The following is a 101036-nucleotide window of genomic DNA, read 5'->3' as shown; positions in this document are numbered from 1 at the left end:
AAAAGTTCTCCTACAGTAACTAGGGGAACATTGGTCATCTCTCTGCAAAGATACATCGCAATCTGCCTGGGATAAGCAATGTTTTTCTTTTTCGTTGGAGATGCCAGGTCTGAAAGATTTAAGTTATAATAATCCGCTACAATTTCTATAATAATCTTCGGAGTTATTTCTCTTCTTTCACTTGGCGTAATGTGATCCTTTAAAAGTTCTTCCGCCAGAGCCAAGGTAATAGGCTGTTTAACCAGTCTCGATTTTGCTACGACCTTAGTCAATGCACCTTCCAACTCTCTTACATTGGACTTAATATTATCTGCAATGTATTTAATTACTTCATTATCAATATTGTAGCCTTCGAGTTCTTCCTTTTTACGAAGAATTGCCATACGAGTTTCCACATCGGGCATCTGAATATCTACAATCAGTCCGACCTCGAATCGCGAGCGAAGTCTCTCTTCCAGGTTGTCAATGTCCTTGGGCGGTTTATCGGAAGCAATAATAATCTGCTTTCTATTGTCATAAAGAGTATTAAAGGTGTGGAAAAATTCTTCCTGTGTTCCTTCCTTACCTATTAGGAATTGAATATCATCAATCAGCAAAACATCGAGTTCTCTATACTTCTTTCGGAATTCAGCAGGAGAGCTGTTATTTTTGTTTCGAATGCTGTCTACAAACTCGTTGATAAAGGTCTCCGATGTAACATAGCGAATCTTTGCATTTCTGTTTTGCTGTAAAATGAAGTGAGCAACGGATTGCATAAGGTGTGTTTTTCCAAGTCCTGCACCTCCGTAAATATAGAGAGGATTGTACTGTTCTCCGGGTAGTTCTGCAGTTGCTACACAGGCAGCATGGGCTAAATCATTGGAAGAACCTACTACAAAAGAATCGAAAGTATAACGGGAATTTAGATTTGCATTTTTTAGTGCATCTGTAAGACTTAAATCTTCTTTTTCTTCCTTTTTATAGAGAGAATCCAATCCGGCTTCATCAATAATCAAGACTTCGGTATTGATTTCCGTAACTTCCATAATGGCTATACGAAAAGAATCATTATATCTTTTTCTTATAATTGAAAGAGAAAAATGTTCCTTTGTGTTCATTAAAATGACAAGTTTGTTATCAACAAAATCATACGGTTTCATAGGAGCTATCCATAATTCGTATGTGACATCTGCCACGGGCGTGATTTCCCTTAACATATCCAATATTTCATTCCATTTATTTTTAATAATCTCTAAATCCTTTGTCATACTCCACCCTTTTAATGATTTATGAATAGATAGAAGAATAGCTTATTCATTCTACAGCATGGGGAATTCTTTATCAAGTTTGAAAGTCATAAGTTTAAAATGTGATTTTTTTTGTTTTTAAGAGTAAAAGAGTTCGACATGAGCATAGTTATCGATATTTTTGAACATTATCTGTGGATGAAAAAAAAATGTTTAAATGTTGATAATTTTTTATCCACATTTAAACCATTATAAACCGTGTATTTGTTAAAAATTGAGAGGATAAAAATATCAGATATCCACAAAAAATTAGCAAAATGTGGATATCTATTTTATTTGTTGATAAGTGGATAAAAATGTGGATAAATACGGAATTAATTTATAGATTTTTTTTCTTTCAAGTTTTTCTTGACGAGTATAGACAGGCTCAGTATAATAAACAACGATGTTTACCCAAAATTAGGAGTTTATTCGGGACCTTCGTAAGGACGAATAATTCCCGGAGAAACGATTGGTGGCTTATGCCATACACTATAAAAAGGGGGTGTCCGTATGCATAAGGGAAAAATGACTTTCCAGCCTAAGACCAGACAAAGAGCCAAAGTGCATGGATTCAGAAAGAGAATGTCCACTGCAAATGGTAGAAAGGTTTTGTCTGCCAGAAGAGCTAAGGGTAGAGCTAGATTATCTGCATAAGATGTAGAATACGAAATTTGAGGCCGCTGTAAAGCGGTCTTTCTTCAACCATGGAGATATTTAATGAAGCGATTTCCATCCATAAAATCCAATGTAGACTTTCAACATTGTTATAGAATAGGACGGTCTTGTGCCAATTCCTGTTTTGTGATGTATGTGATTGATAATCATCTTTCTTTTAACCGTTTGGGAATTTCTTGTTCTAAAAAGGTGGGGAATTCCGTTGTCAGACATGGAATCGCAAGAAAGCTTCGTGAAATATTCCGTTTACACAAGGAAATTGTTTTGGGTAAAGACATCATACTTGTGGTAAGACAAAAGGGAAAAGATTGTTCTTACTTTGATTTTGAAAAAGCATATCTGGAATTATGTAGCAGGCATCATATAATAGACAGAGAAGAATAAAAGAAAAAGACTTTTACTCTTTTTAGTATGGAAGGCCGTTTTCTAAAATTTTGACTTTTTGGTATAGTAAAATAAATATCTATTTAAATAGGAAGAAAGTCAGTTCAAAAATATGATTATCCTAGAAAAGGAGAGAGTATGAAGAGCGTTTTTTTAGGAATGATTCGATTCTATCAAAAGTTTTTATCTCCTTTAAAGGGACACGGCTCTTGTAAATACACACCGACTTGTTCTCAATACGCCTATGAAGCAGTGCAAAAATACGGTTGTGTGAAAGGTTTATGGTTGGCAATATGGAGGATTCTTCGTTGTAATCCTTTTGCCAAAGGCGGATATGATCCTGTTCCCTAAAGATGGAGGGAGAAAACTTGAATTATCTAATTTTGTTAACGAAAAATACTTGGAATTTTCCTATTTTTGGACCAATTTGGAATTTTATCGTAACTTTCCTTGGTCTGGTAATGAACTCAATTTACAGTTTCTTGGATCAAATCGGTATTCCGAATATCGGTTTAGCAATTATCTTGTTTACCCTTGTAACAAGAATTATTTTATTTCCGACTTCCTTAAAGCAGCAAAAATCCTCTAGGATGATGCAGATTATGCAGCCGGAGATTAAGGCGGTTCAGGAAAAGTATAAGAATATGACTGATCAGGCATCTATGATGGCTCAACAGACGGAGATGCGCGCTATATATGAAAAATATGGCACATCAATGACAGCAGGTTGTCTTCCTTTAGTCTTACAAATGCCTATTATTTTTGCTCTATATCGCATTATTATGAATATTCCGGCTTATGTACCGGCCGTAAAAACAATTTATGAAAATGTATCTTCCGCTATCGGCGGTGCGGATGCAGCGCAGGCGCTGGTAACTTTTGGCGAGAATAACGGTCTTAAGGCTGTTTTAAAAACCTTACATAATTTAGGCTTGGATGATCCGCAAAAGTATGACAGTACAGCAATACATAACTTTGTGATAGACTTTTTATATAAGTTAAACCCTGCACAGTGGGCTAAGCTCCCCGAGCTTTTTCCACAGGCGACTTCCGTTATTGAAACTGCCGCTACAAAGTCTGCAGAAATTAACAGTTTTTTGGGATTAAACTTGGCAACAGCACCTTCCGCTTATGGACTTAAGCCGAATATCTACTGGCTGATTCCGATTTTGGCAGGTCTTACACAATGGGCATCTACTGTGCTTATGCAAAAGCAAAGTATGCCGCAGGCCGCAGAGGGAGACCAGTCTGCACAGATGATGAAAAGCATGAATGTTATGATGCCTTTAATGTCTGTATGGTTCTGCTTCTCCTTTGCATCCGGTATCGGTTTATATTGGATTGCTTCTTCCTTATTTATGCTGATTCAGCAGCTTATTCTGAACTGGTATTTCGGAAAGAAAACCAACGAACAGCTTTTACAGGAAGCTATGGCAAAGGCAAATGAAAAGAGAGCAAAAAGAGGACTTCCTCCTATAGATGAAAAGTCTATTGAAAACCGTTTAAAATCAATGCAGGCGAAAGAAGATTCCGAGGAGAAGAATCGAATGGAGCGCATTGCAAAGCAGAGCCAGAAGACAAAGGATTCCACCGAGTATTATAATAAAAATGCAAAAGAAGGATCTTTAGCAAGTAAGGCAAATATGGTGCAGCTATATAATGAAAAATATGAAAAGAAGTCATAAAGCTTAGGGGGAAAAGCTATGGATAAAATCAGAGTATCCGCAAAGACAATGGACGAAGCCATTACCAAGGCAACCATTCAGTTACATACCACATCAGATAAAATTTCATATACCGTACTTGTGCAGGGAAGCAAGGGAATCTTAGGAATCGGTGCTAAGCCATGGATTATTGAAGCATTTCCAAAGGAAGAAGGCGCAGTAGAAGAAAAGCCTGTAGAGACAGTGATGCCAAGCAATGATGTGAAGGAAAGCAGGAAAGAGGAAAAAGTAGAGAAAGCTGAAAAAACAGAAGATAAAGAGCTTTCAAACGAGACGGTAACAGCTTCTGAGAACAAGAAAGAGAATTTTTTCAAGGAAAAGAAGCAGAACAATAGGAAGAGTGAAACGCAGAAGAGTTTTAGTCGCGGCGGTTATGATCCGATTCCTGCACCAAGAGAAAGAAAAGAAGATAGACGCTTTGAAGACAACAAGGCTATAGAGAATGCAGTTCCTGAAAAGAGAGAATTCCACCCCTTAACAGAAGAGGAAGTTGCGGAAAATAAAGAGAAAGCAAGACAATTCCTCTCTTCTATTCTTTCCGGAATGGAAATGGATGTGGAGATGCAGATGGAATTCCGTGAAAACAGCAATGAGCTCTATATCAATCTTGTAGGACCGGATATGGGAATCCTTATTGGAAAAAGAGGACAGACTTTAGACTCTTTACAGTATCTCTGTTCCTTAGTCTTAAATAAGGACCACAAGGAAGACTATCTTCGTGTAAAGCTGGATACAGAGGACTACAGAAAGAGAAGAGAGCAGACCCTTAGGAGTCTTGCAAAGAACATTGCCTATAAAGTCAAGAAGACGAGAAAGCCCGTAAATTTAGAGCCGATGAATCCTTATGAGAGAAGAATTATTCATGCTTCTTTACAAAATGATTCTCAAGTATCGACTAAGTCTGAGGGTGATGATCCGTTCCGTCATGTAGTGATTTTTGCTAAGAATGGTGGAAAGTTCCGTCAGGATAGAAGATTTAAAAACAGATATCCGAAAGAGAATCGGGCTGAAAATTAAATTAAGTATTAATGCATAACTAAAGACTTAGAGAATCATGGAATATCGGATTTTTTAATGAAACGAGATATCGCACGCTTTGCGAGCGATACTCGCTATGAATAAGAATCCCTTCGTGAAAGGAAGGCGTAGACAGACAAGTCGAAGTATTTCTTTCACGAGGGGATTTTTTCTCTCTGATTGCAAAGCGGAAAGAATATGAGTAAAATAAAAAGCTTAGGAGGTGAGACTGTGGATACAATCAGTGCCTTAGCTACCGCGCTAGTGGAAAGCGGAATCGGTATCATCCGTTTAAGCGGAGAGGAAGCCCTCTCCATTGCGGAGAAAATATTGAGAACCAAGAGCGGAAAGCCTTTGGATATTCGAGAAAGTCATCGCATTTGCTATGGCTTTGTTTATGATAAAGAGGAAGCGGTGGACGAGGTTTTGGTATCGACATTTTTAGCGCCGAAGTCCTATACGGGGGAAGATGTAGTGGAAATCAACTGTCATGGGGGCGTACTTCTCATGCAAAAGATTTTTACCTTAACGCTGAAAAATGGGGCGAGAGCCGCAGAACCTGGAGAATTTACAAAGAGAGCTTTTTTGAACGGAAGAATTGATTTATCGCAGGCGGAGGCAGTGGCAGACCTGATTGCGTCGAAAACCGAGGCGGGCATTCAAAGTTCTTTGGCACTCGTTCAGGGGGCTTTGGGAGAAAAAATCAAGGAATGCAGGAGTCTCATCTTAGAGGATACGGCCTTTATTGAAGCGGCACTCGATGACCCGGAACACATTTCCCTGGACGGCTTTTCGGAAAAATGCGCTCAGCACACGGAATATATATTGCAAGAAATAGAGAAACTCCTCCGCTTTCGTGAGGAAGGAAGAATGCTTACGGAAGGCATTCATACCGCGATAGTCGGAAAGCCCAATGCCGGAAAATCCTCTCTCTTAAACGCTCTTGTCGGTGCGGAAAAAGCGATTGTTACGGATATACCGGGTACAACGAGAGACACGGTAGAAGAAAATATCCGTCTGGACGGTCTTTCCCTGCACCTTATGGATACTGCGGGGATTCGAAATACGCAAGATATCGTGGAAGGAATCGGAGTTGAAAAGGCAAAGAAGTCCATAGAGCATGCGGACTTGCTCCTTTTTGTGGTGGATGCCTTAAAGGAATTTGAAAAAGAAGATGAAGAAATCCTTTCTCTTGTACAAGGGAAAAAGACCATTGTTTTACTGAATAAGACAGATCAGGAAACAGTCTTAACAAAAAAAGAGCTGGAAGAAAAAACAGGCCTTCCCGTTATTGCAATTTCCGCTAAAGAGTGGACGGGAATAAAGGAGCTGGGAGAAAAAATTCGGGAACTCTTCTTCTCCGGCTCACTCTCCTTTTCCTCTGAGATATTTATTCATAGCGAGAGACAGAGAGTGGATCTGGAAGAAGCGAAGAGAGCGCTTCTCGAAGTGAGAAACGGCCTTCGCTTATCTCTTTCCGAGGACTTTTTAAGTATTGATCTGATGGGTGCCTATAGCGCACTGGGACGAATTTTGGGAGAGGAAGTTTCCGAGGACCTTGTGAACGAGATTTTTGCAAAGTTTTGTATGGGAAAATAACTTGATTTTAGAATATTGATTTTTCTAAATAGTCTGTAGCGAAAAATAGACTTTCCAATTCAGTATAGAAATAGGATTCGCTTCAGCGTTGAAAGGAAGAAAATGTCTTTAATTGAAGAAAACTATGATGTGATTGTGGTGGGCGCAGGACATGCCGGAGTGGAAGCGGCACTCGCCTCCGCCAGAATGGGCATGGAAACGCTGATATTTACCTTGAGCCCCGATGCCATTTCCATGATGGCCTGCAATCCGAATATCGGAGGAAGCTCGAAGGGACATCTTGTGCGAGAGCTGGATGCCCTTGGAGGAGAGATGGGAAAGGTCTGCGACCGTTCCTTTATTCAGTCCAGAATGTTGAATAAATCAAAGGGCCCTGCGGTGCATTCCCTAAGAGCACAGGCGGATAAGCAGCTTTACTCACAAAATATGCGAGAGGTTTTGGAAAACCAGGAGCGTGTTCATATTCGGCAGGGAGAAGTCGTATCCATTCTGACGGATGAAGAGAAGAAAGAAGTAAGAGGGGTAGAAAGCAGTACCGGAGCCAGGTATTTTGCGAAAGCGGTAATTATCTGCACGGGAGTTTACTTAAATGCGAGATGCATCTACGGAGAGGTTTCGGAGAAAACCGGCCCGAACGGCTTAAGACGGGCTGAAAAATTGAGCGACAGTCTTCGGGAGCTGGGATTTCCTCTCCTTCGCTTTAAAACCGGAACGCCGGCTCGAGTGGATAGAAGAAGTCTTGATTTTTCTCAGATGGAAGTGCAAAAGGGAGATGTTCCGGTAGTTCCCTTTTCTTTCTCGACGGATCCCGCGTCGGTGCAGATTGAGCAGGACGACTGCTTCTTAACCTATACGAATGAAGAAGGACATAGTCTTATCCGGGAAAATATTCATCGTGCTCCGATGTATAACGGAAGCATTGAGGGAACAGGGCCGAGGTATTGTCCGTCCATCGAGGATAAGGTGATGAAGTTTCCGGACAAAGACCGCCACCAGATTTTTGTGGAGCCGGAGGGAAGATATACGAATGAAATGTACCTTTCCGGACTTTCCTCTTCCCTTCCGGAAGATGTACAGATTGCCCTTCTTCATACCATGCCCGGTTTCCAAAAGGCGGAAATGGTTCGCCATGCCTATGCGATAGAGTATGACTGCTTAAATTCTTTGGAATTAAAGAACAATCTGGAGACGAAGCGAATCGCCGGGCTTTTCTTTGCAGGTCAAATGAACGGCTCCTCCGGCTATGAGGAAGCTGCCGTACAGGGCTTTATGGCGGGGGTGAATGCCGTGAAGCGTTTAAGAGGAGAAGAAGCCTTTGTGCTGGATCGCTCCGAAGCTTATATCGGTGTTTTGATTGATGATCTGGTCACAAAGGAAAATAAAGAGCCGTATCGGATGATGACGAGTCGCGCGGAATATCGTCTTCTGCTTCGGCAGGATAATGCGGACATGCGTCTTCGGGAAAAAGGCTACAGCTTGGGGCTCATTTCCGAAGAGGAAATCAGGAAAACCCGGGAAAAACGGGAGAGTATTGAAAAAGAAGTGGAAAGAATGGCAAATACCTATATCGGAGCCAATGAAAAAAACAATGCCGTGTTAAGTCGTCTTGGCTCCTCTCCCATTCAGTCCGGGATTTCTCTACTGGAGCTTTGCAAGAGACCGGAGTGCAATTATAAGAACCTTGAGGAGTTGGATCCGGAGCGCCCTTCTCTCTCCGCCTTTATTTGTGAGGAAGTGGAGATTGAAATTAAGTATGAGGGCTATATCAAGAGACAGATTCAGCAGGTAGAAGCTTTTAAGAAGCTGGAAAGAAAGAAACTTCCGAAGGAAATCGATTATAAGAATATGCAAAATCTGCGTCTTGAGGCAAGACAAAAGCTGGATAAGATTCACCCCGAGAATATCGGCATGGCCTCTCGTATCAGCGGTGTGAGTCCTGCGGATATTTCCGTACTTTTGGTTTATTTGGAAAAGTACAGGAAAGAATGACAGGTATAAGGAGTATTCTATGGCAAGGGAAGATTTTTTTTGTCGCCTTTCTACTTTATCGAAGCAGCTAGGCATAGATCTACAAGAAGTACAGCTACAGCAATTTTATAGCTACTATACTTTACTGGTAGAAAAGAATAAGGTTATGAACCTTACGGCTATTACAGAGGAAGACGATGTCATTGTGAAGCATTTTATCGACTCTCTCGCAATGGCAAAGCTAAATGTTTCACGTGAAACATTTTCCAATTGGATAGAAGGAAAGCGCTGTATGGATGTAGGGACAGGGGCAGGATTTCCCGGTCTTGCCATAAAAATCGCTTTTCCGGGTATTTCCCTTTCCTTAAGCGATTCGCTGCAAAAGAGAATTCACTTTTTGGAAGAAGTTGTGCAGAAACTGGAACTTAAAGGAGTGGATTTTCATCATGGAAGGGCGGAGGATTTGGGGAAAAATCCCGAACTTCGAGAACAGTACGATCTCGTCTTCTCACGAGCAGTGGCCAATCTTTCCACCCTAAGTGAATACGATCTTCCTTTTGTAAAGAAGGGAGGGTATTTTCTTGCTATGAAGTCTATGGACATCTCGGAAGAAATGGAAAAAGGGAAGAAAGCAATATATCTTCTAGGCGGAAAGCTGGAAGAAATCCTGGAATATAGGCTTCCAGAGACGGACATCGGGCGGTCCCTGCTCCTTATTCAAAAGATAGAGAATACGGCAAAAAAATATCCGAGAAAGGCAGGAATTCCGAGCAAAGAACCGCTCGGTTAAAATTTCAAGAAAGTTGAAAGGATATTTTTCGAGACTTGCATGGATTTTATGGATATAGTATAAATGTTTCACGTGAAACATTTTAGAAGGGGAAGGTTCGAAAGTGGCAAGAATTATTACCATTGCAAATCAAAAGGGCGGGGTTGGAAAAACGACCACTGCGTTAAATTTAGCGGCTTCCCTTGGGGAAGCGAAACAAAAGGTTCTGCTCCTGGATTTTGATCCGCAGGGGAATGCAGGAAGCGGTTTGGGTGTACGGGATGCGGAGAAAAGCATTTATGAAGTTTTGAGCGGAGAGCTTAAGATAGAGGATATTTTACAGACGGAAATCGTGGAAAATGTGGATTTTCTGCCGGGAAACAGAAATCTGGCAGCCATGGATGCTGAGCTTGCCAATGAAGAAAATAAAAATTACTTTTTAAAGGACGTTTTAGATAAGATAGAAAAAGATTATGACTATATCTTTATTGACTGTCCTCCAAGTCTTGGTACTTTGACGATTAATGCGCTTACCGCCTCTCATTCGGTACTGATTCCGATACAGTGTGAATATTATGCTCTGGAGGGATTAAGCCAGATGCTGGAGACGATTCAAACTGTTCGAGAGGCACTTAATGAAGCTTTAAGTATCGAAGGAATTCTTTTTACCATGTATGACGGCAGAAATCTGCTTTCGCAGGATGTTGTTCGTGCGGTAAAAGAACATTTTACTGTAACAATTTTTAATACCATAATTCCCAGAAATGTGCGACTTGCTGAAGCACCAAGCCATGGTCTGCCGATTAACCTCTATGACGGCGGCTCTACAGGTGCGGATGCATACCGTAAGCTTGCAGGGGAAATTCTGGAAAAAGAAGTATAGGAAGTTATAAAGGAGAAGCTATGGCAAAGCACGGACTAGGGAGAGGTGTAGACAGCCTTTTTGCTGCAAATCCCGGAAAAATAGAAAAAAAAGAGGGTGGAGAGGAGGCAAAACTTCTAAAGATTTCTCTGATACAGGCGAACCCTTCTCAGCCCAGAAAGCGTTTCTCCGACGAGGAGTTGAAGGAGCTTTCCGAAAGTATTAAGCAGTTTGGCGTTATTCAACCTCTGCTTGTAAAAAAACAGGGTCCGATTTACGAGATTATTGCCGGTGAGAGAAGATTCCGTGCTGCAAAGCTTGCGGGACTTACAGAGGTACCTGTTCTTGTTCGTAGCTATGACGAGAAGTTGAGTAGGGAAGTTTCTATTATTGAGAATATTCAAAGAGAGGACTTGAATGCGGTAGAAGAGGCGCTGGCTTACCAAAGCCTCATTTCGGAATATGATTTGAGTCAGGAAGAGCTTGCGGAGAGACTGTCTAAAAAGAGAACAACCATAACAAACAGTCTCCGTCTTTTGAAACTGGAAGAGGAAATTCTAAACTATATCCGTGAGGGAAAGCTAAAAGAAGGACACGGAAGAGCCCTTCTTGCTATACCGGAAGGAAAGAAGCGCCTCGCGCTCGCCAGAGAATGTGTGGAGAAGAAGCTCTCTGTTCGGGAAGTAGAAAAGAGAAGCCAAGAACAAACCGTTCAAAAGAAGAAAAAGAAGCCTTTGTCCGGACAATTAAGCAGCATTTTTAAAGATTTGGAAGAAAAAATGAGAGAAAACCTTGGAACAAAGGTAAAAATCATTCCGAAAAACGAGAACAAAGGGAAATTGGAAATTGAATATTATTCCCAAGAGGATTTGGAAAGAATATATGTCCTACTGGAAGGAAAGGCGAAGGGATAAATGGGAAATATAAGTACGATGATAGAACAGTTTCTTCCCGCTTTGTTGCTGATTTCTCTGCTGGTTTCTCTGCTTGCACTCCTCTTTGCTCTAAGAGCGGAATCCAAGTATAAGAAGCTGTATCGACAATATGACTATTTTATGAGAGGAAAAGATGCAGAGACGTTGGAAGATTATTTTATAGAATTGCAGAGGCATGTAGAAAAGTCGGAAGACCTCTTAGAGGACCAAAGAGAGATGCTGAAGGTTCTTCATAACAATAACAGAATCGCTTTTCAGAAGTCAGGACTCATTCGTTACAATGCTTACAGTGGATTGGGAGGTAATCTTTCCTTTGCACTTGCAATATTAAACTATGATAATACGGGATTTGTGATGAACTCCGTTCATGCCAAGGAGGGTAGCTTCTTGTATATCAAGGAAGTTGTGGAAGGCAGTACCTCAGTGGAATTGGGAGCGGAAGAAAAACTGGCCTTAGAAGAGGCACTGGGCTACAGAAGGAAGAAAGACTGAGAAAGGACTCTTCGTGAATAGCGGAATTTATAAGAAAAAAAAGTTTTGGACGAAAAGGAGAACAAGAAAGCTGGTTCTGAGCGGCATTTTTTTAGTCGCTCTTCTTTTTTATTTTATCCATGCGTATCGTTCCATGGATAGAAACAGCCGGGTTTATGCCAACATGGGTGAGTCCAAGCTTCCATACCTTTATGTGAAAATGGGAGATAAAAGAATCAATCCTCTGCATGGTTTTTATCAGGAAATGGACGGTTCAAGTATTCGAGATAGTATTGCCGCTCTTCCTTATGACCGGGAATTAACTCTTGTGGCAGACGCAGAAAAGTTTTCCGTTGAATCTGCGCACTATGATATTCGAAGTCTGGACGGATCTGAGCTGATTGAGAAGGACGGAAAAGCGGAGCTGGAGAAGTCGGGCAAGGAAATCAAAATTATTCTTCCCATTCAAAACTTGATTCAGGAGGGAAAGGAATACCAACTTCGTCTGAGTTTGGATATGGGAGAAACCAGTCTGCATTATTATACTCGGATTATTTTAGCTAAGGATAAGATGGCAGAAGAAATGTTAAGTTTGGGAGAAGATTTTACCCGAAAATCTTTTTCCAAATCGGAGGCACGATCCCTAAGCACGTATTTGGAATCAGATGATACGATGGACAATTCCGACCTCTCGCATGTAAACCTTCACTCCTCTTTTCAACAGATTACCTGGGGTGATACTGCAATGGTTATGGATGGGGAACCGGAAATCAGTCTGAAGGAAATCAATGGGATCATGGGACTGGTTCAGGTGCGTTACGCATCTAAGGCGAATGACCAGAATGGGCATATAAGAAGGTTCTTTAACGAGGATAATTTTGTTATGCGCTATGACAGCCAGAGAATCTATCTGATGGACTTCGATAGACAAAGTACGGAAATCTTTGACGGACAAAGCTTTCGTTTTAGCGACAAAGAAATTTTATTGGGCGTGGATAGCCCGGAAAGAGTGCAGGCGAAATACTCGGATAATAAGACATTTTATGCCTTTTCCAAAGGAAATGCACTTTATAGATTAAATAGCGAGGGAATGTTGACTCGAATTTTTAGCTATCTTACGGAAGAAAATGATAGCTTCCGAGGAGATTTTCTCTCTCATGGCATTCGACTCATGGATGTAAAAACGAACGGAGATGTAGACTTTATGGTCTACGGTTACATCAGCAGAGGACGACATGAAGGATATACGGGTATCGTTTTCTACACTTATGACAATTCGGAAAATACTGTAGTAGAGAATTTCTTTCTTCCTTTGAAGGAAAATAAAGAGGAACTGGAAGAAAGCATGAACAGACTTTCTTATCATGCAGGAAATAAGATGTTTTACCTGTATTATGGAGGAACGGTCTACGGGATTGATACCAACAGCTTTGAAGTACTAACCATGGCTTCTTCTTTAGAAAAATCGGAACTTGCCTCCAGCGATGGCGGGCAGTATCTGGCCTATGAGGAAAAAAATGGAGAATCCGAGTTGAGCCAGACCGTGGTCTTTCGGAATTTAAAATCCGATAAGAGTCAAAACATTACAGAGGAAAATAAGCTATTCTCGGTTATCGGATTTATTGAAGATGATTTGGTACTGGGGGTGCAGAGTAAGGAGCAAGGTAAAGAATGGAATCCGCAGGGAGAAATCCCTATGGAGGAAATTCGCATAATCGGTCCGGATTTGAAACAAAAGCTATCTTACAAGAAAGAGAATTTATATTTTTCCAATTTTTCCATCGTCGGAAATCAGTTGCGTTTTGACGAATATACTCACAATGAAAACGGATATGCATACTTCGGAAAGGACAGTGTGCTTTCCAATAAGGAGGAGCCGAAAGAAAACAAGCTTGTTCCTGAGGCAAAGCAGCAGGGAGCGTTCGGAAAGGTCTATACTCTCCCGCTTCCGGGAAAAAATATAGAAAAGATTAGTATGCAAAATCCGGAGAAATTTTCCATAGAGAAGGCAGGTTCAATAGAACTGAGTCAAAGTAAATTGACTGATAAGGCAGTTTTTTATGCCTATTCCTTGGGACATTACAGGGGAAATTATCAAAATATGGAAACGGCTATTTTTGCAGTGTATGATGATTTTGGCTATATTCTGAATGAAAAGCAGGAAATATTGTGGAACAGAACCGATAGACCGAGTGTTATTATAGGGAAGCCTCGAGAAGATGAGGTCACAGACTTTATTGCTCAAATTCCCGATGTAAGAAGCAGCATAGAGAGCAATGGAGGAGAGATTCTGAATCTTTACGGAGTAAACTTAAATGCTGCACTGTATTATACTTCTAAAGGTTACCCGCTTATGATTCGTATAGATAACAACTGGGAACTGATCACCGGCTATAACGGAAGTCAGATTACCAGCTATATTCTGGGAGGAAGCAGTTCTCCCAATCTTATGAAAAAGGAAGATGCTACGGCAAGATATGACATGGTACACAATGCTTTCTTTGCATTTTTGCCGAAGACGTAGATTCCGAGAAACGAACAGGAGCTGTAAAATAACCCTACAGCTCCTGTATTAAAATGAGGAATTTAATATAACAAAAAGGATGGTCTAGCTTTTCTTCTGTAACTCCTCGATTCCATCGGCAATAAGGGCAAAATCTGCCAGACTGAGTGTTTCACCGCGGACATTTTCCGGATAGGACAGAGAGCCGAGCATTGCTTGCAGGTCTTTTTTTTCTATATGAAATCCGGAAGAAAGTGCATTTACAAGAGTTTTTCGTCTTTGCATAAAAGAAAATTTAATAGTTTTAAATAAAAGAGCCGGATTCTGAACGGATACCGGTGTTTTTTCATGTAGGCTTAGATGAATCACTGCACTGCTTACATTTGGTCGGGGAATGAAGCAGTGCGGTGGCACTTCCTGTACAATGACGGGATTGCTATAGTATTGCACGGCAAGAGTGAGTGCACCGTAATCTTTTGTTCCCGGAGCCGCCTTCATACGAAGCGCCACTTCCTTCTGTACCATCACCGTGATGGACTTAAGCGGAAGCCTTTTTTCCAAAAGATCCATCAGGATAGGAGTCGTGATGTAGTAAGGAAGATTGGCTACAACCTTTATGGAGGAGAACTCCTTGTGCTCTGCCAGAAGGGAAAGATAATTGACTTTCAATGCATCGCCGTGAATGAGTTTAAAATTATCCTTGGAGGAAAGAGTTTCTTCCAGGATGGGAATCAGCTTGTCATCGATTTCAATTGCCACAACGAATCCTGCCCTCTCACAAAGAGCCTCCGTAAGAGTTCCGATTCCGGGACCGATTTCAATAACCAAGTCGTTTTTATTGATTTCGGAAAAGCTTAAGATATGCTCCAGAACCGAAGAATCGATTAAAAAATTTTGACCGAATTGTTTTTTGAATTGGAAATTTGTCTTCTGTAAAACGGCAATGGTTTCCTTTGAATCCACAAGCTTTGCCATCTTCATACCCCCTAAATTTTCTGTGTAAAATCTTGCCATATTTTCTCTTAGAAAGCAAGAAGAGGAAATTGACGCATTATCCAATATAATTGTTTTAGTGTTGGGAATCGGGCAAAGGAGGGATATTTACCAATAGGATATCTTTTGTAATAAGGAACTGTACAAAAGCGAAAAACACACGAAAACAAGCTAGGAGGGTCTTTTCCTTTTAAGGGCTTTCAGTTATACTAAAAAAGACATTTTTATATTACACAATAAATGTTGCCCTTAAGCAGGCAGCATCTCATTTCCGAGGAATACAGTAATAAAGGTATAACTCGTTTATCATATACGGAGGAATCCATGTTTTCGCTGATTTCAAATGACATAGGGATTGATCTGGGTACGTCAAGTATCTTGGTTTATATAAAAGGAAGAGGAGTGGTTCTGAAGGAACCATCCGTGATTGCGGTTAATAAAGACAACAATGATGTTGTAGCTTATGGAGAAGATGCCAGATTGATGCTGGGACGTACTCCGGAAAATATTGCCGCTGTTCGGCCTTTGAGGCAGGGGGTGATTTCCGACTACACCCTTACAGAGGAAATGCTGAAGTATTTTATCAATAAAGCGGTAGGAAGAAGGACACTTCGTAAACCGCGTATTTGTGTTTGCATCCCCAGCGGTGCAACAGAGGTGGAAAAAAAGGCGGTTATGGACGCTGCGAATCATGCCGGTGCAAGAGAAGTGAGCGTGGTAGAAGAACCTGTAGCTGCGGCAATCGGTGCCGGAATTGATATTGCCAAGGCACAGGGAAATATGATTATCGATATCGGAGGAGGAACAGCGGATATTGCGGTCATTGCATTGGGCGGTCCGGTGGTTTCCGAATCCATTAAGATAGCGGGAGACGATTTCGATGAAGCAATACTCCGTTATATGAGAAAGAAGCACAATCTTCTGATTGGAGAAAGAACGGCTGAGGATATTAAAATCAATATTGGCTGTGCCAGCAAACGTCCTGAAAATGTAACGATGGAAGTTCGAGGCAGAAACTTGGTTACCGCACTTCCAAAGACTGTCGTAGTCAGCTCGGATGAGATTATGGAAGCTTTACTTGAGCCTGCCATGATGATTGTCAATGCCGTACACAATGTCTTGGAGAGAACGCCGCCTGAACTTGCTGCAGATATTTATGAACGTGGAATCGTCATGACGGGGGGCGGTGCCCTTCTCTACGGCTTTGATAAGTTGATGCAAGAGAAAACCGGTATTACTACAATGCTTGCAGAGGATCCGTTAACCGCAGTGGCAATTGGCACAGGAAAATCCATTGATTTAGCCGGCGATGATGATGACTTCTAATTCTACTTTGGAAGAGCTGGAAGGAAAGATAAGCCACATTGTTTTTCGAAGTGAAGAAAGCGGGTATACCGTATTTACTATAGAGGGAGAGGGAGAAGAGTGTACCTGTGTGGGAAGCTTCTCCCATATTGTGGTCTCCGAAAAGATAAAAGCTAAGGGAAGATGGAAAGATCATCCGACATATGGGAAGCAGTTCTTTGTGGAGGAGTATGTTCTGGAGGAACCGAACAGCATTTTCGGTATTGAGGAATACTTGGCATCCGGAGCAGTCAAAGGAATCGGAAAAGCCATAGCCCAAAGAATCGTAAAGAAGTTCGGGGAAGACAGCATCAGAATTATGGAAGAAGAGCCGGAGAGACTGGCAGAGGTTCGCGGGATTTCCGAACAAAAGGCAAGAGATATCGCAGCAGAGCTGTCCGGAAAAAAGGACAGGCAGGATGCGCTTCTATTCCTGCAGGGAGTCGGCATAAGCCTAAACCTGGCATACAAGATTTATAAACATTTTCAGGGAGAAATCTACACCATTCTGCGGGAAAATCCGTATCGTATTGCGGAAGAATTGGAAGGGGTAGGCTTTAAAAAGTGTGACAGTATTGCGAGGCGGGTAGGAATAGAACCGAACTCTCTTTTTCGTATCCAAGCCGGCATCAGCTATACTCTTTTGCAGGCGGAACTGGCGGGACACTGCTATCTGCCTCTTTCTCTTTTAAAGTCGGAAGCGGAGAGAATCCTGGAGATGCCTCTTCCGGATTTTGAAGAGGAACTGATGGACTTACAGATAAAGGGAAGGGTCAAGCTTAAGGGAGAGCGAGTTTACCGAAGCAGCACTTTTTATCGGGAAATACGTGTGGCATCGAAGCTTCTTTCGTTAAATATAGAGGAGGGAGAAGCATACAGCGAGTCTTGGGAGAAGTCGATAGAGAAGATTTTAAAAAATGAAAAACTGGAGTTAGATTCTTTGCAGAGAGAGGCAGTAAGTCTTGCAGCCAAATCCGGTATACTGGTGATTACCGGAGGTCCGGGAACCGGAAAAACAACAACGATAAAGACAATACTCAGATTGTTTACAGAAAGAGGAAAGAATATCGCTTTGGCAGCTCCAACAGGAAGAGCGGCAAAGCGCATGGGAGAAGCGACCGACTATCCTGCAAAAACATTACATCGTCTCCTCGAGTATATGGGGAAAGAAGGCGAGGAAGAAGACGAAGAGAGCTTTACGAGCTATTTTCAACGAAATGAAGAGAATCCCCTAGAGGTAGATGTCATCATCGTGGATGAGATGAGCATGGTAGACCTTTATCTGATGGACGCTCTTTTAAAGGCTGTAAATCCCGGAACAAGACTTATTCTTGTAGGAGACAGTAATCAACTTCCCTCTGTAGGTGCCGGAAATGTGCTGAGAGATATCCTTTCCTCCGAATGCATTAAAACGATACAGTTAAAGAAAATATTCCGTCAGGCACTGGAATCGGATATTGTAGTGAATGCACATAAGATTAATGAGGGCATCGAGCCTGAACTTGGGAAACGTTCCAGAGATTTTCTTTTTATACGGGGAGATAAGGCTGAAAAAATATTTTCCGACATAGCGGTACTGATGAAGGAAAAGCTACCGAAATACTTGCACATCGATCCTTTATCGATTCAGGTGATGTCTCCGCAGAAAAAGGGTGCTTTGGGAGTAGAAAACCTAAATCGCTATTTACAAGAGAATCTCAATCCGAAGGATAAAAACAAGGCGGAGAAAGAATTGTATGGAACGGTTTTTCGCATGGGCGACAAGGTTATGCAGGTTAAGAACAATTACAAGCTCGCCTGGGAGATTCCCGGAAAATACAATATCCCTATTGAAGAAGGGGAAGGAATCTTTAACGGAGATATAGGTCGTATAACGGAAATCAACCACTATGCACAGACGCTCACTGTGTTTTTTGAAGAGAAGAAAGTAGAGTATTCCTTTTCGGATTGCGAAGACTTGGAGCTTGCCTATGCCATCACCATTCATAAGTCGCAAGGATCGGAATATGCAGCGGTGATTCTTCCTATGTACAGGGGACCAAGGCTCCTTATGACCCGGAATCTTCTATATACGGCTGTGACTAGAGCTAAGTCCTGTGTTTGCCTGTTGGGAGATCCCTATGTCTTTCAATCCATGGTTCATAATGCAACGGAGCAAAAACGCTATTCCGGTCTATCTGAGCAGATTAAGGAAATGCAGGAACGATTATCCGATCTTTAGGAGCCTTTATGCTCACAGCGAGTATCGCTTGAAAAGCTTGCGGAATCTCGCTTAGCAGGAGACGAGGATTAGGACAAGCAAGATTAAAGGAATGGGAAATCTAGAAAAAATATAGAATCCATATGAAAAAGGAGATGAGATGGATTTCAAGGAAAGGTGGAAAGAGGGAATTCTGAATGCTTTATTCCCTCCAAGATGCATTCTTTGCGATGAAGTTTTGGAGGAAAAAGGCTATATCTGCTCTCTATGCAGGGAAAAGGAACTTTTTATGGAAGAGCCTTCCTGCAAAAGCTGCGGTCGCAGTATTCTGCGGCAGGAGGAAAGCCTTTGCGGAAATTGTAAGCGCCATCATTTTTCCTTCTCCGGGGGAATGATGCTTTATCAATTGACGGAGGAAATAGAAGGGGCGATAACGGAGCTAAAGTACCACGGGAGAAAGGATAAGGGTCTGTTTTTCGGGATGCGGGCTGGAGAGCGATTCCAAGAAAAATTAAAGGACTTGGGAATCCAAGGGATTGTTCCTGTCCCCATTCACAAAGAGCGGAGAAGAAAAAGAGGCTACAATCAGGCGGAAATCATCGGAAAAGGCTTGGAAAAGCAGACAGGGATTCCGCTATACAGCGATGTTTTAAAAAGAAATAAAAAGACAAAAGCACTGAAGGATTGCAGTCCTGCCGAGCGTTTGCAAAATCTCTTTTCCGCGATGGATTGTGGAGAGCTACCTGAAGAACTAAAAAGAATACTCCTTGTTGACGATATATTCACAACAGGAGCAACGATGGAAGCCTGTAGCAGGAGGCTTTTGGATGCAGGAGCAGAGGAAGTGTATATTCTGGCAATTTCGGGAAGAGCGGAAAGCTAAAAAATGGATATTCCGCGAGACAAGTTAAAAAAGTAAATAAAGTAAGGGCAGTAAGTATGGTAAGCATAGTAAGTATGGGAATGGAGGAGTAGTAATGAAGAATAGACAACGAGAGGCGGGAATTCTTATGCCTGTATTTTCCCTAGCGGGAGAATATGGAATCGGCAGCTTTGGAAAGGAAGCCAGAGACTTTGTGGATCTTTTACAGGAGACGGGAAATCGGATATGGCAGGTCTTACCCATGGGACCGACAGGTTTTGGAGACTCACCCTATCAGTCTTTTTCAACCTTTGCGGGAAATCCCTATTTTATCGACCTTCCAACCTTGAAAGAAGAAGGACTTCTCACAGAGGAAGATCTTATGGTAGAGAGGGAGAGCTTTTCTTCCTGTAAGGATAAGATAGACTACGGACTGCTTTATACAAGACGTTTTCCGACTCTTAGAAAGGCTTATGAGAACTGGAAGATACAGGGAGGAGATGTGGACTCTCTTTTAGCAACGCGCAGCAAAGAGAGCTTCGATTACTGTCTTTTTATGGCATTAAAAGGAAAGTTTGACGGTCGCTCCTGGCTGAAGTTTCCGAAGGAATACCGAAATAAAGAAGCTTCCGCCATTGAGCGGTTTATAGAGGAGAATAAAGACGAGATTGCTTTTTATGCCTTCATGCAGCAGCAGTATGAAAAGCAGTGGAAGGCTTTACAGGATTATGCCCATGAGAGGGAAATCCGGATTTTAGGAGATATCCCGATTTATTGTGCGATGGACAGTGCGGATGTCTGGGGAAACCGTAAAATGTTTGACTTCAGTTGGAAGGGGAGAAATATCGAAGAGGAATCTGCCTGTGATGCGGAGGCAAAGGGGTATCCCGGATTTGTTGCAGGTGTGCCGCCGGATGCTTTCTCGGAAACCGGCCAGCTTTGGGGGAATCCTCTTTATGACTGGGAAGCCCAGGAAAAAGACAATTACGCCTGGTGGTGTAGGCGAATGGAGTATTGCTTTAGCCGGTTTGACCTTCTTAGAGTGGACCATTTTCGAGGCTTTGAAGGCTATTATGCCGTGCCCTATGCAGCAAAAACGGCAATAAACGGGGAGTGGAGAAAAGGGCCGGGACTAGCCCTGTTTGAGGCTTTTCAAAAGTATTTTAACAAGAAAGAATTGCCGATGATTGCCGAGGACTTGGGAGTTATTACGGAAGGAGTGCGAGATCTTATACGTGCTGTCGGTTGCCCCGGCATGAAGGTCTTACAGTTTGCCTTTGATTCCGATTTTGAAAATGTCTATCTTCCGCACATGTATGAAGATAACAATTCTGTCATTTATACCGGTACACATGACAACGATACTTTAAAGCACTGGTTTGAGACTGTTTCTGAGGACTCCAGAAACAGAATCTACCGTTATCTTTCCCGTTCCCATAATGATTGGAATGCCATGACGGAGCTTTTGATTAAGAAAGCCTTATCCGCTACGTCTTTTCTTGCCGTTATTCCTGCAGGAGATTACTTGGAGCTTTCTGCAGAAGGTCGGATCAATGCACCGGGAACGGATGAAGGAAACTGGCAGTGGAGGATGGAGAAGAATGCCTTTACGGAAGAAAAAAAGGCAGTTATGAGGGAAATGCTTAGAACCTATGGAAGGTTTGCTTAGGGCGAGTAATGCAGAGGAAGAGAAGCTTATAAGAGGGGGTGAATTTGTCGAGATAGTGTTAGGGTAAGTCTTAAGAAAAAGGAGAAAAAAGAGCTCTTAAATGTGGATAGAAGCCATACGAAAAGGCTTTAGATGTTCATTTGTTCACTTTAGGAAAGTATGGGGTGGGGTAGTGAGAAACAGGCTTTTCAATTTTAAATTGAATAACAGTATAGTTCATGTCCTTGTCATCTTTTTTGTTGCTCTTTTTTTGCTGTACTGTTTTTTTGGATTAAAAGGAGCGGTTTCGAAAGACCATTTTCACCGCCTTTCTAAGATGACGGTGGAGGTTAAGCATGAGGATGGTACAGTAGACATCTTTAAGAGTAATTTGTTTAATTATACCGGTAAAAAAGATAAGCTCACCATACATCTTCCTTTAGAGGAAAATCTTAAGGCGGAATACCAGTCTATCAATTTCTTTTTCTATTCTTCAGTAGTAAAGGCCTATTATAAGGATCAGCTTTTGGCAAGTTACGGGGAGAATGTAGATCGACATATGATTGGACATTTGAGAATCTTTATTCCCGTGCCGATAGAGGCATATGGCGATGAGATTCGTATTGAAATACAGCCGACAATGAATTTTATGGAAGACAACTTTCATTTTCCGGTCTTAATGTCGATGAATGATGCTTTATTTTTCCCTATCTTGGGAGTAGAGACCTCCTTTGCTTTTTTCTATATGGTATTAATCGGAAGTTATATCGGACTCATCATTTTAGCTTGTCTGTATTTTACGCAAGACTATGCAAAAGAAGGATTCTGGTTGATGCTTTTAATTAATGGCATAGTCTCTTGGTATATGGGAAACAGCGGTATGATTTATGCATCTGCCTCCAACGAGAATTTTAATGCGGTAGTGGAGTATATAGGAATGTACATGTTGTTTTTCAGTGCTCCACTCTATGCCAGCTATGAAACCTCACGTCCGATAGTAAAAAAATATCTCACATATTCCGGAAGATTCTTATGTGGGGTATTTGTTCTTTGTTTAGTTCTTTATCTTTTGCCGACCGGATATAGCTTTGTGACCTATCTTCGCTTGGCACAGGGAATACAGATTATAATGGTCTTTTCGTCTTTAATCAGCTTGCTTTTCCCCGGAAAGCAGGCGAAGAAAAGAGGCGATTATATTATGCAGTACGGTATGATTTTTGTGGCGGTTTTTGGTCTTTTGGAGCAGATCAGAATCATGTTTGCAAGCAGAATTACAGAACGTTGCCATCCGGTTTTACAGTGGTTTACTTCTACACCCTTTGCCAGATTTTTAATATATAGTTTGCTCATTACTTTCCTGACTTCTTATGCCTTTAAAGTGGCCTATATTTTGGAGAAGACCTTAGAAGAGAAGCATCTGAAAATACTGGCTTATACGGATAATCTTACTTCTATAGGTAACCGGCAGTATCTGCAGAGAAAATTGGATCTTTTGGACAACAGCCATAGTACGGACTATGCTGTTATCTTTGCGGACATCAATGATTTGAAATATACCAATGACCATTTTGGTCATGGGGCCGGAGACCGACTGATTAAAATAGTGGCTTCTGCGATAAAGGATGCGGTAGACAGTGTAGGAGGCTTTACAGGAAGAAATGGCGGAGATGAATTTTTGTCGGTCATCAGCCCGGCCGGAAAGGTCAAAGGAGTTGCAGAAAAGATTCGAGAGAATCTTGCCTGTGTAAAAGAATCGGAGCATGTTCCGTTTCCCATCAGCCTTTCCTTGGGAATCGCCAGTTACAAGGAAGTGGAAGCGGAGCTTAAGCTTGCAGGAGAGGATTATATTACAACCAGTCATGTAATCCGAAAGGCGGATGCCCGCATGTATGAAGATAAATGTATTCATAAGAGGTCGAGCAACCGTTGGGCATAAAATAGTTTTATGGAACCGAGCTTTATTAAAGAGGGTATAATGAAAGTGTAGATATAAGGGGAGGAAGAAGTTTTTATAAAGAAAAGCAGGGATAAAGAAAAGCGGGGATAGAGAAAAGCAGGAATAGAGAAAAGTAGGAATAGAGAAAAGTAGGGTGAAAAATGAAACAGTTATATCTACTGTGTAAAAAAAATAGAACGTTTATCCTATTGTTTTTCTCCGTCTTATCGGGGATTCTTTTTCTACGTCTTTTTTTAAGTATATGGGGAAGAGTTCCTGCTACAAATTATCGCGTTCTTACGGAAATGTCCGTGGAAGTTCTGCATGAGGATGGCAGTATCGATCACTTTGACAGTCACTTATTTAATTTTTCTTCTAAAAAGGACAAAATCATATTGCATCTCCCACTGAAAGAAAACTGGAAAAAGGAGCATCAGGCAATTAACTTCTTTTTTTATAACAGCGTGGTAAAGGCTTATTATAAGGATAAATTGATTGTTTCGTTTGGAGAACATCTGAAAAGACATATGATAGGAAACCTAAAGGTATGTATACCGGTTCCTATAGAGGCCTATGGTGATGAAATACGCGTAGAAATATTTCCGAAGATGCCTTACATGGAAAACAACTTTGATTCCCCGGTTATGATGGCAGAGTCGGACTCTCTTTTCTTTACCATCATCGGACAGGAAACATCGTATGCAATATTTGTCATGACCGTTGTTGCTACTTTTCTGGCCATGATGATGTTTGCATTTTTCTCAAGCATTCATATCTATGCTCGTGAAGGATTTTGGCTTATGAGCATGATCTTTGCCATTACGCTTTGGCATCTGGGAAATTCCGGAATGATGTATATGCTGACTAATTATGAAGATATGAATGCGGTTGCAGAGTATATCGGTATGTACCTGCTTCTTTCTACGGCTCCGCTTTATGCAAGCTATGAAACGGAGCGCCCGCTGGTAAAAAAATACCTGCGAATTGCCGGCTCCATTCTTTTCTTACTTTTTCTTCTCTCCGTTGCTCTTTACTTATTGCCTACAGGCTATACTTACGTTTGGCATTTACGCTGGGCACAGGGGGTTCAGATTGTTATGTTACTTTCGACTATCGTCAGCTTGATTTTCCCCGGTAGAGTGGTGAAAAACAGTTCTGACCATATTCTTGGTGTAGGCTTGGTTTATGTTGCTATACTGGGAATTATGGAGCAGGTTAGACTTATTTTATCCGCAAGTGTAACGCATAAATGGCCCTTACTTTTACAATGGTTTGTAAAAGTACATTATTCAAAGGTTTTAATTATTCTAATGATATTTGTATTTATCACCGCTTTCTCCTTTAAGCTGATTCTTGTGATGCAGAGAAATCTGGAGGATGAGCATTTGCGAGTTTTGGCTTTTTCGGATAACTTGACTGCCTTGGGAAACCGGCAATATCTGCAAAGAAAACTGGACGTTTTGGATAATCAACACTTAACGGACTATGGAGTGATTTTTATTGATATTAATGATTTAAAATACACGAATGATCACTTTGGCCATGAATCGGGAGATCAGTTGATTCGCATGGTTGCCCTCGCAATAAAAGGAGCAGTAAGCGCAAGTTGCGGATTTTGCGGTAGAAACGGAGGAGATGAATTTATTGCGGTAATCAGTCCGGAAGAGTATCTGGAGGAAGTTTCCAAACAGATTTTGGAGAATCTGGAAAACATTAAAGAAAAGGAAAAGACAAGATTCCCGGTCAGTATATCTCTCGGTACAGCCACCTATAGTGAAGTTTCTGCGGAGATTCGCCTGGAAGGTGAAATCGTTACAACCGGCCTTGTAATACAAAAAGCGGATCAGAGGATGTATGAGGCTAAAAGTGAATACAAGAAGAGCAAGGTAGGAAAAGCTTTTCTTGAAAATAAAGGAAGAGCTTGGTAATGGACAATTGTCAAAGTACCAAGCTCTTTTTAAATGGATTATTTTGCATTTTCCGATTCTTGTTTTTTCTTCCGTTCTCTCTCCTCGTTTTCTTTTGTTTTCTTTTCCTCTTCCGCCTTTTTCTCTTTTTTCTTTTTCAGTTCCTTTTCTTCCTTTTGTTTGAATGCAGAATTCTTATCAATTCCGCCAAGTTTTATCATAAAGTCGGAGCGCTTTTCCAACTCTTTCTTTTCTTCCTTTTTACCAAACTGTTCTGTCAAAGTGGATTCATCGGAGAATAAATTAGTCCCCAGTCCAAGACGCTCTCCCGGAATTTCCACTCCCATAGCAGCTAAGGTAGTCGGAAAATAATCAAAGGTGGAGTATTCCCGTTCTTTCTGTTCTTTTCGTGCTACAGCAGAATTTAAAAAGACGGTATAGACCTTTCTTTGGTAGGATTTCGGTACATTATCACAGAAGTCCCGATCCATGGTGGGATGGTCTCCGGAAATCACTATCGTGGTATTTTCATAAAAATCCTGTTCTTTCATCCAATTTACAAAGTTCGTAATTTGTCTGGAGGCACAATTAAATACATTGGCATATTGGTTATCCGGATAGGTATTTTTACAAAGTCTGCAGATATAGCCGTCAGGAAAATGTGTATCTACGGTGAGTAGAGTCAGGTTAAAGGGTTTATCCTCTTTTGCAAGAGAAAGCAGTTCTTCCTTTGCATAAGTATAGAGCTTTTCATCCTCAAAGCCCCAGTTTACCCAGTAGTCTCTTGGAAACTTATTCTTTCTTTTCCAATAGCTGAAGTCTTCTACCTTAACATCGCCGTGGTCCTTCATAAAGAGTTCTCGTCCGCCAAAATAGCCAACAGAGCCCAAGAGGAATTTCTGTGTATAGCCTTCTTCTTTTAAGATATCCTGTAGGGAAACAACAGAAGGGAAAAAGCTCTTCTGGCTGTCCATGGAATTTTGCTCTATGGATATTTTTAAGGGAAGTCCCGTACTCTGTCCGAAGATGGCGCCCATAGTCCAAGTAGCCCCCGGTAGAGAGATTCCTCCATTTCTTTTTGCTCCTTCTCCGGAAAAATCTTCCCCCTCTTCAGAAAGTTTGGTCATTTCCGGAAGCAAGTTCTCCGGAAAAGCTCCACCATGTTTTTCATCCATGAAAGTCAGCTCTGTGGATTCCATATAGATGTAGACCAGATTTCGCTTTTTTTCCGGAAAATGAAGCTCAATCCCTTTGGGGTCCACATAATGATCTTCTATAAAAGTTGAGGACTGAATCTGCGAAAGAAGATAGCTTCCCAAAGAAATACTCTCCCAGGCATCGGCAATAGTCAAAACGAAAAAGAAGAAGCCCAAACAGAAGCAGAGAAGTAAATAACAGTGTTTTAGCGTAACAAGGATTTTGAAAAAAATCGTCTTTTTTTTCGAAATGAGTTTTTCATGCAATGCACAAAGCGGATTTTTCTTTACAGCCGGAAGAGCTCCAGCAGGCACTTCTTTAGGGGGAGAAACTGAGCAGGGCTCTTGAAGTTTGCATTTTTGCAGTAAAATATAGAAACAAAAAAGAAGCAGTACAATCACGGAAGACGGCAAAAGAACGGACAAGAGGAAAAGCCGTACAAGATCTCCGTTAGCCCCTCCCATGGGTGCCTTCAAGTGATACAATATTTCGTCAACAGTTAATTCATTCCAGTTGTTAAGAAGAAAATAAAGAGAGAAGTACAGAAAGAATGAAAAAAAGCTAAACAAAAAAACAAGAGTAGAGAAGATCCACTTTTTTAAGATGCCCTTCTCCTTCTCCTTCTCCTTTTTTGAAAGAACTTTAGAATTAAGTTCTCTATCTTTATCTTCTTGTATATCCATAGTATTTCAAATCTCTTATGTATCCGATAGTTTTACGTATTGCCTTACAAAAACAAAAACATAATACTTCTAATTGTAAGGACTGTAAAGATTATTAAGACTGACAAATCTTTACTCTATTCAACGTAAAGATAAGAAAGGTGGTAAAAGGCTAAAAAGAAAAAAGGAATAGAATTTATATTTTTTTGTTTTAAATCGATATAGAAGCGGAGGATTTCTACAGCAGTGCAAATCTATCGTAAATAAAGATAAATCCTAGTTCTTTTTTAAAAATGTGTAAAAATTCTTGATTTTTTATCTCCGATGACAGTATGATATACGAGTTAGGTTTTGGAAAGTATAGAAGTGATCCGGCTTATGCACAGGACTGCTTTGCGAGCTATAAAGAGGAGAAGAATCCCAATGAAAGTAAAAAGGGAACAGCTGGAGTTTTTGAAGAAATTCAGATATATTGTAGAAAATGAAGAGTATAGAAAGCTGAAAAATGTCCCAAGACATGGCAGTACGAATACCTATGCGCATAGCGTGAGGGTCGCAATGATGGCGTACAGATTGGCAAAGAAGTGGAATATGGACGCGGAAAGCGCAGGAAAGATTGGTTTGCTCCATGACTTTTGTATGATTGATTATCATAAGGATGACGGTACAAGTCATGATGGAAGATGGTATTGCTTCTACCATGGAGAGGATGCGATAGAGAATTCGGAGAAACAGAATTTTTACTTAAATCATGTGGAAAAGAGAGCAATCTTAACGCATATGTTCCCCTTATCGACTAGAGTTCCGAACAGTAAGCTGGCTTATCTTTTGACATTATCCGATAAGACAGTGGCATTACAGGAATCATTGCAGAACATTGCGATTGCTTTTGCACATTTGCGATATCATACAATAGTAAAACAAAGAAGAGCTATGCAGTTTTTGAGAACGATGCTGAGCTTTTCATAAAGAAAGAGGCTGTAAAAAAATTAAAATAATTTTCTAAGTAATATAGGTCTGAACTTGGGGCACGCTCTCGCTAGCTTCGCCACGTAACGGATACTAAGCGAAAAACTGCGTTTCTCTTGTTTTTCGCAAGTACCGACGGGCTCAGACTACCCCGCATTCAGACCTATATTACAAAGAATCTCTTTATTATTTTAATTTTTTACAGCTCCTTTTATGCATTAATAAGCTCTGTTTTGCAGTTGGCATCACTTTACACTTATAAAATTGGTGTGCGTTGCAAACAGTATAGCTGTTTGCCTTTTATAGCTTTTGATAATTCCGCTCCCCGAAAATGAAGGAGCCGACCCGTATAATTGTAGCACCTTCCTCAATGGCAACCTCATAATCTCCGCTCATTCCCATGGAAAGCTCCGCTAAGGGAAGAGAGGGGAATTTTTTTTGCAAAGAAAACAGGCTTTCTCGCAAAGCGCGGAAAACAGGACGATTTTCCTCCGGATGTTCGGTGAAGGGTGCCACGGTCATCAGTCCTCTTATTTCTATATGGGAAAGCTTTGCCATTTCCGCTACTTTTTCTTCCAACTCTTCTATGTAAAATCCGGATTTACTGTCCTCTTTAGCAACATTTACTTCGATAAGGATTCTTGCGATGAAGTCTTTCTTTGCAAATTCCTTATCAATTACCTCGGCAAGAGAAACAGAATCCACAGAATGAAGGAGGACTACCTTTCCGGGAAGATACTTTACCTTGTTTTTTTGCAATGTACCAATCATATGAAAATGGGGAGGACAGTCTTTCATCAAACAATCCTCCTGCATAAGTTCATACTTATCGCGAATTTCCTGCACCTTATTTTCTCCGAAATCCTGTATTCCTAAGGAATAGGCTTCTTGTATTGCGGAATAAGGCTTTGTCTTGGATACACCAAGCAGCAGTACTTCCTTTTCCGACCTGTTTACACGGCTACAGGCATGGCGAATGTTTTCTCTGACAATTTCAATTTCTTTCTTCATGACCTCTTCCCTTTCAGAGCGGAAAGTAAACTCCATTCCACTTAAAAACCTCGCTTTCTTTTGCATTTAAAAGTGGAATGGAGTAGAGAGCAGTAGCAGAATAGTATTACTATTTTTGATTTAAACTGAGGATATAATCCACCGCTTTAGGAAGACCTTCCTCCAGGATATGCTCCGTGATGTGCTTTGCTACAGCTTTAGCTTCCGGCTTGGCATTACCCATTGCAATCCCTAAACCGACGGAATCCAGCATCTCGACATCATTCCAACCGTCTCCGATAGCGGCAACCTCGTCTATGGAGATGCCTAATCGCTCGATAATTTTTCGAATACCGTGAATCTTGGAAACATCTTTTTTGGCAATATCAAAGGACATGCCATCAGACCAACGAATCAGGTGACAGTCCGGAAGAGCTTCTTCTATGAGAGGAACCTGATCTTGATGCAAAATAGGAATCAGCATCAGCTGTTCGTTTTTTTCCGCTTCCGAAAGGGGAAGTAGAGGAGGTACTCCTGTATGCACATAGGCAAGAGTGCGTAAAAGATCCTCGTTTATAAAGTTTGCATAAAGACGTCGCTCCTCCAAAAAAAGAACGGGAAATGGATGCTTTTCAAGAAGAGAAAGGAAACGTTTCACCATGGAAGAGGGGATTGCTTCCCGTAAAAGCACTTCACCAAACTTAGGATCGAAGTAAGGAAGCTCCTCTTCCGGAATATCCATAAGGAACTGATATTCCTTGGGCTTGTTTCCCGGATTGAGTAAAAAATGCTTTTTGGCTTTCTGTTCGTTTAAAATATAGCTGTATCCCCCGTCCAAGGTCACAAAGGCATCAAAATACATGCCATCTACAAGACCTTCGTTGTAAATCTCCACCCAATGCCTTCCGGTCGCAATGGCACAGTAAATTCCTGCCTCCCGCGCTTTCTTTATAGCAAGCCTGGTAGCCTCCGGAATCACTCCCGTTTCAAAGGGGCGAAGGGTACCGTCAATATCAAAAAAGATAATTTTAATCATGCTATATTTTAGCCCTCATCTCGAATTTCATCGCGATAAGTTGCAACTGTATTTCCTTCGGTTGTATTTTGCACAGAAGAAGGAAGCTCTTCCTTTCCATCAAAGGGACTGCTGCTTTCTCTTAAAGCACTAACTAAACCGCTCATGTTCTGTAAGTCGGAGGGAATAATAATCTTTGTGGATCGACCGTTGGAAACCTTGGTAAAAGCTTCTAAAGCACGAATTCGAAGCACTGCCTCATCTGCACGCGCTTCACGGAGTAAACGAATCCCTTCCGCTTCCGCTCTTTGTACATCCAAAATAGCCTGTGCTTTACCTTCCGCCTCTCGGATTTCCTTTTCCTTCTGTGCCTCGGCAGCAAGAATGGTTTTCTGCTTATCGGCTTCCGCATTTAAGATAGCGGCCTGCTTATTACCTTCTGCAGTAAGGACCGCAGACTGCTTCTTTGCCTCTGCCAGAGTAATGGACTCTCTTTTTTCACGCTCCGCCTTCATCTGCTTCTCCATGGCTTCACGGATTGCATCGGGAGGAAGGATGTTCTTTAACTCTACGCGGTTTACCTTAATTCCCCAGGGATCTGTTGCCACATCCAGTAAGGAACGCATCTGGGTATTGATTTCATCACGGGAGGTCAGAGTGGTATCCAAGTCCATAGAACCGATAATATTACGAAGCGTAGTAGCGGTTAAGTTTTCAATCGCAGCGATGGGATTTTCCACACCGTAGGCATAGAGCTTCGGATCGGTAATTACAAAGAAGACAACGGAGTCAATCCGCATCGTGACATTATCCTTTGTGATAACAGGCTGGGGCGGGAAATCGGCTACTTGCTCCTTTAAGTTAATGCGCTTTGCGATTCTGTCCATAAAGGGAATCAGGATATGAACACCCGGTCTCCATACGGAATGGAAGCTTCCAAGACGTTCTACAACCATGGCACATGCCTCGGGCACGATACGGATAGTAGAGAGAAAAACAATCAGTAATACGACTAAAAAAACAATAATTGGCATAATTTCTATCCTTTCTGTTATTTCCGTATTCCTCCGTAAACTTGTCGAAGTGAAGAATACCGCTGTTTTTAAACTTTTTTACTTTTTCCTTTGAGTATTGTTTGGCCTTTGGTTTATAAAAGCACTGTGAAAAGCATCCGCGGCTATACCGTTCATACCGGACACTTTCGCTTTTTGCGACAAGGCTCCGGACGTCTGATGCAATACAGGGGACGGGCTTTTTGCCATAGGATTTACCCGGGCAGAAATGACAGGAGATTTTTTCTCCGCAGTTCTGTTCAGATAGGTTGTTTTACGTCCATTTCCATGATATTCACAAAAGTCATCCGGCAGGGAATGGGAACGATTGATATAGACATGATCATCCAAGACCCAAGGCTCTTTCACGAATTTTCTGCACAGCGGGCAGAATCGATTTGTCAATGTTGAATCACATATAGGACAAATGAGCATGGAACCTCCTCTCTATAATGAATGATAAAAAACTCCTTTTCTATGATAACATGATTCTTCCAATAATAAAATAAATAGAATCATGGGACTTTTTAAACAGAAAGATAGGGGGAATTTCAAAACTTCGGAAGGGAAAAACCTTCCTAAAATATTATGAAAATGTAGTGCTAAACCTTAAGGGGAGTAGCCTTTCCTTTTCTTGAAAGACGTCCTGCAATCTGCTACTATGAAACAGGAAATAGGGAAAGATTCCTGTAGTAGGATCAGGAAAGGAAGACAGTGGAAAAACGAGTATGGTATCGAAGTGCCAGTAACGGCCTTGGCAAAATATATGAAACCCTCTGGCAGAATGAAAAGATGCAAGACAAAAAAGGCATAGTTTGTGTTATACATGGAATGCAGGGACATTCAGAATTGTATAATTACCTTTTTAAGGCTTTGGCGGAGGAAGGGTATGTAGTCTGTGCACAGGATATTCAGGGGCACGGGAGAAGCGCAAGTATTCCCGGATATTTTGGAGATAACGATGGATTTCCTGCCATTCTTCATGATTTACACAGGATGCTGATTCAGGTAAAAAGATGGTTTCCCAACTTACCGCTTTTTTTCTTCGGGCACTCGATGGGCTCTTTTATAGCAAGAGATTATGCTGCAGAGTATACGGGAGAAGTCAATGGTTTAATTCTTTCCGGTACAGCCGGGCCAAGTCCTCTTCTACATGGGTCAAAAGGCTATTTGGAGTTACAGAAAGCAATGCGGGGCGGAAAGGCGGACGGCAGTTCGGAAGGACGCCTGATGGCTAAGTACTTTTGTCGGGGGCTTCACAATCCGGAAAGCTTAGGGGATTGGATCTGCACAAAAGCGGAAGTAATACGCCGGAAAATAGATGATCCGCTTACGGTAGGATTTTCCCTTGGGGCATACAGAGATTTGATAGAAGAATTAATTAAGGTGAACCGTATTTCGGAAATTTTAAAGCTGAAGGATATCCCTATTTTCTTTGTCTCAGGAGGAGCAGATCCTGTGGGAGAGTATGGGAAGGGCCCTGCTTATCTTTACGGCATTTTAAAAGAGGCCGGAAATAAAAACTTGCAGCTTCGTATTTATCCGGGACTACGTCACGAAGTCTTAAATGAAGATGTAAGAGAAGAAATTATAGAGAGAATCATTCGTTTCTTAGAAGAAAATAATGAAAAAAAGAAAGTAGGATAAATGGAGAAGAAAATACTCTATATAAATAAAAAAGATGCCGATAAACTAAGGGGGCTTAGAAATCTGGCTCTTATTCGTAAAATAAAGATTTTGACGGCGGCCGAGGAGGAGTTAAGTACACTTCCGGAGGAAGCTGAGCTTCTAAAATTTATCGGCTTCAGCAGCCAGGAGGTGGGGAGTTTCCTGCAGGATTTGAGAAAGCTGGGAATCAGAGTAGACTTAAAGTGCATGGAAACGGAAAACAACAGGAACTGGAGCCTTGCAGAGCTTTATAAGGAGTTACAGGAAGAGCATGAATATATGACAAAAGGACAACAGAGACGAGCGGAAGAATCATAATCCCATGTTTTACTTTTTGTCTGAATTTTTTTGAGAAGGATTTATAAAAGCAACAATAGAGAGGAAAAGGAAAATGATAGAAGTACAGAATAAGAAGCGGAGCAGCAGAAAAAGACCGCAGAGCTTTATACGAGAGCTTTTCGAATGGATTAAAATTATCCTTGTGGCGGGGATTGCCGCATTTTTATTGAATAACTTCGTCATCGCCAATTCCACTATTCCTACAGGATCCATGGAAAATACCATTATGGCAGGGAGCCGGGTCTTTGGCTCTCGTTTGGTGTATCGCTTCGGAGAAGTAAAGCGAAACGATATCGCTATTTTCCTTTATGGCTATAAATGTAGAAATGACGGACAAACCTATAGAGAGACGGATCGCGGAACCTGCCCTCTTTGCGGTAGGGAAGATAAGCGGAATCAGCCGATTTATTATGTAAAACGAGTTATCGGTATGCCGGGGGATCATATTGAAATTAAGAAAACCGGTGAAGTGGATGCAAGCTATATTACAAAATTAAATGTACGGTCTGCTTCCGGAAAGATTCCTGTAGGAACGGTCTATGTAAATGGGGAAGAGATAAAGGAAAATTATCTTCCGGAGCCTATGATTGTAGATGGTAATCAATTCCCGGAGATTGATGTGACTGTGCCGGATAACTATTATTTTATGATGGGAGATAACCGAAATAACTCCGCGGATGCGCGCTTCTGGGGAGAAAATCAATTTGTAAAAAGAGAGAAGATGCTGGCAAAGGTCTATATCTGCTATTGGCCATTGAATCGTTTTGGAATGGTAAAGTAGAAAATGTTTTGAAATAGCACTTTCTTGCTCTTTAAGAAAAGCTTGGAAGTTTTCACATTTAGAACACAAGAAGAAGCTAGGATAAAACAAGTTTTTTGTTCCTATAGCAGTGTTACAATGGTAAAATGCTTTTGAATAAATCCAACTTGCTGGGAAGTAATTCATTTTAAAGGAGGGAATGTTTTATGGGAAAGACAGAAGGACAAAAATTGGAAGAAAAGTTGTTTTTCAAGCCAAAGCATATTGCAAAGGACAACCCGAAAGATATAGAGAAGGCTATGGAATTTGCAGAGGGCTATAAAACTTTTTTGGATCATTCCAAAATAGAGAGAGAATGTGTCAGCTACAGTGTAGCTTTAGCGGAGAAGGCAGGGTATAAGCCCTTTAGCCGTGGCATAAAGACAAAGACGGGAGATAAGTTCTATTACGTAAACAGAGGAAAGAATCTTTATCTTGTGACCATCGGAAAGAAGCCCCTGAATGAAGGAATTCATTTCAATATTGCGCATATCGATTCCCCGAGAATCGACTTAAAGCCGAATCCGCTCTATGAGACAGAGGAGCTGGCATACTTTAAGACCCACTATTATGGAGGAATCAAGAAGTACCAGTGGACTACCATTCCCCTTGCCCTTCACGGCAGAATCATGCTTGCTGACGGAAAGGCAATCGATGTGGATTTCGGAGAGAAGCCCGGCGATCCTGTACTGGTGATTACCGACCTTTTGCCGCATTTAGGAAGAGCACAGGGCGAGAGAAAACTGAACGAGGGTATTAAGGGAGAAGAGCTGAATATCCTTTTGGGATCCCTTCCGGTAGACGATAAGGAAGTGAAGGAAGCTTTTAAGCTGAGGGTTTTATCCATTTTGCACGATAAGTACGGCATTACCGAGAAAGACTTTATGCGTTCCGAGTTAACTCTTGTGCCTGCACAGAAGGCGGTTGACGTAGGTTTGGACAGCTCTATGGTCGGTGCTTACGGACAGGATGATAAGGTTTGTGCTTATACAGCACTTATGGCAGAATTTGATTGCAAAAAGCCGGAGTATACTTCTTTAACTGCACTGGTAGATAAGGAAGAAATCGGATCCACCGGTAATACGGGAATGGAGTCTGACGCTTTACTGCATTTTGTAGAAGATCTTGCAGAGTGCGAGGGAGAAAGAGTAAGAGACATTCTTCGGAATTCTATTTGCCTTTCCTCCGATGTAAATGCAGCCTATGATCCGACATTCCCGGATGTGTATGAGAAACAGAATTCCTCATTTTTCAACCATGGACCGGTGCTTACCAAATATACCGGTGTAAGAGGAAAAGGCGGTTCCAACGATGCATCTGCAGAGACCATGCAGAAGGTTATCGGCTACATGGAGGATGCCGGTGTAGCTTGGCAGATTGGCGAACTTGGTAAGGTGGACGAAGGCGGCGGAGGAACGATTGCTATGTTTATGGGCAATATGGATGTGGATACCGTAGACTTAGGTGTGGCGGTACTCTCCATGCATGCGCCTTTTGAACTTACAGCAAAGCTGGACGTTTACTATACCTATAAAGCATTTTTGGCATTCAACAGATAAAGCGCGGTTTTGGACCGGGAGAAAATCAGAGCAGGAGAAGAGACGAGAGGAAAATATAGGATTTTCCTCTCTCCTTTTTCAAAAAAATAGAGTAAGGAGTATTATGAGAAAAAAGAAGATTTTTGCCGTAGCAGCGATTATGGCTATGGCGGTATTTGCAGCAGCTTGTGGAAAGAAGGCGGAGGACAGCACTAAGGCTAGCACTGCGTCCGAATCTGAAATTTCAGAAACGGATAAGGCGAGTCCGTCCACTTTAACAGAGGACAGTCCGGAGATTAAGGAACTGGAGAGTATGACTGTCCCGGAAGAGCCGAAGGTTTCCGAGATGGGCAAGATTACTCTTCCGGATCTTAGCACCATTTCTGTTACGGTGGCACCCATGGAGAACGTTACTCAGGAAGAAGTGGACAATGCCATCAATCAGACTTTGGAAGAGAATCTGACCACCGTTGACGAAGCAGCCAAGGAAGGTGATACGGTTAATATTGACTACAGCGGTTCTATTGACGGTGTAAAGTTTGACGGCGGAACGGCGGAAAAGCAGGACTTGAAGCTTGGTTCCGGACGTTTTATTCCGGGCTTTGAAGATCAGCTCATCGGTAAAAAAGCAGGAGAAAAGGTAACTGTTAAGGTTACATTTCCGAAAGAGTACGGAAATACCGATTTGGCAGGAAAGGATGCGGAATTCGAGGTTACGGTCAATGCAGTAAAGCGTCAGGCGGAGCTCACGGATGAATGGGTAAAGAACTATGCAGGTACTACCGCAGAGACAGTAGAGAGCTATCGTGATCAGGTCAGAGAACAGCTGCAGAACAGAAAAGAATTTGCTTATCACTCTGAGATTCAGGATCAGGCAATTCAGCAGATTTCCGACAAGACAGAAGTAGAGCTTTCCAAGAAATTCTTGGAGTATGCAAAGGCATATATCCTCAATGCACAGTTAAACCAGTACAAGCAATACGGCATGAGTGCAGCCGACGTCATCAATATGTCCGGCAAGACTGTAGAGCAGTTTAAAGAAGATGCCTATGCAAATGCGGAAGCCTATGCAAAGCAGCTTTTCATTATGAGAAAGCTTGCTGATGAACAGAATATTCGTGCTACAGATGCACTTTTGGATAGCCTTGCCGAGGCAGAGTCTTCTCTTACTGGGGAAGAGACCAACCGTATCAAGTTAATAGAGCAGTATGGTAAGGAGCTTGTAGAAGAGGCAGCCATCCGAAATGCGGTAATGGAATATGTCGAGTCCAAGATTAAAGTGACAGAACAGGAAGTGCCTTATGAGACACAGATGGATATCGGAAAAGATGCCGGAAACAGCACGAAGGAAACAACGGCAAGTACTTCAGAAGCGGCAAGTACAGAGACGGAAACGAAGAAGAACTAACATAGAATTAAAGAACAAAGTTTAAAGAAATAATAATCAAGCGCACGCTTTGCAAGAGATGTCCATCAAAAAGCTCCTTTAGTTGAATTTTACTAAAGGAGCTTTTTCATTCATATCTTTACATCCGCATTTCAATTTGGACATTTCAGTCCGCTACTTAGTCCAAGCTTGCAACAACCTCTATGTTATCCGGTATCATCTCTGCATTCACTACGGGATTTCCGGAGAGCTTTACTTTCTTTAAGTTCGGGAAATTTCGGAGGGCGGAGACATCAGAGATGTAATTTTCCGAAATATCCAACTCTTCGAGAGTCGTAAGGCCCTCTATGCAATCCAGGTTCTCCAGTGTATTTCCGGAAATGTACAGTCTTTTCAGAGCTTTAAAATGGGAGAGATAGGCCTTCGCGTTGGGATAGAAATTCCTTGTTTCATCATCCAAATTTTGGATTTTTGCAAGGGAAAGATTTAAGACTTGAACCGTATAATCGTCCTCCAGTTTGCTTAGAGAAAGAGGAAGAAGAGGCTTATCCGCCGTGATGCTGTCGTCTTCGAGCAGAAAATACAGTTCCTTTACACCGAGATTGGAAAGAGAACTGCTGTAGTCTTGGTAACTGTCCATGGGAGTTCCGCGGAAAGTAACTTTTTGTAGGGAAGGAAGCTCCCGTAAAGCCGGCCCTAAAGAAGGCAGTACCTCTCCTATAATGCCGTTTCCGACAATCACTAAATCACTTAGGCTATTCATACCGCGTAGGAAGTCTCCCTCATATTCCTGTGCATTATTATGGATAGTTAAACTCTTAAGAGATGGCATACCGGAGATTTTATCCAAGTCATTACAATAATCCTCCGCATTTTCCAAAGCGGATAAGCCGTGTAAATCCGGAATCTCATAATTATGGTAAGCAAAGCCCAAAGTCTGTAAAGAAGTAAGGCTCGACAGAGCATCGGCATTTTTCAGATTACTACAGTCTAGGTAAAGGCTGTTTAAAGAACTTATATTACTAAGCCCGTCCAATGAAAGAATCGGAAGACTTACGAGATGGAGCGACTTTAGCTTCGGCATATTTTGCGCGAACTGTAAATCTTTAAAATTCGGAATATTGGAAATTCCCAAATTCTCAATCTGCGGCATACCGGATAGAACACTAAGATTTCCTACAGACTGCGAATAGGGTCCGTTTATAAATAAGCTTTTACAACTGCTTAAAGAGGAGAGTGGAGAGAGGTCCAGAGGCTCATCTCTACCACTTTCTACTCTTAAAGCTAAGTATTCCAGATTCGGAAAATAGCTAAGAACACTGATTCCCGGCTCGAAATCCGAGTCTACCGATACGGAAAGCTCTTGTAAAGAGGAGAAGGATTTGTAAATATCTGTAATATCCTTCGCCTTGGAGTCATCATAACTGTAGACTGACTCGTCACAAAAACTGACGCCGGAAAGACCGAGGATTTTCTCGGGATATAGAAGTGTTCTTTCCATTTCGCCAAAAGTACTATATTCTGTAGAAAAAAATTGCAGATTAGGGAGACAACGCAGATCATTGGCATTGTCATCATCATAGGAATAACGAAAACCGGAGCCGATGGAAAGAGAAACCAAACCGGTGAAAGGCTGCAGATCCTCTTCATCCAGATAATCCGCTCCGGGAAGATAGGCAGTATGTTCCTCGACCGGCTTTCCGGAATCGTCCACGGAAGTGGAATAAGAGAAAAACCATTTATCCACTCCGTCAGAAGGATCCTTCTTCTTCCGGATAGCAAGGTACTGTAAAGAAGCATAGTCCTTCGCCGTAATTTTTGACAACGGCTTGGAAAAGGCCTTTTCGGAAAAGCTTTTCATCACATCCGCTTTCGGAGACGTTCGGTAGCTTTCCTTACTGCTGACGCTTCCGGGAGAACGAAAACGAAGAAGGGGAAGGATAATTACAAACAGAAAAGCAGTGGAAAGAATGCCGAGAGCGGCGACAATCGCAATTACATTGAGCTCCTTCGAGTTATTACGCACGGTGGCACCGGGCTTATTGTAATTCACTTCCTTTATATTAAAATTCTGGGTGATGTTCGGCTTGTACGGCTCGATATATACCTTGGTATTACAAAATTTACAGCTGACAAAGCCTTCCTTCATTCCCTCCGGAATATCAAGTTGGCCATGGCAATTGGGGCACTCTATTTTTGTGACAGTCATAGTTTATCCTCTTTATCTTATTTGTCTTGATTTTATTAAAAACAACCATCTAAGTTTACAATATTAATAAGGATATATTCAAGGGTAAGGGATAAGATGGATGGAACTTTTATAAGAGTCCGATTGATTGTGGAATTTACCAAGATAGGGTAAAATGCTTCTGTTTAGAATGAGTATCGAGTTATCATGCAAAAAGCTTGCGATATCTCTAACGTATAAACTTTGTCAATTCCCGAAGTCAGTCAATAGTTCATTTCAATTGAAAGGAGAAAATATGAATATACTTATCGGCTATGACCGTTGTTCAACTTGTAAGAAGGCGGAGGATTTTTTAAAGGCAGAGGGAGTTTCTTTTCAGAAGCGCCCGATAAAGGAAGAGAAATTAAGCGCAAAGGAAATTCACGAAATTCGGGAGCGCTCCGGACTTCCTCTAAAGCGTTTTTTCAATACCAGCGGACTGGTATATAAAGCTATGGAGCTAAAGGATAAACTCCCGTCTATGACAGAAGAGGAGCAGGAGGCACTTCTTGCGACAGACGGTATGCTTGTGAAAAGACCGATCTTTTTGTATGGAGAGAAAGTCCTTGTGGGTTTTAAAGAGAAGGAGTGGAGAGAAGCAATGAAGTAAACTCTGCTTTAATAGAGATTTTTTGGATGATTCGGCAAATATTGGAGAGGAAAAAGGGGCTTTGCGGTTTTTTGTGAGTTTTTTAAGGCCGGCCTTTAAAAGTTAAAGATGAAAAGGAATACCTACCAGGATGAAAATGGAAATTGTCATTGGGAAATCACTCATGATTCTCCCAATCCTATTTCGGCTTTGTTTGTTTTGCTGCTTTTCGCGGGACTTTTTTCCTTCTTCTACGCACACGTGGGATGGGACAGCAGCATTTGGTTTATCTTTGCACTACTTCTCCTTTGCAGTTTTGTTGCTCTTCGGGAGCTTTATAAGTTTTTCTTCCAATCCTATCTTGTGGAAGCCGTATTTTATGAAGAGGAAATAGTGCTACACTATCGAAAAGGAGAAAGCCGGAGTATTCCCTATACGGGAATCGGCTTCATAGATTTTCAGCTACACGACGGAACCGGGAGCAGAATCCATTTTTATCCTCATTTTACTTTCTATAAGAAAAACAGTACCTCCAAGATTCTGGACTCGATTTATAAAGGGGAGTATCTACTGTTTACAGGAGAGCTGTCTTCTTTCGAGGATTATCTTAGAATCAAAAACTGCTTAGCGGAAAAAGAAAAGCATTTCTTTGAGCCAAGGGAGACCGAGGAGTGCTTTAAGAGGAACAGACTGACAAGAAAAGCACGGAGGGATGCGGGGGTATAGCTTAAATTTAAGCATGCCGAATTCCAATAAGGGATAATCGAAAAGATAAAAATAAGATGATTTAAAGAAAAAACTAGTTCGGACACAAAAAAGAGTGGGGGCTTTTGTACCCACTCTTTTAAGATTTTAAATCTTCGTTCTAAAGGAATTAACAATGCCGCATACTGCACCGTAGCCCACTCCAGCGACAGGCCACACAATCCAGCTGATGTCCCAGCGCCGGGTAATAAAGCTATATCCCAGATAGATAGCCGTTACCGAGCACCAGTATATTTGCCCTACGGTTTCATTTTTATGCTCATCCATCTTTTTCTCCCTTCTATACTCTCCCTGCTCTAAAAGCATGTTCATGGAATCCCAAATAATATTCGTTCTGACAATCAGAAAGACGCCGACTCCCACAAAAAGCAGGAGGAAGGGCACCGCAAGAGCGGTATGGAGATCATCTTCTCCGTAGAGAATCATACTGACGAAGATGGGACTTACGGCAATGATGCAAAGAAAAATACCTAAAATCATCTGAGAAGTATACGTTCCCTGGAAACGGGATTTTTTCTCCTGCACCATACCATTTACCCCGTAAGCGGTATTCAGAAGCTCTTTTTCCATATAGTGAAAACGCCCCCCTTCAATAGAACTCTTGATAAATAAGGCTACCCCGACTCCTACCAGAAGGAAGAGAAAGAGCACCCCGATACCGACTGCTTTTCCCTCGGAGAGGGGAATACGGGCACTTTCCTGAAGGGTAGCTAAAGCAATCAATAGGGTAGGGGAAAGGATACAAAGCAATACCCCTAAGGCAATTTGAGAAGCGGCCTGATTCTTGTACGCGAGAAAGGCATTGGCCTCCTCCATGGAAACGGGAACTTCTTTAAAGGAAGAGTCTGTATCAACCTTTGGGGCTTCTCCCGGGATGTCCAGCTCTATCTCATCCTTTAAGAGATAATCCGTGCTTACGGAAAAAACCTCGGATAACTTCAAAATCTTATTCATATCCGGAATGGACTGGGCGCCTTCCCACTTGGAAATAGACTGCCTGCTGACATCCAGCTTCTCTGCGAGGTCCTCCTGAGACCAGCCGTTTTTCTTTCTTAATTCAATAATCTTGTCTGCAAGTATCATACTCTACTCCTTTTATGATGCTGTATTCGAGCCGATGCACTTTCTTCTTCATAACTTTATGGAGCCTGCCCTTTTGTGTCGAGCGCATTCTATAAGATAGGAAAGAATGTTTGCTTTGGAAAATGCTTTTGCTCACTCCGTCTTTACGTCTCTCATACTATCGGAAAATCCGGTTGCAGGGAAGAAATCGGGCTTGTCAATTTGACAACCGAGAGTTGCAAAGCCTTGATTTTAGGGCAAAAACGATGTCTTCGTAGAAAAATGGCCGGACTTTGCTACTCCGAGACGATTATAGTATTGCCTTTACTATTCCAAGACGATTCTATTATTGTATTTGCTTTTCCAAAAAGGAGAGAGCCTCACTGTAGCTCAGAGCGGAACTTTCTTTTTTCTCTTCTCCTCCAAAGTTACTAATCAAACTTTTCGGATTTTTTTCCTCAATTCTTTTTTTAAAGGCGTAGTAGTCCGTCTTTTCTACAGGCTTATCATATAGGATGAATTCTTCATCGGAACGCTGCGGAGAAGTGGCATCATTTTCAAAACTCTTTTCCGGATCATAGCTATAGCTTGCCTGCTTGTCCCACTCCAAAGGGAAGCTGCTTGACGCGGAAAGAAGGTAAAGCACTTCCGTGTCCCTCGCATCGAATTCGCTTTGCTCGATATATAGACGCTTATTTTTTTCTGTCAGGAAAATATCGTAAACAGCGCCGCCACCCACCTGATAATCCAGATTTTCCTTCTTCGCAATTTCCACAGGCTTTCCGTCTTGGAAGCTGTAAATGTGAAGGTTTGCATGGATGGCATTTCCCTCCTCATCGTATTGGCTTCCGTCTATAAAGAGAAGCTCCGGCGTACTGTCTCCGTAAACATCGGTAATGGCAATTCCCTTTGTTTCCATCTTTAAATGTCTTCCCACGGGATTTTCTTCGTAAATTTGCCAGGTATAGGATTCAATGTCTTTTTGCTTTTCTTTTAAGAGCGTTAAATAGGAAGCATAAACTGCTTTGAGATCGTTTTCGGAAGATGAGTTATCAGAACTTGTTTCTGCTTCTTTTTGATCTTTTTCTCTATCGGATTTTATTGTTTTACCCTCTGTTTCTGAAATGGATCGACTATTTTTCTCCACGGATGCAATATTTCCTCTCCACTGCATAACAAGATAAACGACGGCTAAAAAAGCGAGGCTAATGATGGTGGATTTATGGATTTTCATGATTTTTCCTTTCCTTATTTTCTTTATACAGTATCACAAAGCAGAGAAAAGATATAGAAAGTGCTATTTTCATATTCTTACGATTTTATTTTATCCTTATTATCACAATATTGAATTATAATTCTTAATGAGTATCGCTCGCGGAGAGGGCGGTATCTTGTTTTACTCATAATGCGATTGTGAGAAAAGGACTGTTTTATATTCATTAAAGCATATATAGTAGAGTAAGGATAAGGGATAAGCCCCTTATCCTAAGAAACACGAAGTTACTATATCATTTGCTGAGGGAAATATGACAACAACAAAACTCTGGAATCGAAATTTCAGCTTGGTGATTCTTGCGTCTACGATGGGTACAATCGGGGGAATTGCAGGAGGTTTTGCGCTGGCATTCCTGGTTTTCGATGAAACCGGGAGCACTTTGGCATCCGCTCTGATTCTCGCAATACAGCTTCTTCCCTTCCTGTTTATTCCTATCGTCATTGCGCCTATTATGGATCGACTTCCGAGAAAGACTTTTCTGGTCATGGGAGATGTTGCAAATTCCTTTTTGATTTTCGGCATGGGACTATGGTTCTTATTTTTTGACTTTTCCTACATCGGGTATCTCGCGCTGTCTTTGCTTCTGGCCTGTCTCGGATCGATAGACGAGTTGGCCTTCACCAGTATTTATCCGGAGCTTATCCCGAAAGGCGCGGAGCAAAAGGGTTACGCGGTGTCTTCTATGCTTTATCCGGTTTTAACGGTGATTATGACCCCGTTTGCCGCAGTGCTTTTGGACACGTTCGGTGTGGCATGGATTCTGATTGCGCAGGGTGGACTATCGCTTCTTGCCGCTATCACGGAGAGTTTTATTCGTCTGGATGAAACGGAACGGCATGATTCTGCGACCTATTCTCTTCAGGCATGGGTCTCGGACATACGGGAGGCGGTACAGTATTTAAAGAAAGAACGCGGTCTTTTGGGGCTTTATGAATATATGGCGGTGAGCAATGGTGTTGACACCGGATTTTCTCCCCTTCTCATCGCTTTTTTCCGTACTTTTCCGGGCTTCACGGCGGCAATGTATGCCGCATTTTCCGTGGTGGAGTTTATAGGAAGGTCCATCGGCAGTGCATTACAATATCGAATTAAAATTCCGGATAAGAAGAAGTTCGGTTTCGTGTTTTTTGTCTATCAAACATATTCCGCGATGGACATGTGTTTGCTCTGGCTTCCTTATCCTTTGATGCTTTTAAACAGAGGAATTTGCGGCTTTCTCGGGAGTAACAGCGCCATCATAAGAGATGCAGCCGTACAGAGGTATATTCCGGAAAGACTCCGGTCTCGGGTCAATGCTTTCCAGGGGGTTCTGGTTACAGCCGGCTGCAGTGCATTTTCTTTGGTGATGGGCTTTCTCGGAGAGATTCTGGATTATCGGTGGTGCATTACGATTGGCGGAACGTTCACCTTACTGGCCGGTTTTGTTCTGATTTTGGGAAAGCAAAAAGCGCTTCGCAGGATTTATGAGCCGGAGGAAGAAAGGAGCCTATCTTAACCATGAAAATTCCTTTTGAACTGCTTAGCGGGATTATCCTGATAGATTTTACAATTTTTGGAGGTTCATCATCCTATCTCTTCGAGAAAGATTTTTTTGATTTATGTGGATTTAAAATAAATAGCTATTTTTATAGAAATAATCAATTTCTATCTCGGTCACCATAGGCGTATACTTTCCCCGTTACAGTTTAAAAAGAGTGGCTTAAGGAGGAAAAAATGAAAAAAAGCTTAAATTTGGTGTTGCTCTTGGGAACAGTAGGAATGCTGATGGCTGCCTGCGGAAATAAAGCAGCAAGTAATGTTGAGAGTAGTGCAAAGGGAACGGAGCAGAGCACGGAATCTGTTGCTGCGACAGAGAAGAGCTCTGAGAAGGAGACGGAAAAGGCGGAGGCTTCCGAAAAGAAGGTGGTAGAGGGAGCAGTGAATAATACCGTAGACTTATCCAAGTATGAAAAGGGAAAGAAGGTTCGTCTTTGGATTCCTGTGCCACATAGCAATGAGTATCAGACTGTTGAGGACGTAAAGTATGATGCCGGAAATGCTAAGGCGGAAATGAACACGGACGACTGGGGCAATCAGATGCTCTATGTGGAATGGGATGAAAATGCCGAGCCTGCCGATAGAGTGGTAAAGCTGGATTTACAGGTAAAGAGAGAAGAAATCATTAGCCCTGAATTAAAGGAAGATGAAAAGGCGGAGCTTCCTGAGGATGTGAAGAAGTATCTGGAGCCTTCCAAGAATCTCCCCTTAAATGATCAGGTGAAGAACAAGGCCGCAGAAGTTACCGAAGGAAAAACTACGGATTTAGAGAAGGCAAGAGCCATCTATGACTGGGTTATTGCCAATATGAACCGTGATGAGAGTGTAAAAGGCTGCGGAGAGGGAGACGTTTGTGCTCTTCTGGATACCACCATGACCGGAAAATGTACCGATATTAACTCCATGTTTGTAGCCCTTTGCCGTGCATCCGGAATTCCTGCTAGAGAGCATTTCGGAATCCGTATCAATGCGGAGGATATTACCAAGAATCAGCACTGCTGGGCAGAGTTTTATTTAAAGGGAACCGGTTGGGTTTCCGCAGATCCCGCCGATGTGTTGAAGGCTGTTTTAAAGAATAATTGGACAAAGGATCAGACAGAAACCAAGGAGAAGCAGGAATACTACTTTGGCAACTGCGATGCAGAGCGTATGATTTTGTCTGATGGAAGAGATCTTAGCTTGAATCCTGCGCAGGATGGAGAGGCTTTAAATGATTTCGGTTATCCTTACGCAGAGGTTGACGGAGTAAAGCTTGATAACTACACTCCGGATCAGTTTGTTTATACCTACAGCTTTATGAAGAAGGCTTAATCGGAAAAGAAGAATACTTTGCAGTAACTATTCTGCATTACCATTTACCTACGAGAAGAGCACTTTGCGTGATGCAGGGTGCTTTTTTCGTGTCTCTTTGTATCTCCTATAGTATAAGGGGTGAAAGTCCCTAATCTGCCATGATAGTGGCAAGGGTATAGATGAAGATAACTGCGCATAATCATAAAATTATAAAATATTATACTTGCGTATAATCAAAAATTCCAATATAATGTGCGTATAATCAAAGAAATACCATATATAAACACTGCGCATAATCAAAAAGTCCACCCAATGAGGTAGATTGTAACTGCGAGGAGAATCGGATGATTTTAAAAAGAAAAATCTATAGCAAATTATTGGAGTGGAAAAATGGCTGCGGTGGAACAAAAGCGATAATGCTGGAGGGCGCCAGGCGTATTGGCAAATCTACAATTGTTGAAGAATTTGCAAAGAAAGAATATGAATCATATATTCTTATAGATTTTGCAAAGAAGGATAAGGTTGTAGAAGAATACTTTAGTCAATACTTGAACAAGCTTGATGATTTATTTATGCTGCTTAGTACCTACTATGGGGTTAATCTTGTTACAAGAAAATCTGTGCTGATTTTTGATGAAGTACAGATGTTTCCACAAGCAAGAGCCGCAATAAAGTATCTTGTTGCTGACGGTAGATACGATTATATAGAAACCGGTTCATTGATATCCATCAAGGAAAATGTTAAGGATATTGTAATACCCTCAGAGGAGAGAAGCATTACCATGTATCCGCTTGATTTTGAGGAATTTGCCTGGGCGCTGGGAGAAGAACAGCTTTTAAATTATATAAAAAGATGTTTTGAAAAGCGGGAGCCTTTGGAAAGAGGTATGCATAATAATGCAATGATGCTTTTTAAGCAGTATATGCTAGTGGGTGGCATGCCAAAACCGCTTATCATTTACATTGAAAATAAAAAAAACTTCAGTTTAGTGGATGCTGAAAAACGGGATATTTTGAAATTGTATCGTAATGATATTATGAAGATTAAGGCACAGTATCGTGGCAAAGTTTTGGCGATTTTTGATCAAATTCCGGGATTATTGTCACAGCATGAGAAACGTGTCGTATTCAAAAATATACAGGAAGGCAGTTATGCGGATCGATATAGTGAAACTTTTTTTTGGCTGTCTGATTCTATGATTTCAAACGAGTGTTTTTTGTGTAATGATCCCAATGTTGGCCTCTCAATCAATGAAGAACGAACTTATGTAAAGTGCTATATGGGGGATACAGGACTTTTGCTCAGTCATGCATTTGATGAAAACGAGTTGTTAGAGAGTGAGGTATATGCACAGATTCTAAATGATAAACTATCTATTAATGAGGGAATGTTATATGAAAATGTCATAGTGCAGATGCTTGTGGCAAATGGACATAAATTGTACTTTTATACTCATTATTCACTTGAAAAACACCGTAATGATATAGAAATTGATTTCATTATATCCAATAACAGTAAGTTGAAATATAAAATGTATCCTATAGAGGTAAAGTCAGGGAAAAAGTATTCTATAGCTTCTCTCAATAGATTTAATGAAAAATATAAAGCAAGAATAGGGGAGAGTTATATTATTCACCCAAGAAATCTGGTCATGAAAGATGGAATAGTGTGTATACCGGCGTATATGACCTTCTGTTTATAAAAGTCAAATAAGTTACGCTCCGACAATTATTAAGAAATATGGCAAAGAAGTTTTTGAAATCACAGACAATTATACTAAGTGCAGAATTTCCTATAATAAAAAATGTATTGGAGATGAGCAGGCAAAGTGTCGGTACAAATGTCGGTATAAATAAAACAGAAAAAGCTGTACTGGAAATATTGATCAGTAATCCGGAAAAAACGGCTGAGGAGATGACTATAGAAATAGAATCCACGGCATTTTAGGAGGGAAAACACTATGCAAAAAATCTGTTTCGTCTGCCACGGTAATATTTGCCGTAGTCCCATGGCGGAATATCTATTTAAAAGAATCTTGGAGGAAAATGGAAGAACAGAAGATTTTCAAGTATCTTCCAAAGCCACTTCTTCGGAAGAAATTTATCACGGGCAGGGGAATCCCGTCTATCCTCCGGTGCGGGAAATCCTGGAGGAACTGGGAATAGACTGTAGTAAAAAAAGAGCCTGCCAATTACAGAAAGAAGACTACGAAAAATATGATTATTTTATCGGGATGGATGAGCGGAATCGGGAGAACATGAAACGCATTTTCGGAGGAGATTCGAAAAGAAAAGTTTCTCTTCTTGGGGATTATACCGACCATCCTCATCCTATTGCAGACCCTTGGTACAGTGGAGAATTCCAAGCCTGCTATGAAGATATTGTAGAGGGCTGTGAGGGATTTTGGAAAAAAGTAAAAATGGAGTAATATAGAAAAAGAAAAGCGCCGGAAATGCGCAAGAGAAAATGCAAAAGAAAATCGCAAAACACGCAAAAGAAAATCGCACTGGAATAGCATAATGGAAAAGCACAACGGAGGAGGCATTCAAATGGAAAACAATCAAAATAATAATGAGAAGCAGGGGAAAGGCAAGCATTACCTTATTGTAGTGGATATGCAAAAGGACTTTATTGACGGTTCTCTCGGTACGGAAGAAGCGCAGGGGATTGTAGAAAAAGTAAAAGAGAAGATTCTTTCCTATCCGAAGGAAATGGTCTATGCCACCTTGGATACGCATGGAGAGGACTATCTATCCACGCAGGAGGGGAAAATGCTTCCCGTGCCGCACTGTATAAAAGGGACCGAAGGCTGGGGGCTGCATCCGGCACTGAAAGAACTCATTCTTCCGGATCATTTCTTTGAAAAGGGAAGCTTCGGAAGCCTTCAATTAGCGGAATCTATGCGAACTCTTTTTACAAAGCAAGTGATAGAAGAAGCAACTATGGCAAAAAATACAGGGAATATAAAGGATACTGTAGAGATACGCGGGGATGCAGAGATTGGCGCTTACCCTGATTTCACAATAGAGCTTGTCGGTCTATGCACGGATATTTGTGTGGTATCGAATGCCCTTTTATTGAAGGCATTTCTTCCGGAGATTCCTATTTCCGTGGACAGTAGTTGCTGTGCGGGTGTGACAAAAGAGAAGCATTTGGCAGCGCTGGAAACCCTACGCTCTTGTCAGGTAGAGGTATTATAGTGTAGAAAATATAGAAAAGAGAACTTTCGGGTTTCCTACTGTGGAAGAATTGCAGCAGAGAAAAGACCGAAAGTTTTTTCTTGACAGCAATACTTTAGTGTAGTAATGTGTTATCACGCTAAATAAACAAAGGAAATAGTTTTTAACGGAATGAAGTGCAAAAACTATAAAACAGGGCAAAGAAAAAAATTACAACAAGTAAAAACCGGTAAACCAACAAAACAGCAACAAAGTAGCATCAAAACAGTATTTAAGGGAGGAGTAGAAGATGACGATGTGGAGAAAGATGATGGAAAAAGGAAAATGGACGAGCGTACTGGTATTGGGAGTCTTGGCTTTAACAACTTTGGCTCTGACCGCCTGCGGTGGCAAAAAGGCGGAACAGGCGAGCAGTTTTACGGTAGGATTTGATCAGGAGTTTCCGCCCATGGGATTTGTGGCGGAGGACGGAAGTTACACCGGTTATGATTTGGAACTGGCGGAAGAAGTGGCGAAGCGCCTGAACCTAAAGTTTGTGGCGAAACCGATTAACTGGGACGGAAAGGATCTGGAGCTGAACTCCGGAAATATTGACTGCATCTGGAACGGCTTCAGTATGAACGGCAGAGAAGAGAACTATACTTTTGTCGGCCCTTACATGGCAAACAAGCAGGTTTTTGTGGTAAAAGCGGACAGCAATATCAGCACTCTTTCAGACTTGGCCGGAAAAACGGTTGAAGTGCAGAAGGATTCTTCGGGCTTAGAGGCGTTAAGTCGTGAGGAAAATAAGAGCTTGAAGGACAGCTTTTCCTCTTTGGTTGAGGTGGGAGACTACCAAAGCGCCATGATGGATTTGGAAACCGGCGCCTGTGATGCCATTTGCATGGACTCCGTGGTGGCGGAGTATCAGATTAAAACGGCAAATAAGCCTTTTGTCTTGTTAAAGGATACCCTTTCCGCAGAGGAGTACGGAATCGGCTTTAAGAAAGGCAATACGGAGCTTGCTGAAAAAGTAAAGAAGACGCTTTTGGAAATGAAGGCGGACGGAACCATAGATAAAATCACGGAGAAATGGTTCGGCGCAAAGGACAGTTTTGTTTTGGAGTAAAAAGACGAGGATCCCAATTTGTCCGGTAGCCGGATTTGAATGATATATTGTAAGATACTAATTAAAAAAAGGAACGGCCTCCTCGGAAGAGGAGGCATTTTACGGGAAACGGGAGTGGTCGAAATAGGGAGATACAGGGTAAGAGGGAGGAATGCAGATGCAGTGGTATGTGATTTTATCTAAACTTTTAGGAGGACTCGGCGTGAGCCTGAGTATCTTCCTGATTACCCTTCTCTTTTCCCTTCCGCTCGGGCTTCTTCTTTCTTTCGGCAGAATGAGCCGGAATCCGATTTTACAAAATGCCACAAAGGTCTATATTTCCATCATGCGCGGAACACCGCTTATGCTCCAGCTTTTCGTGGTGTACTACGGCCCCTATTACATTTTCAAAATCCAGCTCCACCCGGGCTACCGGATGATGGCGGTCTATATCGGTTTTGTTCTAAACTATGCAGGTTATTTTGCGGAAATTTATCGCTCCGGAATCCAGGCAATGGATAAGGGACAGCTGGAAGCGGCGGAAATTCTGGGATACAGCAGAAGGCAAGCCTTCCTGCGCATCATTTTCCCGCAGGTATGGAAAAATATCCTGCCGTCTATCACGAATGAGGTAATTACGCTCGTAAAGGATACTTCACTGGCCTTTTCCATTTCGGTGATGGAAATGTTCACGACGGCGAAGGCGATTTCTTCTTCACAAAGCTCCATGCTCCCCCTCATTATGGCGGGAATACTCTACTATATCTTTAACTTTATCGTGGCTTTCCTTATGGAACGTTTCGAAAAGAAACTGGACTATTATAGTTGACTATAGTGCCAAATAGGGAAAATAGAGAAAGCTATAGGTGATAGGATGCAACGCCCTTTGTTTTAAGCGACGGTTATGAAAAATTCGGGATGGAAATGGCATCATTAGACGGCGGTAAGCGAAGAGAATAGTGCGTAATTATCGGATAGCAAGCGAAGAGAATAGTGCTTAAGCAGCAGGCGGTAAGAAAAAGGGGAACAGAAAATATGGCAATATTGGAAATGAAGGGAATAAAAAAGCGCTTTTCCGGGGAGGAAATCTTAAAGGGCATCGACCTCAGTTGCAAGGAGGGAGAGGTGCTCAGTATTATCGGCCCGTCCGGCTCCGGAAAGTCCACTCTGCTTCGGATTGCGACCTTTTTGGAGAGTGCCGACTCCGGAACGATTCTTTATGACGGAAAAACGGTTTTCCAAAGAGAAGCACAGTCTGAGTCGCTCCGGAAAGAGGGAGATTCTATAGGCTGGGATACAGCAAACAGGCAGCAGGCTAAAGCGCTTTTCGGTTTGGTGTTCCAAAACTTTAATCTTTTTCCGCATTGGACGGTTTTGGAAAATATCATCGCCCCCCTCATTCATGTGCAAAAGAAAGAAAAGACCTATGCCGTAGAAAAAGGAATGGCATTATTAGAGAGAATGGGACTTTCGGATAAGGCGGGACAATATCCCTACTCTCTTTCAGGCGGGCAGAAGCAGAGGGTGGCGATTGCCAGAGCGCTCGCCTTGGAACCGAAGATTCTCTTTTTCGATGAGCCGACCTCGGCGCTTGATCCGGAGCTGACCGGAGAGGTTTTGGAGCTCATTAGGTCCTTAAAGAATGAGCAAATGGCGATGGTCATCGTGACGCATGAGATGGGATTCGCCAGAGAGATTTCCGACAAAATTCTTTTCATGGCAGAAGGAGAAGTGCTCTGCCAAGGAACTTCAGAAGAACTCTTTAATAGTGAAAATCTCCGTTTAAAGAATTTCTTGGGAAATTTTAGAGGTGTATGAATATCGTAACTTTTTATTTTCCTTTATCGGAAAATAGGGGAATACAAAAGATAAAAAATCCCTTGGCAATGTGTAAAAGTGTAATTCTTGTGGATAAGTCAAAGATTTTTTTGGTTTTTCGAAGAAAATCGAGGGACTTATCCACATTTTTGTTATAAAAGCTAGAAATAAAGCGCATTTCAGCGAATTAAAATTTAAGTAAAAAAGAAGAACTATCTAAAGGAAATAGACAGACAGTATAAATTTCGAAACTGGAAAGCATAAATATGTAATTGTACCTCTTCTTATCAATCAGTTTTAATGCTAATATAGCCGGTGAAATAGAGGTGTAGGAGGCAGTTTAGAAACTGGTTGAAGTGGTAGTTTCCAACCTTTCGTGCACTTTTTTATCCTAAAGAGTTCCCTTAAAAAATCGGCGGGAACATACTTAATGTAGAGGTAAGGGAATGAATTGGAAAAATCTATGGAACAAAAACTATGCCTTAGTTGTTTTTTATGCTCTGGTTCTGGCGCTTTTATATCATCTTGGAGTTCGTATTTTAGATCATTTTCCGGAGCTGGGGGCGCATCTTCAAAATCTATTTCCTTGGGCATCCCAGGTTATCTCGCCCTTGCTTCTCGGCTTTGCCATTGCCTATCTTCTAAGTCCGATTTGCCATTTTTTTTGAAAGAATACTTTCGAAAAATGCGTTGCTATCCAAGAAGCAAAGCCTTTGCCAAAATATTTCCATTCTTATGACCTTTCTCTTGTTGATATTGGGAGTTGTATTTTTGGGATCTCTTCTCCTTTCCACTCTGACAAAAAGTATCCAGGTTCTGCGCTTTGAAGACCTGTTCCAAGGCATTGAAGATTTTGCCTCTACGATAGAAAAGTTTTATTCCGATCTTTACGTTAGACTGGGTAATCTGCCTATTGGGGGAGAGGATGCAAAGGAAGCGGTTCAGCTTTTGCTTCAAAAAGCGGTGGTGTTTTTTCAAAATATGGGAAACAGCGTATTTTCTTCCTTGGGAAGCTTGGCGGGAGCACTCAGTACCTTGGTTTTTGGGATTATATTTTCGCTTTATTTTCTTGCGGACGGACAAAAAATCCTTTCCTACTGGGCAAGAATTTTTCGTCTACTTTTCGGAGAAAGAAGATTGGAGAAGCTCCGTCGTTTCTTTATAGACGCAGATCGCGTATTTGCAGGCTATCTTCGCGGACAGATTATTGACGGCACAATTATGGCAGTGCTGGTCAGCGTCAGTCTTAGTGTTTTGCAGGTTCGCTATGCTGTTGTCATTGGTGTTCTGACCGGTTTTGGGAACCTGATTCCTTATGTTGGTCCTTTTATCGCCTACGGAATGACCGCTTTGGTTTGTCTTGTGTATGGAGATTTTACTAAGATTCTGCCGGCTCTTATAGCTCTTTTTGTGATTCAGACTGTGGACGGAAATGTGATAAACCCGAGACTCCTTTCTCAAAATATTGATGTGCATCCGCTTGTGGTTATTATTGCGCTCATTATAGGAGGCAGCCTGGGAGGATTCTTGGGAATCTTCCTAGCTGCCCCTGTAGCAAGTCTTATTAAACTGGAACTGGATAAATTCATGGAACGTAAGGTTTCTATGAGAAGGGAAGAGATAGCTGATATTTCGGAGGAAAAGACACAACATATGCCATAAAACCTCCTGTCTTTCCATAAAATCCTTTTAGCTGGCTCCGGCGAGCTTTTTCATATTCCTCTCCTCATAAAAATCTTCCATCACAGAACTGATTTTCATGGAAATTTCCGATTTTATGTCAGAGGCGTTCCATCCCTCTAAAATGGATTTGGAAAAGGCAAGGAGCTGATGGCGAATTCCCTCACCCTCCAAAGGATAGAAATAACGACGGTTCTCATTTGGATCTTCGAAGCGAAGTTCGAAATAGTCGGTTTTCCACCAGGGAGCCGGAACGTAGACATAGCCTTTTGTTCCTGAAATAACGAGCTCGCCCTCTGATTTTACTCCCCGCCCGACCTTGATGGAAGCGGTAGCGGCAGGGAAACTAAAGTCAATTTTAGTAAAGCTGTCATATTTCAGCTCTTCATTTTCAAATAAAGAATGAATCTGTTCCTCATAAGGGGAATTCAAGAGTTGAAAAATAGGAAGCATGGCGGTTGGTCCCCATGCACAGATACTGTTCCATGCTTTCTCGGAATTCTTGTTCTTTGAGCCTTGCATACTTGTACAGGTAGAATCAATGGAAACAACATTGCCGATTTTTCCTGATTTTACAAGAAGAATCAAGCGATTATAGGCGTTGGAGTAGGCGGTTTTTATGGCCTCCATAAGAACCAGCCCGTTTTTCTTTGCGAGTGCATAAAGCTCCGCACATTCTTTCTTGTTTAAGGCAATCGGGGATTCACAAAGAACATGCTTTCCTTTTTCCAGCGCGTGCTTTATTTCTTTATAATGACTTTGTGGATGGGAGAGGATATAGACGCAGTCGCAATCTTCTAAAAAATCATCATAATCCTTTATGGAAGCATCCGCACTCCGGCTGGAATTAAAAAGAGCGGAGACGACGATTCCGTTTACAAAGGCACTTTCCTGATAGTATTTATTGAGTATATTTTCTTCAAAGCCTCCCACCAGTCCCAGATTCAACTTTCTGTTTTCCGCGCGGATTTCACTGCTGGATATTCCGTTGGTTCTTGGGAGATATATTACTGCACAATATTCCTTTAAATAATCAAAATGGCCTTGCCAGTCTGAGCCTACGGTAAAAATCGAGACTCCATATTTTTGAATATCATCGATTTTCTGTCCTTCATATTCTTCGACAATGATTTCATCGGCAAGACCCGTATTCTTTACTGCTTCCAATCGCTCACTCAAGGACTGTTTGACATTGATTTTTCCTCTGCTTTTGTCAAAATTATCAGAGGTTACCCCCACAATGAGGTAATCTCCCATTGCCTTCGCTCTCTCTAATAGCCGAAGATGTCCCTCATGTAATAAATCATAGGTACCATAGGTGATGACTTTGGTCATAGAAGTTCCTTCTCCTTTTTGAAATATGCAGTAATCCTAAATTCATGTTTATATAGAGGGTTAAATGCTACTTGATTCAAATTTTATTCCCTGATCAATTTCCTTAAATGACTCCATATATTCTTAGTAGCAGGATTCTCTCCAATAGGGCGATTATCCGACAAGGGAATTCCCAAGGGGAGAAGTTTCTCTTCCCAGTATTTCGCATATTCTTTTCCGCTCTCTTTTTCCAAAATTCCCCTATACAGTTTGACAATCATTTCGGATTGCAATATGGCATAGTCAGCATGTACAAGGGCAGGCATTACAATATAATTTTCCGCATTTACAATCGCTTTCCCATTCTCCGGATTTTCTATATCTATTTCAGAAGTCACGAACCAAGGAATGTAAAAGAGCTGCTTGGTATAATGTTTCAGTTTTTTGCTAAAAAAAGACGGTTCTACCATAAAACTTAAATTGTATTCATCATATGGCTCGTTAATAAAGACGGCATCCGGATGCAATGCCTCTAAATCAAAGTTTCTGAAATCTAAAAGATATGGAGAATTCTTTCCTAACTCATTTTCATAAAGTTCAAAATCCCATTGTACGGGAGAGCAGTTTCCTAAACCGTTTTTAAAATAATAAGGAATGGGCATTACAAAGCATTCCATTTTTTTATCCTTACGTGCTTCCTCAAATACCCCCCTCATGGTATCCCAGTGGGAATATAGACTTGGAAGAAACAAAACAGATTTCTCCTGTTCTGTTGCGCTATCCTTTTTGTTGGAAAAAAATGCAGTACTATTTCTCGCCTTTAACTCATTCCTATCGATGGGGTATTGGTAAAAAAGTTTTCCTCCAATTCCTTTCATGTACTCTGCTTCCATCTTTTTATATAGAGGATAGTTATGTGCTCCTCCATCCTTTTTCATTAAACCATAATCATGATACTTATTTTTGATAACTGCAAAATATTCTTTAGGTGCAGGAAGGGATAGAAATTCAAAATTCATAAAGCTATCCGCTCCAAACCATGAATCCTCAAAAACTCCCTTTCCCATATCTTTATAAAGGGTTAAATCCGGTAAGCTTGCAATTTTATGGCCTCCATCTTGATTGAATTTTTGAACGCAGTCTTTTAAGAGCTGAAGTAGTTCTTTTCTGTAATTTGGAGAATACTGTAGTTTTATACCCAATAACTTTTCGACTTTTTTTGTTTCATACTCCAACACGGTTATATTTTTTTCGTCTATAGAAGGAAGGGATGCCAGAATACATAGGGCATCAAATAATTCTATTCGATTTTTCTCTTTTTCATGGTCAGTAGATAGACGGTCGTAAGGAAAGATATCTACTCCGGCTCCATATAGATAATTATGATATTTGCCTAATGCTTTGGAGGAAATCAGCATCTTATTGTGCTTTACATGGCTGGTCAACTCGTAATTGGAATTATCCATAATTGAACAAAAACTTAACTCTTCAGGAAGTTCCGCATTAGCAACTTTAGAGAAAATTTCATAGTCTTCTCGCATCATCATGATGTCAATATCATCATCCCAGGGAATAAAGCCCCGGTGACGAATAGCCCCCAAAAGAGTGCCATAGTCAATACAATAATGAAGCTCATGCTTTTCGCATATTTTATCAATTTCGAATAAAATTTCTATTTCGGCAGCCCAAGCACGCTTCATCATAGCCGGAACATAGAAACCCTCTCTGACTTCATCCAAAAAAAATTCTTTTGGAAACTCCATATCATCAACTCCCTGGTTCTAGTATCAATGAATACAAAAAGATACGAGATTAAAGATACAATAAGTATATCGGTAAAAAATGGAATTCTATTAGTGAAAATAAAAAATAGAAAACACCAAATATGGATGAGTGAGAAACTATATCTTGTAGCTTTTAAAAGAGTCAAAACTTTTTCTGAAAATAATACATATTTCTTGTTGACAAGCAGAATTCGCAGTGCTAAGATACACAGGCTGTCGCTCCAAACGAGCTACAGTTGGAACCTTGAAAATCAAAGATCGAATAATACACAGACCCTGAAGATTCTTGAAATAAGTTCTTCTAAAGAAGAACAAAAAAGCCGGAGTTCCGGCAGAGAAAATTCAGAAGCACAGAAATGTGCAGCGAAAAACCTAATTACAGTAATTAAGGAAAAACAAAAGCTAAGCTAAGTTTTGACTTGGACTGAACTTTAACTGTCAGTGATGACAGATTTATACTTTTCTTTATGAAAAGTACTTATTATGAGAGTTCGATCCTGGCTCAGGATGAACGCTGGCGGCGTGCCTAACACATGCAAGTCGAACGAGATGCGTATTGGAAAGCTTCGGCCGGAAGATGCGTTATCTAGTGGCGGACGGGTGAGTAACACGTGGGTAACCTGCCTTATGGAGGGGGATAACAGAGAGAAATCACTGCTAATACCGCATAAGCACACATTGCCGCATGGCAGAGTGTGAAAAGATTTATCGCCATAAGATGGACCCGCGTCTGATTAGCCAGTTGGCAGGGTAAAAGCCTACCAAAGCAACGATCAGTAGCCGATCTGAGAGGATGACCGGCCACATTGGGACTGAGACACGGCCCAAACTCCTACGGGAGGCAGCAGTGGGGAATATTGCACAATGGGGGAAACCCTGATGCAGCGACGCCGCGTGAGTGAAGAAGTATTTCGGTATGTAAAGCTCTATCAGCAGGGAAGATAATGACAGTACCTGACTAAGAAGCCCCGGCTAACTACGTGCCAGCAGCCGCGGTAATACGTAGGGGGCAAGCGTTATCCGGATTTACTGGGTGTAAAGGGAGCGTAGACGGAATGGCAAGTCTGAAGTGAAAACCCCGGGCTCAACCTGGGGACTGCTTTGGAAACTGTTGTTCTAGAGTGTTGGAGAGGTAAGTGGAATTCCTGGTGTAGCGGTGAAATGCGTAGATATCAGGAAGAACACCGGAGGCGAAGGCGGCTTACTGGACAATAACTGACGTTGAGGCTCGAAAGCGTGGGGATCAAACAGGATTAGATACCCTGGTAGTCCACGCTGTAAACGATGAATACTAGGTGTCGGGGAACAAAGTTTCTCGGTGCCGTCGCTAACGCAATAAGTATTCCACCTGGGGAGTACGTTCGCAAGAATGAAACTCAAAGGAATTGACGGGGACCCGCACAAGCGGTGGAGCATGTGGTTTAATTCGAAGCAACGCGAAGAACCTTACCAAGTCTTGAGATCCCATTGACAGAGTGTGTAATGCACTTTCCCTTCGGGGCAATGGTGACAGGTGGTGCATGGTTGTCGTCAGCTCGTGTCGTGAGATGTTGGGTTAAGTCCCGCAACGAGCGCAACCCCTATAGTTAGTAGCCAGCAGTAAGATGGGCACTCTAACTAGACTGCCAGGGATAACCTGGAGGAAGGCGGGGATGACGTCAAATCATCATGCCCCTTATGACTTGGGCTACACACGTGCTACAATGGCGTAAACAAAGGGAAGCAAGAGGGCGACCTTAAGCAAATCTCAAAAATAACGTCTCAGTTCGGACTGTAGTCTGCAACCCGACTACACGAAGCTGGAATCGCTAGTAATCGCAGATCAGCATGCTGCGGTGAATACGTTCCCGGGTCTTGTACACACCGCCCGTCACACCATGGGAGTTGGTAATGCCCCGAAGTCAGTGTTCCAAAAGAGGAAGCTGCCGAAGGCAGGGACTGGATGACTGGGGTGAAGTCGTAACAAGGTAGCCGTATCGGAAGGTGCGGCTGGATCACCTCCTTTCTAAGGATAAAGTAGGGGTTTGTGTGTTATTCGATTTTTGATTATAAAGGTAGGATCGAAGAGTTTACTTTTCGAAGAAAAGTTTTCGACGGTAATCCGATTCCGGAGAAAACCCTTATAAAGGTGAATTCGAAAAAAGTATCTTTGATAAAACAATTAAATAGTTCATTCTTGTTTGGTGTTGATGCGTTTAGGGGAAACACCCGTTCCCATCCCGAACACGACGGTTAAGACTTAAACGGCCGAAAATACTTTGCTGGTAACGGCACGGGAAGATAGGTGGGTGCCAAACATTTTTTTGAAAAATTAAAAGCGAAAGCTTTGGGGGTATAGCTCAGTTGGGAGAGCACCTGCCTTGCAAGCAGGGGGTCAAGGGTTCGAATCCCTTTATCTCCATTCGCAGTGAAAGCTGCGATGTACATTGATAAGTGAATATCTGAAAGAAAATAATTATTCTAGTAAATAGAGTAAGACATCCGAGGGTACAAGGTAAAACTTGTACAAACAATCGAGAGTAAGAAGAGAAATCTTCTTCACAATCAGAAAAAGAGATACACGCTAGTATCTCAAAACACTTGAGCGATCAAGTGGAGAATTGGTTAAGCAATAAGAGCATAGGGTGAATGCCTAGGCACTGAGAGCCGAAGAAAGACGTGATAAGCTGCGAAAAGCTGCGGGGATTGGCAAATACGAGTTGATCCGCAGATATCTGAATGGGGAAACCCACTGGAGAAGACCTCCAGTACTGTACAGCCAATACATAACTGTACGGAGGGAACCCGCTGAACTGAAACATCTAAGTAGGCGGAGGAAGAGAAAACAACCGTGATTCCGAAAGTAGTGGCGAGCGAAATCGGAAGAGCCCAAACCGAGGTGCGTGCACCTCGGGGTTCGGACTGCATAAAGATCTGTAAGTGAGTGGAAGCCGATGGAAATAGGCGCCATAGAGGGTGAAAGCCCCTTACACGAAGCGTAAAGGATTAAGCAGTATCCAGAGTACTGTCAGACACGTGGAACCTGGCAGGAAGACGGGGGGACCACCCCCCAAGGCTAAATACTACTCAGTGACCGATAGCGATTAGTACTGTGAAGGAAAGGTGAAAAGGACCCCGGGAGGGGAGTGAAAGAGAACCTGAAACCCTGTGTTTACAAACTGTGGAACAGCGCAAGCTGAACCGCGTACTTTTTGTAGAACGGTCCGGCGAGTTATAGTTACTGGCAAGGTTAAGGACTTTAGGTCCGGAGCCGAAGCGAGAGCAAGTCTAAATAGGGCGTTAAGTCAGTAAATATAGACCCGAAACCGGGTGACCTATCCATGTCCAGGATGAAGCTAAAGTAAAATTTGGTGGAGGTCCGAACGCACATCCGTTGAAAAGGGTGGCGATGAGGTGTGGATAGCGGAGAAATTCCAATCGAACCCGGAGATAGCTGGTTCTCCTCGAAATAGCTTTAGGGCTAGCCTCGCTGATAAGTCTTTCGCAGGTAGAGCACTGAATTCTTGAGGGGGCGTCAAAGTCTACCAAGAGATATCAAACTCCGAATGGCGGTAAGATATAAGCGGGAGTCAGACTGCGGGATATAAATTCCGTAGTCAAAAGGGAAACAGCCCAGATCTACAGCTAAGGTCCCAAAGTACATGTTAAGTGGTAAAGGATGTGGGATTTCATAGACAACTAGGATGTTGGCTTAGAAGCAGCCACACATTCAAAGAGTGCGTAATAGCTCACTAGTCGAGAGGTCCTGCGCCGAAAATTAACGGGGCTAAAACATGACACCGAAGCTTAGGGATGGTGTAAACCATCGGTAGAGGAGCATTGAAAACGAGATGAAGCGGTACCGGAAGGAGCCGTGGATTGTTTTGAAGAGAGAATGCCGGAATGAGTAGCGAGATGGAGGTGAGAATCCTCCAGGCCGAATATCTAAGGTTTCCAGGGTAAAGCTGATCTGCCCTGGGTAAGTCGGGGCCTAAGGCGAGGCGGAGACGCGTAGTCGATGGACAACTGGTGTAGATTCCAGTACCTTACTAAATCAGAAATGTGGGGACACATGGAGAAAGAGAGAGCCGGGAATGAGAAGACCGGTGCAAGGGAGGTAGGAGTGTAGTAGGAAAAACCGCTACATAATCTGAAGACCTGATGCGGATCGAAATAAAGTAGAGAAGCTCTTTAACTCTGTGGCGAGAAAAGCCGCTATAGTGTTTAGTAAGCCCGTACCGCAAACCGACACAGGTAGATGAGGAGAGAATCCTAAGGCCGGCGGGAGAAGCATTGTTAAGGAACTCGGCAAAATGACCCCGTAACTTCGGGAGAAGGGGTGCCCAGGCAACTGGGCCGCAGAGAAAAGGCTCAAGCAACTGTTTAGCAAAAACACAGGTCTATGCGAAACCGTAAGGTAAAGTATATGGGCTGACGCCTGCCCGGTGCTGGAAGGTTAAGAGGAGAGGTTAGCGTAAGCGAAGCTTTGAATTGAAGCCCCAGTAAACGGCGGCCGTAACTATAACGGTCCTAAGGTAGCGAAATTCCTTGTCGGGTAAGTTCCGACCCGCACGAAAGGCGTAATGATTTGAGCGCTGTCTCAACAATGCACCCGGTGAAATTGAAGTGCCAGTGAAGATGCTGGTTACCCGCGCCAGGACGGAAAGACCCCATGGAGCTTTACTCCAGCTTGATACTGGGATTCGGTAATGTATGCACAGGATAGGTGGGAGACTGAGAAGATAGTACTTCGGTATTATCAGAGTCGCTGTTGGGATACCACCCTTATGTTATTGGATTTCTAACCTTAGGCCGTAAACCGGTCAAGGGACAATGTCAGGTGGGGAGTTTGACTGGGGCGGTCGCCTCCGAAAGAGTATCGGAGGCGCTCAAAGGTTCCCTCAGGATGGTTGGAAACCATCCAAAGAGTGTAAAGGCATAAGGGAGCCTGACTGCGAGGTTGACGGACCAAGCAGAGTAGAAATACGGACTTAGTGATCCGGTGGTATGAAAGTGGGATTGCCATCGCTCAACGGATAAAAGCTACCCTGGGGATAACAGGCTGATCTCCCCCAAGAGTTCACATCGACGGGGAGGTTTGGCACCTCGATGTCGGCTCATCGCATCCTGGGGCTGAAGTCGGTCCCAAGGGTTGGGCTGTTCGCCCATTAAAGCGGTACGCGAGCTGGGTTCAGAACGTCGTGAGACAGTTCGGTCCCTATCCGGCGCGGGCGTAGGATATTTGAGAGGATCTGTCCTTAGTACGAGAGGACCGGGATGGACTGACCTCTGCTGAACCTGTTGGGAATCAATCCCATCGCAGGGTAGGCAAGTTGGGAATGGATAAACGCTGAAGGCATCTAAGCGTGAAGCCAACCTCAAGATGAGATATCCCATCGCAAGAGTAAGACCCCTTGAAGAGAACGAGGTAGATAGGACTGAGGTGTAAGTGTAGCAATACATTCAGCTGACAGTTACTAATAGGTCGAGGGCTTATCCAATGCGTCTGATTGATTTGTTTTACTGCTAGAGTTAGCAATGTTCTTCGGGACAAAGCGGATTTATCTTGACAGGGTTTATCCTATTCGATATAATCCTTTTCTGACGGATATTTATTTATGCCTCTATAGCTCAGTCGGTAGAGCACGCGGCTGTTAACCGCGGTGTCGTTGGTTCGAGTCCATCTGGAGGCGTTTCACTATTCTCTCACCGAGAAAAGTGTGGCGAAGTAGCCAAGTGGTAAGGCGTGGGTCTGCAACACCCTGATCACCGGTTCAAATCCGGTCTTCGCCTTTCACTCTGCTAAAGAGTTTGGCGCCATGGTCAAGCGGTTAAGACACCACCCTTTCACGGTGGTATCACGAGTTCGAGTCTCGTTGGCGTCATTTATTTATCTCAAGGATAGTCCTTGAGATTTTTTTATTAATGGACTTTAGCCAGTATCGGAGCTGACATTTGAAAAATGTTAGCTCTGATACAAAAAACCACCCGCTATGCGGGTGGGAAACACTTGTTATACAAAAATCACCTTTCCTAATACAATAAAGTTGTTCAAGCTATATTGTAGAAAAGGAAGGTGATTTTATGGCGAAGAAAGAATATGCATTGGCACATACGAAATGGATGTGTAAATATCATATTGTCTTCACACCGAAGTATAGGCGAAAAATAATATATTATCAATATAAGTCAGATATTCGGGATATTATCAAGCAGCTCTGCGCCTTTAAAGGAGTGGAGATTATAGAAGGGCATTTAATGCCGGACCATGTACACATTCTGGTTAGTATTCCACCTAAGATTAGCGTTTCTTCTTTTATGGGCTATTTAAAGGGAAAAAGTGCCTTAATGATATTTGATAAACACGCAAATCTTAAATACAAATTTGGAAACAGACATTTTTGGGCCGAAGGCTATTATGTCAGTACAGTAGGTTTAAATGAAGCCACAATAAAAAAGTATATCCAAGATCAAGAAAAACACGATATAGCTTTGGATAAACTAAGTGTTAAAGAATATGAAGACCCTTTTAAGGGTTAAAGTGCAGTAGTACCAATACCCCTTTATGGGGTAGCGACGAGTCAAACGCAATATGGCTTGAATGGAGCTGTGGGAAGGTGCAAAGCAAACTTCCCATAGTCCAAAATGAAAGCCAGCGCCTTTAGACGCTGGCCAGTAGCAGGGGCTTATAGCCCCGAGCAAACCACCCGTTTGACGGGTGGTAGTGATTTATTAAAAACGCAGTCTTAAGAAATACAATAATGGCTAATAGGACAAAACGGGTTGATGAAAACTGCTCTTCAGCTAGATAAATAAAGGCTGTAGGGCGATTTGAACTTCGGATGAATTGATAAATGTTAACAAAACACGTATTATAGACCAAGGGATCAAGTATAGACTGAAAGGATAAACAATATGATTATAAAAGAAGAAGGCGAGTCTGCTAAGCGAGTTCTGTGCGGCGCAAACTCCTATATAGAGAAATTTTTCTTTAATCCACGGTTTCAGAATTTGCCTGAAGAAGTAAAAGAAAGTCTGCAGAAGATTGCCGTTGTTTTTACGGAGGATATAGGCGGTGTTTTTTTGATGCAATTCGATGATGAAGGAAGGCTTGATATTGCATCAATCAAAGAAGAGGATGATTATCTTTATGATGCAATCGGAGCAGAACTGAAGCGTAAGCAGATTTTGAAGGATTATAAGGATTTATTCTCTAAACTGGAGGAATACTATGCCGGTTTATTGCAAATTGAAAGTTTGGAAAGGGCCGGAGAATCGTAATGCTCGTTTTAGATGAAAAAAAATACTGCAATATTATATAGATAAAGTGGATTTAGAATCAAATCCGATAGTACCGTCAATCCATATTTTATTAGAAAGTGTTTCTACCAATTCAGAAATGAAAGACTTTCTAAAACAGGGAGTACTACCTGAGGGGGCTGTTTTTCTTACGGATTACCAGACTGCAGGAAGGGGACGGCAGGGAAAAAGCTTTTATTCCCCAAGGGGGATGGGGCTTTATTTTTCTATATTTACAAGACCGAAAGATAATCAAGGAAATGCTATACTCATTACCACACACGCAGCTGTGGCAGTAGTACGAGCAATAGAGGAGCTTTACGGAATATCTTTATCCATTAAATGGGTTAATGACCTTTTTTTACAGGGAAAAAAAATCTGTGGCATCCTTGCAGAAGGGAAGTTTTGCTCCGGTGTATTCACTGCGAAGATAGACTCGAATTTTACGAAAGAAAATTCTACTTCGACGAATCCGAATCAGACATTCAAATTGGAGAACGGTTCAGCGCAGCAAAGTCCAAGCTTGGAATATTGCATTATGGGAATCGGAATCAATCTATTTACTCCCCTAGAAGGATACCCTAAGGAATTGGAGAATATTGCCGGCTCTCTTTTCGGCAGCTATGATGAAGAAAAATGCAAAGAATTTGACCGTAATATTCTTATTGCAACAATACTTTATCACTATTTTTCCATTTGCAATGAAGAGGAAGTCCTGAAAGAATACCGAGAAAAGAATCTTGTTTTGGGAAAGACGGTTTATTTTGAGGAAAATGGAGTTGAACTGCAGGGAAAGGTTATCGAAATATCTCCAAAAGGGGAACTCAAAGTAGAACTGGACAGCGGTGAAGAGAAGCTTATCTTTTCAGGAGAAATCCATTTCAATTTGTGAGAAATGCATCTCTGTAGAGAATTAATCCATATCTCCTTGGGAGAAATGCATTTCTTTCAAGACAAAAAGCTTCTAAAATGATAGAATAGTTAAATTACAGTTCATTTTGGGGAGATATTATGAAAGATCAACGAAATAAACGAAAAAGAGTGGATGATGAAGCAAATTTTATCGGAGATGTGCTCCGCTTATTATTTGCTCTTTCTATTGTTGTAGTAACCATAGTTGCAGGCTTTATTCTTTTCAAAAATATTTACGGCTTTACTCTACCGAACCTTAAGGAAACCGAGGCTTCCGTAGAACAGACCAAGGAAGCGGTAGTCATCACCGAAGAAGTGAAAGAAACGAAAAAGAAAGAAAAGGAAAGCATGGCGGAAAGCACAAAAGAAAGTACTGTGGAATCTGCAGAAAGCCAAAAGGAAAGTACTACGGAAGTGGCTAAAGAAAAGGAAGATAAGACAAAGGAAAGTAGTACAACGAAGGAAAGTAAAAGCGAGAAAGAAGGGAAGGGAGAGAAGGAAAGTATAGGGGAGTCTCCGACCCTTGAAAGCAAAAAATCAAAAACAAAAGAAAGCAGCCAAGGAACGAAAAACCCGGACAATGCCGTAATCGGAGAAGGGCCCGAAATAGACCATGGTGATGATGAAGTAGGCCCCGGCGTGGTTTCACCATAACTTCTTTCCATACGTTTTATATGATGATTCGCTCTACGGTTATTATAAAAAGGAAAGCAGAATGATATATTACCTTATGGGAAAATCAGCCTCAGGAAAGGACAGCATTTTCCATAAATTATTAGAGAGAACCGGCTGGAAGCAGCTGATTCCCTATACTACCCGCCCTATGCGAGAGGGGGAAATAGAAGGACAAGAGTACCACTTTATAACAAAAGAGGAATTCTTAGGCTATATTGCTTCCGGAGAAATGGCGGAATACCGGGCTTATGACACTGTTTTTGGAAAATGGTACTACGGTACAATTTTACCGGAGGAAAAACGGAAAAGCGGAGCGGATTCTGCAGGAACAAAGAATCATGAAAAAGGGACCGAGGCGGAGGAAGATTTGACCGATACTGCTTCTATGCTGGCTATCGGGACTTTGGAAAGCTATTTGCAGCTAAAGAAGAAGCTTGGAAAGGAAAATATTATTCCGATTTATATTGAAGTACCGACAGAGCTCCGCCTACAAAGAGCCCTTCTTCGGGAGGAAGGGAAAGGAAAGATGACGGAGGAGGAAATTCAGCGTCGTTTTAAAGCAGACGACGAAGACTTTTCTGAAGAAAAGCTGCAAGAAGCTGAAATTGAGAAACGATACCGGAATATCGAACTTTCCGCCTGTGTTGAGGAAATACTGGGGGATTTACGTGAATGTCTTATTCCATAGCCTTGACTGATATTTAATTCAATATATCGGAATACAATCTGTCGGAATACAATCTGTGATTCAATATATCGGAATACAATCTGTGATTTAATATATCGGAATACAATCTGTGATTTAATAAATCGGGATATAATCGCTGATTCAATATGCCGGGGCATATCTTACAATTTGTTACAGCAAGATAAAGATTTGGAGAAAAATAAAAAATGAAGCAATATACAATCTCCACCCGCAGAATTCACAATGCTTATCTTTTGCTTGGGCAGGAAGAGGAAGAACTGGAGAGGATGGCAGGGCAGTTTGCTGCGACCGTGCTTTCGGAAGAAGAGCATTTTCAGGAAAAAGGCTTTGCAAGCGCGAAAGAATATAAGGAAAACGTTGCAGCCCGGGTGCAAAAGGGAGAGCATCCGGACTGCATTATTGTGAATTTCGAGGAGAAACAGGGAGGCGGAAAGAAGGGGAGTATCTCAATAGAGCAGATTCGGCGGGATGTGAAAGCGACTGTAGAGATATCGCCGAAAGAAGGGAAGTACAAGGTCTATCTGATTTGGAATAGCGACAGTATGACTATAGAAGCGCAGAATGCGATTTTAAAGACCTTGGAAGAGGCACCGGAGCATGTGATAATCCTTCTTCTTGCAAAGAATGCGACAAGACTCCTCCCTACGGTTCTAAGCCGTGTTGTAAGAGTATTTGTCGGAGAGATGGATATAGAGAAGCGTTGGGAGACACTCATGCAGAATCCGATTCTGGCAAGGCTTCTTCCGTTTATACGGGAAATCAATCGGAAGAGCCAGCTGGAAATGCAAAAATTTGTCGAGGAGCTGAGTACGGTGGATAGCGAGGATTTATTTTGCTTTCTTGATATTATTTTAAGGGATGTGTTATGCTATAAATGCTCTAAAGATACAAAGCTTTTATACGGCAGAGAAGCTGTCGTGCATATTGTGGAAATGGGAGAACGATATTCCTTCAGAGCCTTGGGGCGATGGGGAGAGTATATGGAACGATATAAGGAAGGAAAGCTGTATAATGTGCAGAGTTCCTTGCAGTTAATGGATTTGTTTTTTCTTTTAAGTGAAGAGGTATAGGAGTTTTACTATATGACAGAAGTAATTGGCGTTAAGTTTCGAACAGCGGGAAAGGTGTACTATTTTTCTCCCAGGGGAGTCAACTTTTCCCGTGGAGAATATGCCATAGTGGAAACTTCCAGAGGAGTCGAGTACGGAGAGATTCTTTTGGAAAATAAGGAAGTGCCGGAGGAAAAAATTGTTGCCCCGCTAAAGGACATTATTCGAAAAGCAACGGAAGAAGACCGGCTAAAATACGAAGAGAACCATAAGGAAGAGCAGAAGGCCTATGCGATTTGTCAGGAGAAAATCAAAGAGCACGGCCTTGAAATGAAGCTTATTGATGTAGAATATACCTTCGACAGAGGAAAGGCATTGTTTTATTTTACTGCAGAGGGAAGAGTGGATTTCCGTGCTCTTGTAAAGGATCTTGCGGCAATTTTCCGAACAAGAATTGAGCTTAGGCAGGTTGGAGTGAGAGATGAAACGAAGCTGCTTGGCGGTTTTGGTGTATGTGGAAGACCGCTTTGCTGCCATAGTTTCCTTTCCGAATTCGCACCGGTTTCCATCAAAATGGCCAAAGACCAAGGGCTTTCCTTAAACCCCAGCAGTATCTCAGGGGTCTGCGGAAGACTGATGTGCTGTTTAAAAAATGAAGAAGAGGTCTACGACTTCTTAAACTCCAAGCTTCCCGCATTGGGAGATTTTGTTACGACAAAAGACGGCTTAAAAGGAGAAGTGGTTTCCGTTTCCGTCTTAAACCAGAAAGTGAAGCTGATTGTCAATTTGGAAAAAGAGGATGAGAAAGAGCTTAGAGAGTATGCTGTTTCCGACCTAAAGTTCAAGCCTCGCCGGAAAATGGATTTGGAGTAAGCTGTGGAAAGAATCGACGACTTACAATGTAAAGGCTACCGTATTGTGCAGGATACGGAAGCCTTTTGTTATGGAATAGACGCAGTGCTGCTTAGCGCATTTGCTAAAGAATCCGTAAAGAAGGGATATCGGGTTTTGGATTTATGTTCCGGAAACGGTATTGTGCCCCTGCTCCTTGCCGCGAAGACGGAAGCCAAGGAAATCTGCGGACTGGAAATCCAGGAAGAAGCGGCAGAGCTTGCAAGGCGTTCCATAGCCTTAAATCAGGAAGAAGAGCGTATGGAAATGCTGACGGGCGACCTCTGTAAGATTATGGAGCTAAGAAAGAAAAATGGAGAACGGCTTTCTCACCGCTATCAGATTGTAACGGCAAATCCGCCCTATATGCAGTCAGACCTGCAGAATCCGGACTCGAAGAAATTAATCGCAAGACATGAGATTTTGTGCCGTTTTCAGGATGTGGCAAGGGCTGCAAGCTTTGCTTTGGAATCCGGCGGGAAATTTTTTTTGGTACATCGCCCGAAGAGAATGGCGGAGATCATCAGCATTTTACGGGAAAATAAGCTCGAGCCGAAAAGACTTCAAATGGTGCATTCCTATGTGGAGGGAGAGGCAAAACTCTTTTTGATTGAGGCGGTAAAGGATGCCGGTGTGGAGCTTCGGATTCTGCCTCCCCTTGTAGTGTATAAGAATAAAGGGGAGTATACGGAGGAGTTGAATTATATATACGGAATCGGGAAAGAAGAAAGAAAAAATAGAACAACATAGGGAAGTCATCTTCCTTTTTACAGAGATGAGGCAAAGAAAACCATATCCATATATGGATATTATCCGAATATGAGGGCTATTCAAGTGCATTTTCCTATGCTAGATTGGGTGAAATCATTGGTGAGGAGTCTACAGAGAAGATGCTTCCCGATGAAAGCTAAAAAAAGCATAAAGAAAGGAGGAAAAGCGTTCTTTTTTCCTTTTCTTTTCCCAATCTATGGTAAAATGTTAGACCAAGAGTATAAAAGGAAAGGAACGAATATTCATGCCGGATGCAAAGAATCTGCAATTTTCAGTACTACGGGCCGAAGACTCAAAGCATATAGCGCCGTATTTTTATCGCAGACCGAATAGAACTTGTGACAGTTGTGCTCTCGACAGCTACTTATGGCGGGAGTATTGCGATATTTTGATTGCGGAAGAGGAGGACAAGGCCCTCTTTCTTCTGATGGACAGAGAGGGCGAGAAGTATACGGCGATGCCTTACTGTGACGAAAAGGATCTTCCGATTTATTTTCGAGAAATTGAGGAGTACTTTAATGAAGTTTTACAGCAGCCTTTAAAGATTTATCTTGCGGATGAGGAGGCGGTGAAGTTCCTCACCTTGGAGGAGAATCCCCGTTACCTTGTGGAGGAAGAGGAAGACTTCAAAGACTACCTTTATGATGCGGAGGAGCTTCGGACCCTGCCGGGAAAGCGTTTTTATAAGAAGAAGAATCGGGTCAACAAGTTCAAGAGAGAATATGAGGGACGCTGGGAGTACCGGAGCATTTGCTGCAGTGAGAAGGTCGTTGTTTGGGAGTTTTTGGATCGTTGGTATCAGTCTCGTGTCAAGGAAGAAGGCAACGGCGAGGATACCCTGGAGTATGAGATCAAGGGTATTCATGAGGTTTTGCAGAACTGCATGAGCATTGATCACTATATTGGCGGAATCTTTATTGATGGTCGATTGGAGGCCTTTTCTATCGGGGCCTATAATCCGAGGGAGGAGATGGCCTGCATTTCCATAGAAAAAGGTAACCCGGAGATTCCCGGTATCTATCAGATTATCAATCAGGAATTTTTACTCCATGAGTTTCCTAAGGCAAAGCTCGTGAACCGAGAGGATGATATGGGGCTTGCCGGCCTAAGAAAGGCGAAGGAAAGCTATAATCCCGTTGGCTTTGCACGGAAATACATGGTTGTACAGAAGGACTTCAAGGGCTATGAGAACTTTGTTGTAGATAAGTTTGAGGAAGAGGTAATGCAGTATGAGCAGGAAGATTCTGCTTCTTAATACACCGGAAGAGCAGGAGAGAACAAAAGACTTGTATAGAGAGATTTTTCCGGAAGACACGGAAGCCTTTCTGGACTTTTATTACAAGAAGAGACCGAAACGGATTCTTGCCATGGAAGAGGACGGCGTAGTGATTGCTATGCTGCATTTAAATCCCTTTCAGCTCTCCTTTTTCGGAAAGGAAATCACGGCGAGCTATATCTATGCGGTGGCAACGAGAAAAGATAAGAGAAAGCAGGGAATTATGGGGGAGCTGCTCAGCTATAGCTTTCAGCTCCTGAAAGAGGAAGGAGAAGCCTTCTGCTTCCTACTTCCTGTAATGGAGAAGATTTATACGCCCTATGGCTTTCAGACTGTAGCGAAGTTTATCACGGATGAGCCGGAGACTTTCAGAGAATCTGAAGAAAAGGCGGGAAAGGATACGAAGCTTTTGTTATCGGAGAAAGCGGATGTTTTAAAAGCGGAAAAGCTGTCGGACTACAAGCTTTATGCGATTCCTACGGAAGAACTCTTAAGTAGGAGAGAGGAAGAAGCAAAGTTCTCCTCCGAAGAAGATGAGCTTCCGGAATATCCCGTTATTATGATGAAGATTCTGAATAAGGAGCTCTTCTGCCGCTATACAGGCTATCCGGAAGAGGGCGAAGAAGAACTTCTCCATAGACTTTCAAAAGAAAAGTTGTACTTTAGGGATGACATCTGATTCGAAAAAAATAAACGAGATACTGCACGCTACGCGAGTTATCTTTGTTAAGAATAAAAAGAGCAATCAAAATATAATTCAAAAAAGCAGTTAAAATAATAATTCAAAAAAGAAGAGTCAAAACAAACAATCAAAAACAAATATAGCAATAAAACAAATAAAGACATAAAATCAATAAAGTAATAAAATCAATAAAGTAATAAAACAATAAAATAAATAAAGCAATAAAACAAAAATAAATCAATAATTAGCTTGCGGAAGTACGGTTTTTTTGTTAAAATAGGCGACTGTATCACTATTCCTTGCTTTTCCAAAAGGAAAGGCCAGAGACCATAAGGAGGTAAAAGCGAATGAACAAGTATGAGTTATGCGTTGTTCTCAGTGCGAAGCTCGATGATGAAGAGAGAGCAGCAGCCATTGAAAAGATTAAGGGATTTATTACCCGTTACAATGGTACTGTTTCCGAGAACATCGAAGAGTGGGGAAAGAAGAGACTGGCTTATGAAATTCAGCACATGAAGGAAGCCTACTACTATTTCATCCCGTTCACAGGAGATGCAAACACTCCTAACGAGCTCGAGAACCAGGTTCGTATCATGGAGCCGGTAATCCGTTATCTTGTTGTTAAGCCCGAAGAAGCAGCTGAGGCGAAGGCAACGGAGACTGCAGCAGAAACTGTAGCTGAATAAGCAAGCGGAAAGCGAGTAAAAGATGAACAAAGTTATCCTAATGGGTAGATTGGTAAGAGATCCTGAGATTCGGTATTCACAAGGAGAGAATAGCTTGGCTATCGCAAGATATACGCTTGCGGTGGATAGAAGAGGAAGAAGAAACCAAGGCGACGGTCAGCCTACTGCTGACTTTATCCGTTGCGTGTCCTTCGGACAGAGAGCGGAATTTGCCGAGAAGTATATGCATCAGGGTATGCGTATGTTGGTTTCCGGAAGCATTCAAACCGGCAGTTACCAGAACAAAGACGGACAGACTGTTTATACCACAGACATCATTGTGGAGGATCAGGAGTTCGCAGACAGCAAAGGACAGGGAGGCGGAAGCTCTTCCTATTCCAGAGAGTCAAGTAGTCCGTTTATGGGCGGAACAGATGACTTAAGCGAAGGATTTATGAGTATACCTGATGGGGTAGAGGACGAGGGACTCCCCTTCACCTAGGTTGGGAAGTTTTCCTCAGGATGAAAGAGGGCAAGATTTAGCTTGCCATTTTAAGGAGGAAAGCCATGGCATTTCAGAAGTCAGATAAAAGCGGTGCAGCAAGACCAAGACGGGCTGGCGGCTTCCGTAGCAGAAAGAAAGTATGTGCATTCTGCGGTGAGAAGTCTAAGCCGGTAGATTATAAGGATGTTGGAACTCTCAGAAAGTACATTTCCGAGAGAGGTAAGATTCTTCCTAGAAGAATCACAGGTACCTGCGCATCTCATCAGAGAGCAATTACAACAGCGATTAAGCGTGCAAGACACATTGCATTGCTGCCATACCAGGTAGATTAAGAAGAACAGCTCCACGAAAGTGGAGCTGTTTTTTTAATTAAATCGAGCAATTGGTTTAAAATGCGTACAAAAAACCTATAAAATAGTGTAAAATAAAACATTATAATAACAAAATGGAGTGAAGATATGAATTTATACTATGAATTGCTTCAATATCCGGTTTTTTCTATGAAAGAAGTGAATACGTTATATGCAAACGAAAGAACCGCAAGGGTGGCATTGGGAAAACTTCTGAAAGAAAAAATGGTTTATAAAATTCGAAATGGATTATATACCTGTGTGAGTGGGGAAAATGGAGGACCTGTAGCGAACCGGTTTCAGATTGCATCTGCCATTACGTCTTCTTCTTATGTATCTCACCATACAGCCTTTGAGTATTATGGAATCACAGATCAAGTCTTCTATGAGATTTATGTCGGTTCTGAAACACGATTCCATGACTTTGCCTTTGATGGGTATAGATATCATTATGTAAAAAAAGGGATAAATGAAGGCATAGATTCACCGGATTTTAGCGGTGGCATCAGGATTACGAATAAAGAGCGGACGATAGTGGACTCCATAAAAGATCTTAACCTTATAGCAGGGCTGGAAGAAGTGCTTATGTGTGTAACCTCTTTTAAAAATCTTAATGAGGATAAGTTATTACAATATCTGAGTGCTTATGGGAGTACCTTTTTATATCAGAAACTAGGGTTTATATTTGAACAATATCAGTTGGAGATGGGGGTAAGCGCTAACTTTTTAAAAGTATGTAAGAATAAGAGCGGAAATGCAAAGCGATACCTAACAAACGGCATCAACGAACCCGCCTACTCCGGTGAGTGGAAGTTGGTATATCCGAAGGATATGAAGAAATTGAAGAATGGAGGGATAGAAGATGCCACAGTATAATAGAAAAGCGTTGGATGAAAAAGCTCGTGCACATGGCTTTACTCGAGATACCTTTGAAAAGGTTCTTCGGCTGGTTAAGATTCTAGAATTTCTAAATACGCAGACATATATGCGTGAACATTTGCTACTTAAAGGTGGGACAGCTATCAATCTGACTGTTTTCAGGCTTCCAAGATTATCTGTTGATATAGACTTGGATTTTATTCCGAATCTGACGAGGGAAGAATCCATAATCGAAAGAAAACAACTGACAGAAACGCTAAAAAGCTATATGGCGGAGCAGGGGTATTTTTTGTCTGGCGCATCCAGGTTTAGCCACAGCCTGGATGCTTTTCACTATAATTATACGAATGCAGCAGGCAATAATGATATGTTAAAAATAGAAATAAACTATTCCTTGAGGACGCATTTACTTCCTGCAGAAGATAGAGTGATTTTAACAACACTATTTGGAAATGCATTCAAGGTTAGGACTGTCGCAGCAATGGAAATATTTGCTGCAAAAGCTAATGCACTAATAAGTAGAGCCGCTGCAAGAGATTTATATGATTACTGTAACATGATTGAGATGAACTTGTTTTCAGATGAAAAGAATATGTTTAGAAAATGCATACTATTTTATGCCACAATTTCCGCAAAAGAAGTGATTAAAGGATTTGATGTGTCAGCTATAGATAGCCTTATTTTTTCAAAAATAAAATCAGATTTATTTCCGGTTTTATCTGCAAAGGATAAGTTTGACTTGGAAGAGAAAAAGAGAATTGCAAAAGAACATATAGAACGCCTTATGAAACTGACAGACAAAGAGATGGAGTATATGGAAATGTTCATTAAAAAACAATACAAACCGGAATTACTTTTTGAGGATGCCGAGATTCTGGAACGCATTCATAATCATCCTATGGCATTGTGGAAATGTAAATAATGAAGATAAGTTTCTTAAATTAACCGGACAGTAATAAGCCTGCAAATTCATCAAAGATAGCAAGCTTTCTTTGACCGGAACCCTTGAGAATGCTATAATTTTCCCAAATGCCCATAGAGGGTGAAGTAAGAGAGCCAGGGGGAGAGTAAACCGGTGAATGAAGAGTTGATTTCCGTAAAAAATGTGAGTAAGGTCTATCGTCTGTATGACCGTCCTATAGACCGATTATTGGAAAGTATCAGTATACGAAAGAAATCCTATCATAAGGATTTCTTTGCCCTGCAAAATATTTCTTTTTCGGTAAATAAAGGCGAAGCGGTAGGCATCATCGGAACAAACGGTTCTGGAAAGTCTACCATGCTAAAGATTATTACCGGGGTTCTCAGCCCGACAAGCGGCAGCGTGGAAACAAAGGGAACGGTTTGCGCTCTTCTTGAGCTTGGAGCCGGCTTTAATCAGGATTATACCGGTATAGAAAATATCTACATGAACGGCACCATGATGGGCATCAGCAAGGAGGAAATGGATAAGAAGCTCCCGGATATCTTAGACTTTGCCGATATCGGAGACTTCGTGCACCAACCGGTGAAGTCCTATTCAAGCGGAATGTTTGTGCGCTTGGCCTTTGCGCTGTATATCTCTATTGATCCGGAGATTCTGATTGTCGATGAGGCGCTTTCGGTCGGAGATGTCTTCTTTCAGGCAAAATGCTATCATCGGATGGATGAGTTGAAGAAGAAAGGCACGACCATTCTTATGGTAACGCATGACCTTGGCTCCGTTATGAAATATTGCGACCGCGTCATCCTCTTTAACAAGGGAGAAAAGGTCGGAGAAGGTCTCCCCGGGCAGATGGTTGACCAATATAAGAAGATTCTTGCCGGAAAAAATCCGGTTGCGGAGAAGTTTGTAGACGAGCAGGATTTTTTAGGAGAGGGCAGCACAGCGGAGGAAAAGAGAGAAGGGGAGAACAGAGGAGGAACGGAGAAAAAGGGAGTAGCGGACTTGGCTTTAGAGGAAGAGCGAAGTGCGGATAAGATAGTATCCGCTGCGAAAGACAGTACAAAACAGCCCTCCGATGGCAAGCTGTGTACTCCATCTACACAAGACAAGGAAAAAGCTCTCCGCCTTATGAAAGACGAAATGAGCATTAACCCTTCCGCACAACTCTACGGAAACGGGAAAGCGGAGATTATCGACTTCGGTATATTCGACAAAGACGGGAAGCTCAGTAATATTCTCATAAAAGGAGAGTGCTTTACCATTCGGGAGAGGATTCACTTCTATGACGAGATAGCCGCTCCCATTTTCACCTTCACGATAAAGGATAAGCGGGGGATGGACTTAAGCGGAACCAATACGCTTTTTGAAGGGGAAAATATCCCTGCTGTAAAGGCGGGAGACGAGTATATCTGCTCCTTTAGCCAAAAGATGAACCTGCAGGGCGGAGAGTATCTGCTTTCCATTTCCTGTACGGGCTTTGAAGGCGGAGAACATACCGTTTACGATAGAAAATATGACATCACGAGCATCACCGTACTGTCCAATAAAAACACAGTCGGGATTTACGATATGGAGTCCGAAGTGGCTCTGGAAAGGCACGAAGCATGACATTTGCAGAGTATAAATGGAATCTGATGGATTGGATCAATTTCTTTCCGGCAGAGGGAGGCCTCGAGAAGGATACCAAGGTTCTCCTCCTTTGCGATAAGGAGTCGGAAGAGCTTTTTGCTTCCAAGCTTAAAAAGAGAGTGAAGCGCCTCTCCCTTCGCTTAGAAGAAGGGCAGTATGACTATGTCCTTATTCCTTCGTTAAATAAGCGTATCCTCACTCTATTCCAGGATTCCATAGAGAAAATGCTCCTCAGCTTTTCGGAAAAATGGCTTCTTCCGGGCGGCGCGGTCATTTTGGGTGTACAAAATGAAAAAAGTCTGGAAAGCCTAAGCACCGGCTATATAGAGAAGGAACTGAGCTACACAAGCTTAAAAGAATTGCAGGAAATCGGGAAAAATCTGAAAAGCATTTATGAGAAGAGCGAGGACAGAATTTATTTCCCGCTTCCTTCCCTGGACTATCCGATTCATTTCTATACCAAGGATAGGCTACCGCAGGAAGGAGAAGAAAGCGGAAGTATCGCCGCACTTTCTGAAGAAGGTGTTTTTCCGAATTTCGCACCCTGCTTTTTGTATTATTTCAGAAAAAATAATGTCGGCATATCCGAAATGAAGGATATCCATAGCAATAAGCTTAATTATCTTAAGTACAATGCGAGCAGAAAACCCTGCTATGCCATTAAAACAGAGATTCTTTCCGATAAAAAGGGAGAAAAATTTGTTTTAAAGGAAAGTATCACAAAGGAAGCAAACCCGCATATCGAAAGCCTTCCCGAGAAAAGAAAGAGGATGGAAGTCTTTTTTGCGAATCGAAAGATCCGGGTTTTGGAAGAAAAACAGTTTCGGAGAGCCTACGAATCTTCGGACTCTCTTTCTTATGTTGTGTACCCCTTCTTAAAGGGAAAGAGCATTTCCGAAATCCTTGGCGAGCTCATAACGGACGGAAAAGCGCCGGTTAAGGAAATCACGGAAGCTTTAGATCTTCTTCTCGGAAGAGAAGAGTGGATTGCTCCTGCAAACTACGATTTACTTTTTGAAAATGTTTTGATGTCAGGCGATGATGCGGTTCTCATCGACTGCGAGTGGGTTTTCCCGGAGGGAGCGGAGAGAAGTTTCCTGCAGTACCGCATCCTTCACTACTGGTATGAAAGTTATAAAGAAAAGCTAAGATATAAGGATGAGGAGAGCTTCTTCCGTTTATTTTCCGTGGGAAAGCCGGAGCTTCTTCTTATGGAGAAAAAGGAGCAGGAATTTCAGGAGGAAGTGCACGGAGAGAGCGAAGAGAGCAATGTCTGGGCGTATCGCAGCCAGCGCTTCAGTCCCGAAAACTTCCAAAAGCAAAAGGAAGAGATTCAGGAAAAGGAACGGATTATTGCGCATCTACAGGAGGATATCAAGGATAAGGATGTCTCTCTAAGAAAAGAAAGAGAAGTGCTCCGCCTTACCCAAGTGCATGTAGGAAACCTGGAAAAGGTAATCACTACCCATGAAAGGGATATCGCACAGCTTCAGACGGAAAAGGCGTACTTTGAGAAGAACCAGAGCCTTCTTTCCAAAATTAAAAGAAAAGTCTCTTCCGCCTTTAATCGCCGTTTCCCGGAGGATAGTAAGAGAAGACTGATTTTATACTATATCGCACAGACCTTCCTGCATCCCATCAGAACCTTACTTCTTTATCTTCTTCCGGACGGAAGAAATCGGATCTTGGGGCATTTTAAGATTGGAAAGGCCTATGTAGAGCGCGGAAAAGTCCGTTTTGAAAAAATAGAGCAGCCGAAGGTCAGCATCGTCATTCCCTGCTATAACCAGATTCACTATACCTATCGCTGCCTGCAATCGATTCTTGCCCATACGAGTCAGGAAGAAACGCCCTACGAAGTGATTATTGCAGACGATGTGTCTACCGATGCTACAAGAGACCTGCGTTTATTCTCCGAGAACCTCGTCATTGCCAGAAACAAGGAAAATATGGGCTTCCTAAAGAATTGCAATCAGGCTGCGGAAGTCGCAAGAGGAGAATACATTTTTTTCTTAAACAATGATACGGAAGTGACCGAAGGCTGGCTTTCTTCCCTTGTGGAGCTTATAGAAAGACGCCCCGATGCCGGTATGGTGGGTTCCAAGCTCGTCTATCCGGACGGAAGACTGCAGGAGGCGGGTGGAATCATCTGGTCCGATGCCTCCGGCTGGAACTACGGAAGACTGCAGAACCCGGATGAGCCGGAATATAATTATGTGAAGGAAGTGGACTACATCTCGGGTGCCGCAATCCTCATTCGCACTTCCCTTTGGAAGGAAATAGGGGGCTTTGACGAGCTTTTTGCACCGGCTTACTGTGAGGATTCCGACCTTGCTTTTTCAGTCAGAAAGCATGGGTTTAAGGTGTTGTACCAGCCACGCTCGAAGGTTATTCACTATGAGGGAATCTCGAACGGCACCGATGTGGAGGGTAGCGGTTTAAAGCGCTATCAGAAAGTAAATCAGGAGAAATTCAAGGAAAAGTGGAAGGAAGAGCTGAAGAAGCAGAGTGTGAATACCGGAAATCCGAATCCGTTTCGTGCAAGAGAAAGAGGACAGGGAAAACGCTATGTTCTCTTTGTCGATCACTATGTTCCGACTTTTGACAAGGATGCCGGATCAAAAACGACCTATCAATATCTGAAAATGCTGACAGACAAGGGCGTCATCGTGAAATTCCTCGGAGATAACTTCCTTCATGAAGAACCCTATACCTCCGCTTTGGAGGAACTCGGAATCGAGGTGCTTTACGGCACAAAGATGCAGGGCGATATCTGGAACTGGATGGAGCGAAATAAGGAGATGATCGATATCGCTTACCTCAATCGTCCGCATATTGCAACGAAATATATTGACTATATTAAGGAAAATACCCCCTGGAAGATTATATTCTACGGACACGACCTGCACTTCCTTCGTCTCCAAAGAGAGTATGAGCTCGAGCAAAGGCCGGAGCTTTTGGAGGAAATCCAGTACTTTAAAAATATGGAGTTTTCTGTTATGGGAAAGGCGGAAATGAGCTATTATCCGTCTTCTTTGGAAGTGGAGGAAATCCATAAAATAGATGACAGCATCCCGGTAAAGGCCATTACCGCCTATGTCTTCGATAAGCCGGCAGCAGTAGAGAAAATCGGAGAAGAAAGAGAGGGCATCCTCTTTGTAGGAGGCTTTGCCCACCCGCCCAATGAAGATGCTGTCCTTTGGTTCTGTGAAGAAGTTCTGCCCTTTATGAAGAGACAGCTACCCGACTTAAAGTTCCGTATAGTAGGAAGCCATATTACGGACAAGGTGAAAGACTTGGAAAAAATAAAGGGAGTCGAGGTACTCGGCTTTGTGAGTGATGAAAGACTGCATGAGCTTTATCAGGAGAGTCGCCTTGTGATTGTTCCGCTCCGTTATGGTGCAGGGGTAAAGGGTAAGGTTGTAGAAGCACTTCACGAAGGAGCAGCTATTCTGACTACCTCCTGCGGTGCAGAGGGCATTCCTCATGCGGAAGAAGTCATGGTGGTGGAGGATGATCCGCGGAAATTTGCCGATGAAGGAGTCCTGCTATACCAAAACTTACCGAGAATTCGGGAGTATTCACAGAAAGCAACGGAGTTTATCGCGGAGTACTTCTCCCCGGATGCAGTGTTTAAGGGGATAAAGGATGATTTTGGATTGTAAGAGTATCCTGTGATACTGCGATTTGTAGCTGTTGAAACAGGGGCACGCTCTCGCTAACCTCACCCTGACTGAGCATGGGCTCGGTAGCCCATTGCTCACTTTGCTTCGCAAAGCAAATTCCTTCGGAAGTTGGTCCGCTACAGGACGACTTTTCTGATGAAAAGTCTGTCCTTGCGGATACTAAGCGAAAAACTGCAGTTCCTTTGTTTTTCGCAAGTACCGGTGGGCTCAGATTACCCCTTATTTCAACAGCTACAAAATCGCAGTATGCGGCTAAAATCATATACAATCCAAAAATCATATTTATAGTGAAACAAAGTCCGGAGAAGTGGAGACTGAGGTCATAAATGAGGTGATGAAATGGGACTTCCAACAAGTATAGAAACCCTCTTGATAGGGAATGTGGTCGAGGGAGCTCGTATAGAATTTAAGACTAGCTGGATGCCTGAAGCATCGCTAAAAACGATTTGCGCTTTCGCCAATGATATTGATAACTGGGGAGGTGGCTATATTGTTCTTGGTGTGAAAGAGGAGAATGGACGTCCCGTACTTCCGGTTGAGGGAATACCGGTCAGCCAGGTTGATGGGATGATGAAAGATTTGCTAAACAAGTGCAATCTAATTCAGCCACGTTATCTTCCTGTTGTTGCACCGGTTGAATATCAAGGGAAAACACTCATTGTAATATGGGCACCGGGTGGAGATGTGAGACCGTACAGTAGTCCGGACAATTTTACATATCTAAAAGCTAAGGCAGTAGCATCGAAAGAACGCACATATTTTATTCGCAAGATGGCAAGCACAGTAAAGCCCTCTCAGCATGAATTAAATGAGCTTTATTCCCTATCCAACAAGGTTCCGTTTGATGATCGTGTAAATCATCAGGCAGAAATGACGGATTTGAATATTAATCTGATTAGGCAGTACCTTTCTGCTGTCGGAAGCAGTATGGTAAAAGATTTAGATTCCAGACCGTTGGAAAAAATTTGCGAAGATATGGGAATCTGTAATACTATGCCTGAGTATCGAAAACCGAAGAATGTTGGATTGATGTTCTTCTCTGACGAGCCGGAGAAGTTTTTTCCATATGCGCAGATTGATGTTGTGGCATTTCCCAAGGGACTTGGAGGAGACGAAATTGATGAGCAGACCTTTAAGGGACCACTCGATCAGCAATTGAAAGATGCTTTGAGATATATCAGTAATAACTATATTCAGCGGAAAATCATTAAGCATCCCGACAGAGCGGAGGCTGATCACATCTATAACTATCCTTACGCGGCATTGGAGGAAGCACTGGCAAATGCTGTGTATCATAAAGCATATGATGTTCGAGAGCCAATAGAAGTCAGAATAGAGGAAGACAAAATTGAAATTGTGAGCTATCCCGGACCGGTTTACTCAGTTACTCGTGAACAACTGAAGGACTATCGTGTTTCTAACCGCAGATACAGGAATCGTCGTATTGGAGAATTTCTTAAGGAACTTCATCTTACAGAAGGCAGAAATACCGGATTCAAGAAAATATTGGATGCAATCAAAAGGAATGGATCACCTCTACCGGAGTTTGAGACGGATAAAGAACATAGTTATTTTATTTCAAGAATTTTTGTCCATCCCGCATTTATTTCCGATGTGGAAGATGAAAAAAAAATTGGCAAAACTGAGGTGATAAATCCTGAAAACGGCAAAACTGAGGTGATAAATCCCAAAAAAGGCAAAATTGAGGTGATAACTGAGGTAATAAATGATGGGATAAATCGCCTAAGAGGCGAAAATGATGGAATAAATGATGGGATAAATCCCGAAAAAGCTAAAATTGATGGGATAAATCCCGAAAACGGCAAAATTGATGGAATAAATGATGGGATAAAATCTAAACTATCTCATATAGCGGTCAAGAAGCGAGAAAGAATAGAAAAACTACTCGAAATAATCAATGAGAACCCCTCTGTGGCATCGGATTTGATTGCAATACAGCTTGGCATATCAAGACCCACAGCGGAAAGATATCTCGCGGAGCTAAGAAGAATGGAAATCATTAGAAGAGAAGGATCCAATAAGAGCGGGAAATGGCGGATACTCTGAGTGCATAAGCCTATACATGAGTCAATGCAATATAATACGAGCACAGCATAGTTAAGAACGAAGGAGCTAGGAAAAATCTATGGAAGCAATTCTTTTATGCGGAGGCCTCGGAACAAGGCTCCGCTCGGTGGTCTCCGACCGCCCGAAGCCTATGGCGGATATAGCGGGGAAGCCCTTTCTTCATTATCTTGTGAAAATGCTTTCCGAGAGTGGCGTAAAGCACTTGATTTTTGCTCTCGGCTATATGGGAGAGCAGATAGAGGCATACTTTAAAAGCGGAGAGGAATATGGACTATCCATATCCTATTCTTATGAGGAAAGCCCCCTAGGAACAGGTGGAGCCATCAGAAACGCTCTTTCCCATGTTTCTGCGGAAAATGTCCTTGTTTTAAATGCGGATACCTATTTTCATACGGACTATGAAAATCTGCTGGCAGAGCAGCTTAAAAATCAAGCCGTAATGACCATAGCCAGTAGGAAAATCAAAGATATCTCTCGTTACGGGGCAATCCTAAAAGATGAGACAGGGCGCATACTTCGCTGGAACGAGAAAATGAGCCTAAATGAGGAGAAATCACCGAAGCCCGGCGAAATCAACGGGGGAATCTATGTGATGAAAAAAAGCCTCATTGAGAAGATTCCGGAAGGAAAGCAGAGTCTGGAAAATGACTGTATTCCTGCATGGCTGGAGGACGGCGTATATCTTCAGGCACTTCCCTCGGACGGCTATTTTATGGACATCGGGATACCGGAAGACTACGCACAGTTCCGGAAAGACATAGAGAACGGGACGATGAACGAAGAAGTCTCCTAGCTTCATAAGGTGGAGGACTTCTGCCAATCCTTGTGTTTGTATAGTAAATACTTTACAATGAAAAATATCTGTCATATACTAAAGAAAAAAGGAGATAGAACTATGGCGCAAGTAAATTTTCGAGTGGATGATTCGATTAAAGAGAGAGCGGAAAGTGCATGTACGGCGATGGGGTTAACCATGTCTTCTGCAATCAATATTTTTCTGACTAAAGTTGCAAATGAGAAAAGAATACCTTTTGAAGTATCAGTAGATCCATTTTACAGTGAAGAGCATATTGCTATGCTGGAAAGACGTATTGCGGATATGAAAGCAGGGAAAAAAGTTCATGAGCATGAACTCATAGAGGCTGAATAATGAAAAAGATATGGCATGATGAGGCGTGGGAAGAGTATCTCTATTGGCAAGTCCAAGATAAGAAAACATTAAAGAAGATAAACAGATTGCTAAAAGACATTGATAGGAACGGATACAACTGTATAGGAAAGCCGGAGGCATTATCCGGTAATTTGGCAGGATATTGGAGTGTTCGCATTGATGAAAAGAATCGTATGGTTTTTTGTGTCAAGGGAAATATTTTAGAGATAGTAGAATGTGGATCTCATTATGGAGATCACTAAGTTCCTTGTAATCGTGTTTATGCGCAATTTAGAAAGGACATAGAGAACCGGAAATGCTGAAAAAAACCGTATTTTTAGATCGGGACGGAACCATCAATGAGGAAGTCTCCTACCTCCACAGGGCGGAGGACTTCCGTTTTCTGCCCGGAGTGGTAGAGGGCATGAAGCTTCTCTATGAACAGGGCTTTCAACTTGTTGTGATTACGAATCAGGCAGGAATCGGAAGAGGCTATTATACGGAGAAAGATGCAGAACTGCTTCACCGTTATATGAGAGAGGAACTTAAGACACAGGGTATCTTCCTACAAGGTATTTACTACTGTCCTCATCACTTGGAGGGTCTCCCTCCGTACAATACTGACTGTCCCTGCAGAAAGCCGAAGACGGGACTCTTTTATCAGGCGGAATGGGATATGCTTTTGGAAGAGAGAAATAAAGAAGATGCTCTTGCCCCCATACGAAAGCCCAAAATCGGCGAATCAATCCAAAGCGCCTACCGGCTGACAGAAAGGGAGTACAAGAAGCTGGAAGAAGAAAACCGCAGTCTTTCCGAGCGAAAGAACTGGCTTTCCTCTTCTTGTATGATTGGGGACAAGCTCCTTGACTGCACGGCAGGAGCAGAGTTCGGTGTAAAATCCATACTCCTTGGAACAGGTTACGGAAAGGAAGAGATGGAGAGAGCAAAAAAAGAAGGAAAGCAAGACTTCTCTTACTTTCCTACGTTTTTAGATGCGGTAAAAGCGATATTATAGACTCTTTTTTAGTAAATCATTGTCATCCAAAGCGGTTTCTAATATACGACTCAACACGGAGGTGTATCCCTTTCCAAGAGACTTCGCCTTTTTTAGAGCACGTGGAGACAAGCGTAGAGTTACGGATTGTTTTCTCCTTTCCTCTTTGTTTATTTCTGAAATTCTTTTAAACTGGGCTAGTTCCTCATCCGTTAGCTCAGGGCAATCTTCATCAAAAGAGAAAGGGCGCATAGCTGCTTCCTTTAATTCCAAAATCTGTTCATCGGTCAATTTACTGTTTTGATCAAGATTATATTTTTTCATAGCCATTAAAATACGCTCTCCTTTCCCTCTCTGTTGCAATTCTTGCGGATATGATTCTATAAAGTGGATTTCGAAAGGTGTAAACAACCATTAAAACTTTACCGGCTAATCCAATTGTTATATATCGGTCTTCGTGGCTACTATGCACTTCATCAAAAAACTCTAACCGTTGTTCATCTAGAAAAACCATAGAAGCTGTTTTAAATGAAATTCCGTGTTTCTCAATGTTCTTCTTTTCTTTAACTTCATCCCACTCGAATTGCATTGTTTTTCCTCACAATCCTTTATATAAATCTATAATATAAAAATGTAAGCTAATTTGCAATACATTTTTAGATGCGGCAAAAGCGATATTATAGGCTATCCAAAAAAATACTGCTCCAGCATAAGACATAAACAATGGTATATCGGAAGATGCAGTTCCTGAATCTGATAGGTTTCCCCGGAAGGTACGATGATGGAAAGGTCAGCCAAGTCTTTCCCCGCCCCACCATCTTTTCCTGTCAGTAAAATGCTCTTCACTCCCATAGCCTTTGCAAGCTTTAAAGCATAACCCACATTCTTTGCATTGCCGGAGGTGCTGATTCCTAGCAGTACATCCTCTTTTTTTCCATATCCCAAAAGGCACTGCGCATAAAAAAGAGCTTCGTCCTGATCATTACTGAAGGCAGTGTGGAGAGCGGTCTGAGAACTGAAGGAAATCGCGGGAAGCCCCTGCTCCAGATGCTTTGTAAAATACTCCGCTTCCTCTCCGTAAAGCGCCTGCAAACGAGATTGCAGTTCCGGCTTAATCTTTCGCTTTGCACAAAAAGCCTTCATCAGCTCCCCGACAATATGATCACTATCTGCAGCGCTTCCTCCGTTACCACAGAGAAGTAGCTTCCCCCCCCTCTCATAAGAATCCCGCATGCACAAAAATGCTTTCCATACTTCTTCCTGTACGGCTTTCAAGACAGGATATCTTTCTAATAAAATTTCCAATTCTTTATAGGATTTTTCTTCCTGTACTGTCATAATCCCTCCTTTTGTTTGGTCATGGCACCCCAAAACTACAAGGTACCACTGAATATTTTACTATGGAATATACAAGTTTTCGTACAATAAATCATAGCATAGCTTTCCAAGAAATAGTCGAGAATTTTATTGAACCGGGAGTTTACCACTATGCAAGACACTAGAGCGGAAAAGGCTAATAGTAGAAAAGAGTAAACACCAAAGCTACAAAAACACGAAAGTGGAATTGAAGGGAGAGGGAATACTATGATAAACTTCCGAATAGAGTATGTAACTATGAAATTATAAAATGAGAACAAGAAAAACCCTTTTCAATATAAAAGAGAAATACGTATAGTAAAGAAAAAGAATTAATAGGAGGATAGCTTGAGCGAATTAAAAAAGAAAATAAACTATACAGTGGCATGTGTAAATGAGTTTGCCAAAAAATTTGAAATTACCTCAAAAGAAGCATTTCAATATTTAGAGAAGTACAAAGGAATCCTTTTCCTTAAAGAGCACTATGAAATAGAGCACACACTTAGCTTAGAGGATGCAATTGAAGATTTAAGCAGAGTGTGTAGAGCCAATGGAGGTGAGTATTAATGCGACTCTATCATGGAAGCAATGTGGATATTAAAGAAACAACGAATCAATACTCCTTTCATACGGATAGAGCTATTCGGCTACTGAAGAAAGTGGAAGAATAGGAAATGGGTAGAGGAATAGAAAATGAGTAGAGAAGAGCAAATGATAGAATATATGGTCCAAGATCTTGTGGAAATCTTATCGGAAACATCCGGGATGGAGTATGACTTTGCAATGAAGATTATATACAGCTCGGAGGTTTATGACAAATTGATGGAACCGGGTACCGGGCTATATAGAGAAAGTCCGGGCTATGTATACGGACTTTTACAAGACGAACTAAACTTCGGACATATCGTGCAGGCTGAACTATAGCCTGCACGATTGTTTTATATAGCAAGTAATGTGCAAGAAAACAATAGAACTTAGCTCAAACCTATAACGCAAGTGAACTATACGACATCCCACTTTTGATTCGAAAGAAACTTGAGCGGAAAAAACAAGTGGAAACTTAAGAAAATATTTCGCCTTTTTAGTTTTAAAAAAATTATAAACAAACAAAAAATCATAATTCTTAAAAAAATCGTCACAATTGCCAATTGAAAAGTGAAAAAATCGTCACAAAAAATGAGAAAAACCGTTTCTATTACATTTTGAACCCCTCTTAAGCAAGGTCTATTGAAAAAGAAAATGCCACTGATAAAATTTATTACAGGATACGCATTGCTTGGAAAAGAAGCAATCAGAGGGATTTGATTTTTAAATAGAGTAGGTTACAGTGAAGGAACGCCCGCTACATCGAGCCTTTCTGTATTCATGCGGAAAGATTGACTTTCTTACTATTTTGTATGGTATGGAAAATGCGAAGAGGTAGGCGATGGCGATGAAGAATAATAGGAATTATATTGCACAAATGAACAAGGGCATGAAGCAGAAGCTTTCTATGCTCTTGATAGCTTGTCTTTTGTTCACCGGTTATCATGGTCTTACCATTTCCGGAAGAGCAGAGCAGGAAGAAAAAGAACAGACGAACGAGATCTCCGTCTCCGGCACGCAGGTGAAGGTTCAACTGCTTGGCGAAGATATAAGAAGAGCGGCGAAGGAAGCCATCGAAAAGGGAGATCGAGTAGAAGGCGCGGCTTTACAGGGTTACAGCGGAGACGAGGAATTACAGAAAGAGTATGCAGAGATTTTCTCTTCCGAGAAAGAAGTCTATGAGATTCCGCTTGACAGCATTTCCGAAGGACTTTCTGAGAGCCTTGCTGAAGAAGAAGCCGGCTTGCAGGTCTTTGTAGAAAGAGATGCGAAGGACCTTGAGAGACTTGTAAGAAAAGAAAGCAAAGAAAGCTTGCTTCTTTATGATGGAAACAGCCAGCTGTCACAGCTCTTCCCGGAGACTAAGCAGGAAGAAACAAAGTCGGCAGTTGAGAAAAAAGAGGAAAGCGGAGCAGAGGAAGTTCATGCGTCCGACAGCAATATCGAAAAAACGGAAAGAAATACGGAACTGACAGGAAGCGAGTTAATCACTTTCCTTTATAAGAATAAGGCGGATCACAGAATCAGCTTCCAGCTTTCTGTTGATGGGAATACATACCCGAAGGTAGTCGTATCCCCGAAGACACAGCTTTTCAAGTCTTTCCTCGATAAGTTGAAGAAGGATGAAAAGAAGCCGAAGACAGAGACTACGGTCGTGGCAAGTAAGGAAGTGAAAGAATCTACAGAAGCAGAAAGTACAGAGACAGAAGCAACTGCAAGTGCTGAAGAGACAGAAGAGAGTGAGTCGGAAAGTGCAGCTTCTTCCGTGAGCCTTGTTTCTACGGAAGGTAGTAGTGAAGAAACTACGGTTTTGGAAAGCACTGTAGTAGAGACTGCGGAAGCAGAGAGTGCAGAAGAATCAGCTGAAACCAAGGAGCATACTACTGAAGTCACAGAAGAAACCGAAGCTACAGAAGAAACTGCAGCGGAAAGTAAAGCTGTAGAAACAGTGAAGGAAAAGAAAGAGAACTTCACCGGCTTCTTACAAGAAGTGATCAGTCACTATGAAGAGTTCTTGGGCGAACTGGAAACTGCAAGATTCACACAGTATAGTTTAAACGAGCTTGGCAGAAAGAGTCAGAACGTTGAAATCGAAGGCTTTGCGACTGTAGAAGTGTTCTATGATGACAAAGCTTTTACAGATGCAGACGGAAAAGTAGAGGAAGTTGTTCTGGAAGCAAAGCGCCTTGTAAAGCCGGAAGAAGAGGGCGAAAAAGAAGGCGAGAAGCTTACGGAAGAGCAAGTTGAGGCAATGAAGGAGCACTCGATTTATGAAGGCTCCGACGCACTGGATATTCGCTTTGTGAGTAAGAACGACAGAACGAAGGAAATAGAACCGAAAGTTCCGGTTTCTGTACGACTTACGTTCGATAAAAAGGCGGTTCCGGAAGAGGCAACTGCGGATACCATTGCGATTCATCATATCGTAGAGGATAAGGACAGCGGTAAGGTAAAGTATGTAGAGACCGTACTTCGTTCAGAAATTGAAAAGAAGAATGAAAAAGAAGAACTGAAGTTATCCGAAGGGTCTAAAGAGAAAGCTCTGTCCGAAAAAACTGCATCTGAGGAATTCAAGAAAACAGAAGCGGAGAAAGAAGAGACTTTTTCAAACGAAGAGGAGAAAAACGAAAATAAAGAGAATATTACCAAAGAATTTACGGTAGATTCTTTCTCGGCCTATATCGTTCGCTGGACAAGATCCGATTGGAAAGTCAATGAAATTCGCTTCCACTATGTAGATAGAAATTTCAGAGAGATTGCACCGACGATATATACATTGCGAGATGATGGAAGATCAAATTATCTCTACTATCAGCATGGTAAAGTTAACCAATCTTACGCCTATAAGTCATTTCCGAATTATGATTTGCAGTGGGTAGGATACCAGAATGGACCCATATATAGTGCACTGCCGGAATTAAAAGATGGGGAGTACGTGTACTATATTACGAGTAACGGATTCAAGACAGCGAAAGGTGAAACTCATGTAGCTGATTATAACTTTGATTATACTGCTTGTGTCCATGATTTTTACTTTATCTACCGTTTAAATTATTGCAATGCAAAGACTCCGAATAATAGAGAAATAACGCCTGATCTTTTGAATGAAAAATATATTACAGATAAGCAGGACGGGACGTATGAATTAACTCTGACCGGCCAGGTAAAGCCACAGACTCAGAAACAAAAATTGGATATTGCTTTTGTTTATGATAATACTGCGGTGATGGCAACGGATTTTAATTTCTCAGGAAAAGCAAATAAGTTGGGAACTGAGGATTATGCTACAAATCCGGATGATGCAAAGTCCTCCAAGGTGAAGAGCGAGCTTAAGGCTTTTATGAAGAAGCTTTCTTCTAATCCTGATTATGATGTACGGTATGCATTGGTAACGATGGATGGAGATAAGAGTTTTGGAAATATTGATGAAAATGCTAAAGCAAAGTATGACCAAAACTATTTTAATACACAGAATTATCAAAATATATCGCATATGAAAGGAGGCCCCGAAGGCGACATTAACCTTGTGGGGGATTACCGAGGAGATAAGAACGGTGCATTGCAGTTTCTGGAAAATTCGACAGACGACGCCGGCAAGAGTCATGGCTTTAATGTAACGGATACTCCGTATAATGATACCAAACATCTATACGGATTTACCGATCAGCCTAATCAGATTGTGAATCAATTGGATGCACTTAATGAGAAGGCAATCACGAGTAATAGAGTCAGTGGTGAAAACTACGAATCGGCTATCAGAAATATCAAGGTACTCTTGGGACAGAGCGGTAATTATCAGGTTGCGGCCGGAGGTCTTGTTAATCAAAACAGTAAGGCGAGAGCCGATGCACAGAAGATTGTTATATTCATTGCGGGAGGAAATCCAAAACTATCTTACATTGTAGCGGATGGCGTTTACGAAGATACACATCGATTCAATGATTCGGATTATTATATGATTCGAAGAAATTATAGTCAGGGCTGGAGCTTCGGTAATGGATATTCGATAGACTTTGCCGCACTCAATCGAGCGAGAGGAGAAATTCACAGCCTCACCGCAGCAGATGCGTTCTATAGTATCGGTGTTGGTAAAAAAGAGAACTGGAATTACTTAAATGACTTTGCTATGGGCCAATACTATGATGAGGACGGTAATCATAGAACGCATGAAAACTACAACGAAACAAAACATCCTGACAGAAGAGAAAAAGCGCTAGTAGATAATATACGATACAAGTGTTTTGATGCTTCTCAGGAGAGTGGTTTAAGCTCTGCTTTACAACAGATATATGAAAGAGAAGCGGGTAATCAGGTTAAGAATATTGTAATTAGAGATGTTCTGACAAAGAATGTTCAACCGGTTATGAAGGGCGGTAAGCCGGATGTAATCGGACAGCTGGTAAAGATGGAGCCGAATGGAAACAATCAGGCGGTCGAAGTCAAAGAGATTTTGAAACCGGGTAAGATGGCGGATCTTGGCTTAAACGGCTTCAAGATAGAGGCGAAAGAAGTTTATGCCGGGGAAACCGGGATAAGCGGACTGAGCTATGACGGGAAGAGATGGCTTCTTACTTTAAAGACGGATCCGGAGGATTTCGCTTTACCGGCAGGCTACGACATCCGCATGGTGGCGAAGGTAGAACCTACGGAAGAGGCGAAGAGGTTGTTCGAAAGTGACTCGGGATATACCGATAAAGGTGAGGACAGAACGGATTTAAATGACATTTATAAGACTTATCTGCATCGGGAATACCATGAGGATGGAAAACCGGATAGCATGTTCAATTCTTCAGCACGTAAGTTTGGTCTGTTCACGAATGAGTATGCGGACATCACTTATAAAACAAAAAAACCGAACGGTTCAGAAGGTTCTCCACAGACTAAAAAGTATAACAAGCCGATTATCAGTAAAGGCTCTCTGATTATCGAAAAAACTTTCTCGGGTCTGGAAGGAACGAAGCTTATTGATAGCAGTAGCGGAAAGATAACGGATTTCGGAAAGAAGGTACTAAAGCAGCTGAAGTTTATAGTCCAGGCGGAGGAATTCAAAGGATTAAATCAGTATGGGCAAAAAAATTATGAATTTGCTTCTCTTCTTGAACTTAACTTGAAAGACGATTCGTGGTGGACGGAACCGGCAAACTTTAAAGATGGGGTGACCTTGGAAGTTACCGGATCGGATAATTTTAAACACAAGGTTACACTTAAGATAGTACAGGAAAGCGGGAAGGCTCCACAGCTTAAAATCACGGTTGACAACCTTATTCCGAGTAAGAGATATCAGATTTTGGAGTATTGTAATAAACCGGATGGGGCTGTAGAGAAGATTGAACTTTCGGGTAGTGCCTATCAGCTTAAAGATGTTTCCGAAAGTGCAAATCCGATTATTTCTCAATCCGGACCTAAGAGCTTAGATAGCTTGGAACCGTGCAAACCGGACAATGTCTTCAAAATCACAAACTGCTATGAAAAAAAGGATAACCCGAAGACGATTACGGTTAAGAAGGTAGTCACAGGAATGGCAAGACCTACGGCATCTTCCACTGAAAAGTTTCAGTTCCACCTTGTAATCAAAAAGCATGACGGGGGTACGGGACAGTCGCTTAGTGACGCGGAAAAGGACTCAATTATAAATGAATTGATAGCGAAAAACCCAAATTCTTCTGATTTTAAGATTAGAAAAGCTTCAATCAATCTTGCGAGCCCGAAAGAAATTAATGAGTATACGATTTCTTTTGAACTTAAAGATGGAGAGTCGATTCAGATTTCTTTAAAGCCAAACTATCTTTTCCAGGTTTATGAAAAGAAAAGTGAAGGATACGAAAAGGCGAAGATAGTGTCTGATTGGAAGGGAAGCAAACGTACAATTCAAGCTCAAACAGGGCAGGATGATAATCATAATGAGTTCACGTATATGGAAGCACTTGAAGAACCGTATGATGGAGCAATTATTACCTTCGAAAACCCTACGAAGTTTACGATTCCTACCGGTTTAACGAGAGACACAACACCTTATCTTCTCAGTATCTTCGGATTTGTAGCGATGGCGGGGGTATACCTCACAATCAAGAAAAAGAAAAGAATAGAGATTTAATATTCTTTTCTGAACAGAAAGTCTACTGCAACAGAGGCTTTGGGCAACAAAAAGAAAGGATAGAGTACATCCTTTCGCAATAAGAACCACTGGCAAGTTCAATGAAAACCTAATAAAGAGTCTCTTCCGATGCAGATACAGCTGCTGAAGAAGAACAAAGTTGGAAAAGAACTTCGATGCACCGAATATCGACGAAAGGAGTTGAAATGGCGACTCCGGTGTCTCCAACAGCAGATGCATCTGCATCGGAAGAGAACTTGTTTAGACACGAGTATTATCGACTGGACAAGAAAGAATATAAGGCTTTCAAGTAGCACAATAAATCGAAGGATCGCAACCTTCTGTTTATATATCACACAATGTTTCTACTATTTTTTAAAAAGGGAGAGAAAACATGAGAAAGAATTTTAACAAACTCGCAACTCTGGCATTATCTGGAATGATGGTAATGTCTATGGCTATGCCTGCATTCGCGACTCCGACAGATTATGAGAAGGCGGGGGTCTGGAAGAAGGTACTTTATACAGACTTAATCACTCCTGCACCGAATACAGCGTTTAAATTTAAAATTACTCCTGCAACAGAAACGGAAGTTACCGTAGGCACTACAAAGTACCAGCTTAATATAGCTCCTGCTACCGCTGTTAAAATTCAGGATGCAGAATTTAATCCGGCTAATGACAGATTTGGAGCGGTGATTGCAGACAAAGATGGAACTCCAGCTCAAGGAAGACAGTTCACAAAGGAAGTTGAAATCCAAGTAAAAGAAGCAGATCTGGGAAATCAATATGGATATTTCCTCTTCAATATGGAAGAGGAAAAGACCGGCTACCAAGGTATCAATTATTCCTACGCTAAGTATAAAGTCTTGGTTTATAGAGAGCAGGGAAAAGAACCTAAAGCTTTTGTACAAAGAGCAGATAATGCTACAGGAAACTGGATGCAAAATGCTAAGGTAGATACGATTTACAATAACTACGGAATGCATGTTCCTCCAGTAAATCCGGATCCCAATCCGAACCCCAATCCGAACCCGGGCCCAAATCCGGATCCGAATCCGAACGACACAACACATGATGTTTTGATCAAGAAGGTTCGTAAGGGTAACATTAGCGATAACAAGAATACATTTAAACTTAAGATTTACGTAGAACCGGATAACCAGCCTGCAGGAAAGACTGAGAGCTTTAGCTATCGTGTTGGTCCTGTAGATCCTACTCAGCAATACACTATTTTTGAAGGCGGACAGACTAATGCAATTACCGTAGACTTAACAGCCGGTGGAGATGGTGTCCACATCGGTGGATTAACAGTAGGCGATAAGGTTCATGTAGAAGAGTTGGATGGCACTTCTTATACAATGGGCGTTGGAAGTAACAATACGAATAGTGCAACCTATATTCAGAACTTAGATGAAACTGCAGCAAGTTTAGCAGCTTACAAAACATCTTTCAATTCTGTTAAGGATGGCTCAGAAGTTACTGTAACCAATACAAAGAATGGTGTTGCTCCGACCGGTATCATCATGAATGTTGCGCCGTACGCTATGATGCTTGCAGTTGCAGGTGGTTTAGGTGTGGTATTCGTAAACCGTAAGAAGGAAGAGGAATAATTTCCGAACTTTCAATTTAAAACACATCAAAATCTTTCCAAATAGCTTACTGGGCAAACAAATCTTCTTCTCCAAGCTTAGTGAGTGAAATAGGAAATTTTGAATCAGTAGGAATCCCGGGGGGAACCCCGGGAGGAGTACTGAAATACAGGGTTTGTAGATTATAAACTTTGAATTCTATGGCAAGGAAAAGTCAAAGTTTATTGTGTACACATCGTGTACAGGGAAAAGGAGTGGAAAGGATAGAGAATGAATATAGCAGCGAAAGCGGCCAAAGTGGGAGACAGGATATTATCTTATTTCGCCATCATTCTTATGATGACGATGCTATCCTTCGGCGCTTATTCTCTTTGGGACACCTATGTAACCATGACCGGAGCATTCCTGAAAAATGATTTACTAAAGTTTAAGCCGAGTTTAGACAATCCAGAAGGGACGAGGTTAAGTTTACAAGAGCTACTTGCCATAAATCCGGATACGAGAGGCTGGATAACGATCGATGGAACACATATTGACTATCCCATGGTCCAAGGAGAGGACGATATGGAGTATGTCAATAGAGATGTTACAGGAGACTTCTCCCTATCCGGTGCGATTTTTCTAAGCGCAGATAACAAGCCTGATTTTTCAGATCCCTACATGGTGACCTACGGTCATCACATGGAAAATGGCGGGATGTATGGTGATGTTTTAGAATTTGAGAAGAAGGAATACTTCGATGAACATCTAGGCGGAACTTTATTTTTACCGGATGGAAGTTCTAAAAAGCTGGAAATCTTCGCAATGATGGAATGCGATGCGTACGACAGGATGATTTACAACACAAGCAACAGAGAAGGACATATTATGGAACTGGTAGAGTATCTGAAAGAACACTCTACGAATTACAGAGATATCGGGATGAAAGAAGGAGACCAGATTATGGCTCTTTCCACCTGTGTATCACTATTGACCAATGGTCGAGCAGTTGTAATGGCAAGAGTAAACCCATAAAGGGAGGAGTAACGGAGATGAGAGCAAAAGAGTTTTTTATAAGAGCTGGTAAGCTTCTATCGGCTGTGCTTTTCCTTTCGGTAGGGCTGAGCATGGCTTCACAGGCAATGGAGCCTTATACACTGAAGTTTCCCGTGAAGATTAATGTCTCCGGGAATGCCCCGGAGACGACATATCGTGTAAAGATGGAAGCAGATGCGAAGAATCCAAATGCTCCCCTTCCCAGTCCGAGTGAAATTGCAAGAGTCGGATCGGGAAGCAATCAGAAACACGAGGTGGAATTTGAGATTACATATACTACAAAGACAAGAGAGGGAGAAGATTTAATCTATAAAATCAGACAGACTACGGAAGCTGCGAACAATTTAGAACTGAGTAAAGATGAGTATACTGTAATCGTACAAGTTTTTGAGGATGAGAAAAAGCCCGGATTTTTGAAGGCGGTTTATTGGGTTGGCAAGAAGGATTCTGGAACGAAGAGTGGAGATGTAAGCTTTACGAATAGATATAACAGAAGCCCGAATCCGGGCGGTGGCGGAGATACTCCTCCCGGTGGCACAACACCCGGAGGCAATACACCTCCCAGCCCGACACAGCCTACTCCGAAGACACCGGAAGTACAGGGTGAGGTAAGACCTTTTGATCCGGTAAAAGCGATTCAGAAAGTTCCTGCGGTTTTTGGAGCAATCAGAAAGGTTGCAACGGGAGACAGTAGTTCTATGGCACTATACGGGCTGTTTGCAGCCACTTCCATGTGTTCCTTATTCTTCTGGGGAATTGGACAGAAAAAGAAAGAGAAGAAAGCCTAAAGGTATCAAGTGCTTCCTTATTTAAATAAGAAGCATAGGATATAAGAAACAAAATGTGTGATACCTTTACAGGGGGGATGGACATCTTTTGGTATAGAGGTATTGAGAAGAGTCTTCGGCGTCGTTTCGACGCCGGGGGCTCTTTGCTGTTATTTTTTTTCCGGATGATCCGCTTATCGGAGAGGTTTTTATTTGCTTTCCGTAAGCCAATCCACTATATATAGGAGTTCGATACCTTCTACATTTCCGCTATCTTCATAGCGTCCTGTAATCAGTACCTTTCTGTGATTATCGGGAATTTGCAGTAGATTATCCGTTTCGTGGGTATTGCTTGGTAGTCGGTAGCAGACTTGGTAATACTCGACGCTTCCATTCTTTCTTGCTATAAAGTCAATTTCCTTCTCTTCAAGTCTTCCGACATCGACGGTATAGCCTCTACGGAGCAATTCCATAAAGACAATATTTTCCAAGCGATTTCCGTAATTGCCCTCCTGGAATCCTACTGCTATGTTTCTAAGACCGTGATCCGCCATATAATACTTTGCATTTTGTCGTAAGTAAGCTTTTCCACGTAAATCATAAGGCATTGCTTCATAAAACAAAAAGGCTTCCTGTAGTAAGTCCAGATATTTTCCTACAGTATGATAGGAAATGGATAGTTTCTCGTGGGATAAAAGATTGGATATCTTTGTGCTGCTGATCATCTGACCGGCATTATCGGCTAAAAAAGAAACGATTCTTTTTAGCGCGAAGGTATCTCGTACATTTCCTCTGCTTGCAATATCATTTAAAAGTATGGAGTCATATATACCTGAGAGAATACCGGACTTCAGCTCTTCGTTAGAGAGAATGACTCCGGGAAGTCCTCCGTACTTTTCATATTCTTTATAGGCGATATCCGTTTCTCGTGTATTTAGGGGAATTCCTTTCGCCTCCAGAAACTCATGAAAGGAAAAAGGATATACAGGGATTTCTACATATCTTCCACTAAGCAGGCTTGCTAACTCGCCGGACAATAGCTTTGCGTTAGACCCGGTAAGAACTATATCGCAGTTATAACTTACCCGAAAACCGTTGATGACCTTTTGCCATGAATCGACATATTGGATCTCATCAATGAGAAGATAAAAAGTGTTCCCGTCTTCAGGACAGAGACGCTCCAGTAGAGTGCCTAAATCTTCCTTTGACTGCACGTTTCGATAGGCATAGGCCTCCAAGTTAAGGTATACAATATGGTCAGAGGGAACGTTCTCGCTCTCTAGGTACTCCTTATACTGTTTTAATAGTACAGACTTCCCGGAACGACGAACTCCGGTAATAATTTTAATGAAGTCGGTATCTCGAAAGGATATTAACTTGTTTAGATACTGTGTTCTTAAATACATAAATCTCCTTTTCTCCGCTTGCTTTACTTGAAAAGACATAGAAAGTACCTGGAAAGGACGGCGCAGGTAAGAATCTTATTCTTATATATTTTTGCAAGCCTGTTCTTATAGTAGTACAGAATTATACTTCTGTAAATTGGTAAATTATGAGATTTATAGAACTATATTTCTGAAAAGTGGAAGTATTTACAATGAATAGAATTATATTTCTGAAAAAATGAAAGACAGAAACAAGTATAAATCGCTATGACGCCTTATAATGAAAATAATGCGCAATTATGATATTTTATTCATATGGAAGGGATCTTGGCTTGTTAAATAGTGCGGTGTGAAATGAAGCAAAGAATCATTGGAGAAAAACAAGATGGGGGAAAACATGGCTTTAACGGTAGAGAAGGGACGCCCGGAAAAAAGTGAAGGAAGAAGCAAAAAGGAACTTGCGGTTTATGATTATCTGGATAAACTGGGGATTTCTTATGAGAGGGTGGATCATCCGGAAGCGCATACCATGGAAGATTGCGCCGTGATTGAAGAGGCATTTTCCGCAAGAGTATGCAAGAATCTCTTTCTTACGAACAGTAAGCACAGTTTTTACTATCTTCTTATGATGCCGGGTGAGAAGGTATTTAAGACGGCAGAGTTGTCGAAAGCAATCGGCTGCGGACACCTTTCTTTTGCGGATGGAGAGGAAATGGAGCGGGTACTGGGCTGCACTCCGGGATCGGCCTCTGTCTTCGGTTTAATGCATGATAAAGAGGACTTGGTGGAGCTTCTTGTGGATAAAGACTTAATGAAAGAAGAGTATCTCTGTGCTCATCCCTGCCACAATATTGCAACATTGAAGCTGCGGACGAAAGACATTTTCACGAAGTTCCTAAAGGCGACGAAGCATTATAAGACGGAGGTAAGCTTAAAAGGGGAGGGGTAGGTCTATGAATAATTTAGTTAACAATCTCCATGCAGATGTTTATGCAAATATTAAAATGCTAATGGAGAATGCAAGAACGGATGTAGCGAAGCAAGTCAATAATATATTGGTAAAAACCTATTGGGAAATAGGGAGAATTATTGTAGAAGATGAGCAAGGTCATTCAGATAGGGCCGGGTATGGGAAAACTTTACTGAAAGATTTGTCTAAAATGCTGACTAAAGAATTTGGGCGTGGATTTTCGGTTTCTAATCTACAGTTTATGAGGAGATTCTATCAAGAATATGAAATTCAACAGACACTGTCTGTTAAATTGAGTTGGTCTCATTATTGTGAATTATTGACTATTGAGGATAAGAATAAGCGTAACTTTTACGAAAAAGAAACTGTCAATGCAAATTGGTCCGTAAGGGAATTAAAAAGACAAATAAATACATCGTTATTTGAGAGATTATTGCTATCAAGTGGGGATGAAAATAAAGAAAAAATATTAGATCTAGCTCTAAAGGGAAATGAAATAGCCACTCCAAAGGATATCATAAAAGATCCTTATGTATTTGAATTTTTAGGATTACCTGAAGAAAAACCGATTATGGAAAGTGATTTAGAAAAAGCACTTGTAACTCATATTGAAAAATTTTTACTTGAACTTGGCAAAGGGTTTATGTATGTAGGTTCACAGCAAAGGGTAACACTTGGAAATACCCATTATTACGTTGATATGGTATTTTACAATAAAATCCTAAGAAGCTATGTGCTTATTGAACTTAAGACAGCTAAGTTAATGCCTGAAGCAGTGGGACAGCTTAATATGTATCTGAACTACTATAAAGCCGAAGTGAATGATGAAATGGATAATGAACCTATCGGGATTATTCTTTGTACGAACAAGGATAGTATACAGGCGGAATATGCGCTTGGTAGCTTGTCTAACCAGATCTTTGCTTCTAAATATACGCTATATATTCCGGATAGAGAACAGTTAGAAGAGCAGGTAGAAAGAGTAGTAAAAGAATATAAGAAAAAATCATAAAACTGTTTTTAGAGAAGTAAAGGCAAGAATACTAATTTTGCAACATTGAAGCTGCGGACTAAAGACATTTTCACAAAGTTCTTAAAGGCGACGAAGCATTATAAGACGGAGGTAAGTTTCTAAATAAACTGCTTGACGGGGCACCTCATCCATGCTAGACTTGCATGGTACTTGGGGCAATGCCCTATTTTTTATGCACTAATTTCGTAGTCATGCGAAGTTAAAAATCATTGGAGGTGAAAGCCGTGCGTACAAAGATTATATTAGCATGTACAGAATGTAAGCAAAGAAATTACTTTCTCACAAAGGAGAAGAAACTTCATCCTGAGCGTATGGAAGTGACCAAGTATTGTAAGTTCTGCAAAAAGCACACGTTGCATAAGGAGACAAAATAATGCAAGGAGAGAAAAAGTCCGGACTGAGTTCTTTTTTGTCAGGTTTGGAAGCGGAATTCAAAAGAATTGTTTTCCCTACACGGCAGGATGTAATTAAGCAGTCTATTGCTACGGTTGCCATCAGTATCCTGATCGGTTTACTGATTACCGGCTTAGACATTGCCATGAAATGGGGTCTTGGATTGATTCTTGTAAAGTAAAGGTGGGAAGATGGCAGAGAAAAACACAGAAGCCCGCTGGTATGTAGCGCATACCTATTCGGGTTATGAAAATAAGGTCAAGATGGATTTGGAGAAAACCATTGATAACCGTGGCCTTCAAGATGTGATTTTAGAGGTCAGTGTTCCCATGCAACCGGTTATTGAAATGAAGAACGGTGTGGAGAAGAAGACAGACAAGAAGATGTTTCCGGGCTATGTTCTTGTAAACATGGTCATGAACGATGAAACTTGGTATGTTGTTCGTAACACCAGAGGCGTTACAGGTTTTGTAGGACCCGGATCTAAGCCGGTTCCTCTTTCCGAGGAAGAAATCCTCACCTTAGGATACAGGAAGTCTGAGGTATTGGTTGATTTCGCTGAAGGAGACACAGTGAGTGTTATTTCCGGAACATGGAAGGATACCATTGGTGTCATTACCCAGATCAATGACCAGAAGAAGACTGTCACCATTAACGTAGAGATGTTCGGTAGGGATACCCCGGTAGAACTGTCCTACGGCGAAGTGCAGAAGTTAAGATAAGATTTGGTAATACCCGAGGGATTTTATCCCATGGAGTACATTTAGCCACCGCTTGCAAAGCAAGCTCGTGGGAGGGTTTACCCGCAATTACCACAAGGAGGTGCCTATATGGCAAAGAAAGTAGAAGGTTACATTAAGTTACAGATTCCCGCTGGAAAAGCAACTCCGGCTCCCCCCGTTGGTCCTGCTTTAGGACAGCACGGTGTTAACATTGTTGCATTTACAAAGGAGTTCAATGCAAGAACTGCAAATGAAGGCGACATGATTATCCCCGTAGTTATCACGGTTTATGCAGATAGAAGTTTCAGCTTTATCACGAAGACTCCTCCGGCTGCTGTTCTCATTAAGAAAGCATGTAAGCTGCAGAAGGCATCCGGCGAGCCCAATAAGAATAAAGTTGCGACAATTTCTAAAGCTGACCTTCAGAAGATTGCAGAGACAAAGATGAAAGACTTAAATGCCGCATCAATCGAAGCTGCAATGTCCATGATCGCAGGAACCTGCAGATCCATGGGTGTCAACGTAGAACAATAAGAAGGGGAGGCGATTGTTAAATGAAACAGGGTAAGAGATATGCCGAAGTGGCAAAGGCTGTAGATAGACAGGTTAAGTACAGTGAAGCAGATGCAATTGCTATGGTTAAGAAGAATGCAACTGCGAAGTTCGATGAGACAGTGGAATTACACATCAGAACCGGATGTGACGGTCGTCACGCTGACCAGCAGGTTAGAGGATCTGTTGTTCTTCCTGCAGGAACAGGTAAGAACGTTCGTATCTTAGTATTTGCTAAGGATGCAAAGGCGGATGAGGCTCTTGCAGCAGGTGCGGACTTCGTTGGTGCGGATGATCTTGTACCAAGAATTCAGGGCGGTTGGTTTGACTACGATGTTGTTATCGCAACTCCCGACATGATGGGGGTTGTCGGACGAATCGGACGTTTGCTCGGACCGAAGGGCTTGATGCCGAACCCGAAGCTTGGAACCGTTACCATGGATGTAGCGAAGGCTATTGCTGATACTAAGGCCGGTAAGGTTGAGTACAGACTGGACAAGGCGAACATCATCCACGTTCCTGTTGGAAAGGCTTCCTTCACTGAAGAGCAGTTAAAGTCCAACTTGGATGCTTTGATGGCAGCTATCGTTAAGGCTCGTCCGTCAAGCTTAAAGGGTGCTTACATGAAGTCCATTACTTTGACTTCTACCATGGGCCCCGGTGTGAAGCTGGATGCAGTACAGTTCGGTGCATAAGAAAATTTCTAAAGACTACTTGGGATAAGACCCAAGTAGTCTATTTTGTTATATAAGCTATTGAGGCTTATAGGACAAAATAGATATAACAATGCTGAGCTGGAGTATTACTGATTTTAAGTTGCGCTAAGTTGCAGTAAGTTGCAAATGGGCATTTTGCGTATAACAGAAAACAATAAATTACAACGAATTTTGCAATTATTTAATTTTTATACCCGAAATAAATCATAATATTTTCTGAATTTCCCTCTAAACTAAAAAAGCTACGTTAAAAAAAGTGAATTTTTGGAGAAGAAAGGAAGAAGAATGAAATTCAGAAAACAACTTACGTTACTCTTGACCATGACAGGTCTGGGACTTCTTTCTCATGGAACCGCATTTGCGGAAACGAGGACGGAGCTTTGGACAAAGGAAAGCCATGACTACGGTGCCAAGCTACCCTACCTTCGCTA

At 41.9% G+C, this 101036-nt stretch carries 89 protein-coding genes, 4 tRNA genes and 3 rRNA genes (1 of these 96 cut by a window edge); 80 read left to right on the top strand and 16 right to left on the bottom strand.

Features of this window, described 5'->3' with window-relative positions; genetic code table 11:
• On the bottom strand, positions 1 to 1247 hold a 1247-nt coding region (gene dnaA, locus HMPREF9625_RS05135), incomplete at its 3' end, for a chromosomal replication initiator protein DnaA (RefSeq protein WP_016361590.1).
• 531 nt (positions 1248 to 1778) lie between these two features.
• On the opposite strand from dnaA, the gene rpmH reads away from it, so the two are divergent.
• The 12 genes from rpmH (at position 1779) to HMPREF9625_RS05075 (ending at position 14196) form a co-directional block, all read left to right on the top strand.
• Positions 1779 to 1922, top strand: coding sequence for a 50S ribosomal protein L34 (rpmH, locus tag HMPREF9625_RS05130; protein WP_009535926.1), 144 nt, complete (start codon positions 1779 to 1781; stop codon positions 1920 to 1922).
• Between the two features lie 63 nt (positions 1923 to 1985).
• Positions 1986 to 2327: a ribonuclease P protein component gene (gene rnpA / locus HMPREF9625_RS05125; RefSeq protein WP_009535925.1), complete on the top strand. Its 342-nt coding sequence runs from the start codon at positions 1986 to 1988 to the stop codon at positions 2325 to 2327.
• Positions 2328 to 2465: 138 nt separating this feature from the next.
• Positions 2466 to 2678 carry a membrane protein insertion efficiency factor YidD gene (gene yidD, locus HMPREF9625_RS05120; protein ID WP_009535924.1) on the top strand — a complete coding sequence of 71 codons (213 nt, stop codon included), beginning with the start codon at positions 2466 to 2468 and terminating at the stop codon, positions 2676 to 2678.
• A 17-nt stretch (positions 2679 to 2695) separates the two neighbouring features.
• Positions 2696 to 4012 (top strand): YidC/Oxa1 family membrane protein insertase, encoded by a 1317-nt coding sequence (locus HMPREF9625_RS05115; RefSeq protein ID WP_009535923.1) that lies wholly within the window; start codon positions 2696 to 2698, stop codon positions 4010 to 4012.
• Between the two features lie 18 nt (positions 4013 to 4030).
• Positions 4031 to 5068, top strand: a complete 1038-nt coding sequence (gene jag / locus HMPREF9625_RS05110) for an RNA-binding cell elongation regulator Jag/EloR (RefSeq protein WP_009535922.1) — start codon at positions 4031 to 4033, stop codon at positions 5066 to 5068.
• Between the two features lie 231 nt (positions 5069 to 5299).
• A complete protein-coding gene (mnmE, locus tag HMPREF9625_RS05105) occupies positions 5300 to 6667 on the top strand; it encodes a tRNA uridine-5-carboxymethylaminomethyl(34) synthesis GTPase MnmE (RefSeq protein ID WP_009535921.1) in 1368 nt (455 codons plus the stop codon).
• Between the two features lie 102 nt (positions 6668 to 6769).
• The gene (gene mnmG, locus HMPREF9625_RS05100) at positions 6770 to 8656 is read left to right on the top strand and encodes a tRNA uridine-5-carboxymethylaminomethyl(34) synthesis enzyme MnmG (RefSeq protein WP_009535920.1); all 1887 of its coding nucleotides are present in this window, start codon (positions 6770 to 6772) and stop codon (positions 8654 to 8656) included.
• 19 nt (positions 8657 to 8675) lie between these two features.
• Positions 8676 to 9425 carry a 16S rRNA (guanine(527)-N(7))-methyltransferase RsmG gene (gene rsmG / locus HMPREF9625_RS05095; protein WP_009535919.1) on the top strand — a complete coding sequence of 250 codons (750 nt, stop codon included), beginning with the start codon at positions 8676 to 8678 and terminating at the stop codon, positions 9423 to 9425.
• Between the two features lie 103 nt (positions 9426 to 9528).
• Complete coding sequence (locus HMPREF9625_RS05090; protein ID WP_009535918.1) at positions 9529 to 10287, top strand: ParA family protein; 759 nt, start codon at positions 9529 to 9531, stop codon at positions 10285 to 10287.
• A 20-nt stretch (positions 10288 to 10307) separates the two neighbouring features.
• Positions 10308 to 11180, top strand: coding sequence for a ParB/RepB/Spo0J family partition protein (locus HMPREF9625_RS05085; protein ID WP_009535917.1), 873 nt, complete (start codon positions 10308 to 10310; stop codon positions 11178 to 11180).
• Positions 11181 to 11693 carry a DUF4446 family protein gene (locus HMPREF9625_RS05080; RefSeq protein WP_009535916.1) on the top strand — a complete coding sequence of 171 codons (513 nt, stop codon included), beginning with the start codon at positions 11181 to 11183 and terminating at the stop codon, positions 11691 to 11693. It begins immediately after the preceding gene.
• A gap of 13 nt (positions 11694 to 11706) precedes the next feature.
• Positions 11707 to 14196 carry a hypothetical protein gene (locus tag HMPREF9625_RS05075; protein ID WP_009535915.1) on the top strand — a complete coding sequence of 830 codons (2490 nt, stop codon included), beginning with the start codon at positions 11707 to 11709 and terminating at the stop codon, positions 14194 to 14196.
• 84 nt (positions 14197 to 14280) lie between these two features.
• On the opposite strand, the gene rsmA is transcribed toward HMPREF9625_RS05075, so the two are convergent.
• Positions 14281 to 15150, bottom strand: a complete 870-nt coding sequence (rsmA, locus tag HMPREF9625_RS05070; RefSeq protein WP_009535914.1) for a 16S rRNA (adenine(1518)-N(6)/adenine(1519)-N(6))-dimethyltransferase RsmA — start codon at positions 15148 to 15150, stop codon at positions 14281 to 14283.
• A 342-nt stretch (positions 15151 to 15492) separates the two neighbouring features.
• Here rsmA and mreB point away from each other — a divergent pair, with 342 nt between their 5' ends.
• The 6 genes from mreB to HMPREF9625_RS05040 all read left to right on the top strand — a co-directional run bounded on the left by mreB (position 15493) and on the right by HMPREF9625_RS05040 (position 25086).
• The gene (gene mreB, locus HMPREF9625_RS05065; RefSeq protein ID WP_009535913.1) at positions 15493 to 16494 is read left to right on the top strand and encodes a rod shape-determining protein; all 1002 of its coding nucleotides are present in this window, start codon (positions 15493 to 15495) and stop codon (positions 16492 to 16494) included.
• Positions 16481 to 18733 carry an SF1B family DNA helicase RecD2 gene (gene recD2, locus HMPREF9625_RS05060; protein ID WP_009535912.1) on the top strand — a complete coding sequence of 751 codons (2253 nt, stop codon included), beginning with the start codon at positions 16481 to 16483 and terminating at the stop codon, positions 18731 to 18733. The genes mreB and recD2 overlap by 14 nt, the downstream gene beginning before the upstream one ends.
• Positions 18734 to 18872: 139 nt before the next feature.
• Entirely contained in the window at positions 18873 to 19595 is a 723-nt protein-coding gene (locus HMPREF9625_RS05055) for a ComF family protein (protein WP_009535911.1), read from the top strand.
• A gap of 94 nt (positions 19596 to 19689) precedes the next feature.
• The gene (gene malQ / locus HMPREF9625_RS05050) at positions 19690 to 21243 is read left to right on the top strand and encodes a 4-alpha-glucanotransferase (protein WP_009535910.1); all 1554 of its coding nucleotides are present in this window, start codon (positions 19690 to 19692) and stop codon (positions 21241 to 21243) included.
• A gap of 172 nt (positions 21244 to 21415) precedes the next feature.
• On the top strand, positions 21416 to 23158 hold the full coding sequence (locus HMPREF9625_RS05045) for a GGDEF domain-containing protein (protein WP_009537947.1): 1743 nt from the start codon (positions 21416 to 21418) through the stop codon (positions 23156 to 23158).
• A 161-nt stretch (positions 23159 to 23319) separates the two neighbouring features.
• Positions 23320 to 25086, top strand: coding sequence for a GGDEF domain-containing protein (locus HMPREF9625_RS05040; RefSeq protein ID WP_009535908.1), 1767 nt, complete (start codon positions 23320 to 23322; stop codon positions 25084 to 25086).
• A 38-nt stretch (positions 25087 to 25124) separates the two neighbouring features.
• Here HMPREF9625_RS05040 and HMPREF9625_RS05035 read toward each other — a convergent pair whose 3' ends face one another.
• Positions 25125 to 26945, bottom strand: coding sequence for an LTA synthase family protein (locus HMPREF9625_RS05035; protein WP_009535907.1), 1821 nt, complete (start codon positions 26943 to 26945; stop codon positions 25125 to 25127).
• A gap of 402 nt (positions 26946 to 27347) precedes the next feature.
• On the opposite strand from HMPREF9625_RS05035, the gene HMPREF9625_RS05030 reads away from it, so the two are divergent.
• Positions 27348 to 27893 (top strand): HD domain-containing protein, encoded by a 546-nt coding sequence (locus tag HMPREF9625_RS05030; RefSeq protein WP_009535906.1) that lies wholly within the window; start codon positions 27348 to 27350, stop codon positions 27891 to 27893.
• 300 nt (positions 27894 to 28193) lie between these two features.
• On the opposite strand, the gene HMPREF9625_RS05025 is transcribed toward HMPREF9625_RS05030, so the two are convergent.
• The 4 genes from HMPREF9625_RS05025 to HMPREF9625_RS05010 form a co-directional block, all read right to left on the bottom strand.
• A complete protein-coding gene (locus HMPREF9625_RS05025) occupies positions 28194 to 28904 on the bottom strand; it encodes a YggS family pyridoxal phosphate-dependent enzyme (RefSeq protein ID WP_242822663.1) in 711 nt (236 codons plus the stop codon).
• A 109-nt stretch (positions 28905 to 29013) separates the two neighbouring features.
• Positions 29014 to 29919 (bottom strand): HAD hydrolase family protein, encoded by a 906-nt coding sequence (locus HMPREF9625_RS05020; RefSeq protein ID WP_009535904.1) that lies wholly within the window; start codon positions 29917 to 29919, stop codon positions 29014 to 29016.
• An 8-nt stretch (positions 29920 to 29927) separates the two neighbouring features.
• Positions 29928 to 30932, bottom strand: coding sequence for an SPFH domain-containing protein (locus HMPREF9625_RS05015; protein WP_009535903.1), 1005 nt, complete (start codon positions 30930 to 30932; stop codon positions 29928 to 29930).
• A gap of 78 nt (positions 30933 to 31010) precedes the next feature.
• Positions 31011 to 31319, bottom strand: coding sequence for a hypothetical protein (locus tag HMPREF9625_RS05010; protein ID WP_009537946.1), 309 nt, complete (start codon positions 31317 to 31319; stop codon positions 31011 to 31013).
• Positions 31320 to 31664: 345 nt separating this feature from the next.
• On the opposite strand from HMPREF9625_RS05010, the gene HMPREF9625_RS05005 reads away from it, so the two are divergent.
• The 5 genes from HMPREF9625_RS05005 to tig all read left to right on the top strand — a co-directional run bounded on the left by HMPREF9625_RS05005 (position 31665) and on the right by tig (position 36702).
• Complete coding sequence (locus tag HMPREF9625_RS05005; RefSeq protein ID WP_009537943.1) at positions 31665 to 32597, top strand: alpha/beta fold hydrolase; 933 nt, start codon at positions 31665 to 31667, stop codon at positions 32595 to 32597.
• Positions 32598 to 32936 carry a DUF3783 domain-containing protein gene (locus tag HMPREF9625_RS05000; protein ID WP_009535900.1) on the top strand — a complete coding sequence of 113 codons (339 nt, stop codon included), beginning with the start codon at positions 32598 to 32600 and terminating at the stop codon, positions 32934 to 32936. It abuts the gene before it with no gap.
• 73 nt (positions 32937 to 33009) lie between these two features.
• Positions 33010 to 33738 carry a signal peptidase I gene (gene lepB, locus HMPREF9625_RS04995; RefSeq protein WP_009535899.1) on the top strand — a complete coding sequence of 243 codons (729 nt, stop codon included), beginning with the start codon at positions 33010 to 33012 and terminating at the stop codon, positions 33736 to 33738.
• Positions 33739 to 33923: 185 nt separating this feature from the next.
• Entirely contained in the window at positions 33924 to 35315 is a 1392-nt protein-coding gene (locus tag HMPREF9625_RS04990) for an aminopeptidase (protein WP_009535898.1), read from the top strand.
• A 103-nt stretch (positions 35316 to 35418) separates the two neighbouring features.
• Positions 35419 to 36702: a trigger factor gene (gene tig / locus HMPREF9625_RS04985; protein WP_009535897.1), complete on the top strand. Its 1284-nt coding sequence runs from the start codon at positions 35419 to 35421 to the stop codon at positions 36700 to 36702.
• Positions 36703 to 36859: 157 nt separating this feature from the next.
• On the opposite strand, the gene HMPREF9625_RS04980 is transcribed toward tig, so the two are convergent.
• A complete protein-coding gene (locus tag HMPREF9625_RS04980) occupies positions 36860 to 38890 on the bottom strand; it encodes a leucine-rich repeat domain-containing protein (protein ID WP_009535896.1) in 2031 nt (676 codons plus the stop codon).
• A gap of 274 nt (positions 38891 to 39164) precedes the next feature.
• Here HMPREF9625_RS04980 and HMPREF9625_RS04975 point away from each other — a divergent pair, with 274 nt between their 5' ends.
• On the top strand, positions 39165 to 39518 hold the full coding sequence (locus HMPREF9625_RS04975) for a Spx/MgsR family RNA polymerase-binding regulatory protein (protein ID WP_009535895.1): 354 nt from the start codon (positions 39165 to 39167) through the stop codon (positions 39516 to 39518).
• A 108-nt stretch (positions 39519 to 39626) separates the two neighbouring features.
• Positions 39627 to 40223 (top strand): hypothetical protein, encoded by a 597-nt coding sequence (locus HMPREF9625_RS04970; protein ID WP_009535894.1) that lies wholly within the window; start codon positions 39627 to 39629, stop codon positions 40221 to 40223.
• A gap of 126 nt (positions 40224 to 40349) precedes the next feature.
• On the opposite strand, the gene HMPREF9625_RS04965 is transcribed toward HMPREF9625_RS04970, so the two are convergent.
• Positions 40350 to 41345, bottom strand: coding sequence for a helix-turn-helix domain-containing protein (locus HMPREF9625_RS04965; protein WP_009535893.1), 996 nt, complete (start codon positions 41343 to 41345; stop codon positions 40350 to 40352).
• A gap of 325 nt (positions 41346 to 41670) precedes the next feature.
• Positions 41671 to 42558, bottom strand: coding sequence for a hypothetical protein (locus tag HMPREF9625_RS04960; RefSeq protein ID WP_009535892.1), 888 nt, complete (start codon positions 42556 to 42558; stop codon positions 41671 to 41673).
• A 292-nt stretch (positions 42559 to 42850) separates the two neighbouring features.
• Here HMPREF9625_RS04960 and HMPREF9625_RS04955 point away from each other — a divergent pair, with 292 nt between their 5' ends.
• From HMPREF9625_RS04955 to HMPREF9625_RS04910, 11 genes are all read left to right on the top strand, one after another.
• Positions 42851 to 44095, top strand: coding sequence for an MFS transporter (locus HMPREF9625_RS04955; RefSeq protein WP_009535891.1), 1245 nt, complete (start codon positions 42851 to 42853; stop codon positions 44093 to 44095).
• 218 nt (positions 44096 to 44313) lie between these two features.
• Positions 44314 to 45447: a transglutaminase-like domain-containing protein gene (locus tag HMPREF9625_RS04950; protein WP_009535890.1), complete on the top strand. Its 1134-nt coding sequence runs from the start codon at positions 44314 to 44316 to the stop codon at positions 45445 to 45447.
• A 326-nt stretch (positions 45448 to 45773) separates the two neighbouring features.
• Positions 45774 to 47132 carry an ATP-binding protein gene (locus HMPREF9625_RS04945; RefSeq protein WP_009535889.1) on the top strand — a complete coding sequence of 453 codons (1359 nt, stop codon included), beginning with the start codon at positions 45774 to 45776 and terminating at the stop codon, positions 47130 to 47132.
• A 38-nt stretch (positions 47133 to 47170) separates the two neighbouring features.
• Positions 47171 to 47377 (top strand): hypothetical protein, encoded by a 207-nt coding sequence (locus tag HMPREF9625_RS04940; protein ID WP_009537944.1) that lies wholly within the window; start codon positions 47171 to 47173, stop codon positions 47375 to 47377.
• Positions 47378 to 47390: 13 nt separating this feature from the next.
• Positions 47391 to 47858 (top strand): low molecular weight protein-tyrosine-phosphatase, encoded by a 468-nt coding sequence (locus tag HMPREF9625_RS04935; protein ID WP_009535888.1) that lies wholly within the window; start codon positions 47391 to 47393, stop codon positions 47856 to 47858.
• Positions 47859 to 47979: 121 nt separating this feature from the next.
• On the top strand, positions 47980 to 48630 hold the full coding sequence (locus HMPREF9625_RS04930) for a cysteine hydrolase family protein (protein WP_009535887.1): 651 nt from the start codon (positions 47980 to 47982) through the stop codon (positions 48628 to 48630).
• A 268-nt stretch (positions 48631 to 48898) separates the two neighbouring features.
• Positions 48899 to 49717 (top strand): amino acid ABC transporter substrate-binding protein, encoded by an 819-nt coding sequence (locus HMPREF9625_RS04925; RefSeq protein ID WP_009535886.1) that lies wholly within the window; start codon positions 48899 to 48901, stop codon positions 49715 to 49717.
• 157 nt (positions 49718 to 49874) lie between these two features.
• On the top strand, positions 49875 to 50525 hold the full coding sequence (locus tag HMPREF9625_RS04920) for an amino acid ABC transporter permease (RefSeq protein ID WP_009535885.1): 651 nt from the start codon (positions 49875 to 49877) through the stop codon (positions 50523 to 50525).
• A 206-nt stretch (positions 50526 to 50731) separates the two neighbouring features.
• Complete coding sequence (locus HMPREF9625_RS04915; RefSeq protein ID WP_009535884.1) at positions 50732 to 51514, top strand: amino acid ABC transporter ATP-binding protein; 783 nt, start codon at positions 50732 to 50734, stop codon at positions 51512 to 51514.
• A 446-nt stretch (positions 51515 to 51960) separates the two neighbouring features.
• On the top strand, positions 51961 to 52182 hold the full coding sequence (locus HMPREF9625_RS11480; protein ID WP_016361589.1) for a hypothetical protein: 222 nt from the start codon (positions 51961 to 51963) through the stop codon (positions 52180 to 52182).
• Positions 52183 to 52249: 67 nt separating this feature from the next.
• A complete protein-coding gene (locus HMPREF9625_RS04910) occupies positions 52250 to 53176 on the top strand; it encodes an AI-2E family transporter (RefSeq protein ID WP_242826666.1) in 927 nt (308 codons plus the stop codon).
• 27 nt (positions 53177 to 53203) lie between these two features.
• Here HMPREF9625_RS04910 and HMPREF9625_RS04905 read toward each other — a convergent pair whose 3' ends face one another.
• Together HMPREF9625_RS04905 and HMPREF9625_RS04900 are read right to left on the bottom strand one after the other, a co-directional pair.
• Positions 53204 to 54529: an adenylyltransferase/cytidyltransferase family protein gene (locus HMPREF9625_RS04905; RefSeq protein ID WP_009535882.1), complete on the bottom strand. Its 1326-nt coding sequence runs from the start codon at positions 54527 to 54529 to the stop codon at positions 53204 to 53206.
• A gap of 83 nt (positions 54530 to 54612) precedes the next feature.
• Complete coding sequence (locus HMPREF9625_RS04900; protein WP_009535881.1) at positions 54613 to 56271, bottom strand: LicD family protein; 1659 nt, start codon at positions 56269 to 56271, stop codon at positions 54613 to 54615.
• A 500-nt stretch (positions 56272 to 56771) separates the two neighbouring features.
• Between HMPREF9625_RS04900 and HMPREF9625_RS04890 the strand changes: the two genes are divergently transcribed.
• The 29 genes from HMPREF9625_RS04890 (at position 56772) to HMPREF9625_RS04745 (ending at position 83427) form a co-directional block, all read left to right on the top strand.
• A 16S ribosomal RNA gene (locus HMPREF9625_RS04890) occupies positions 56772 to 58297 on the top strand.
• A gap of 174 nt (positions 58298 to 58471) precedes the next feature.
• Positions 58472 to 58589, top strand: a 5S ribosomal RNA gene (gene rrf / locus HMPREF9625_RS04885).
• Between the two features lie 31 nt (positions 58590 to 58620).
• Positions 58621 to 58693, top strand: a tRNA-Ala gene (locus HMPREF9625_RS04880).
• A 200-nt stretch (positions 58694 to 58893) separates the two neighbouring features.
• Positions 58894 to 61773: ribosomal RNA gene (locus tag HMPREF9625_RS04875) — 23S ribosomal RNA — on the top strand.
• Together the 16S, 23S and 5S rRNA genes with 4 tRNA genes alongside form the textbook arrangement of a ribosomal RNA operon.
• A gap of 118 nt (positions 61774 to 61891) precedes the next feature.
• Positions 61892 to 61964, top strand: a tRNA-Asn gene (locus HMPREF9625_RS04870).
• A 29-nt stretch (positions 61965 to 61993) separates the two neighbouring features.
• Positions 61994 to 62064, top strand: a tRNA-Cys gene (locus tag HMPREF9625_RS04865).
• A gap of 20 nt (positions 62065 to 62084) precedes the next feature.
• Positions 62085 to 62156 (top strand) — tRNA-Glu (locus HMPREF9625_RS04860).
• A 199-nt stretch (positions 62157 to 62355) separates the two neighbouring features.
• The gene (gene tnpA, locus HMPREF9625_RS04855) at positions 62356 to 62811 is read left to right on the top strand and encodes an IS200/IS605 family transposase (protein WP_007156859.1); all 456 of its coding nucleotides are present in this window, start codon (positions 62356 to 62358) and stop codon (positions 62809 to 62811) included.
• Between the two features lie 375 nt (positions 62812 to 63186).
• Positions 63187 to 63552 carry a DUF6145 family protein gene (locus HMPREF9625_RS04850; RefSeq protein WP_009535878.1) on the top strand — a complete coding sequence of 122 codons (366 nt, stop codon included), beginning with the start codon at positions 63187 to 63189 and terminating at the stop codon, positions 63550 to 63552.
• A 46-nt stretch (positions 63553 to 63598) separates the two neighbouring features.
• A complete protein-coding gene (locus tag HMPREF9625_RS11000) occupies positions 63599 to 64462 on the top strand; it encodes a biotin--[acetyl-CoA-carboxylase] ligase (RefSeq protein WP_242826663.1) in 864 nt (287 codons plus the stop codon).
• 119 nt (positions 64463 to 64581) lie between these two features.
• Positions 64582 to 65136 (top strand): hypothetical protein, encoded by a 555-nt coding sequence (locus HMPREF9625_RS04840; protein ID WP_009535876.1) that lies wholly within the window; start codon positions 64582 to 64584, stop codon positions 65134 to 65136.
• A gap of 61 nt (positions 65137 to 65197) precedes the next feature.
• A complete protein-coding gene (locus HMPREF9625_RS04835) occupies positions 65198 to 65845 on the top strand; it encodes a guanylate kinase (protein ID WP_009535875.1) in 648 nt (215 codons plus the stop codon).
• A gap of 206 nt (positions 65846 to 66051) precedes the next feature.
• Positions 66052 to 66936, top strand: a complete 885-nt coding sequence (locus HMPREF9625_RS04830) for a DNA polymerase III delta subunit-related protein (protein WP_009535874.1) — start codon at positions 66052 to 66054, stop codon at positions 66934 to 66936.
• Positions 66937 to 66948: 12 nt separating this feature from the next.
• On the top strand, positions 66949 to 67788 hold the full coding sequence (locus HMPREF9625_RS04825; RefSeq protein ID WP_009535873.1) for a PSP1 domain-containing protein: 840 nt from the start codon (positions 66949 to 66951) through the stop codon (positions 67786 to 67788).
• 3 nt (positions 67789 to 67791) lie between these two features.
• Positions 67792 to 68556, top strand: a complete 765-nt coding sequence (locus HMPREF9625_RS04820; RefSeq protein WP_009535872.1) for a tRNA1(Val) (adenine(37)-N6)-methyltransferase — start codon at positions 67792 to 67794, stop codon at positions 68554 to 68556.
• Between the two features lie 265 nt (positions 68557 to 68821).
• Complete coding sequence (locus HMPREF9625_RS04815) at positions 68822 to 69832, top strand: DUF2156 domain-containing protein (RefSeq protein WP_009535871.1); 1011 nt, start codon at positions 68822 to 68824, stop codon at positions 69830 to 69832.
• Entirely contained in the window at positions 69807 to 70532 is a 726-nt protein-coding gene (locus HMPREF9625_RS04810) for a GNAT family N-acetyltransferase (protein ID WP_009535870.1), read from the top strand. Before HMPREF9625_RS04815 ends, HMPREF9625_RS04810 begins: the two co-directional genes overlap by 26 nt.
• A 350-nt stretch (positions 70533 to 70882) precedes the next feature.
• Entirely contained in the window at positions 70883 to 71221 is a 339-nt protein-coding gene (gene rpsF / locus HMPREF9625_RS04805; protein WP_009535869.1) for a 30S ribosomal protein S6, read from the top strand.
• Positions 71222 to 71243: 22 nt separating this feature from the next.
• Complete coding sequence (locus HMPREF9625_RS04800; RefSeq protein ID WP_009535868.1) at positions 71244 to 71702, top strand: single-stranded DNA-binding protein; 459 nt, start codon at positions 71244 to 71246, stop codon at positions 71700 to 71702.
• 65 nt (positions 71703 to 71767) lie between these two features.
• Positions 71768 to 72037 carry a 30S ribosomal protein S18 gene (gene rpsR / locus HMPREF9625_RS04795; RefSeq protein WP_009535867.1) on the top strand — a complete coding sequence of 90 codons (270 nt, stop codon included), beginning with the start codon at positions 71768 to 71770 and terminating at the stop codon, positions 72035 to 72037.
• Positions 72038 to 72163: 126 nt separating this feature from the next.
• Positions 72164 to 72931: a type IV toxin-antitoxin system AbiEi family antitoxin domain-containing protein gene (locus HMPREF9625_RS04790; RefSeq protein WP_009535866.1), complete on the top strand. Its 768-nt coding sequence runs from the start codon at positions 72164 to 72166 to the stop codon at positions 72929 to 72931.
• Positions 72918 to 73856 carry a nucleotidyl transferase AbiEii/AbiGii toxin family protein gene (locus HMPREF9625_RS04785; protein WP_009535865.1) on the top strand — a complete coding sequence of 313 codons (939 nt, stop codon included), beginning with the start codon at positions 72918 to 72920 and terminating at the stop codon, positions 73854 to 73856. The genes HMPREF9625_RS04790 and HMPREF9625_RS04785 overlap by 14 nt, the downstream gene beginning before the upstream one ends.
• Positions 73857 to 74009: 153 nt before the next feature.
• On the top strand, positions 74010 to 75467 hold the full coding sequence (locus HMPREF9625_RS04780) for an ABC transporter ATP-binding protein (protein ID WP_009535864.1): 1458 nt from the start codon (positions 74010 to 74012) through the stop codon (positions 75465 to 75467).
• The gene (locus HMPREF9625_RS04775) at positions 75464 to 79153 is read left to right on the top strand and encodes a glycosyltransferase (RefSeq protein ID WP_009535863.1); all 3690 of its coding nucleotides are present in this window, start codon (positions 75464 to 75466) and stop codon (positions 79151 to 79153) included. Before HMPREF9625_RS04780 ends, HMPREF9625_RS04775 begins: the two co-directional genes overlap by 4 nt.
• A 360-nt stretch (positions 79154 to 79513) precedes the next feature.
• On the top strand, positions 79514 to 81241 hold the full coding sequence (locus HMPREF9625_RS04765; protein ID WP_009535862.1) for an RNA-binding domain-containing protein: 1728 nt from the start codon (positions 79514 to 79516) through the stop codon (positions 81239 to 81241).
• A 79-nt stretch (positions 81242 to 81320) separates the two neighbouring features.
• Positions 81321 to 82055, top strand: coding sequence for a nucleotidyltransferase family protein (locus HMPREF9625_RS04760; RefSeq protein WP_009535861.1), 735 nt, complete (start codon positions 81321 to 81323; stop codon positions 82053 to 82055).
• Between the two features lie 102 nt (positions 82056 to 82157).
• Positions 82158 to 82412 carry a type II toxin-antitoxin system RelB/DinJ family antitoxin gene (locus HMPREF9625_RS04755; RefSeq protein WP_009535860.1) on the top strand — a complete coding sequence of 85 codons (255 nt, stop codon included), beginning with the start codon at positions 82158 to 82160 and terminating at the stop codon, positions 82410 to 82412.
• A complete protein-coding gene (locus HMPREF9625_RS04750; protein WP_009535859.1) occupies positions 82412 to 82675 on the top strand; it encodes a Txe/YoeB family addiction module toxin in 264 nt (87 codons plus the stop codon). The genes HMPREF9625_RS04755 and HMPREF9625_RS04750 overlap by 1 nt, the downstream gene beginning before the upstream one ends.
• 53 nt (positions 82676 to 82728) lie before the next feature.
• Positions 82729 to 83427 carry a D-glycero-alpha-D-manno-heptose-1,7-bisphosphate 7-phosphatase gene (locus HMPREF9625_RS04745; protein ID WP_009535858.1) on the top strand — a complete coding sequence of 233 codons (699 nt, stop codon included), beginning with the start codon at positions 82729 to 82731 and terminating at the stop codon, positions 83425 to 83427.
• On the opposite strand, the gene HMPREF9625_RS04740 is transcribed toward HMPREF9625_RS04745, so the two are convergent.
• The 3 genes from HMPREF9625_RS04740 to HMPREF9625_RS04730 all read right to left on the bottom strand — a co-directional run bounded on the left by HMPREF9625_RS04740 (position 83422) and on the right by HMPREF9625_RS04730 (position 84744).
• Complete coding sequence (locus HMPREF9625_RS04740; RefSeq protein WP_009535857.1) at positions 83422 to 83736, bottom strand: BrnA antitoxin family protein; 315 nt, start codon at positions 83734 to 83736, stop codon at positions 83422 to 83424. The genes HMPREF9625_RS04745 and HMPREF9625_RS04740 overlap by 6 nt on opposite strands.
• Positions 83717 to 83995, bottom strand: a complete 279-nt coding sequence (locus HMPREF9625_RS04735; RefSeq protein WP_009535856.1) for a BrnT family toxin — start codon at positions 83993 to 83995, stop codon at positions 83717 to 83719. The genes HMPREF9625_RS04740 and HMPREF9625_RS04735 overlap by 20 nt, the downstream gene beginning before the upstream one ends.
• Positions 83996 to 84090: 95 nt before the next feature.
• Complete coding sequence (locus tag HMPREF9625_RS04730; protein ID WP_009535855.1) at positions 84091 to 84744, bottom strand: D-sedoheptulose-7-phosphate isomerase; 654 nt, start codon at positions 84742 to 84744, stop codon at positions 84091 to 84093.
• Between the two features lie 366 nt (positions 84745 to 85110).
• Here HMPREF9625_RS04730 and HMPREF9625_RS04725 point away from each other — a divergent pair, with 366 nt between their 5' ends.
• The 6 genes from HMPREF9625_RS04725 (at position 85111) to HMPREF9625_RS04700 (ending at position 94855) form a co-directional block, all read left to right on the top strand.
• On the top strand, positions 85111 to 85329 hold the full coding sequence (locus HMPREF9625_RS04725; protein WP_009535854.1) for a DUF3791 domain-containing protein: 219 nt from the start codon (positions 85111 to 85113) through the stop codon (positions 85327 to 85329).
• 126 nt (positions 85330 to 85455) lie between these two features.
• Positions 85456 to 85686: a hypothetical protein gene (locus tag HMPREF9625_RS04720; RefSeq protein WP_009535852.1), complete on the top strand. Its 231-nt coding sequence runs from the start codon at positions 85456 to 85458 to the stop codon at positions 85684 to 85686.
• Between the two features lie 502 nt (positions 85687 to 86188).
• Positions 86189 to 91441 (top strand): hypothetical protein, encoded by a 5253-nt coding sequence (locus HMPREF9625_RS04715; protein WP_009538188.1) that lies wholly within the window; start codon positions 86189 to 86191, stop codon positions 91439 to 91441.
• A 394-nt stretch (positions 91442 to 91835) separates the two neighbouring features.
• Positions 91836 to 93053 (top strand): hypothetical protein, encoded by a 1218-nt coding sequence (locus HMPREF9625_RS04710; RefSeq protein WP_009535848.1) that lies wholly within the window; start codon positions 91836 to 91838, stop codon positions 93051 to 93053.
• 249 nt (positions 93054 to 93302) lie between these two features.
• Positions 93303 to 94046: a class B sortase gene (gene srtB / locus HMPREF9625_RS04705; RefSeq protein ID WP_009535847.1), complete on the top strand. Its 744-nt coding sequence runs from the start codon at positions 93303 to 93305 to the stop codon at positions 94044 to 94046.
• 17 nt (positions 94047 to 94063) lie between these two features.
• Complete coding sequence (locus tag HMPREF9625_RS04700; RefSeq protein ID WP_009535846.1) at positions 94064 to 94855, top strand: Spy0128 family protein; 792 nt, start codon at positions 94064 to 94066, stop codon at positions 94853 to 94855.
• A 188-nt stretch (positions 94856 to 95043) separates the two neighbouring features.
• Here the strand turns inward: HMPREF9625_RS04700 and HMPREF9625_RS04695 are convergent, their stop codons facing one another.
• Positions 95044 to 96240: an ATP-binding protein gene (locus HMPREF9625_RS04695; protein WP_009535845.1), complete on the bottom strand. Its 1197-nt coding sequence runs from the start codon at positions 96238 to 96240 to the stop codon at positions 95044 to 95046.
• Between the two features lie 364 nt (positions 96241 to 96604).
• Here HMPREF9625_RS04695 and HMPREF9625_RS04690 point away from each other — a divergent pair, with 364 nt between their 5' ends.
• From HMPREF9625_RS04690 to HMPREF9625_RS04655, 8 genes are all read left to right on the top strand, one after another.
• Entirely contained in the window at positions 96605 to 97168 is a 564-nt protein-coding gene (locus HMPREF9625_RS04690) for a prolyl-tRNA synthetase associated domain-containing protein (protein ID WP_009535844.1), read from the top strand.
• 4 nt (positions 97169 to 97172) lie between these two features.
• The gene (locus tag HMPREF9625_RS04685) at positions 97173 to 98201 is read left to right on the top strand and encodes a PDDEXK nuclease domain-containing protein (protein ID WP_009535843.1); all 1029 of its coding nucleotides are present in this window, start codon (positions 97173 to 97175) and stop codon (positions 98199 to 98201) included.
• 245 nt (positions 98202 to 98446) lie between these two features.
• Positions 98447 to 98596: a 50S ribosomal protein L33 gene (gene rpmG / locus HMPREF9625_RS04680; protein ID WP_009538253.1), complete on the top strand. Its 150-nt coding sequence runs from the start codon at positions 98447 to 98449 to the stop codon at positions 98594 to 98596.
• On the top strand, positions 98596 to 98796 hold the full coding sequence (gene secE, locus HMPREF9625_RS04675; protein WP_009535842.1) for a preprotein translocase subunit SecE: 201 nt from the start codon (positions 98596 to 98598) through the stop codon (positions 98794 to 98796). Before rpmG ends, secE begins: the two co-directional genes overlap by 1 nt.
• Before the next feature lie 10 nt (positions 98797 to 98806).
• Entirely contained in the window at positions 98807 to 99337 is a 531-nt protein-coding gene (nusG, locus tag HMPREF9625_RS04670) for a transcription termination/antitermination protein NusG (RefSeq protein ID WP_009535841.1), read from the top strand.
• Positions 99338 to 99445: 108 nt separating this feature from the next.
• Positions 99446 to 99871, top strand: a complete 426-nt coding sequence (rplK, locus tag HMPREF9625_RS04665; RefSeq protein ID WP_009427820.1) for a 50S ribosomal protein L11 — start codon at positions 99446 to 99448, stop codon at positions 99869 to 99871.
• Positions 99872 to 99891: 20 nt separating this feature from the next.
• The gene (gene rplA / locus HMPREF9625_RS04660) at positions 99892 to 100584 is read left to right on the top strand and encodes a 50S ribosomal protein L1 (RefSeq protein ID WP_009535840.1); all 693 of its coding nucleotides are present in this window, start codon (positions 99892 to 99894) and stop codon (positions 100582 to 100584) included.
• A gap of 306 nt (positions 100585 to 100890) precedes the next feature.
• Positions 100891 to 101036, top strand: the 5' end (the start) of a protein-coding gene (locus HMPREF9625_RS04655; protein WP_009535839.1) for a right-handed parallel beta-helix repeat-containing protein. Its footprint extends 2080 nt past the window's final position; 146 of the gene's 2226 nt are visible here — the first part of the coding sequence; its start codon is at positions 100891 to 100893; its stop codon lies beyond the right edge, outside the window.

It is taken from the genome of Oribacterium parvum ACB1 (assembly GCF_000238055.2).
Lineage (GTDB): Bacteria > Bacillota > Clostridia > Lachnospirales > Lachnospiraceae > Oribacterium > Oribacterium parvum.
The sequence above is the reverse complement of the archived record's forward strand: the minus strand, read 5'-3'. Positions and strand labels throughout refer to the sequence as shown.

What these genes read in the sequence shown, in the direction of transcription:
- rpmH (WP_009535926.1), top strand. Translation starts at nt 1,779, where the DNA reads ATGCATAAGGGAAAAATGACTTTCCAGCCTAAGACCAGACAAAGAGCC.
- rnpA (WP_009535925.1), top strand. Translation starts at nt 1,986, where the DNA reads ATGAAGCGATTTCCATCCATAAAATCCAATGTAGACTTTCAACATTGT.
- yidD (WP_009535924.1), top strand. Translation starts at nt 2,466, where the DNA reads ATGAAGAGCGTTTTTTTAGGAATGATTCGATTCTATCAAAAGTTTTTA.
- jag (WP_009535922.1), top strand. Translation starts at nt 4,031, where the DNA reads ATGGATAAAATCAGAGTATCCGCAAAGACAATGGACGAAGCCATTACC.
- mnmG (WP_009535920.1), top strand. Translation starts at nt 6,770, where the DNA reads ATGTCTTTAATTGAAGAAAACTATGATGTGATTGTGGTGGGCGCAGGA.
- rsmG (WP_009535919.1), top strand. Translation starts at nt 8,676, where the DNA reads ATGGCAAGGGAAGATTTTTTTTGTCGCCTTTCTACTTTATCGAAGCAG.
- HMPREF9625_RS05085 (WP_009535917.1), top strand. Translation starts at nt 10,308, where the DNA reads ATGGCAAAGCACGGACTAGGGAGAGGTGTAGACAGCCTTTTTGCTGCA.
- HMPREF9625_RS05080 (WP_009535916.1), top strand. Translation starts at nt 11,181, where the DNA reads ATGGGAAATATAAGTACGATGATAGAACAGTTTCTTCCCGCTTTGTTG.
- rsmA (WP_009535914.1), bottom strand. Translation starts at nt 15,150, where the DNA reads ATGGCAAAGCTTGTGGATTCAAAGGAAACCATTGCCGTTTTACAGAAG.
- mreB (WP_009535913.1), top strand. Translation starts at nt 15,493, where the DNA reads ATGTTTTCGCTGATTTCAAATGACATAGGGATTGATCTGGGTACGTCA.
- recD2 (WP_009535912.1), top strand. Translation starts at nt 16,481, where the DNA reads ATGATGACTTCTAATTCTACTTTGGAAGAGCTGGAAGGAAAGATAAGC.
- HMPREF9625_RS05055 (WP_009535911.1), top strand. Translation starts at nt 18,873, where the DNA reads ATGGATTTCAAGGAAAGGTGGAAAGAGGGAATTCTGAATGCTTTATTC.
- malQ (WP_009535910.1), top strand. Translation starts at nt 19,690, where the DNA reads ATGAAGAATAGACAACGAGAGGCGGGAATTCTTATGCCTGTATTTTCC.
- HMPREF9625_RS05040 (WP_009535908.1), top strand. Translation starts at nt 23,320, where the DNA reads ATGAAACAGTTATATCTACTGTGTAAAAAAAATAGAACGTTTATCCTA.
- HMPREF9625_RS05035 (WP_009535907.1), bottom strand. Translation starts at nt 26,945, where the DNA reads ATGGATATACAAGAAGATAAAGATAGAGAACTTAATTCTAAAGTTCTT.
- HMPREF9625_RS05030 (WP_009535906.1), top strand. Translation starts at nt 27,348, where the DNA reads ATGAAAGTAAAAAGGGAACAGCTGGAGTTTTTGAAGAAATTCAGATAT.
- HMPREF9625_RS05025 (WP_242822663.1), bottom strand. Translation starts at nt 28,904, where the DNA reads ATGAAGAAAGAAATTGAAATTGTCAGAGAAAACATTCGCCATGCCTGT.
- HMPREF9625_RS05020 (WP_009535904.1), bottom strand. Translation starts at nt 29,919, where the DNA reads ATGATTAAAATTATCTTTTTTGATATTGACGGTACCCTTCGCCCCTTT.
- HMPREF9625_RS05015 (WP_009535903.1), bottom strand. Translation starts at nt 30,932, where the DNA reads ATGCCAATTATTGTTTTTTTAGTCGTATTACTGATTGTTTTTCTCTCT.
- HMPREF9625_RS05000 (WP_009535900.1), top strand. Translation starts at nt 32,598, where the DNA reads ATGGAGAAGAAAATACTCTATATAAATAAAAAAGATGCCGATAAACTA.
- lepB (WP_009535899.1), top strand. Translation starts at nt 33,010, where the DNA reads ATGATAGAAGTACAGAATAAGAAGCGGAGCAGCAGAAAAAGACCGCAG.
- HMPREF9625_RS04990 (WP_009535898.1), top strand. Translation starts at nt 33,924, where the DNA reads ATGGGAAAGACAGAAGGACAAAAATTGGAAGAAAAGTTGTTTTTCAAG.
- tig (WP_009535897.1), top strand. Translation starts at nt 35,419, where the DNA reads ATGAGAAAAAAGAAGATTTTTGCCGTAGCAGCGATTATGGCTATGGCG.
- HMPREF9625_RS04980 (WP_009535896.1), bottom strand. Translation starts at nt 38,890, where the DNA reads ATGACTGTCACAAAAATAGAGTGCCCCAATTGCCATGGCCAACTTGAT.
- HMPREF9625_RS04975 (WP_009535895.1), top strand. Translation starts at nt 39,165, where the DNA reads ATGAATATACTTATCGGCTATGACCGTTGTTCAACTTGTAAGAAGGCG.
- HMPREF9625_RS04970 (WP_009535894.1), top strand. Translation starts at nt 39,627, where the DNA reads ATGAAAAGGAATACCTACCAGGATGAAAATGGAAATTGTCATTGGGAA.
- HMPREF9625_RS04965 (WP_009535893.1), bottom strand. Translation starts at nt 41,345, where the DNA reads ATGATACTTGCAGACAAGATTATTGAATTAAGAAAGAAAAACGGCTGG.
- HMPREF9625_RS04960 (WP_009535892.1), bottom strand. Translation starts at nt 42,558, where the DNA reads ATGAAAATCCATAAATCCACCATCATTAGCCTCGCTTTTTTAGCCGTC.
- HMPREF9625_RS04955 (WP_009535891.1), top strand. Translation starts at nt 42,851, where the DNA reads ATGACAACAACAAAACTCTGGAATCGAAATTTCAGCTTGGTGATTCTT.
- HMPREF9625_RS04950 (WP_009535890.1), top strand. Translation starts at nt 44,314, where the DNA reads ATGAAAAAAAGCTTAAATTTGGTGTTGCTCTTGGGAACAGTAGGAATG.
- HMPREF9625_RS04945 (WP_009535889.1), top strand. Translation starts at nt 45,774, where the DNA reads ATGATTTTAAAAAGAAAAATCTATAGCAAATTATTGGAGTGGAAAAAT.
- HMPREF9625_RS04940 (WP_009537944.1), top strand. Translation starts at nt 47,171, where the DNA reads ATGGCAAAGAAGTTTTTGAAATCACAGACAATTATACTAAGTGCAGAA.
- HMPREF9625_RS04935 (WP_009535888.1), top strand. Translation starts at nt 47,391, where the DNA reads ATGCAAAAAATCTGTTTCGTCTGCCACGGTAATATTTGCCGTAGTCCC.
- HMPREF9625_RS04930 (WP_009535887.1), top strand. Translation starts at nt 47,980, where the DNA reads ATGGAAAACAATCAAAATAATAATGAGAAGCAGGGGAAAGGCAAGCAT.
- HMPREF9625_RS04925 (WP_009535886.1), top strand. Translation starts at nt 48,899, where the DNA reads ATGACGATGTGGAGAAAGATGATGGAAAAAGGAAAATGGACGAGCGTA.
- HMPREF9625_RS04920 (WP_009535885.1), top strand. Translation starts at nt 49,875, where the DNA reads ATGCAGTGGTATGTGATTTTATCTAAACTTTTAGGAGGACTCGGCGTG.
- HMPREF9625_RS04915 (WP_009535884.1), top strand. Translation starts at nt 50,732, where the DNA reads ATGGCAATATTGGAAATGAAGGGAATAAAAAAGCGCTTTTCCGGGGAG.
- HMPREF9625_RS11480 (WP_016361589.1), top strand. Translation starts at nt 51,961, where the DNA reads ATGAATTGGAAAAATCTATGGAACAAAAACTATGCCTTAGTTGTTTTT.
- HMPREF9625_RS04910 (WP_242826666.1), top strand. Translation starts at nt 52,250, where the DNA reads ATGACCTTTCTCTTGTTGATATTGGGAGTTGTATTTTTGGGATCTCTT.
- HMPREF9625_RS04905 (WP_009535882.1), bottom strand. Translation starts at nt 54,529, where the DNA reads ATGACCAAAGTCATCACCTATGGTACCTATGATTTATTACATGAGGGA.
- HMPREF9625_RS04900 (WP_009535881.1), bottom strand. Translation starts at nt 56,271, where the DNA reads ATGGAGTTTCCAAAAGAATTTTTTTTGGATGAAGTCAGAGAGGGTTTC.
- tnpA (WP_007156859.1), top strand. Translation starts at nt 62,356, where the DNA reads ATGGCGAAGAAAGAATATGCATTGGCACATACGAAATGGATGTGTAAA.
- HMPREF9625_RS04850 (WP_009535878.1), top strand. Translation starts at nt 63,187, where the DNA reads ATGATTATAAAAGAAGAAGGCGAGTCTGCTAAGCGAGTTCTGTGCGGC.
- HMPREF9625_RS04840 (WP_009535876.1), top strand. Translation starts at nt 64,582, where the DNA reads ATGAAAGATCAACGAAATAAACGAAAAAGAGTGGATGATGAAGCAAAT.
- HMPREF9625_RS04835 (WP_009535875.1), top strand. Translation starts at nt 65,198, where the DNA reads ATGATATATTACCTTATGGGAAAATCAGCCTCAGGAAAGGACAGCATT.
- HMPREF9625_RS04830 (WP_009535874.1), top strand. Translation starts at nt 66,052, where the DNA reads ATGAAGCAATATACAATCTCCACCCGCAGAATTCACAATGCTTATCTT.
- HMPREF9625_RS04825 (WP_009535873.1), top strand. Translation starts at nt 66,949, where the DNA reads ATGACAGAAGTAATTGGCGTTAAGTTTCGAACAGCGGGAAAGGTGTAC.
- HMPREF9625_RS04815 (WP_009535871.1), top strand. Translation starts at nt 68,822, where the DNA reads ATGCCGGATGCAAAGAATCTGCAATTTTCAGTACTACGGGCCGAAGAC.
- HMPREF9625_RS04810 (WP_009535870.1), top strand. Translation starts at nt 69,807, where the DNA reads ATGAGCAGGAAGATTCTGCTTCTTAATACACCGGAAGAGCAGGAGAGA.
- rpsF (WP_009535869.1), top strand. Translation starts at nt 70,883, where the DNA reads ATGAACAAGTATGAGTTATGCGTTGTTCTCAGTGCGAAGCTCGATGAT.
- HMPREF9625_RS04800 (WP_009535868.1), top strand. Translation starts at nt 71,244, where the DNA reads ATGAACAAAGTTATCCTAATGGGTAGATTGGTAAGAGATCCTGAGATT.
- rpsR (WP_009535867.1), top strand. Translation starts at nt 71,768, where the DNA reads ATGGCATTTCAGAAGTCAGATAAAAGCGGTGCAGCAAGACCAAGACGG.
- HMPREF9625_RS04790 (WP_009535866.1), top strand. Translation starts at nt 72,164, where the DNA reads ATGAATTTATACTATGAATTGCTTCAATATCCGGTTTTTTCTATGAAA.
- HMPREF9625_RS04785 (WP_009535865.1), top strand. Translation starts at nt 72,918, where the DNA reads ATGCCACAGTATAATAGAAAAGCGTTGGATGAAAAAGCTCGTGCACAT.
- HMPREF9625_RS04775 (WP_009535863.1), top strand. Translation starts at nt 75,464, where the DNA reads ATGACATTTGCAGAGTATAAATGGAATCTGATGGATTGGATCAATTTC.
- HMPREF9625_RS04765 (WP_009535862.1), top strand. Translation starts at nt 79,514, where the DNA reads ATGGGACTTCCAACAAGTATAGAAACCCTCTTGATAGGGAATGTGGTC.
- HMPREF9625_RS04760 (WP_009535861.1), top strand. Translation starts at nt 81,321, where the DNA reads ATGGAAGCAATTCTTTTATGCGGAGGCCTCGGAACAAGGCTCCGCTCG.
- HMPREF9625_RS04755 (WP_009535860.1), top strand. Translation starts at nt 82,158, where the DNA reads ATGGCGCAAGTAAATTTTCGAGTGGATGATTCGATTAAAGAGAGAGCG.
- HMPREF9625_RS04750 (WP_009535859.1), top strand. Translation starts at nt 82,412, where the DNA reads ATGAAAAAGATATGGCATGATGAGGCGTGGGAAGAGTATCTCTATTGG.
- HMPREF9625_RS04745 (WP_009535858.1), top strand. Translation starts at nt 82,729, where the DNA reads ATGCTGAAAAAAACCGTATTTTTAGATCGGGACGGAACCATCAATGAG.
- HMPREF9625_RS04740 (WP_009535857.1), bottom strand. Translation starts at nt 83,736, where the DNA reads ATGGCTATGAAAAAATATAATCTTGATCAAAACAGTAAATTGACCGAT.
- HMPREF9625_RS04735 (WP_009535856.1), bottom strand. Translation starts at nt 83,995, where the DNA reads ATGCAATTCGAGTGGGATGAAGTTAAAGAAAAGAAGAACATTGAGAAA.
- HMPREF9625_RS04730 (WP_009535855.1), bottom strand. Translation starts at nt 84,744, where the DNA reads ATGACAGTACAGGAAGAAAAATCCTATAAAGAATTGGAAATTTTATTA.
- HMPREF9625_RS04720 (WP_009535852.1), top strand. Translation starts at nt 85,456, where the DNA reads ATGAGTAGAGAAGAGCAAATGATAGAATATATGGTCCAAGATCTTGTG.
- HMPREF9625_RS04715 (WP_009538188.1), top strand. Translation starts at nt 86,189, where the DNA reads ATGGCGATGAAGAATAATAGGAATTATATTGCACAAATGAACAAGGGC.
- HMPREF9625_RS04710 (WP_009535848.1), top strand. Translation starts at nt 91,836, where the DNA reads ATGAGAAAGAATTTTAACAAACTCGCAACTCTGGCATTATCTGGAATG.
- srtB (WP_009535847.1), top strand. Translation starts at nt 93,303, where the DNA reads ATGAATATAGCAGCGAAAGCGGCCAAAGTGGGAGACAGGATATTATCT.
- HMPREF9625_RS04700 (WP_009535846.1), top strand. Translation starts at nt 94,064, where the DNA reads ATGAGAGCAAAAGAGTTTTTTATAAGAGCTGGTAAGCTTCTATCGGCT.
- HMPREF9625_RS04695 (WP_009535845.1), bottom strand. Translation starts at nt 96,240, where the DNA reads ATGTATTTAAGAACACAGTATCTAAACAAGTTAATATCCTTTCGAGAT.
- HMPREF9625_RS04690 (WP_009535844.1), top strand. Translation starts at nt 96,605, where the DNA reads ATGGGGGAAAACATGGCTTTAACGGTAGAGAAGGGACGCCCGGAAAAA.
- HMPREF9625_RS04685 (WP_009535843.1), top strand. Translation starts at nt 97,173, where the DNA reads ATGAATAATTTAGTTAACAATCTCCATGCAGATGTTTATGCAAATATT.
- secE (WP_009535842.1), top strand. Translation starts at nt 98,596, where the DNA reads ATGCAAGGAGAGAAAAAGTCCGGACTGAGTTCTTTTTTGTCAGGTTTG.
- nusG (WP_009535841.1), top strand. Translation starts at nt 98,807, where the DNA reads ATGGCAGAGAAAAACACAGAAGCCCGCTGGTATGTAGCGCATACCTAT.
- rplK (WP_009427820.1), top strand. Translation starts at nt 99,446, where the DNA reads ATGGCAAAGAAAGTAGAAGGTTACATTAAGTTACAGATTCCCGCTGGA.
- rplA (WP_009535840.1), top strand. Translation starts at nt 99,892, where the DNA reads ATGAAACAGGGTAAGAGATATGCCGAAGTGGCAAAGGCTGTAGATAGA.